This is a genomic window from Photorhabdus machadonis, from assembly GCF_052657765.1.
The window spans coordinates 3,575,635-3,690,977 of record NZ_CP199761.1; the positions used below are offsets into that span (position 1 = coordinate 3,575,635).

The 115,343-nt window shown below is 42.1% G+C and carries 106 protein-coding genes, 7 pseudogenes and 1 riboswitch (2 of these 114 only partly in view); of the genes and pseudogenes, 63 read left to right on the forward strand and 50 right to left on the reverse strand.

All coding sequences use genetic code 11. The features are described 5' to 3' along the window. The 14 genes and pseudogenes from hisG to ACUN2T_RS16995 all read left to right on the forward strand — a co-directional run. Positions 1–275: the final stretch of an ATP phosphoribosyltransferase gene (gene hisG, locus ACUN2T_RS16930; protein ID WP_445494160.1), read on the forward strand. The gene continues 625 nt to the left of window position 1, outside the view; 275 of the gene's 900 nt are visible here — the last part of the coding sequence; the start codon falls outside the window, past its left edge; the stop codon is at positions 273–275. A 5-nt stretch (positions 276–280) separates the two neighbouring features. Continuing rightward, a complete protein-coding gene (gene hisD, locus ACUN2T_RS16935; RefSeq protein ID WP_445494161.1) occupies positions 281–1,600 on the forward strand; it encodes a histidinol dehydrogenase in 1,320 nt (439 codons plus the stop codon). 2 nt (positions 1,601–1,602) lie between these two features. Next, positions 1,603–2,706 (forward strand): histidinol-phosphate transaminase, encoded by a 1,104-nt coding sequence (hisC, locus tag ACUN2T_RS16940; protein ID WP_445494163.1) that lies wholly within the window; start codon positions 1,603–1,605, stop codon positions 2,704–2,706. After that, positions 2,706–3,773, forward strand: a complete 1,068-nt coding sequence (gene hisB, locus ACUN2T_RS16945) for a bifunctional histidinol-phosphatase/imidazoleglycerol-phosphate dehydratase HisB (protein WP_445494164.1) — start codon at positions 2,706–2,708, stop codon at positions 3,771–3,773. The genes hisC and hisB overlap by 1 nt, the downstream gene beginning before the upstream one ends. Further along, a complete protein-coding gene (gene hisH / locus ACUN2T_RS16950) occupies positions 3,773–4,387 on the forward strand; it encodes an imidazole glycerol phosphate synthase subunit HisH (protein WP_445497903.1) in 615 nt (204 codons plus the stop codon). The genes hisB and hisH overlap by 1 nt, the downstream gene beginning before the upstream one ends. A 5-nt stretch (positions 4,388–4,392) precedes the next feature. Next, positions 4,393–5,130, forward strand: a complete 738-nt coding sequence (hisA, locus tag ACUN2T_RS16955) for a 1-(5-phosphoribosyl)-5-[(5-phosphoribosylamino)methylideneamino]imidazole-4-carboxamide isomerase (RefSeq protein ID WP_445494166.1) — start codon at positions 4,393–4,395, stop codon at positions 5,128–5,130. Further along, entirely contained in the window at positions 5,112–5,888 is a 777-nt protein-coding gene (hisF, locus tag ACUN2T_RS16960; RefSeq protein ID WP_445494167.1) for an imidazole glycerol phosphate synthase subunit HisF, read from the forward strand. Before hisA ends, hisF begins: the two co-directional genes overlap by 19 nt. After that, a complete protein-coding gene (hisIE, locus tag ACUN2T_RS16965; protein ID WP_445494168.1) occupies positions 5,882–6,487 on the forward strand; it encodes a bifunctional phosphoribosyl-AMP cyclohydrolase/phosphoribosyl-ATP diphosphatase HisIE in 606 nt (201 codons plus the stop codon). Before hisF ends, hisIE begins: the two co-directional genes overlap by 7 nt. Before the next feature lie 289 nt (positions 6,488–6,776). Then, positions 6,777–6,998: a hypothetical protein gene (locus tag ACUN2T_RS16970; RefSeq protein ID WP_445494169.1), complete on the forward strand. Its 222-nt coding sequence runs from the start codon at positions 6,777–6,779 to the stop codon at positions 6,996–6,998. A 2-nt stretch (positions 6,999–7,000) separates the two neighbouring features. Beyond that, the gene (locus tag ACUN2T_RS16975) at positions 7,001–8,359 is read left to right on the forward strand and encodes a VRR-NUC domain-containing protein (protein WP_445494170.1); all 1,359 of its coding nucleotides are present in this window, start codon (positions 7,001–7,003) and stop codon (positions 8,357–8,359) included. 15 nt (positions 8,360–8,374) lie between these two features. Next, positions 8,375–8,692, forward strand: a pseudogene (locus ACUN2T_RS16980) (type VI immunity family protein); the annotation flags it as partial. A gap of 108 nt (positions 8,693–8,800) precedes the next feature. Continuing rightward, positions 8,801–10,066 carry an IS4 family transposase gene (locus ACUN2T_RS16985; protein WP_445497818.1) on the forward strand — a complete coding sequence of 422 codons (1,266 nt, stop codon included), beginning with the start codon at positions 8,801–8,803 and terminating at the stop codon, positions 10,064–10,066. Between the two features lie 10 nt (positions 10,067–10,076). Next, positions 10,077–10,916, forward strand: a pseudogene (locus ACUN2T_RS16990) (DUF3396 domain-containing protein); the annotation flags it as partial. Positions 10,917–10,952: 36 nt separating this feature from the next. Continuing rightward, a complete protein-coding gene (locus ACUN2T_RS16995) occupies positions 10,953–11,081 on the forward strand; it encodes a hypothetical protein (RefSeq protein WP_445494171.1) in 129 nt (42 codons plus the stop codon). 55 nt (positions 11,082–11,136) lie between these two features. Here the strand turns inward: ACUN2T_RS16995 and yiaY are convergent, their stop codons facing one another. Next, entirely contained in the window at positions 11,137–12,288 is a 1,152-nt protein-coding gene (gene yiaY / locus ACUN2T_RS17000; RefSeq protein WP_445494172.1) for an L-threonine dehydrogenase, read from the reverse strand. Positions 12,289–12,547: 259 nt separating this feature from the next. Here yiaY and ACUN2T_RS17005 point away from each other — a divergent pair, with 259 nt between their 5' ends. From ACUN2T_RS17005 to ACUN2T_RS17015, 3 genes are all read left to right on the forward strand, one after another. Then, positions 12,548–13,039 carry a YbaK/prolyl-tRNA synthetase associated domain-containing protein gene (locus tag ACUN2T_RS17005; protein WP_445494173.1) on the forward strand — a complete coding sequence of 164 codons (492 nt, stop codon included), beginning with the start codon at positions 12,548–12,550 and terminating at the stop codon, positions 13,037–13,039. A 583-nt stretch (positions 13,040–13,622) separates the two neighbouring features. Beyond that, positions 13,623–14,243, forward strand: coding sequence for a beta/gamma crystallin domain-containing protein (locus ACUN2T_RS17010; RefSeq protein ID WP_445494174.1), 621 nt, complete (start codon positions 13,623–13,625; stop codon positions 14,241–14,243). A 595-nt stretch (positions 14,244–14,838) separates the two neighbouring features. Next, entirely contained in the window at positions 14,839–15,081 is a 243-nt protein-coding gene (locus tag ACUN2T_RS17015) for a hypothetical protein (RefSeq protein WP_445494175.1), read from the forward strand. Between the two features lie 149 nt (positions 15,082–15,230). On the opposite strand, the gene gndA is transcribed toward ACUN2T_RS17015, so the two are convergent. Then, a complete protein-coding gene (gndA, locus tag ACUN2T_RS17020) occupies positions 15,231–16,637 on the reverse strand; it encodes an NADP-dependent phosphogluconate dehydrogenase (RefSeq protein ID WP_445494176.1) in 1,407 nt (468 codons plus the stop codon). A gap of 246 nt (positions 16,638–16,883) precedes the next feature. Here gndA and ACUN2T_RS17025 point away from each other — a divergent pair, with 246 nt between their 5' ends. Together ACUN2T_RS17025 and ACUN2T_RS17030 are read left to right on the forward strand one after the other, a co-directional pair. Beyond that, complete coding sequence (locus tag ACUN2T_RS17025) at positions 16,884–18,455, forward strand: TerC family protein (protein WP_445494177.1); 1,572 nt, start codon at positions 16,884–16,886, stop codon at positions 18,453–18,455. A gap of 104 nt (positions 18,456–18,559) precedes the next feature. Then, positions 18,560–18,748, forward strand: coding sequence for a hypothetical protein (locus ACUN2T_RS17030; RefSeq protein ID WP_445494178.1), 189 nt, complete (start codon positions 18,560–18,562; stop codon positions 18,746–18,748). A gap of 60 nt (positions 18,749–18,808) precedes the next feature. On the opposite strand, the gene asmA is transcribed toward ACUN2T_RS17030, so the two are convergent. The 4 genes from asmA to apbC all read right to left on the reverse strand — a co-directional run bounded on the left by asmA (position 18,809) and on the right by apbC (position 23,348). Continuing rightward, positions 18,809–20,656 carry an outer membrane assembly protein AsmA gene (asmA, locus tag ACUN2T_RS17035; protein WP_445494179.1) on the reverse strand — a complete coding sequence of 616 codons (1,848 nt, stop codon included), beginning with the start codon at positions 20,654–20,656 and terminating at the stop codon, positions 18,809–18,811. Between the two features lie 55 nt (positions 20,657–20,711). Further along, complete coding sequence (gene dcd, locus ACUN2T_RS17040) at positions 20,712–21,293, reverse strand: dCTP deaminase (RefSeq protein WP_021326447.1); 582 nt, start codon at positions 21,291–21,293, stop codon at positions 20,712–20,714. 54 nt (positions 21,294–21,347) lie between these two features. Further along, positions 21,348–21,989 (reverse strand): uridine kinase, encoded by a 642-nt coding sequence (udk, locus tag ACUN2T_RS17045; protein WP_445494180.1) that lies wholly within the window; start codon positions 21,987–21,989, stop codon positions 21,348–21,350. 246 nt (positions 21,990–22,235) lie between these two features. Then, the gene (gene apbC / locus ACUN2T_RS17050) at positions 22,236–23,348 is read right to left on the reverse strand and encodes an iron-sulfur cluster carrier protein ApbC (RefSeq protein ID WP_445494181.1); all 1,113 of its coding nucleotides are present in this window, start codon (positions 23,346–23,348) and stop codon (positions 22,236–22,238) included. A 221-nt stretch (positions 23,349–23,569) separates the two neighbouring features. Here apbC and metG point away from each other — a divergent pair, with 221 nt between their 5' ends. The 7 genes from metG to ACUN2T_RS17085 all read left to right on the forward strand — a co-directional run bounded on the left by metG (position 23,570) and on the right by ACUN2T_RS17085 (position 30,815). After that, positions 23,570–25,597 (forward strand): methionine--tRNA ligase, encoded by a 2,028-nt coding sequence (gene metG / locus ACUN2T_RS17055; protein ID WP_445494182.1) that lies wholly within the window; start codon positions 23,570–23,572, stop codon positions 25,595–25,597. Positions 25,598–25,728: 131 nt separating this feature from the next. Then, positions 25,729–26,157, forward strand: a complete 429-nt coding sequence (locus ACUN2T_RS17060) for a CidA/LrgA family protein (protein WP_445494183.1) — start codon at positions 25,729–25,731, stop codon at positions 26,155–26,157. Positions 26,158–26,159: 2 nt separating this feature from the next. After that, a complete protein-coding gene (locus ACUN2T_RS17065; RefSeq protein ID WP_445494184.1) occupies positions 26,160–26,855 on the forward strand; it encodes a CidB/LrgB family autolysis modulator in 696 nt (231 codons plus the stop codon). A gap of 140 nt (positions 26,856–26,995) precedes the next feature. Further along, complete coding sequence (gene cdd, locus ACUN2T_RS17070) at positions 26,996–27,880, forward strand: cytidine deaminase (protein ID WP_445494185.1); 885 nt, start codon at positions 26,996–26,998, stop codon at positions 27,878–27,880. Positions 27,881–28,150: 270 nt separating this feature from the next. Beyond that, positions 28,151–28,447: a type II toxin-antitoxin system RelE/ParE family toxin gene (locus ACUN2T_RS17075; RefSeq protein WP_445494186.1), complete on the forward strand. Its 297-nt coding sequence runs from the start codon at positions 28,151–28,153 to the stop codon at positions 28,445–28,447. Between the two features lie 11 nt (positions 28,448–28,458). Continuing rightward, positions 28,459–28,776, forward strand: a complete 318-nt coding sequence (locus tag ACUN2T_RS17080; protein WP_445494187.1) for a HigA family addiction module antitoxin — start codon at positions 28,459–28,461, stop codon at positions 28,774–28,776. A 341-nt stretch (positions 28,777–29,117) separates the two neighbouring features. Then, positions 29,118–30,815, forward strand: a complete 1,698-nt coding sequence (locus ACUN2T_RS17085; protein WP_445494188.1) for an NAD-dependent malic enzyme — start codon at positions 29,118–29,120, stop codon at positions 30,813–30,815. Between the two features lie 574 nt (positions 30,816–31,389). Here ACUN2T_RS17085 and ACUN2T_RS17090 read toward each other — a convergent pair. Further along, on the reverse strand, positions 31,390–32,202 hold the full coding sequence (locus ACUN2T_RS17090; RefSeq protein WP_445494189.1) for a 2OG-Fe(II) oxygenase: 813 nt from the start codon (positions 32,200–32,202) through the stop codon (positions 31,390–31,392). A gap of 768 nt (positions 32,203–32,970) precedes the next feature. On the opposite strand from ACUN2T_RS17090, the gene sanA reads away from it, so the two are divergent. Next, complete coding sequence (sanA, locus tag ACUN2T_RS17095; RefSeq protein WP_445494190.1) at positions 32,971–33,711, forward strand: outer membrane permeability protein SanA; 741 nt, start codon at positions 32,971–32,973, stop codon at positions 33,709–33,711. Here sanA and yeiB read toward each other — a convergent pair. From yeiB to ACUN2T_RS17115, 4 genes are read right to left on the reverse strand one after another with little or no spacing between them, the layout of a single operon-like run. Next, the gene (gene yeiB / locus ACUN2T_RS17100) at positions 33,683–34,828 is read right to left on the reverse strand and encodes a DUF418 domain-containing protein YeiB (protein ID WP_445494191.1); all 1,146 of its coding nucleotides are present in this window, start codon (positions 34,826–34,828) and stop codon (positions 33,683–33,685) included. The genes sanA and yeiB overlap by 29 nt on opposite strands. A gap of 21 nt (positions 34,829–34,849) precedes the next feature. Next, positions 34,850–35,509, reverse strand: coding sequence for a GTP cyclohydrolase I FolE (folE, locus tag ACUN2T_RS17105; protein ID WP_445494192.1), 660 nt, complete (start codon positions 35,507–35,509; stop codon positions 34,850–34,852). Beyond that, positions 35,493–35,702 (reverse strand): hypothetical protein, encoded by a 210-nt coding sequence (locus ACUN2T_RS17110; RefSeq protein ID WP_445494193.1) that lies wholly within the window; start codon positions 35,700–35,702, stop codon positions 35,493–35,495. Before ACUN2T_RS17110 ends, folE begins: the two co-directional genes overlap by 17 nt. Positions 35,703–35,717: 15 nt before the next feature. Continuing rightward, the gene (locus tag ACUN2T_RS17115; RefSeq protein WP_445497904.1) at positions 35,718–36,905 is read right to left on the reverse strand and encodes a YbfB/YjiJ family MFS transporter; all 1,188 of its coding nucleotides are present in this window, start codon (positions 36,903–36,905) and stop codon (positions 35,718–35,720) included. Positions 36,906–37,249: 344 nt separating this feature from the next. Between ACUN2T_RS17115 and ACUN2T_RS17120 the strand changes: the two genes are divergently transcribed. From ACUN2T_RS17120 to moeB, 4 genes are all read left to right on the forward strand, one after another. Then, a complete protein-coding gene (locus ACUN2T_RS17120) occupies positions 37,250–37,996 on the forward strand; it encodes an SDR family NAD(P)-dependent oxidoreductase (RefSeq protein WP_445494194.1) in 747 nt (248 codons plus the stop codon). Between the two features lie 150 nt (positions 37,997–38,146). Then, the gene (locus tag ACUN2T_RS17125; RefSeq protein ID WP_445494195.1) at positions 38,147–38,584 is read left to right on the forward strand and encodes a GNAT family N-acetyltransferase; all 438 of its coding nucleotides are present in this window, start codon (positions 38,147–38,149) and stop codon (positions 38,582–38,584) included. A 69-nt stretch (positions 38,585–38,653) separates the two neighbouring features. Next, on the forward strand, positions 38,654–39,895 hold the full coding sequence (moeA, locus tag ACUN2T_RS17130) for a molybdopterin molybdotransferase MoeA (RefSeq protein WP_445494196.1): 1,242 nt from the start codon (positions 38,654–38,656) through the stop codon (positions 39,893–39,895). Next, positions 39,895–40,647, forward strand: a complete 753-nt coding sequence (gene moeB / locus ACUN2T_RS17135) for a molybdopterin-synthase adenylyltransferase MoeB (RefSeq protein WP_445494197.1) — start codon at positions 39,895–39,897, stop codon at positions 40,645–40,647. Before moeA ends, moeB begins: the two co-directional genes overlap by 1 nt. 64 nt (positions 40,648–40,711) lie before the next feature. Here moeB and ACUN2T_RS17140 read toward each other — a convergent pair whose 3' ends face one another. The 5 genes from ACUN2T_RS17140 to ACUN2T_RS17160 form a co-directional block, all read right to left on the reverse strand. Then, entirely contained in the window at positions 40,712–42,286 is a 1,575-nt protein-coding gene (locus tag ACUN2T_RS17140; protein ID WP_445497905.1) for an ABC-F family ATPase, read from the reverse strand. A 212-nt stretch (positions 42,287–42,498) separates the two neighbouring features. Continuing rightward, positions 42,499–42,993, reverse strand: coding sequence for an aminoglycoside 6'-N-acetyltransferase (gene aac(6'), locus ACUN2T_RS17145; RefSeq protein ID WP_445494198.1), 495 nt, complete (start codon positions 42,991–42,993; stop codon positions 42,499–42,501). 70 nt (positions 42,994–43,063) lie between these two features. After that, entirely contained in the window at positions 43,064–44,221 is a 1,158-nt protein-coding gene (locus ACUN2T_RS17150; protein WP_445494199.1) for an iron-containing alcohol dehydrogenase, read from the reverse strand. Positions 44,222–44,273: 52 nt separating this feature from the next. Continuing rightward, positions 44,274–45,311 (reverse strand): NADP-dependent oxidoreductase, encoded by a 1,038-nt coding sequence (locus ACUN2T_RS17155; protein ID WP_445494200.1) that lies wholly within the window; start codon positions 45,309–45,311, stop codon positions 44,274–44,276. A 122-nt stretch (positions 45,312–45,433) separates the two neighbouring features. Then, positions 45,434–46,033, reverse strand: coding sequence for a TetR/AcrR family transcriptional regulator (locus ACUN2T_RS17160; RefSeq protein ID WP_445494201.1), 600 nt, complete (start codon positions 46,031–46,033; stop codon positions 45,434–45,436). Between the two features lie 1,179 nt (positions 46,034–47,212). Here ACUN2T_RS17160 and ACUN2T_RS17165 point away from each other — a divergent pair. Beyond that, positions 47,213–47,623, forward strand: coding sequence for a toxin (locus ACUN2T_RS17165; RefSeq protein ID WP_445494202.1), 411 nt, complete (start codon positions 47,213–47,215; stop codon positions 47,621–47,623). 83 nt (positions 47,624–47,706) lie between these two features. Here ACUN2T_RS17165 and ACUN2T_RS17170 read toward each other — a convergent pair whose 3' ends face one another. Beyond that, complete coding sequence (locus ACUN2T_RS17170; protein WP_445494203.1) at positions 47,707–48,270, reverse strand: LOG family protein; 564 nt, start codon at positions 48,268–48,270, stop codon at positions 47,707–47,709. Positions 48,271–48,741: 471 nt separating this feature from the next. Here ACUN2T_RS17170 and rhtA point away from each other — a divergent pair, with 471 nt between their 5' ends. From rhtA to ACUN2T_RS17185, 3 genes are all read left to right on the forward strand, one after another. After that, a complete protein-coding gene (gene rhtA / locus ACUN2T_RS17175; RefSeq protein WP_445494205.1) occupies positions 48,742–49,632 on the forward strand; it encodes a threonine/homoserine exporter RhtA in 891 nt (296 codons plus the stop codon). 353 nt (positions 49,633–49,985) lie between these two features. Then, positions 49,986–50,492: a DNA starvation/stationary phase protection protein Dps gene (dps, locus tag ACUN2T_RS17180; RefSeq protein WP_445494206.1), complete on the forward strand. Its 507-nt coding sequence runs from the start codon at positions 49,986–49,988 to the stop codon at positions 50,490–50,492. Positions 50,493–50,716: 224 nt separating this feature from the next. After that, entirely contained in the window at positions 50,717–50,938 is a 222-nt protein-coding gene (locus ACUN2T_RS17185; protein WP_445494207.1) for an alkylphosphonate utilization protein, read from the forward strand. A 61-nt stretch (positions 50,939–50,999) separates the two neighbouring features. Here ACUN2T_RS17185 and dinG read toward each other — a convergent pair whose 3' ends face one another. Next, a complete protein-coding gene (dinG, locus tag ACUN2T_RS17190) occupies positions 51,000–53,135 on the reverse strand; it encodes an ATP-dependent DNA helicase DinG (RefSeq protein ID WP_445494208.1) in 2,136 nt (711 codons plus the stop codon). A gap of 287 nt (positions 53,136–53,422) precedes the next feature. Here dinG and ACUN2T_RS17195 point away from each other — a divergent pair, with 287 nt between their 5' ends. The 5 genes from ACUN2T_RS17195 to ACUN2T_RS17215 all read left to right on the forward strand — a co-directional run bounded on the left by ACUN2T_RS17195 (position 53,423) and on the right by ACUN2T_RS17215 (position 59,053). Continuing rightward, positions 53,423–53,584 carry a hypothetical protein gene (locus tag ACUN2T_RS17195; RefSeq protein ID WP_445494209.1) on the forward strand — a complete coding sequence of 54 codons (162 nt, stop codon included), beginning with the start codon at positions 53,423–53,425 and terminating at the stop codon, positions 53,582–53,584. 45 nt (positions 53,585–53,629) lie between these two features. Then, a complete protein-coding gene (sseA, locus tag ACUN2T_RS17200) occupies positions 53,630–54,466 on the forward strand; it encodes a 3-mercaptopyruvate sulfurtransferase (RefSeq protein WP_445494210.1) in 837 nt (278 codons plus the stop codon). Positions 54,467–54,847: 381 nt separating this feature from the next. After that, positions 54,848–55,978, forward strand: a complete 1,131-nt coding sequence (locus ACUN2T_RS17205; RefSeq protein WP_445494211.1) for a lipase family protein — start codon at positions 54,848–54,850, stop codon at positions 55,976–55,978. A 476-nt stretch (positions 55,979–56,454) separates the two neighbouring features. After that, positions 56,455–57,573, forward strand: coding sequence for a lipase family protein (locus ACUN2T_RS17210; protein WP_445494212.1), 1,119 nt, complete (start codon positions 56,455–56,457; stop codon positions 57,571–57,573). A 370-nt stretch (positions 57,574–57,943) separates the two neighbouring features. Further along, entirely contained in the window at positions 57,944–59,053 is a 1,110-nt protein-coding gene (locus tag ACUN2T_RS17215; protein WP_445494213.1) for a lipase family protein, read from the forward strand. Between the two features lie 134 nt (positions 59,054–59,187). Here the strand turns inward: ACUN2T_RS17215 and dusC are convergent, their stop codons facing one another. Together dusC and rhlE are read right to left on the reverse strand one after the other, a co-directional pair. After that, the gene (dusC, locus tag ACUN2T_RS17220; protein WP_445494214.1) at positions 59,188–60,120 is read right to left on the reverse strand and encodes a tRNA dihydrouridine(16) synthase DusC; all 933 of its coding nucleotides are present in this window, start codon (positions 60,118–60,120) and stop codon (positions 59,188–59,190) included. A gap of 3 nt (positions 60,121–60,123) precedes the next feature. Next, positions 60,124–61,413: an ATP-dependent RNA helicase RhlE gene (gene rhlE / locus ACUN2T_RS17225; protein WP_445494215.1), complete on the reverse strand. Its 1,290-nt coding sequence runs from the start codon at positions 61,411–61,413 to the stop codon at positions 60,124–60,126. 305 nt (positions 61,414–61,718) lie between these two features. Here rhlE and cecR point away from each other — a divergent pair, with 305 nt between their 5' ends. From cecR to ACUN2T_RS17250, 5 genes are read left to right on the forward strand one after another with little or no spacing between them, the layout of a single operon-like run. After that, positions 61,719–62,405, forward strand: coding sequence for a transcriptional regulator CecR (cecR, locus tag ACUN2T_RS17230; protein WP_445494217.1), 687 nt, complete (start codon positions 61,719–61,721; stop codon positions 62,403–62,405). A 16-nt stretch (positions 62,406–62,421) separates the two neighbouring features. Beyond that, entirely contained in the window at positions 62,422–63,423 is a 1,002-nt protein-coding gene (gene hlyD / locus ACUN2T_RS17235; RefSeq protein ID WP_445494218.1) for a secretion protein HlyD, read from the forward strand. 9 nt (positions 63,424–63,432) lie between these two features. Next, positions 63,433–65,169 carry an ATP-binding cassette domain-containing protein gene (locus ACUN2T_RS17240; protein WP_445494219.1) on the forward strand — a complete coding sequence of 579 codons (1,737 nt, stop codon included), beginning with the start codon at positions 63,433–63,435 and terminating at the stop codon, positions 65,167–65,169. Continuing rightward, a complete protein-coding gene (locus ACUN2T_RS17245) occupies positions 65,166–66,326 on the forward strand; it encodes an ABC transporter permease (RefSeq protein ID WP_445494220.1) in 1,161 nt (386 codons plus the stop codon). Before ACUN2T_RS17240 ends, ACUN2T_RS17245 begins: the two co-directional genes overlap by 4 nt. A gap of 12 nt (positions 66,327–66,338) precedes the next feature. Beyond that, positions 66,339–67,445 (forward strand): ABC transporter permease, encoded by a 1,107-nt coding sequence (locus ACUN2T_RS17250; RefSeq protein WP_445494221.1) that lies wholly within the window; start codon positions 66,339–66,341, stop codon positions 67,443–67,445. Positions 67,446–67,600: 155 nt separating this feature from the next. On the opposite strand, the gene ACUN2T_RS17255 is transcribed toward ACUN2T_RS17250, so the two are convergent. The 7 genes from ACUN2T_RS17255 to moaA form a co-directional block, all read right to left on the reverse strand. Continuing rightward, complete coding sequence (locus tag ACUN2T_RS17255; protein WP_445494222.1) at positions 67,601–68,755, reverse strand: MFS transporter; 1,155 nt, start codon at positions 68,753–68,755, stop codon at positions 67,601–67,603. A gap of 176 nt (positions 68,756–68,931) precedes the next feature. Beyond that, positions 68,932–70,236, reverse strand: coding sequence for an 8-amino-7-oxononanoate synthase family protein (locus ACUN2T_RS17260; protein WP_445494223.1), 1,305 nt, complete (start codon positions 70,234–70,236; stop codon positions 68,932–68,934). 505 nt (positions 70,237–70,741) lie between these two features. Then, entirely contained in the window at positions 70,742–71,452 is a 711-nt protein-coding gene (locus tag ACUN2T_RS17265; protein ID WP_445494224.1) for a Bax inhibitor-1/YccA family protein, read from the reverse strand. A 180-nt stretch (positions 71,453–71,632) separates the two neighbouring features. Further along, positions 71,633–72,088 (reverse strand): molybdopterin synthase catalytic subunit MoaE, encoded by a 456-nt coding sequence (moaE, locus tag ACUN2T_RS17270; protein ID WP_445494225.1) that lies wholly within the window; start codon positions 72,086–72,088, stop codon positions 71,633–71,635. 3 nt (positions 72,089–72,091) lie between these two features. After that, positions 72,092–72,337: a molybdopterin synthase sulfur carrier subunit gene (gene moaD / locus ACUN2T_RS17275; RefSeq protein ID WP_445494226.1), complete on the reverse strand. Its 246-nt coding sequence runs from the start codon at positions 72,335–72,337 to the stop codon at positions 72,092–72,094. Next, on the reverse strand, positions 72,337–72,813 hold the full coding sequence (moaC, locus tag ACUN2T_RS17280) for a cyclic pyranopterin monophosphate synthase MoaC (RefSeq protein ID WP_445494227.1): 477 nt from the start codon (positions 72,811–72,813) through the stop codon (positions 72,337–72,339). The genes moaD and moaC overlap by 1 nt, the downstream gene beginning before the upstream one ends. 38 nt (positions 72,814–72,851) lie before the next feature. After that, positions 72,852–73,835, reverse strand: coding sequence for a GTP 3',8-cyclase MoaA (gene moaA, locus ACUN2T_RS17285; RefSeq protein WP_445497906.1), 984 nt, complete (start codon positions 73,833–73,835; stop codon positions 72,852–72,854). Then, a riboswitch (molybdenum cofactor riboswitch) is annotated at positions 73,822–73,967 on the reverse strand. (Overlaps the previous gene by 14 nt.) Before the next feature lie 258 nt (positions 73,968–74,225). Here moaA and yvcK point away from each other — a divergent pair. Then, complete coding sequence (gene yvcK / locus ACUN2T_RS17290; RefSeq protein WP_445494228.1) at positions 74,226–75,134, forward strand: uridine diphosphate-N-acetylglucosamine-binding protein YvcK; 909 nt, start codon at positions 74,226–74,228, stop codon at positions 75,132–75,134. Here the strand turns inward: yvcK and uvrB are convergent, their stop codons facing one another. Then, a complete protein-coding gene (gene uvrB, locus ACUN2T_RS17295) occupies positions 75,135–77,144 on the reverse strand; it encodes an excinuclease ABC subunit UvrB (protein ID WP_445494229.1) in 2,010 nt (669 codons plus the stop codon). A gap of 773 nt (positions 77,145–77,917) precedes the next feature. Then, on the reverse strand, positions 77,918–78,097 hold the full coding sequence (locus ACUN2T_RS17300) for a hypothetical protein (protein WP_445494230.1): 180 nt from the start codon (positions 78,095–78,097) through the stop codon (positions 77,918–77,920). Between the two features lie 804 nt (positions 78,098–78,901). Here ACUN2T_RS17300 and ACUN2T_RS17305 point away from each other — a divergent pair. Both ACUN2T_RS17305 and ACUN2T_RS17310 read left to right on the forward strand, forming a co-directional pair. Then, on the forward strand, positions 78,902–79,516 hold the full coding sequence (locus tag ACUN2T_RS17305; RefSeq protein WP_445494231.1) for a helix-turn-helix domain-containing protein: 615 nt from the start codon (positions 78,902–78,904) through the stop codon (positions 79,514–79,516). Further along, positions 79,517–80,410: a queuosine precursor transporter gene (locus ACUN2T_RS17310; protein WP_445494232.1), complete on the forward strand. Its 894-nt coding sequence runs from the start codon at positions 79,517–79,519 to the stop codon at positions 80,408–80,410. It abuts the gene before it with no gap. A gap of 121 nt (positions 80,411–80,531) precedes the next feature. On the opposite strand, the gene bioD is transcribed toward ACUN2T_RS17310, so the two are convergent. The 4 genes from bioD to bioB are packed head-to-tail and all read right to left on the reverse strand — an operon-like array spanning position 80,532 to position 84,144. After that, the gene (gene bioD / locus ACUN2T_RS17315) at positions 80,532–81,212 is read right to left on the reverse strand and encodes a dethiobiotin synthase (RefSeq protein ID WP_445494233.1); all 681 of its coding nucleotides are present in this window, start codon (positions 81,210–81,212) and stop codon (positions 80,532–80,534) included. Then, on the reverse strand, positions 81,205–81,972 hold the full coding sequence (gene bioC / locus ACUN2T_RS17320; protein ID WP_445494234.1) for a malonyl-ACP O-methyltransferase BioC: 768 nt from the start codon (positions 81,970–81,972) through the stop codon (positions 81,205–81,207). The genes bioD and bioC overlap by 8 nt, the downstream gene beginning before the upstream one ends. After that, the gene (bioF, locus tag ACUN2T_RS17325) at positions 81,956–83,107 is read right to left on the reverse strand and encodes an 8-amino-7-oxononanoate synthase (protein WP_445494235.1); all 1,152 of its coding nucleotides are present in this window, start codon (positions 83,105–83,107) and stop codon (positions 81,956–81,958) included. The genes bioC and bioF overlap by 17 nt, the downstream gene beginning before the upstream one ends. Beyond that, positions 83,107–84,144 carry a biotin synthase BioB gene (gene bioB, locus ACUN2T_RS17330; protein ID WP_387463578.1) on the reverse strand — a complete coding sequence of 346 codons (1,038 nt, stop codon included), beginning with the start codon at positions 84,142–84,144 and terminating at the stop codon, positions 83,107–83,109. Before bioB ends, bioF begins: the two co-directional genes overlap by 1 nt. Positions 84,145–84,238: 94 nt before the next feature. On the opposite strand from bioB, the gene bioA reads away from it, so the two are divergent. After that, positions 84,239–85,510: an adenosylmethionine--8-amino-7-oxononanoate transaminase gene (bioA, locus tag ACUN2T_RS17335; RefSeq protein WP_445494236.1), complete on the forward strand. Its 1,272-nt coding sequence runs from the start codon at positions 84,239–84,241 to the stop codon at positions 85,508–85,510. 279 nt (positions 85,511–85,789) lie between these two features. Here the strand turns inward: bioA and ACUN2T_RS17340 are convergent. Together ACUN2T_RS17340 and ACUN2T_RS17345 are read right to left on the reverse strand one after the other, a co-directional pair. Further along, positions 85,790–85,921: pseudogene (locus ACUN2T_RS17340) on the reverse strand (DUF6392 family protein); the annotation flags it as partial. Positions 85,922–85,945: 24 nt separating this feature from the next. Next, positions 85,946–86,131, reverse strand: coding sequence for a hypothetical protein (locus tag ACUN2T_RS17345; RefSeq protein WP_445494237.1), 186 nt, complete (start codon positions 86,129–86,131; stop codon positions 85,946–85,948). Between the two features lie 545 nt (positions 86,132–86,676). Here ACUN2T_RS17345 and ACUN2T_RS17350 point away from each other — a divergent pair. The 4 genes and pseudogenes from ACUN2T_RS17350 to ACUN2T_RS17365 form a co-directional block, all read left to right on the forward strand. Continuing rightward, positions 86,677–86,850, forward strand: a pseudogene (locus ACUN2T_RS17350) (IS630 family transposase); the annotation flags it as partial. Between the two features lies 1 nt (position 86,851). Next, a pseudogene (locus tag ACUN2T_RS17355) lies at positions 86,852–87,160 on the forward strand (transposase); the annotation flags it as partial. Positions 87,161–87,242: 82 nt separating this feature from the next. Beyond that, the gene (locus ACUN2T_RS17360) at positions 87,243–87,533 is read left to right on the forward strand and encodes a hypothetical protein (RefSeq protein ID WP_445494239.1); all 291 of its coding nucleotides are present in this window, start codon (positions 87,243–87,245) and stop codon (positions 87,531–87,533) included. Between the two features lie 8 nt (positions 87,534–87,541). Then, positions 87,542–87,772 (forward strand): hypothetical protein, encoded by a 231-nt coding sequence (locus ACUN2T_RS17365; protein ID WP_445494240.1) that lies wholly within the window; start codon positions 87,542–87,544, stop codon positions 87,770–87,772. 403 nt (positions 87,773–88,175) lie between these two features. Here the strand turns inward: ACUN2T_RS17365 and ACUN2T_RS17370 are convergent, their stop codons facing one another. Next, a complete protein-coding gene (locus ACUN2T_RS17370; protein ID WP_445494241.1) occupies positions 88,176–89,138 on the reverse strand; it encodes an Rpn family recombination-promoting nuclease/putative transposase in 963 nt (320 codons plus the stop codon). Positions 89,139–89,527: 389 nt separating this feature from the next. Here ACUN2T_RS17370 and kdpA point away from each other — a divergent pair, with 389 nt between their 5' ends. Genes kdpA through kdpE form a run of 5 tightly spaced genes read left to right on the forward strand, consistent with a single transcriptional unit; the run spans position 89,528 to position 97,334 of the window. After that, positions 89,528–91,234: a potassium-transporting ATPase subunit KdpA gene (gene kdpA, locus ACUN2T_RS17375; RefSeq protein WP_445494242.1), complete on the forward strand. Its 1,707-nt coding sequence runs from the start codon at positions 89,528–89,530 to the stop codon at positions 91,232–91,234. Positions 91,235–91,266: 32 nt separating this feature from the next. Continuing rightward, a complete protein-coding gene (gene kdpB / locus ACUN2T_RS17380; RefSeq protein ID WP_445494244.1) occupies positions 91,267–93,333 on the forward strand; it encodes a potassium-transporting ATPase subunit KdpB in 2,067 nt (688 codons plus the stop codon). 11 nt (positions 93,334–93,344) lie between these two features. After that, positions 93,345–93,974 carry a potassium-transporting ATPase subunit KdpC gene (gene kdpC / locus ACUN2T_RS17385; protein ID WP_445494246.1) on the forward strand — a complete coding sequence of 210 codons (630 nt, stop codon included), beginning with the start codon at positions 93,345–93,347 and terminating at the stop codon, positions 93,972–93,974. After that, positions 93,946–96,672: a two-component system sensor histidine kinase KdpD gene (kdpD, locus tag ACUN2T_RS17390; protein ID WP_445494247.1), complete on the forward strand. Its 2,727-nt coding sequence runs from the start codon at positions 93,946–93,948 to the stop codon at positions 96,670–96,672. The genes kdpC and kdpD overlap by 29 nt, the downstream gene beginning before the upstream one ends. Further along, positions 96,648–97,334 carry a two-component system response regulator KdpE gene (kdpE, locus tag ACUN2T_RS17395; RefSeq protein WP_445497907.1) on the forward strand — a complete coding sequence of 229 codons (687 nt, stop codon included), beginning with the start codon at positions 96,648–96,650 and terminating at the stop codon, positions 97,332–97,334. The genes kdpD and kdpE overlap by 25 nt, the downstream gene beginning before the upstream one ends. A 60-nt stretch (positions 97,335–97,394) precedes the next feature. On the opposite strand, the gene ACUN2T_RS17400 is transcribed toward kdpE, so the two are convergent. From ACUN2T_RS17400 to ACUN2T_RS17425, 6 genes are all read right to left on the reverse strand, one after another. Further along, positions 97,395–98,216 (reverse strand): Cof-type HAD-IIB family hydrolase, encoded by an 822-nt coding sequence (locus ACUN2T_RS17400; protein ID WP_445494249.1) that lies wholly within the window; start codon positions 98,214–98,216, stop codon positions 97,395–97,397. Positions 98,217–98,251: 35 nt separating this feature from the next. Beyond that, positions 98,252–98,926 (reverse strand): formyltransferase family protein, encoded by a 675-nt coding sequence (locus ACUN2T_RS17405; RefSeq protein WP_445494251.1) that lies wholly within the window; start codon positions 98,924–98,926, stop codon positions 98,252–98,254. Then, positions 98,923–100,779, reverse strand: a complete 1,857-nt coding sequence (locus tag ACUN2T_RS17410) for an aminotransferase class I/II-fold pyridoxal phosphate-dependent enzyme (RefSeq protein WP_445494253.1) — start codon at positions 100,777–100,779, stop codon at positions 98,923–98,925. Before ACUN2T_RS17410 ends, ACUN2T_RS17405 begins: the two co-directional genes overlap by 4 nt. Before the next feature lie 111 nt (positions 100,780–100,890). Next, positions 100,891–102,087, reverse strand: coding sequence for a hypothetical protein (locus ACUN2T_RS17415; RefSeq protein ID WP_445494254.1), 1,197 nt, complete (start codon positions 102,085–102,087; stop codon positions 100,891–100,893). Then, positions 102,080–102,475 carry a hypothetical protein gene (locus ACUN2T_RS17420; RefSeq protein WP_445494256.1) on the reverse strand — a complete coding sequence of 132 codons (396 nt, stop codon included), beginning with the start codon at positions 102,473–102,475 and terminating at the stop codon, positions 102,080–102,082. Before ACUN2T_RS17420 ends, ACUN2T_RS17415 begins: the two co-directional genes overlap by 8 nt. Continuing rightward, positions 102,441–103,583, reverse strand: coding sequence for an MFS transporter (locus ACUN2T_RS17425; RefSeq protein WP_445494257.1), 1,143 nt, complete (start codon positions 103,581–103,583; stop codon positions 102,441–102,443). The genes ACUN2T_RS17420 and ACUN2T_RS17425 overlap by 35 nt, the downstream gene beginning before the upstream one ends. Before the next feature lie 787 nt (positions 103,584–104,370). Between ACUN2T_RS17425 and ACUN2T_RS17430 the strand changes: the two are divergent. After that, positions 104,371–104,466, forward strand: a pseudogene (locus tag ACUN2T_RS17430) (EamA family transporter); the annotation flags it as partial. Positions 104,467–104,527: 61 nt separating this feature from the next. Here the strand turns inward: ACUN2T_RS17430 and pgm are convergent. The 4 genes from pgm to ACUN2T_RS17450 all read right to left on the reverse strand — a co-directional run bounded on the left by pgm (position 104,528) and on the right by ACUN2T_RS17450 (position 108,994). Next, positions 104,528–106,168: a phosphoglucomutase (alpha-D-glucose-1,6-bisphosphate-dependent) gene (gene pgm / locus ACUN2T_RS17435; protein ID WP_445494258.1), complete on the reverse strand. Its 1,641-nt coding sequence runs from the start codon at positions 106,166–106,168 to the stop codon at positions 104,528–104,530. Positions 106,169–106,224: 56 nt separating this feature from the next. Beyond that, the gene (seqA, locus tag ACUN2T_RS17440; RefSeq protein ID WP_445494260.1) at positions 106,225–106,749 is read right to left on the reverse strand and encodes a replication initiation negative regulator SeqA; all 525 of its coding nucleotides are present in this window, start codon (positions 106,747–106,749) and stop codon (positions 106,225–106,227) included. A 360-nt stretch (positions 106,750–107,109) separates the two neighbouring features. Beyond that, the gene (locus ACUN2T_RS17445) at positions 107,110–107,412 is read right to left on the reverse strand and encodes a type IV secretion protein Rhs (RefSeq protein ID WP_445494261.1); all 303 of its coding nucleotides are present in this window, start codon (positions 107,410–107,412) and stop codon (positions 107,110–107,112) included. A 328-nt stretch (positions 107,413–107,740) separates the two neighbouring features. Next, on the reverse strand, positions 107,741–108,994 hold the full coding sequence (locus tag ACUN2T_RS17450; RefSeq protein ID WP_445494263.1) for a dicarboxylate/amino acid:cation symporter: 1,254 nt from the start codon (positions 108,992–108,994) through the stop codon (positions 107,741–107,743). 463 nt (positions 108,995–109,457) lie between these two features. Here ACUN2T_RS17450 and ybfF point away from each other — a divergent pair, with 463 nt between their 5' ends. Further along, positions 109,458–110,243: an esterase gene (gene ybfF / locus ACUN2T_RS17455; RefSeq protein ID WP_445494265.1), complete on the forward strand. Its 786-nt coding sequence runs from the start codon at positions 109,458–109,460 to the stop codon at positions 110,241–110,243. A 748-nt stretch (positions 110,244–110,991) separates the two neighbouring features. On the opposite strand, the gene ACUN2T_RS17460 is transcribed toward ybfF, so the two are convergent. Both ACUN2T_RS17460 and ACUN2T_RS17465 read right to left on the reverse strand, forming a co-directional pair. After that, positions 110,992–111,060 (reverse strand): hypothetical protein, encoded by a 69-nt coding sequence (locus ACUN2T_RS17460; RefSeq protein WP_445497908.1) that lies wholly within the window; start codon positions 111,058–111,060, stop codon positions 110,992–110,994. After that, on the reverse strand, positions 111,029–111,241 hold the full coding sequence (locus ACUN2T_RS17465; RefSeq protein WP_445494266.1) for a transposase: 213 nt from the start codon (positions 111,239–111,241) through the stop codon (positions 111,029–111,031). Before ACUN2T_RS17465 ends, ACUN2T_RS17460 begins: the two co-directional genes overlap by 32 nt. 54 nt (positions 111,242–111,295) lie before the next feature. Here ACUN2T_RS17465 and ACUN2T_RS17470 point away from each other — a divergent pair, with 54 nt between their 5' ends. Then, positions 111,296–111,523 carry a hypothetical protein gene (locus ACUN2T_RS17470; protein ID WP_445494267.1) on the forward strand — a complete coding sequence of 76 codons (228 nt, stop codon included), beginning with the start codon at positions 111,296–111,298 and terminating at the stop codon, positions 111,521–111,523. Positions 111,524–111,668: 145 nt separating this feature from the next. Here ACUN2T_RS17470 and ACUN2T_RS17475 read toward each other — a convergent pair whose 3' ends face one another. Further along, positions 111,669–112,571 carry an Rpn family recombination-promoting nuclease/putative transposase gene (locus ACUN2T_RS17475; RefSeq protein WP_445494269.1) on the reverse strand — a complete coding sequence of 301 codons (903 nt, stop codon included), beginning with the start codon at positions 112,569–112,571 and terminating at the stop codon, positions 111,669–111,671. A 244-nt stretch (positions 112,572–112,815) separates the two neighbouring features. Here ACUN2T_RS17475 and ACUN2T_RS17480 point away from each other — a divergent pair. Then, positions 112,816–113,633 (forward strand): annotated as a pseudogene (locus tag ACUN2T_RS17480) (IS982 family transposase). Positions 113,634–113,696: 63 nt separating this feature from the next. Here the strand turns inward: ACUN2T_RS17480 and pgl are convergent. Next, positions 113,697–114,683 (reverse strand): 6-phosphogluconolactonase, encoded by a 987-nt coding sequence (pgl, locus tag ACUN2T_RS17485; protein WP_445494270.1) that lies wholly within the window; start codon positions 114,681–114,683, stop codon positions 113,697–113,699. 148 nt (positions 114,684–114,831) lie between these two features. Between pgl and ACUN2T_RS17490 the strand changes: the two genes are divergently transcribed. Next, positions 114,832–115,343, forward strand: partial view of a pyridoxal phosphatase gene (locus ACUN2T_RS17490; protein ID WP_445494271.1) — the 5' portion only. It continues 307 nt past the right edge of the window; 512 of the gene's 819 nt are visible here — the first part of the coding sequence; it begins with the start codon at positions 114,832–114,834; its stop codon lies beyond the right edge, outside the window.

The window sequence follows — 115,343 nt, forward strand, 5'->3', positions numbered from 1 at the left end:
TAATAGATAAGTTAATGACCCGCATTCAGGGAGTGATTCAGGCCCGTGAATCCAAATACATCATGTTGCACGCACCAAGTGAAAGACTCAAAGAAATCATTTCTCTGCTACCAGGGGCAGAACGTCCAACTATTCTACCGCTGGCGGGGGATCAGAACCGCGTTGCCATGCACATGGTGAGCAGTGAAACCCTGTTTTGGGAAACGATGGAGAAACTTAAATCTCTTGGTGCCAGTTCTATTTTAGTTTTGCCGATTGAAAAAATGATGGAGTAAACAAGATGACTACCCGTTTCAAGACCTTGATTCGTTGGCAGGAATGTCATGCTGAACAGCAAAGCGCTTTGCTGACACGCCCTGCTATTGCGGCTTCAGAAGAAATTTCCCGCACAGTGGAACAAATTCTGAATGCAGTCAAAGCGGATGGTGATAACACGCTGCGGGAACTCAGCCAACGTTTCGACAAAACCGTTATTAAACATATCCGTATTTTGTCGGAAGAAATAGCAGCCGCAGAGAACCGCCTGAATAATGAAATTAAACAGGCAATGCAGCAAGCAATGAATAATATCCGTGTTTTCCACGAAGCTCAGAAACCTGTGGAGATAAAAGTGGAAACTCAGCCTGGAGTCCATTGCCGACAAATAACACGGCCTATTGATTCTGTCGGGCTGTACATCCCCGGTGGTTCTGCGCCATTACCTTCTACCGTTTTGATGCTCGGAACGCCTGCCAAAATAGCGGGTTGCCGTAAAGTGGTACTTTGCTCCCCACCACCTATTGCCGATGAAATTCTCTATGCAGCCAAACTGTGCGGAATTACGGAAATATTCCAGATTGGCGGAGCGCAGGCCATTGCCGCTATGGCATTCGGAACAGAATCCGTACCCAAAATAGATAAGGTTTTTGGTCCAGGTAACGCTTATGTCACTGAGGCCAAAAGACAAATTAGTCAGCGAATAGATGGTGCCGCTATTGATATGCCTGCTGGCCCATCGGAAGTGCTTATTATTGCTGATGAGGGTGCAAATCCTGTATTTGCCGCCGCCGATTTACTCTCGCAAGCAGAACATGGCCCGGATTCACAAGTCATATTAGTCACGCCTAATGAGAATCTAGCCAAAAAAGTTATAGCGGAAATCGAAAAACAGCTTACCCTGCTCTCCCGCAAACAGATTGCCGCCAAGGCACTGGAACACAGTCGTATTATTGTGACAAAAAACCTGCAACAGTGTGTGGAAATCAGTAACCGCTATGGCCCTGAACACCTGATTATTCAAACTTGTCAACCAGAACAGCTGGTTGACAAAATTACCAATGCTGGCTCGGTTTTCCTTGGTGACTGGTCGCCGGAATCTGCGGGAGATTACGCCTCAGGAACCAATCACGTCTTACCAACCTATGGCTACACTTCGACGTATTCCAGCCTTGGTTTAGCTGATTTCCTAAAACGTATGACGATTCAGCAATTAACTCCGCAAGGGCTACTGAACTTATCCCAGACCATTGAAACACTGGCGCAGGCAGAACAACTGACTGCGCACAAAAACGCCGTCACTTTACGCGTGGCTGCACTGAATATTGCAGATGATAAGGAGTGAACATGAATAACGTTTTTGATGCCAATCTATTGGCACGAGAAAATGTCCGCAAATTAATACCTTATATGTCCGCCCGTCGCCTCGGTGGTAATGGCGATGTTTGGTTGAATGCCAATGAATACCCACTGGCACCTGATTTCCAGTTCACCAGACAGACACTGAACCGTTATCCTGACTGCCAGCCTGCATCAGTTATCTGCCGTTATGCAGCCTATGCCGGTTTACAACCTGAACAGGTGCTGGCCTGTCGTGGTGCAGATGAATCCATTGAGCTGCTGATCCGGGTATTTTGTGAACCTGGACAAGATGCAGTGCTGTTCTGCCCTCCGACTTATGGTATGTACAGTGTCAGCGCGGAAGCTTTCGGTGTCGAACAAAAGAAAGTTGCCGCACTGAAAAATTGGCAACTGGATATCGAAGCGATCGAAAATAACCTCGACCGGGTAAAGCTTATCTATATCTGTAGCCCTAATAACCCAACAGGGAACTCGATTAACCCTGATTCACTGCGTAAAGTTCTGGAACTGGCAACCAATCGCGCAATTGTCACTATTGATGAAGCCTATATTGAGTTCTGCCCGGAAAATAGTATCGCAAGCTGGCTAAAAAACTATCCGAATTTAGTCATTTTGCGAACCCTCTCGAAAGCTTTTGCTTTAGCGGGTTTGCGCTGTGGATTTACTCTCGCCTCTGTGGATATCATCACTCTGTTGTTAAAAGTCATTGCGCCTTACCCGCTTTCCACTCCTGTTGCGAATATTGCAGCACAGGCACTGACAGCAGAAGGTATCGCCGTTATGCAAAAACGGGTCGTTGACATCAGGGAGAGCCGCGACTACTTGCAGCAAGCTCTGAATAAATTGGCCATCGTTGAAAAAGTATTCCCCAGTGAAACCAACTACATACTGGTGAAATTCTATGATGCCGAAACCGTTTTCAGAGCACTATGGCATCAGGGCATTATCCTGCGTGACCAGCGCAAACAGACTGGATTGGACGGTTGCCTGCGGATCACCATAGGCACCCGTAAAGAGTGTAAACAGGTGGTTGCAGCCATCAGCACCCTTTCCACTAAAAATAAACAACAAAAGGAAACAGCACGCTGATGAACCAGAAACTCCTTTTTATTGACCGGGATGGCACGCTGATCACTGAACCATTAACAGATTTTCAGGTTGATCGCTTGGACAAACTGGCATTAGAAACTGATGTTATTCCCGCTCTTCTTGCTCTGCAAAAATCAGGTTTCAGGCTGATTATGATCACTAATCAGGATGGCCTTGGTACAAATAGCTTTCCATTAGAACAATTTGAACCACCGCACAACCTGATGATGCAGATTTTTCGTTCTCAAGGGATCCGCTTTGATGAGGTTTTAATTTGCCCACACAAACCAGAAGAGAACTGCCATTGCCGCAAGCCCAAAATAAAATTGGTGGAAAAATATCTGGCGAAAGGCTTGATGGATACGACTAACAGCTATGTTATTGGTGATCGGAAAACAGATCTGCAACTGGCTGAAAATATGGGAATTCAGGGGTTACATTACCATCCGGAAAACCTTAGCTGGCGAACTATAAGTGAACAACTAACCGGTAAAGATCGCCATGCTCACGTTCAGCGAGTGACGAAAGAGACCTCCATCAATATTGATGTTTGGCTCGATCATGAAGGTGGCAGCAAAATCAATACCGGTGTCGGATTCTTCGACCATATGCTGGATCAAATTGCTACTCACGGTGGTTTCCGTATGCATGCCCAGGTTAAAGGCGACCTCTGTATTGATGATCACCACACTGTTGAGGATACCGGTCTGGCTCTCGGCGAAGCGTTACAGCTGGCTCTGGGAGATAAACGGGGCATCTGCCGCTTCGGTTTTGTATTACCAATGGATGAATGCCTTGCCCGCTGTGCTCTGGACATCTCCGGTCGCCCTCACCTTGAATATAAAGCTGAATTCAAATACCAGCGAGTAGGTGATCTGAGTACCGAAATGGTTGAGCATTTCTTCCGCTCACTCTCTTACGCAATGGCCTGCACACTGCACCTAGAAACACAAGGCAGCAATGATCACCACAGAGCGGAAAGCCTGTTCAAAGTCTTTGGCCGGACACTGCGTCAAGCGATTCGAGTAGAAGGCGATACACTGCCAAGTTCTAAAGGAGTCCTATGATGAAAGTCGTCATTCTTGATACTGGCTGCGCTAACCTCTCATCAGTCGCTTATGCTATCCAAAAATTAGGTTATCAGCCTGAAATTAGTCTGGACCCAGCAACGATCCTAGCCGCAGATAAATTACTTCTGCCCGGCGTCGGCACGGCCAGTGCAGCAATAGATCAACTGAAACAACGGGAACTTATCCCGTTAATTAAAGTACTGAACCAACCTGTGTTAGGTATTTGTCTTGGCATGCAGTTATTCGCTACCACCAGCGAAGAAGGCGATCATGTCACAGGTGATACAGGTGATAATATCACCCTGCTTGAGCTTATTGACTCACCGGTCAAAAAAATGGTTACCAATGGGCTACCGTTGCCTCATATGGGCTGGAATCAGGTTCTGACAAAAGCCGGGCATCCTCTATTCCGCGGCATTAAAGACAATAGCTATTTTTATTTCGTCCATAGTTACGCGATCCCAGTGAATACATACACAATCGCTCAAACTGAATATGGCGATACTTTCAGCAGTGCAATCGCCAAAGATAACGTCTTTGGGGTGCAGTTTCACCCTGAACGTTCCGGTGCCGCCGGGGCCAGGCTATTACAGAATTTTCTGGAGATGTAAACGCAATGATTATACCGGCATTAGATTTGATTGATGGTCAGGTCGTAAGGCTACATCAGGGAAATTATGATCAACAGCGGGATTATAAACATGATCCTCTATCCCATTTTCAGCAATATGCTCAACAGGGAGCAAAACTGCTCCATCTGGTCGATCTGACTGGTGCTAAAAATCCATCAGCCCGCCAAACTCCTTTACTGAGAAAGTTACTTTCGGCTGTTTCCGTACCTGTTCAAGTTGGTGGCGGCATCCGTACAGAAGAAGATGTAAAAACATTGCTTGATGCCGGTGCCAACCGAGTTGTCATTGGTTCCACTGCCATAAGGCAACCAGCATTAGTTATGCAATGGTTTGAGCGTTATGGTGCAGAAACCATTGTGCTGGCACTGGATATACGCATCAATGACACAGGTATGAAACAGGTTGCTATCAATGGCTGGCAGGAGAATTCAGCTGTCACTCTGGAACAGGTTGTTGAACAATATCTGCCTTTGGGACTGAAATATGTACTGTGTACCGACATCTCCCGCGATGGCACGCTGAATGGCTCGAATATCGAACTATATAGGGAAATTTGCCAATGCTATCCGCAAATTGCGTTTCAGGCTTCAGGTGGTATTGGCACGTTAAATGATATCACCTCTCTGCCTGCCAGCGGTGTAGCCGGAGTTATTATTGGTCGTGCATTACTCGACGGGAAATTTACACTAGCGGAGGCAATTCAATGCTGGCAAAACGCATAATTCCTTGTCTTGATGTTCGTGATGGCCAAGTGGTTAAAGGTGTTCAGTTTCGTAACCACGAGATCATTGGTGATATTGTTCCACTGGCTCAACGCTATGCAAAAGAAGGTGCCGACGAACTGGTTTTCTACGATATTACCGCCTCATGTGATGACCGGGTGGTAGATAAAAGCTGGGTAGCCAGAGTCGCAGAAGTGATTGATATCCCTTTCTGTGTTGCGGGTGGCATTAAAACCGTCGAAGATGCGGGGAAAATCCTCTCATTTGGGGCAGATAAAATCTCCATCAACTCCCCTGCACTTGCTGACCCAACTTTAATTACACGTTTGGCAGATCGCTATGGCGTTCAATGCATCGTCGTAGGGATTGATAGCTGGTTTGATGAAAGCACTGGCTGCTATCAGGTTTATCAGTTTACCGGGAATGAAAAACGAACAACAGCGACTCAATGGCAAACCCTCGATTGGGTAAAAGAAGTACAACACCGTGGCGCGGGTGAAATCGTACTGAATATGATGAACCAGGATGGTGTCTGCAATGGCTACGATCTGGCGCAACTAAAACAGGTACGCGACGTCTGTCATGTCCCTCTCATTGCCTCCGGTGGTGCCGGGGCACCAGAACATTTTCTCGACGCCTTTAAACAGGCAAATGTCGATGGCGCACTAGCCGCATCAGTATTCCATAAACATATTATTAATATTGGTGAATTGAAACAGTACCTTGCACAACAAAACGTGGAGATAAGAACTTGCTGACCGAACAACAAATCAAAAAACTGGATTGGGAAAAAGTCGCTTATATGATGCCGGTTATCGTGCAACATGCGATATCCGGTGATGTTCTCATGATGGGCTATATGAACAAAGAAGCACTTAATACCACGATCAATTCGGGTAAAATCACTTTCTTTTCCCGTAGCAAACAGCGTCTGTGGACCAAGGGTGAAAGTTCCGGCCATTTTCTTAATTTAGTCAATATCTATCCCGATTGTGACAATGATACCCTGTTAGCACTCGCTGACCCAATCGGCCCCACCTGCCATTTTGGCACAAACAGCTGCTTTGCTCCGGCACAAACTGAGTGGGGGTTTCTCTATCAGCTTGAAAAATTGCTGGCGGGCCGTAAAACAGCAGATCCTGACCACTCATACACTGCAAAATTATATGCCAGCGGCACCAAAAGAATCGCTCAGAAAGTCGGTGAAGAAGGTGTAGAAACCGCTTTGGCGGCTACGGTTAATAACAGAGAAGAGCTAACAAATGAAGCAGCGGACCTGATGTATCACCTGATGGTTCTTCTCCAAGACCAAAATCTGGATCTCAGTTGTGTTATTCGCCAACTACGGGAAAGATGAAACAATTGACGTGGCGGTTGGTATGTAAAACTGATGCCGCCATTCACTTTCAATTTATTCTCACGCTCACACTTGTTTAAAAGTTGCATCAAAATTGTTAAAAAACATGAGGATTTACCGGCATCAGAGACGATAAAATTAACCTCATTTCCATAATTTTCGGAATATTCCTATATACGTTTAAGTTAAATCCGTTGCATTATTAATCAATCATTAACTAATAAGTGTTAATAGCATGATGATTTTAGTGAGTTCTATTCCTTCATGCGGTCAATCAACGGAGAAACGAATGATCACAAAACAGTACGATAAAGCCCCTATCCATGTTGGCAACAATCAAGTCATTTCTGGTAAAACCGATTCACTCGGCACAACCCTGGCTGTACAGAGTGAGGCAGAAGAAAATCTGCAACTGAGTTCACCAAAAGCGCTCTCTAAATCGAAGAAAACCTTATACGAGGTCAGTAATAACACGCCCGTAGAGTATGTGATGGAGTTTATGGAGAAATAAGCATGCCAATGTCCAACGGCGGCAAGATGTGTCTGGCCGTTACCTCAATTAATTGCACAATGGAAATAGGGGCCTTTCCCGCCGATGAAGACCCCTGCTATCTGGTAGAAAAAGCCGAATATGCCCAACGGCTGCCAGCGATAATTTTCACCAGACAGGGTGCCATTCGCGCCCTTAAACAAATTGTCATGAGCGGGTTAATCAAAGTTGAAGAGTATAAGCACGATTTCCTGTGGCCCTACAAAGCGGAAGTTGTGTTTGCTATCAGAGGGAAGAAGGATGTTCCTCTACCCATGTTGGCGACCAGTCAAGTCTCTAAGCAACGTTACGGTGATAATTTACCGCAATCAAGTAATCCGTTTGCCCGACCTTCTGCCGACGATATGGAAAAATTTGGGATTATTGGTATTCGCCGCCCCGATATTATTCTGGTCAAAGATGAAGCTCTTCGCTGGCCGGGCAGAAATGCCACCTACTTCGATGGTTCTGTGCACCCCGATAATCTGAAGATGTTGATTGAGGTGAAATTTCCGGGGGATGAGCTAAGTAAGGAGCAAGAACGGGATTATATGCTAATTGCGACAGAAAAACGTTTTGGTGTGATGCGTGTCGATGATAGCCGCACAGAAGAGCAAAAACAGTATGATGAAGCGTGGCGAGAACTCTATCAACCTGATTCCCAACACTATAAAAATCCGATTCCGTTGGCCCCCCTACCACCGGATTCACCTCCTGATAATGACACCTTACCCACTCCTCCCGCAGAGGGTGTGCCGGGTACTATTCCGCAACCGCTGACCAATAATCTCCCGCTTGTCAGTACCGCCCCCTGGTCGTTTCTACCCAGCTATGAAGATTGGGTTATTCTCGGACAGGAGGTAGCCGGCTTGACAGAACAGGGGTTAGATTATGTCCGTAACAGTACCCGTGAACGCCTTGCCCAGTTTGGAGCATGGTTCAGTGAAACCGGCAAGTGGGTGTGTAAAGAGATTATTGACCCGATAACCCATCAGGCCAGTTACGCGTTTTCCTGGGTCAGTGAACAAACGGGAAAAATCGTGACCTGGACGGAGAGTGAGATAAAAGCCCGGTGGCAAACCGTACAACAGGGCTCAGATATCACCCTGGAAGACCTCAAAAATATTAGCTGGATGCAAATATTGAAAAAGGTGGGTGAAGAAATGCTGGAAGTGGTTGTGATTATTGCCGAAGTTGCCGTTGTTATCCTCGTCACCCTTGCCGTCGCTGCCGCGCTGATTGAACTGGGAGAAATTTTAATCGCTGCTGCTGCGGTAAGCGCTGCGGCATTAGCCGCCATCCTGGCAATCTTGGCGAGTGTGATATTCGCCACCGCCTCATAATGAACGGAGAAAATGATGGATACTAATGATTACTTTTCCCAGTTGAAATCACAACTGACCTCTTTTCTTTTTATCAATGGCGATGGACTGACCGTTTCCCGCTTGGGTCTCTCAATTACCCTGTTTTTTAAACAGGGTTACACCCAAGAAAAAAAGCAACGCATTCTGGCCTGCTATCGCCGTTTTCGCGAAGAGTTCGGCACTCATCTGCGTTTTCACCGTCATGGGCTGAAGGGGTTAAGAAAATATTCACCGGAAAATATTGCCAAAGTGGAAGAAAGTATTCTTAATCAGAAAAAAAACCAGCTTTCTAGCTGGGATGTTAGTGATGCTACATATACAGGCTCTTAAGCAGTAACTGTATATTTTAGATAGAAAAAAGGCTTCATTTATGATCTGATAATCGTCGCCAAACTAATACCAAAACCACGGATGAAGCCTGTGACGATTATCGCTATAAAACACCAATTAATGCAATTCTTCAGTGACGTTTCTTTGCAAAAAATGGCGCTTCGCTGCGGGTTTATTCAGCGCGTGAGAAATATCGAGCCTCATACGCTTATTCTCAGTCTTATCACAGCGCTCAGTTCGGGGAAAGTGACGTCTATAGCTCAGCTACACCAAAAATTTAATGGCCTGTGCCCCGATGAAAAACAACACGTTAGCTACCGTCCTTTTTATAATCAGCTACGGAAAGCGGCTTTTGTTGAATTTGTCAAAATATTGGTCAGGTTTGCCATGGCACAATGGGCTGAAAAGCACCTCGTCCTGCCCAAAAAACTCGCCAAATTTCAAAATGTTATTTTACAGGATGGCAGTTCATTTAAAGTCCATTCGGCACTGGCTGATGTTTTTCCTTGTCGATTTCAGGCAACCGCAGCGGCAGTGGAATGTCACATGACCTTGTCATTATTAACCCAGTCTCCCGTGAAAATGGCTGTTACTGCAGATACCGCCTCTGAGCGGACTCACCTGCCTATTCCGGCAACATTGCATGACCAATTATTATTAGCGGATGCCGGTTATGTCGATTTTGAGTATTTTGAACAACTCTCACGCTCAGGCGGTTCGTTTATTGTGCGGGGCGGTAAATCGCTTAATCCCCAAATAATCAGGGCACGCAATGGTCAGGGAAAAATCTTATCGAAGCTGTCCGATAAGCCCCTGAAATCCGTGACACGCAGAACGAATCGTTCTGAGGTGTTGGAGCTGATTTGTCGGCGTAATGGCTATGAGTTTCGCCTGATCCGCCGTTGGTTTGCTGAAGAAAAACGTTTCTGTCTCTGGCTGACTAACTTATCAGTCGAGGAATTTACAGCCAATGACATCATGGATATTTATCGTTGCCGCTGGCAAATAGAACTGTTGTTTAAAGAACTCAAATCACACACGAACTGGCACCGGTTTACGACACGAAAAGAAACGTTGGTCACGGGGCTTATCTGGCTGAGCTTATTAGCGTTGTTGCTCAGACGCTCGCTGGCAAGGCGATTATTCCCAGCGGTTTCACTGCTTAAAGCGGCCCAAAATACGGAGATCTGGTTAAAACCCATAATAGAAAATCTCCTCCAAAGGGCATGGTCGGAAACGTGTTTTTGGCTGGAAAAAGCCAAAGCCTATTTATCCCAGAATGCATTCAAAACACCGCAAAGAAAGTCGTCTAAAAACAAAACATTGGATGCGTGTTTTGAACGACTTAATTCTTAAGATCCTGTATATGAGTGATGCTAAAAATATCTATGAAGCTCCCCGCTATCTGATGCATTACCTGGATTCCCGAGAAATTGATGATGACGATGATAGCTCTTACCTGAGTCTGGTGCTGCCCTGGGATTATCTGAAAGAACAAGAGGGCATGACCAAATTTATGGCATGGCTGGACTTTCTGTGTGAGCAACTCGAACCTGACAGTGGGGACTGTGGTTATTGTCTGGTCTTACCCAGAGATTACCATGACTACTTTCCCTTAGAGTACCAATTAGCGCAACGTTACCCTGCATTGCAAGTCAATTCTACAGTTCATACTGCGGTATTACAGTATGAACATTCCATCCGCGGTATTAATTGGATCACCCTGTTGTCCAAACGCTTTGTAGGACGATTGGGTGGGGAACACTGGATACGCACAATGCTGGCCCGCTACACAGATGTGGTGATAAGTCCTTACCGCGATGGTCTGATGATCCGGGCCGGTAAATACCCGGACTTGACGCCCCTGCCGGACAGTGTCCCGGAGAGTTATTTTGCCATTAACCAGTTAATACGTCCGATACGGGTGATCCCCCGAGAAGGCCATTCACTGCATTTTTATGGCGCCGGTCATTTTACTACAATTTCCACACTGGCCTGGTATGCCCGTTATGACCGTGGACCTCTGCATGTGACCCCGTTGAAAGGAGACCATCCGGCTCTGGTCAGCGGATTCTGGCGAACAGACAGCATCCCGGGCAAGCAGTATTTCTTTGCTCAGGGTGCCATTGCTTTTGATGTTCAGGGCGCGGAGTCAGGCACAACCGTATGGCATCTGATACGGGAAGGAAAAAATATGTGGGAATAACGGATTATCCACTGCCTCATCATGAACAGAGAGAATATGGAAACTTTAGATTACTTTTCCCGGCTAGAATCACAACGGGTCGGTTTTACTTTTACTAATGGTGATGAACTGACTGTTTCCCGTCTGGGTCTCTCAATGACTTTGTTTAGAAAACAGGGTAATTGAGAGACCCAGGAGAAAAAACAGAACATTCCAGCCTGTTATCTATGGATAAATCAGATCACATGGCAGCTTTGAAGATTGCAACGATTTCTGCATGGGTGGCCTGAACGGGATTAGTTAGACAACAGATATCTTTCAGAGCATTCGTTGCCATCATCGGCAGATCTTCTAGTTTGACATTCAGTTCAGCCAAACCCGCCGGAATGCCAATATCTTTTGACAACTTACGAATTTCAGCAATACATGCCGCCGCCCCTTGCTGATCATTCATGGCTCTTACATCTACCCCCATTGCAGAAGCAATGTCTTTCAAACGACCAGCAGACGCTTTGGCGTTGAATTCCTGAACGTGCGGCAATAAAACAGCGTTACATACACCGTGTGGTAAATCATAGGAACCACCCAACTGATGAGACATAGCATGAACATATCCCAGCAATGCGCTATTAAATGCCATACCTGCTAAAAATTGAGCATAAGCCATGTTCTCACGGGCTTCTAGGTTACTCCCATCCTCTACTGCTTGATGCAGAGATTGGCTAATCAGCGTGATTGCTTTCAACGCACAAGCATCTGTTATTGGGTTAGCGCTTACAGAAACATAAGATTCAATCGCATGAGTCATGGCATCCATTCCCGTCGCAGCGGTTAAACTTTTCGGCATTCCCACCATCAATTCCGGATCGTTCACGGACAAAACAGGGGTGATATTTTTATCTGAAATAACCATCTTTACGTGGTGCTCCACATCCGTGATGACGCAGAAACGCGTCATTTCAGATGCGGTACCCGCAGTAGTATTGATAGAAATTAATGGCAAATGTGGCTTAGATGAACGATCAGTACCTACGTAATCCCGGATATCTCCACCGTTAGCTGCCACTAACATGATGGCCTTTGCACAATCATGTGGTGAACCACCACCTAAAGAAATAATACAATCGCTGTTATGCTGACGCAGAATATCCAGACCTTCAGAAACGTTAACCGTCGTCGGATTCGGATGTGTACCATCGTAGACCACACTCTCAATACCCACATCAGCCAGCAAAGATTGAACTTTTGCTACTATTCCAATTTCATTTAAAACATGATCAGTTACAATAAATGCTTGCTTATGACCATAATCTTTCATCGAATTTACCGCTTCAACCAGACAGCCCACGCCTATCATATTTACCAGTGGCATAAAAAAAGTTGTCGTCATCATTAGCAAATCCTTAATACTAAAATAGTTTTAATATGAAAATATAAACAGCTCTCTTGCAACAAATATAAATAATAGCTCTATTTAAATCGTATGACTTGAAAAATATAAGTATATACCTCGATATAATCAGATAATATCCATTCAAATGCCGATTTTATAATCTTTCTGGTTGGTAATATGTCTTAATATAAATATAATAAACCCAATAATTGAAAAAGATCATATATCAATTCATTACACTATTGCTTAGGAGTTTATTGTGCCCTCCAACGAAATATTTAACCGCCTGACTGCGTTACTGGATGATAATCATGCCTGTTACCGGGTAGTTAAACATCCAACCGCAGGGCGTTCTGAAGACGTTGCAAAAATCCGTGGAACACAACTTGGCCAAGGTGCCAAAGGATTAGTTTGTCATGTTAAAGGGGAAGGATTCCGTCAATATGTACTTGCTGTACTCCCTGCCGATCAACAAGCAGATCTCTCTATACTGGCAAAACAGATCGGTGGCACTCGTGCATCTTTGGCAAGTCCTAAAGAAGTTTCTGAACTAACCCAATGTGTGTTCGGTGCTATTCCACCTTTCAGTTTCCATCCGAATCTAAAACTGGTTGCAGACCCTTTATTGTTTGAGCGCTTTGATGAACTTGCCTTTAATGCCGGCAGTCTTGAATGTTCTGTCATTCTCAACACCAAAGATTATCACCGGATTGCACAACCTGAGCTGGTGAATTTTCGGCGGACCGAATAAATACAATTGTGGAAAATTAAAGTGATAATAGGCCGATTGAAGAGATGTCATGAATAAATTTCATTGCTTACTTGAGGTAAGCAAATAATTCTCAATTCAATGACAAAAAATTAATTAAATAGTCTATAGGAATAGGCTATTTAAGATAATAACTTAATCTTTTTCATTTAAATCAGTAACTATCCCCCTCCGAAAATTCATATCATTGGATAAGATCATCATTATTTTTACATTATATAAATATTAAACAGGCAGATATAATTATCAAATACCATGAATATCTAATTATTCACTGTTTAGTCATATACAAAAATTTATCAATTACATTAGGGGATAATCCCCCATCCAAATAAAGGTATTTCTTGATAGGAATTTTCAATTATTTTAATTTCAGAACCTTTATTTCAACCATTAGCCACAAAATGACATGTCAATTATATTAATGTTATATTGCCAACAATTTAATATATCTGTTCATTATATTTTATTAAATACAAAAACCCCACGATCATTGTATTCTAAATTCGCTTTCAGAAAAAAAGATTACATTTTTCCAAAATAAGTTTTTAAGGAGTAAAGAAATATGACTGATAAATTAGTTACAGGTGCAACTTTTTTCGATAGAAAATACTTTCTAGGCGAAGGGCACCATTATCCAGAAAACGATAGCATTATTCCACTGCCTTACGATCTCAACGATAGATTTCGTTCAGTGAAAATTGGAACGCTATCAAAAGTCTATGCGTGGCGTCATTTTAGTAATTGGGAACCAGGCCAACGTTATCGTGAATGGGAATATGATCATCCAGATATTGATAGGGAAATTAAAGGATTATCTAAATTTAAAGTCGCACCAAAAGATACATGCCTAGTTGCATTAAGAGTCATTGATGATACAAATTCAGGCATAAGATTCTCCATGTTCACAAATACATATTGCGTAGGCCCAGTTGAAACGACGACTGATGATGATTATGCGCTCGTTGGCATACTCCCATATAATAAAGAGTTGGTCACTGCTATTGCGATAAGAAATACCAGAACTGGAGTATATATTAATAACGGATCATTCTATTTTCATCGTGATTCAAATGGTGTTGTTACTATTGATGAGAAGGCTAATTTCCCTAAAAACCTGAGAATAGTCAACGCAGGTAATAACCGTTTTGATATTCATATCATCAGTACCGATTTTTCGTTCTAATCTGGACATGATGTAATAATAATTAATCCTTGTTTTCAGACAGGCTACGTTCTGAAAATTTAAGTAACACCGTTGCGGAATATCATCAACAACCGCAACGGTGTATTCCAAGGTCATCAAAGACTTTGATACCATAAATTATTTTTCCTTATTTATCAATACATAATAAATAATGATAAAAAACAGGTCATAATCTCTGCCGAAACAGTAAATTTCTCAACAACCGATAATTCACTTTCATCTATTTCTCTTTTCAGAAAAAGACTTATCTAATGATTCTCTTATGAATTATCGAAAAATCCAACCATTCCATTATCATATATCTATTTATAGGTATTTACGTAATATTATTAATGAAAAATAATTTGATAATATTTATCCAAAACACCAAACATGAAAAATATTCATATTAAATTAGAATACTAAAATTAAGGTAAAAACCTTACTGTAAATATCAATCCTTAATATTTCAAACAATATATTGCACTTATTATATAGATCTACCACCATTAAGATATTTAACGGAGAAGAGCAGGAAAAAATCGAGGTTAACACAATAACTGGTGATAATTATGCTGTCGTTGATGAACTGCTTATGCAGAAAGAGATAGTCACTTCAATATACGTAAGAAACACCAATACTGGAGAATATATTGGCAACGGATCACTCTATTGCCCTTATGATGCACATGGCGTTGCAATCATTGATAAAGGTCTCAATTTCCCTGAAAATCTGAGACTGGTTCATGCAAAAAATAACCGTTTTGACTTTCACATTATTAGTACTACCGCCATATCGCAATTCGGGATTAATGTGACAATCATCACTCTCAGATAAATCATTTTCTGAAAATTAATTGAAGCCACACCGTTGCGGCACACGATCAAAAAACCGCAACGGCGCATCCAGAATTATCGAGGAAGCTAAAACGACATCATACCCAATACAAACGCTTCACTCTTCCGGTCAATTGATGATAACAGGATCTACTCCATCCATTCAGTGTGAAAAACACCCTCTTTATCAGTACGCTTATAAGTATGAGCACCGAAGTAATCACGTTGTGCCTGAATAAGATTTGCTGGCAATACGGCTGAACGGTAGCTGTCGTAGTAAGAAATAGCTGCGGAAAAAGTGGGAGTCGGAATACCATTCTGCACACCATAAGAGACGACATCACGCAACGCCTGCTGATATTCATCAGCAATTTTCTTGAAGTAAGGTGCCAGTAACAAGTTAGCAATATCTGCATTTTCGTTATATGCATCAGTAATTTTTTGCAGGAATTGAGCGCGAATGATGCAACCGGCACGGAAAATTCCAGCTATCTCACCGTAATTTAGGTTCCATTGGTACTCATCAGATGCCGCTTTCAATTGCTGAAAGCCCTGAGCATATGAAACGATTTTACCCAGATAGAGTGCACGGCGCACTTTCTCAACAAATTCAGCTCTATCACCTTTGAATGGCTGTGCTTGCGGACCACTCAAAACTTTAGCAGCAGCAACTCGCTGATCTTTCAGAGAAGAGAGATAACGTGCAAATACAGATTCAGTGATCAACGTCAATGGAATACCCAAATCCAGAGAGCTCTGGCTAGTCCACTTACCAGTACCTTTATTTGCTGCTTCATCCAAAATCACATCAACCAGATATTGGCCTGCTTCATCTTTCTTACGGAAAATATCAGCCGTAATTTCAATCAAATAGCTGCTTAATTCACCATTGTTCCAATCAGTGAAAATTTCATACAACTCTTCATTGCTCAGATTCAGGGCGTTTTTCAGTAAGGAATAAGCTTCAGCTATGAGCTGCATATCACCGTATTCAATCCCGTTGTGAACCATTTTCACATAATGACCGGCACCATCTGGGCCAATATATGCCACACAAGGTTTACCTTCAGCTTTAGCCGCGATCTCTTGCAGAATTGGCGCAACCAACTCATACGCCTCTTTCTGACCACCCGGCATGATAGATGGCCCCTTCAATGCGCCCTCTTCACCACCGGAAACGCCTGTACCGATAAAATTAAAGCCTTGAGCAGAAAGCTCCCGGTTACGACGGATAGTATCCTGAAAATAGGTATTACCACCATCAATCAAAATGTCACCTTTATCCAGATGCGGAGTCAGTGAAGCGATAGTTTTATCGGTTGCTTCGCCAGCCTTAACCATAAGCAGAATACGGCGCGGTTTTTCCAGTGAATCGATAAATTCTTCGATAGTGTAACGTGGGACTAATTTTTTCCCTGGATTTTCAGCAATCACTTCGTCAGTTTTATCACTTGAACGATTAAATATAGATACGGAATAACCACGGCTTTCAATATTCAGTGCCAAGTTACGCCCCATCACCGCCATACCGACAACACCAATCTGCTGCTTGGACATGAATAACTCCTGTCTGATGATAATACTTGCACACTAATTATCATTAGTATGCAATTTGTTAATGTGATCACATGTTAACTCAGGATTAGGTTCAGTGGATAGTTATTGGTGCTACCAATACCGCCAGAACTTATTTTTTGAAAAAAACTTCCTCAGATGAAAAATCAACTATTGAAATTTGATGAGTCAATGCCCATTATTCATTATTCGGCATGAGCCGTCATATTAAAAGGTAAAACAAACTGTATGGAATGGATCGCAGATCCGACGATATGGGCTGGACTGGTTACTCTTATCGTTCTAGAAATTGTCCTCGGAATCGACAACCTGGTCTTTATTGCCATTCTGGCAGATAAACTTCCTCAAAAACTAAGAGACAAAGCGCGTATCACAGGGCTGGCCTGTGCACTACTGATGCGTGTCGTGTTGCTTTTTAGTCTCTCCTGGCTGATAACGCTAACTAATCCATTAATTACGCTTTGGGAACATCCATTCAGTGCCCGTGACCTGATTATGCTGGTAGGTGGCCTTTTCTTACTATTTAAAGCGACTGTGGAGCTAAACGAGCGACTGGAAGGCAAGGATACACACTCAGGGCAACAACGCAAAACGTCTAAATTTTGGACGGTTGTCGCACAAATAATTGTCCTTGATGCCGTCTTCTCTCTGGACTCAGTGATTACTGCTGTCGGTATGGTTGATAACATCGGTATCATGATCGCAGCAGTAACTATCGCGATGTTTCTGATGATACTGGCAAGTAAGCCATTAACAACCTTCGTCAATGCTCATCCAACCATCGTTATTCTCTGTCTGAGCTTCTTGCTGATGATCGGTTTCAGTCTGGTCGCCGAAGGTTTTGGTTATCACATACCAAAAGGTTACTTGTACGCCGCTATCGGCTTCTCAATTATGATTGAATCCCTAAACCAATTCGCTCAGTTTAACCGCCGCAGATTTCTTACGGCTTCCCGCTCACTACGTGAAAGAACAGCGGAGGCCGTTTTGCGTATCCTCAGTGGTAAGCATGAAAAGGCAGAATTGGATAACCATACTTCTAACCTGATTTCTGATAATCAGGAAGTGTTTGATCCACAAGAACGCCAGATGATTGCCAGGGTTCTGGGCATGGCACAACGTAACGTCAACAGTATCATGACCTCACGCCACGACGTAGAATACCTTGACATCAATGCACCGGCAGAAAATCTGACGCAAATACTGAGTAAAAACCCTCACACACGTATTGTCGTGACAGATGAAAATGTCAGTGACGAACCATTAGGTGTTGTCCATGTCATTGATTTACTGAATCAACAACTCAACCAACAGCCTTTTGATTTGCATTCGTTGATAAAACAGCCTTTAATTTTCCCTGAACAACTTTCACTGCTTCAGGCGTTGGAACAATTCCGCCAAGCACAGACTCACTTCGCGTTTGTCGTCGATGAATTTGGTTCTGTGGAAGGTGTTGTTACTCTGACTGATGTCATGGAAACTATCGCGGGTAATCTGCCGGTAGATGGCGAAGAAACTGATGCCCGTCATGATATTCAAACGACTGAAAATGGCAGCTGGATTGCCAATGGTTATATGCCGCTGGATGATTTAATCCTTTATGTTCCTTTGCAACTGGACGAGAAGCGTGAATATCAAACCTTAGCAGGTTTATTGATGGAACATTCACAACATATTCCACAACAAGGTGAGCAATTGCAGATTGATAATTATCTGTTTGAACCACTGGAAGTCACTAGTCACCGGATCAATAAGGTAAAAATTACGCCATTGGTTTCAGAGGAAGAACATAAAGAATAACCCGGTATAGTTGGTCACTAACAGTATATTTCATCGCTAAGTTCTTATTTTCCTTCAAGAACAAGGTAAAAACCCGGTCAGCTCATTTAAACTGTACCGGGCTTTTGCAACTTAAAAATGCGGGAGAAAATGGTCAAACGGTAAGAACTTTTAGTGATATTCTGAAAAATAAAAAACCTGAGATTGTTACGAACATGCCGGCAGAATACTTGGGTTTTATCTCTTCCCAGCCAAAAATCCCTGCTACCTACACGGTGCTGGCAATACACACTGAGCAATACATTACCCGTTAGCCTGAGAAGCTTCGCTTTATAATAGATACCGGCTTACAGCACATCGGAGAAATTCCTCATCTACTGATGTTCTTTGTTGTTACTATTACGGGCACCCCAATCATTAATGATCTGTTTTGCTTTGTTCTCCAGCTCATTACGCAGCAATTGCTCAATATCAAGATTGTATTTCAGATTGCTCCAATTACCATAAACTCGCAGTGGTACTTTCAGTTCGCGCAAACGGCGCACCCATTCATCATCTGCATTCCACCCTTGTGTTATCTGCACTTTTAAGGCGACATCAACATCTTGTTTAAGCAGGTTAGCCTCACCCTGACCGTCAATATTTAACAGCTCGGATACGGCATGAAGCTGACTGATTTTTACATCACCCCGATTAAGGACTGCTTTAAGATCAAGCCTTTTGGCACGGGTAAAGTTATCCATATCATCAGGGATATTCACTTTATTCGTTGCACGGGCAACGGATTGCTGGATCAATTGGGAGATATTCAATCCATGCATTTTGGCATTAACTAAACTGAAATTAAGATCACCATGCCAAATATGCGCAATAGCATAACCATCATATCCTTTACCCGAAAGATCTCCATTCAGATTGAATTTACCACTAAATGCCTGTGGTAAAGAAAATGCTTTGAGTACTGGTTCTAGTTCTATATCTTGAAGTAAAGGCTTGGTCTGTAATTTAAGTTGATTGCCTGTCGCATCCAGAATGGTGGGAAGGGAGAAATGACCACCAAATAATTTCCCACTCAGAACAGAAATTTCGGCAATACCTTCATTACTCGCGGCTTTAAATATCAGGTCATCGATCTCCATTCCCCGATAAATAAATTTGTTCGCATTAACAGTAACATCGGCATTAAAATCATTCAAAAATGCAGCGCTATAATCAGGCTGCACCGGACTCGAAACCGCGATCACCGGTTTAGCTGAACTATTCTCTATCCTATAATGGCGTTTAGCTTCTGAATTGTCTTTAGAAAGCAAATCCCATCCCACCAGATTATCTAAATTCAATTTTTGGGAGGATAAATTTATCTGATAATCGGGGTGAACACCCAACATTGCCTTTATACTGCCATGCAAATCACTCTCATTAGCCGTGAAATTCAGCGCCTGTAAAGAGATTGTTTGTGGTTCATCTGTTGTTTTTTCCTGATAAACAGCATTCACTTTTCCCGAACCACTAATCCCCCCTGCGGATAGACCAACCCCCTGAAGCTGATAATCGAAAGAATCAATATTACCGGCAACACGATATGGATAACCAGAAATGTCTACATTTGCATGAAGATTAAAAGCCAGTTCTTGCTGATTCTTACTGACCTTACTGTTCAACTCCACACTGATATGGTTTTGATCATCCCGTTTCATTAGTAAATTAATATCGCGGACATTCAACTGATCGTGATCACCACTTTGCCAAATAAGCAAACTGTCAGCGACCTTAATTCTGGCAATATCAAGTTTCCAGCGCTCCCCTTTAGCAACAGGATTTGCTGTATTCCCTCTCGGTGCAACAGGAACATTCTCTTTTTCCTTAGCTTTACTCTCCGGAGTTAATCGCAACACCGCCCCTTTCAACATCACCTCTTTAACTGCAAGCTGATGGGAAAGAAGTGGCCACAACGCTACATCAAGGCGCATATTTTCTGCCGTCACTGCTGGCTGCGCCGCTCCCGGTGCAGTCAATGACATGCGCCCGGTAATAATGCTAAGTTTTGGCCAGACATGCCAGCGCATGCTGTCTTGCAGAACGAGCTGGTAGCCACTCTTCTTTTGCACCTGCTTAACCATATAAGCACGAAAGTCATTCGGGTTCACTAACATGACTAATGCCGCCAAACCAGCAATAATCACGACCAGCAAAATAACCAGTGCCGTCAGTAATCTTCTCATGACTTCCTCAGCTTTTATTAAAACGGTAAATGCGACTCAGTAGCCGATAAAAACATTAATCTTCATCAATGCGGCTACCCACCGCACCTTGCTGATTTTTATATTTTGCATCCTGACGACGATTATATGGACGATCAGCCGGGCCAGATAACGGTTCAAAACTCAAAGCACCGATCACCATACCCGGACGCAACGCCAGAGGCAATTTACCCGAATTATAGAATTCGAGAACAATCTGACCATGCCAGCCCGGATCAATGCGGTGCGCCGTCACATGCACCATCAATCCAAGGCGGGCAAGAGAAGAACGACCGTCAAGCCAACCCACCAAATCGTCAGGCAACGTGACGGATTCCAGAGTGACAGCCAGTGCCAATTCTCCGGGATGGAGGAAAAAAACCTCATCGTCAGGCAGGATAATTTCATCGCTCATCACACGATCAAGAGCAGCACTCACTTCATCTTTTGGGCCACTCAAATCAATATACGCGGCAGTATGACCACGGAAAACACGAAACTGATTTCCAAGGCGCACATCAGCCGTTGCCCCGTTAATTCGTTCAATCGGCGGACGTGGAGAAATGACCAATTTACCTTCATCAAGCCATTTTATAATGTCACGGTCACAGAGTCGCATTCTTTTCCCTCTCAATACGATGATGCTTATCAATGCCTGACAAGCAAAGTTTTATTATTCGCAGAACTGACCAATTTTGGCTTTCAGCACATCAATCGCGACGCGGTTTTTACCCCCGCGTGGCACAATAATATCTGCATATTGTTTTGATGGCTCAATAAATTGCAGGAACATTGGACGCACAGTTTTATGATATTGCTCAATAACAGAATCCAGAGAGCGCCCTCGTTCATTAACATCCCGTTTAATACGACGCATAAGGCAAATATCCAACGGTGTATCAATGAAAATAGAGAAATCCATCTCCTGGCGCAAGCGCATATCCGTCAATAACAGAATACCTTCCAGAATAATAACTCTTTTCGGCGCAAAATGAATCGATTCTAACTTGCGGGTATGAACGACATAATCATACTGTGGTAATTCAATTGATTTACCGGCTTTCAGATCTTGCAGATGAGAAAAGAGTAGATTGTGATCCATGGAACTTGGATGGTCATAATTGGTCTTATAACGCTCTTCCATTGACAGATCGCTTTGGTCTTTATAGTAACAATCTTCTGGGATAATACCGATGTTGTGATCACCAACCTGAGCGCGTAATTCACGGTAAAGTGTATTCGCAATGAGACTTTTACCTGAGGCAGATGCACCGGAAATTCCTACAATTGTGCACTGATGTGCTTCGTCAGCCATAATAGAGATTAACCTGATTCTAGAAAAAATGGGGAACAAAGCACCTAAGAGTGCTAAGTCGGGCGAGATTATAGGGAGTTAATGATATCTGTTCCAGTGCAAACAAGATTAAGTCTCATTTTTTTCGAAGCGTTTCGCATAAAAACCATGCAACAGAGATGAATCTGAAAAGAATTCTTCCTTCTATAACGCAAAAAACGGGTAATGAAAACATCACGACCCGTTACTGCCAATCGAATATCGGTATTAAACAGCGCGGAACGAAATCTCCGTGGGTATCTTCTCACCCTGCCAGTACATCTGCGCAGAAATATTTGCCGCAATTTCCCGGTAGATATCCGTGAATTCACTATCAGGATTGCTGATAACGGTTGGTTCTCCACGGTCAAGATCTTCACGTAACGAAATATGCAGCGGAATTTGTCCCAACAGTTTGCAATGATATTTAGCCGCCAGTTTTTCCGCCCCGCCGGTACCAAAAATAGGTTCCACGTGACCGCAATTGCCGCAAATATGTGCACTCATGTTTTCAACGATACCCAGTACAGGAACCTTCACTTTCTGGAACATAACGATGCCTTTCATCGCATCAATTAAGGCGATATCCTGAGGTGTTGTCACCACCAGTGCTCCTGTGACCGGGATGTTTTGTGATAATGTAAGCTGAATATCACCGGTCCCCGGTGGCATATCGATAACCAGATAATCAAGATCCGGCCATAATGTATCCTGTAACATCTGCATCAATGCCTTACTGGCCATCGGGCCACGCCACACCATTGCATTGTCATCTGTCACCAGATAACCAATAGAGTTAGTGGCAAGGCCATGGGTCATAATAGGTGCCATATGTTGCCCATCCGGGGAAGTCGGGCGTTCTTTAGTGGTTCCCAACATACTCGGAACAGAAGGACCGTAGATATCCGCATCCAGAATACCGACTTTGGCCCCTTCCTGAGCCAACGCCAACGCCAAGTTTACCGCAGTGCTGGATTTACCCACGCCACCTTTACCTGAGCTGACAGCCAAAATATTACGGACACCATTAATTCCCGGCAAATCGTTAGCGCGGCGTAATGTGCTGATATCATGGTTCAATTTCCACGCAACAGATTTTGCGCCGGTCACTGACTGCAATTTTTGCGTTGTCGCCTCTTTCAGAGCTTCAAAGCCACGCCGCCAGACAAACGGCATGATCAATTCAATGTGCAGAACATCATCAAGTATCGTACAGTGATGCAGTGCTTTCAGATCTGTTAGATCGCGTTCCAGTGTCAGGTGTGTAAAGGTAGCAAGTATTTTTGTTACCTGAGATTTCAGCAGGTCAGGGTTGGTCTGCTCGGGGGATTTTGAGTTCATCCCGGCTCCTTTGATTATCATGATTAACTATAAAGCCACTTTTTTATCATAACAGAACCCAATGAGTTCGGATAAGGTCAGCAACAAAAACCCACGTCTCACTCACTGATTCAATTTTTATCCAATAAAACCCGCGAAGATCAAGAGTTACCCTAGCGACAATTTTTTTGATCAGGTAACATCAAACTCCCTTTTCATTTATTGGAAGTCAGATCCTTACTATGTCTCAAGTCGCAAAAAAATTATTGGTGACGTGTGCGTTGCCATATGCTAACGGTCCAATCCATCTTGGTCACATGCTGGAACATATCCAGGCAGATATTTGGGTCCGTTTTCAGCGAATGCGCGGCAAAGAGGTTCACTTTATCTGCGCCGATGACGCTCACGGAACACCAATCATGCTGAAAGCACAGCAAATGGGTATTGCTCCCGAAGAGATGATCGCCGCCGTGAACCAAGAGCATCATCAGGATTTTACTGGCTTTTCAATCGGCTATGATAACTATCACTCTACGCACAGCAGAGAGAATCAGGCATTATCAACTGAAATCTATCTGGAGCTGAAAAAGAACGGCCACATTAAGAACCGCACTATTTCTCAGTTATACGATCCTGAGAAAGGGATGTTTCTGCCTGATCGCTTTGTAAAAGGCTCCTGCCCGAAATGCAAGGCAGAAGATCAATATGGCGATAACTGTGAAGTTTGTGGTTCAACTTACAGCCCAACAGAACTGACTAATCCTCGTTCTGCTGTCTCCGGTGCAACGCCAGAACTGCGTGAATCCGAGCACTTTTTCTTCGATCTGCCTGCATTCAGTGACATGTTACAAGCATGGACCCGTTCCGGCGCATTACAGGAACAGGTTGCTAACAAAATGCAGGAATGGTTTGAATCCGGCTTACAGCAATGGGATATCACCCGTGATGCACCTTATTTTGGTTTTGAAATTCCTGGTGCGCCGGGCAAATATTTCTACGTCTGGCTGGATGCACCTATTGGCTATATGGGTTCTTTCCAAAACCTGTGTGACAAACGCAGCAATCTGAGCTTTGATGAGTTCTGGGCAAAAGATTCCACCGCCGATCTTTATCACTTTATTGGTAAAGACATTGTCTATTTTCACAGCCTGTTCTGGCCTGCCATGCTGGAAGGCAGCGGTTACCGCAAACCAACAAATCTGTTTGTTCACGGCTACGTCACCGTTAACGGCACGAAAATGTCCAAATCCCGCGGTACGTTTATCAAAGCCAGCACTTATCTGGATCATCTGGATGCAGACTGCCTGCGTTATTACTATGCGGCCAAACTCTCTTCTCGTATTGATGATATCGACCTGAACCTGGAAGATTTTGTTCAGCGTGTTAACAGCGATATCGTTAATAAGGTTGTTAACCTGGCCTCCCGTAACGCGGGTTTCATTAATAAACGCTTTAGTGGCAAGCTGGCGGATAAACTGGCTGATCCGGCGCTTTACCAGAAGTTTATTGATGGCGCGAAAGTGATTGAAGAAGAGTTCAACAACCGCGAATTCAGTAAAGCAATCCGTGAAATCATAGCATTGGCTGATTTGGCAAACCGTTATGTGGATGAGCAGGCTCCTTGGGTTGTGGCAAAAGAAGAAGGCCGTGATGCAGATCTTCAAGCCATCTGTTCAATGGGCATCAACCTGTTCCGCATTCTGATGACTTTCCTGAAACCCGTCTTGCCAGGTCTGGCAGAACGCGCAGAAGCTTTCCTGAATACAGAACTGGCCTGGAATAGTATTGAACAGCCTCTGCTGGATCATCAGGTTTCCACCTTTAAGGCCCTGTTTAACCGCATTGATATGGATAAAGTCGATGCGATGGTTACGGCGTCTAAAGAAAGCATCAGCGCACCACAAAAAGTCAGCGGCCCACTGGCAGAAGATCCGATCCAGGATACGATCACTTTTGATGATTTCGCCAAAGTTGATATGCGCGTCGCCCTTATCAAACAGGCTGATTTTGTAGAAGGCTCAGATAAACTGCTGAAACTGACTTTGGATCTTGGGGGCGAAACCCGCCAAGTATTTTCCGGTATCCGCTCCAGCTATCCTGATCCAAAAACCCTGGAAGGCCGTTTAACTATAATGGTTGCTAACCTAGCTCCGCGTAAAATGCGCTTCGGTATTTCTGAAGGAATGGTGATGGCTGCTGGGCCTGGCGGAAAAGATATCTTCCTGCTCAGTCCTGACAGTGGCGCACAACCGGGTATGCAGGTGAAATAACAATCAATTTATTGCAAATATATCTTACAAGCGGGGAGCAGCAATGGTCCCCCCTTTTTTGAATGTGATCTATGGCACATTCCCAAGGTTAATTGTATGATGAATTCCTCACTAAAATTAGGAATTTTGTTATGTCGTTTCGTGAAGTACTGATTATAGGTTGGCAGTACCTGCGAGCATTTGTACTGATTTACCTGTGTTTGTTGGCAGGCAATGCCATCTCTGCTCTGTTACCCATCGCAGTTCCCGGCAGTATTCTCGGTATGTTGATATTGTTTGTCTTATTGGCTTTCCAATTGATCCCTGCCCACTGGGCAAGACCAGGTTGCAGTCTGTTACTGAGAAATATGACCCTGCTGTTTCTGCCTATCGGTGTCGGCGTTATGAATTATTACGATCAACTCAGCCAACAGATATTACCGATTGTCCTTTCATGCCTGATCAGCACCGCAATTGTTATGATTATTGTTGCTTACAGTTCCCATTATGTTCACCGCGAACGTCCAATTATTGGCTCTGTATCAAAAGTTAAGACTGAACAAGAAAAACAAGAGAAATAAATATGTTAAGTCATATTTGGTGGTCACTGCCATTAACATTGATTGTATTCTACGCCGCAAGGAAACTTTCACTAAGATTCAAAATGCCTATTCTGAATCCCTTATTAGTTTCTATCGCGGTACTGATCCCAATATTGTTAATAACCAATATCCCCTATGAACACTATTTCGCCGGCAGCCGAATTCTTAATGATCTGCTCCAGCCCGCAGTGGTTGCGCTGGCATACCCGTTATATGAACAATTGCACCAGATCCGCACCCAATGGAAGTCCATTATCAGTGTCTGTTTTATCGGCAGTATTGTCGCTATGGTTACAGGTACGGCGATTGCATTATGGATGGGCGCAACACCTGAAATAGCCGCTTCGATACTGCCTAAATCAGTCACTACGCCAATAGCAATGGCAGTAGCCGATGCTATCGGTGGTATTCCGGCAATCAGTGCCGCTTGCGTCATTTTTGTCGGCATTCTTGGGGCAATATTTGGTCATAACCTGTTCGACCTCTTGCAAGTGAAAACCAAAGCATCCCGCGGTTTAGCAATGGGAACCGCATCACATGCTTTAGGCACCGCCCGTTGTACAGAAGTCAATTTTGTTGAAGGCGCATACAGTTCATTAGCACTAATGACCTGTGGCATCATTACTTCGCTGACCGCCCCTTTTATATTCCCAGTGTTGTTATATCTATTTAGTTAATTACAAGTTAGAAAATTTGATACAAATCTCTCAATTACCGACTTTAATTACATAATTTTCATTGTTTATGTGATTAACATCACATTATAAATCTCATCAGCGCGCCTAGAATAATCTTAAGTTAATTTGGAGATCATTCTATGCAAGCTCGCTTTCACTCTATCTGGGCACAGTTACCATCTAAACTACAGGATGCACTTTTACCCTATGCAGGAAACGACGTCTTTCCTGCCATGTTCACGGCTGAACAAGCTGAATCTGTCAAGAAAACCGGTGGCTTTGACGATAACACATTGGCTATCGCCCTGCTGCCACTTGCAGCGGCATGTTCTCTGGCTCCGATATCACATTTTAATGTCGGCGCAATTGCCCGAGGCGAAAGCGGAAATCTCTACTTCGGTGCCAATATGGAATTTACCAATGTGCCATTACAGCAAACTATTCATGCTGAACAGTCTGCTATTACTCACGCCTGGTTACGCGGTGAGAAAAAACTGACCTCTATCACGGTTAATTACTCTCCATGCGGCCACTGCCGCCAGTTTATGAATGAGCTTAATAGTGGCACACAATTAGAGGTGCATCTGCCAAAACAGGCACCTTCAACATTAGGTGACTATTTACCAGATGCCTTTGGTCCAAACGATTTGGGTATCACTACCCTGTTGATGGATCCGGTTAACCATGGTCATAAACTAAAAACTACTGATGAACTCGTACTAACCGCACTGGATGCAGCAAACCGAAGCCATGCCCCATACAGCAATTCATATAGTGGTATAGCACTGCTGGGAAAAGATGGAAAAATCTATCCTGGGCGTTATGCAGAAAATGCCGCTTTTAACCCAAGCTTACCCCCATTGCAAGCTGCCCTGATCTTAATGAATATTTCTGGTGGTGATTGTCTGTCCATCGAAAGATCAGTATTAGTTGAGGGAAAAAACAGCGATCTGTCCCAACAAAGTGCAACTCAATCCACACTTGCTGCACTAGGATGTAGTAAATTTGAGTACCACACGTTCTGAATTCAGAGAAAAATGCGCTTTTCCCTCTATTCAGATCATAGGTATCTCAATATCGCTGAACCGACCTCAAAACATCTGAAGTTAATCAGGTCAATTCCCCAACTGGATATTCTGGCAACAATTGAAGGGTATTCTGCAGGATTGATAAACCTGTAAAGTATGGCTATAGGTCATGTTTATTTTTGGAGCTTTATGCTCCAAAATGGCTTCATAATGTTCCATTTTGGTGTAGTGTGATGCTTATCAAAGGATACAGTCACAGGTGTGCCAATGATTGGAAGTTTTAAGGATGGAGAAAATGGCTCACTATGTCGATTTTACCTCTATAACAAAAGAAGTAGGGAATTCCCGACCAGTATTGAGGGGCAATTACGATGCAAACTCAGTATGTTGGAGGCAGCCAGTACAGAAAAGTCTTTATTCCAACCTCGCAGTAATAATTACGAGCGATTGGCCGGTAACTTGGAAGGTTGGTCAAGTATACGGGTAAATATCCAGTGGCGGTTCATTTTTCGCTGGCGTGATGGTGCCGCATATGATGTTTATCTAGATCCGCGCAAATATTAATGGGGGACACTATGGATACTATTACGGCAGAACCGACTACCGTTGGCGAGATGCTTAACGAAGAATTTTTAAAGCCGATGAATATTACTCAGCAGCAATTGGCTGGCGCTATGAGCGTATCACGTAAAGTTATCGGCCAAATTGTCAATAATTCTCGTCGCTTAAGTGTCGAAGAAGCAAGCATGTTAGCAGCACTTTTTGAAGTTAACGATGATTTCTGGATCAACCTACAGGCAGCACATGATCGCTGGAAAGCGCGAAATCTGATCGCTACCCATCATTACAAACCTATTAATTTCATCCTTGCAGCGGGAAAGCCTGCTGGTTAGCATCCTTACCCATTCGCACTCCTCTAGTCATGCTGCAACCGTGCGTATACGAAATTGGTATCGACGGCTTTGCCGGGCATCACGCCCGGCGATAGGAAGTCAAATGCACACGAAATATTAACGCCCCTTTTTATGAAAATTATGTAGATATCTATAACCCTAATGGAGGATTATCTCCTACAAAAATAGTTAACGTAACATTTTATTAGCTAAATCTGGATGTTATCTCTCATTTTTACTCATAATACCTCTAATTAAGTAACATTTGCTGTACATATTTTTCCTATCTCTTAGGATCTATAGCTGACCTTGTTATCCATTTAGTTCAAAGAGTAAGATTCATGGAACTGGAACACGAAAGTAAACGTCCATTATATATTCCCTATTCTGGCCCCATCCTGTTGGAATTTCCCCTGCTGAATAAAGGCAGTGCCTTTACTGAAGCAGAACGCGGCAACTTTAACCTTCATGGCTTATTACCGGAAGCGGTTGAAACCATCGAAGAACAAGCTGAACGCGCCTATCGGCAGTATCTTGATTTCAAAAATGATGCAGATAAACACATTTATCTGCGAAATATTCAAGACACTAACGAAACTCTGTTCTACCGCCTGCTGGATGCACATTTGAGCGAAATGATGCCAATCATTTATACCCCAACGGTTGGTGAAGCTTGTGAACATTTTTCTGATATTTACCGCCGCGCCCGTGGTCTGTTCATCTCATACCCAAATAAAACGCATATTGATGACATGCTGCAAAATGCGACTAAGCAAAATGTAAAAGTTATCGTTGTCACCGATGGTGAACGTATCCTTGGTCTGGGTGACCAAGGTATCGGCGGTATGGGTATTCCTATTGGTAAACTTTCCCTGTATACCGCCTGTGGTGGTATCAGCCCGGCTTATACGCTGCCAGTAGTCCTGGATGTGGGGACGAACAACCCTCAGCGCCTGAATGACCCGTTATATATGGGCTGGCGCCATCCACGTATTACTGGCGCAGAATATGATGAATTTGTTGATGAATTTATTCAGGCCGTCAAGCGCCGCTGGCCGAATGTGCTGCTACAGTTTGAAGATTTCGCACAAAAAAATGCTATGCCTCTGCTTGACCGCTATCGCCACGAGATTTGTTGCTTTAATGATGACATTCAGGGAACCGCCGCTGTTACACTGGGTAGCTTGATTGCAGCCAGCCGTGCTGCAGGCCGTCAATTGAAAGATCAAACTGTCACTTTTCTGGGTGCAGGTTCCGCTGGTTGCGGTATCGCAGAGCAGATTGTCGCCCAGATGAAATCAGAAGGTTTAAGTGAAGAGCAAGCTCGCGCCCGTATTTTCATGGTTGATCGTTTCGGTTTGCTGACGGATAAGCTACCAAATTTATTGGATTTCCAGAATAAACTGGTACAAAAAAGCGACTCCTTAGCTGAATGGGATGTGAACAGCGATTCGATCTCTCTGCTTGACGTTGTTCGTAATGCTAAACCTACGGTATTAATTGGCGTTTCAGGTCAAGCAGGTCTGTTTACAGGAGAGATCATCCGTGAGATGCATAAACACTGTGAACGTCCAATCGTTATGCCATTATCCAACCCAACTTCCCGTGTTGAAGCCCGTCCTGAAGATATTATCAACTGGACTGATGGCGCTGCCCTGGTTGCAACAGGTAGCCCATTTAATCCGGTAAAATACAAAGATCAAGAGTATCCGATCGCTCAATGTAACAATGCCTATATCTTCCCAGGAATTGGCTTAGGTGTTATTGCCTCTGGGGCCAAACTCGTCACTGATGGTATGTTGATGGTGGCAAGCCGGACACTGGCTGATTGTTCACCATTGGCTAAAAACGGTACCGGCCCATTACTGCCACTCATTGATGATATTCAAGAAGTTTCTCGCAAAATTGCGAAACAAGTTGCAAAAGAAGCGCAAATACAAGGTGTTGCGACTGTCACGTCAGACAGTGCGTTGAATGAAGCGATTGAACGCAACTTCTGGAAACCGGAATATCGCATATATAAACGTACTTCATTGTGACGATTATCCACCCAGATCAGGCAAGGCGCTCCCCATGTCATCGGCGGTTACTCGTCCCTGGCAAGTCAGACACAAGCCCAGAAGGCAGAAACGACGAGCACCACAGCCTTTAAACCCACTATACCTCTATGCCGCATATTCATTGCGGCATTTTACGATCTGAAAACCCTTCAAGATTTTTGCCTTATATTTCCGCCCATATTAGCCGAAGGTTTATAGCAATTTTTGCCAAATCATACTTAACTGATATAGTATTATTGAGTTGCACACTCACAGCCCAAAAAAAATATTTTACGAATTTAATATGATAATTCTATTTTCTTCATTTCTCTTATTCACAAAATTAATAATACTATACCCTATGGATTTCAAGATGGATCGCGGCGGCAAGGGAGCGAATCCCCGGGAGCATAGATAACAATGTGACCGGGGTGAGTGAGTGCAGCCAACAAAGAGGCAACTTGAAAGATGACGGGTATAAACAAAATTACCATATTTATAGGATTGGGATCTGACACTCCCAACCCCTAAAAGAAAAAATATTCCCAACATGCTAATTACATCAACAATATCATTAATTCCATAACATTAGATGTTTATTTTTTGATACGCCGATGAAACTTTGCAATGATATTCTGCTTCCTTCAGAAAAGCTACGAATTGCATGAGGTTTCCTGGTGTTTATTATTATTAAATCTCCCAATTCTGGCTTAATACAAATAGATGGAGGAAGAGAACCCCGCCAATCATGTTCTGAACTATCTTCAATCAATTCGGTAATAGGAATAGCAGGAACATCCCACAACTCTAATTCCCCTCCACTTACAGGTATTTTTATATATATGTTTACAGAAAATTGCCCTAGCAAATTGACAGATTGTTGTTGAAGGCCATCAAAGTGAGGTTGTATTTCAGACATGATAGAGAGTTCTGGTCTTCTCATGACTCTGGCAATCCCCGCATGCATCTTTTTACCTTCAAAATTTGCAATACTGGCACCCGCAGACCATACTTCATCCAGTTCTAAACGAAATTTATCGAAAGGTGCCAGCATTGGAGCACAGAAATTTCTGACGTTTCTTATTGCGGGTAATGCATTCTCAAAATATCTTTTGTAACTATCACTATCTTTGGATTTCCCAAAAGTTGTGTTATAAGGCACACCCACTCTATCAACTCCATAATCGACTAAAACAATTTCATCTCCTTTTTTTAAATCATGAAGATAATGCTCTAGATTTTCATGAGAGAGGAAAAAATCAGAAAGTTTATCTGAAATATGACTATCTACATATTTTTTCACATGGACTGCTAACACTTCATCATTAAATAACTTATCGAGATCACTTTCTCGCAAAGAATTAGATAAAATCACTTCATTTTTCATAAAAGTCACCTTGTTATACTTAACATGATTTTGGAAAACTCTCCTACATAAAAATACACCAGAAAATGTTAATTCCAACATTCTATCCAGTAAAAGCACTTTTAATCAACACGATATTAATCACCAAAATAGATATAGATATATATTTAAGTTATTTTACTAATTCCATATTTAACAATAGAGGCAGTTCTGATGACAATGTTTTTATTTTACAAACTTTACTATAACTTTAAGAACAATCAATTTAATATTCAATGGTAATGATAAATAGACAACATAATCTCTCATAAATCCCTGGCAGATTAGAATAGCCATATCTATCGCAGAAAAAAATCCGGCAATATATTATTATTTAACATCAACATTAAGTATAAAGTAAAACATGTAAAAATCAAAAATAACATACCAGAATTCACAAAAAGAATATACTTATTCTTAACTTGAATATTATTATCGAATTTATTTTAATGCCTTAATTTTCCGATATTTTTTCAATCTCAACATTTGACTGCTCGCTTACATTAATAATCGGGTTTTACAGTATATCCGCAGCCACTGCAACGCCTTAAAGACAGGAAATATGAATCAAGGCCACCCTCTGACGTCCCTGACGCGATGCCTGCCGATTGCGGCGGGATAAAATATCAAGAAACAGACGACAAAAAATCACTGTCAGGCTTTTTTCTTATAGAGAAAACTTGCTTCGGAATTTCAGGTAAAGTAGCCTTTAGTCAATATTAGTCATTGATGCATATTAAAGGCAAAAGCATGTGGAAGCGCCTGATAATTGGTCTGTTATTCATCGCAGGGATGCTGATGCTCACCGCTATAGTACTTGATCGCTGGATTAGCTGGAAAACGGCCCCTTATATTTTTGATGACCTCAAAAAACTTCCTGAACGTGAAGTGGGTATGGTGCTTGGTACGTCTAAATACTACCATTCTGGTGCCCCCAATCAGTATTATATGTACCGCATTCAGGGGACAGTTAATGCTTATAACAGCGACAAAATCAAATATCTATTACTGAGTGGCGACAACGCCCAGCAAAGTTATAACGAACCTGTCACCATGCGCAGGGATTTGGTCAAAGCAGGTATTCCTACCACAAACATCGTGCTGGATTTTGCGGGTTTCAGAACGCTTGATTCGATAGTCAGAACCCGTAAAGTTTTTAACACCAATGATTTTACGATTATCACTCAACGATTCCATTGCGAACGGGCGCTGTTTATCGCTATGCATATGGGAATTGACGCTCAGTGCTATGCGGTTTCCACACCTAAGAATATGATTACCGTCCGGTTACGTGAAATCATTGCCCGCCTTGGTGCCTTAACTGATCTTTATATTTTGAAACGCGAACCTCGTTTCCTGGGCCCTTTGATCCCAATTCCTGCTCCACATAAAGTACCAGAAGACATCACTGATTATCCGGCGGTAACCCCGGAAGAATTGCGGGAAATGGACAAAACCCAGCCTAAAAGGAGCGTGCCAATACCGCCGTAACATTTCGCCACAGCCATTCTGATGGCCCTTGCCGGTGACGGCGTAACCACCAGCATGAAAAAAACACATTCACTGTCCAAATAAATGGAATAAATGCCAGTAACTCCAGGCGGCTGAATTGACCAAATAATCTAAAGTAATAAAACAACACAGTACAGATTAAAGTTTGTAGTAAATAATTACTCATCGCCATTCGTCCAACCTGCCTGAGCCAGCGATTAATTCGCCAACATGCAATTACCGACCAGAAACCATAGATAAGCGCAATATAACCCAGCGCCTGAAATGGAATGACCAACTCAGAAAGGATATAGCCAACAATACCTGACCAAAAGTAATCCCAACCATGCGCATATTGGAGCGCCACAGAGGATATCTGGACAGCAAAACTGAGTGGTATCAGCAATAGCGCCACATTTCGATAATGGCTCACCGGAAATTCACCGTTCAGCCAGCCATTACGCACTAATCCGGCACCACATAACATAATGCCGATCAGTTGCCAGCCATACTGAACAAACAGCATGACCATCATCAACATGACCTGATTGAAACGCTCTTCCACTGCCAGCCATCCACCACCCGTTTTCCAGAATATTTCGTATAGCACATGGCATTCAGTCGGTCGCCAAGCATCGTTAGATTCACCTCTGGAAAAAAAACCAAGAATAAATAACAGCGCTAACCCAATCAGATAAAAAACAGCGCCTTTCATAAATAACTGGCTACTGGTGCTATTTTGACTAATCAGATGAAAACTCAAAAAACCAGCCAAACTGTAAGAGAGTAAAATATCACCATCCCAGAACAGGATGCCATGTATCCCGCCAATCAGGGCAAGTATGATTAATCGTGGATAGTTCCAGACTGTTCCCCTTGGTAGTAGTAACTCCAGTGTTGCACCAAATAAGAAGGCAAAAATACACAGGAATTTTCCCTGAGCAAAGATATTGAGCACAGACCAGATAATTAAATCAGTTGCAGAAGCTGAACCATGATATTCCGGGTTCAAATAAGCCGCAGATGGCAAAGCAAAACCGGAGATATTGAGCAGCAATATCCCCAGAATCGCCAGACCACGAATACTGTCCAGTGAATCAATTCTCTGGCGGGTCATTTTTATATCCCGATGTAAAAACTACAAATGGCGTGTCGTGCGTAAAAACTCCTGACGGGTATTTTGACTGGATTTAAACAACCCCCCCAAGGATGTCGTTGTCGTGGTACTGGTTGCATCACGGATGCCCCTGGCTTTCACACAGTAATGGACCGCATCAATAGATACAGCAACATTATTGGTACCAAGCAGTATCTGTAATGCAATCAAAATCTGTTGGGTCAGACGCTCTTGTACCTGTGGACGTTGCGAAAAAAACTGCACAATGCGGTTAATTTTAGATAATCCAATCACTTTATCTTTCGGGATATAGGAAACAGTCGCCTTACCATCAATAGTGACAAAATGATGTTCACAGGTGCTGGTTAACGTGATGTCACGCACCGTCACCATTTCATCCACTTTCATTTTATTTTCTATCAATGTGATTTTCGGGAAATTACTGTAGTCCAACCCTGAAAAAATTTCATCAACATACATTTTCGCAATACGACTGGGGGTTTCCGCCAAACTGTCATCATTTAGATCAAGATTCAACAGTTTCATAATTTCCGTCATATGCTCCTCAATACGCACTTTGCGCACTTCCGGTGCCAGCGCCTGACCACGAAGAGGAGTTTCAAGACCACGAGCTTCCAGCGCCGAATGCACAAGCTCGGCTTCTTTACTTAGGGATGACATTATTTTCTCCAAAGGTATTACTTTCCATTATCTGGCGGGTAGTGAAATTGATGTTTGAGTCATTAGTACCATAACTAAGGCAATCTGATATTTCGCGCCGCGTTAACATCGCGGCCATGATTGGTATAGCACAACCAAGCGTCTGAGCCAACAATTCAGTTTGCTGTGATGTGGGATAAACTGATATTTGCATGCGCGTTTCATGGCATTATACACCAGCCTCACCAGTGGGTTTATTCCTATGACAAACTAACAACCCAGCAATCACCAGAGTGATCAATGCCACATACAGCGCAGGCTCCAGTTTCCCGGTTATCGCGGTGGAAACCGCTGACAGCACCGGCCCAACAAGCTGCCCAATAGCATAGCCTGTCGTCAGCAACCCGGCCATATAACGGCTATGTTCTGACGCCAGTTCACGCCCATACTGAAATGCCATTTGCACTGCGCACATAAAACCACCACCAATCAGCAAAGCGCTTAATGCCAAACCACTTATTCCCGGTACAATCTCAGCGATAAGAATCCCTGCGGCCTGGATCCATAAAGTGATTGCCAGCCGGATTTGGGTTGTCAGCATATGACGGGTCAGAATAGCGAAACCGATGCCGATGACTGCGGCGCCACCAAATATTGGCCAGACAAACTGAGCAAACAAGCTGCCAGGGAAACGCTCACTGGCCATTTGCGAAAGAAAAGTGGCCGGTAAAATATAGCCAAACCCCGCCAAACTGTAGCTCCATACCAACCGCTTAATTGCTGGTGTCCAAATCAGCTTCTTCACCTCAGCGGGTGAACGGTGTAGTTTACCGCTACGGGGCAGATACCGACTGATATAAACACTACCAATCAGCGCCAACATGCCATACAACATCCATGCTTCGGCAGCACTCAGTTGCCATGCCTGAATTCCGACAGCAAGAATACCAGTAACGAATATCCCGACGCCAGGTCCCGCAAATATGGCAACACCCAATGCAGGACGGTTCAAATTGGCTAACTGCTCATTTACCCATGCCGCCACCAGCACTAATGTCAAGCCACTTGCCCAACCAATAAAAAAACGGGCGACACTGTGTAATATCGGCCCATCCAGCAGTGCAGAGAGCAACGTGATAATGACCACTCCCCATAATCCTGCCCAGAGCCGATATTCAATAAAACGGCGCGCCCGCATCGCATCATAGGAACCCGCCAGATATCCCAGATAGTTAAAAGCGGCGACGATACCCGCGCCAGTCAGACTAAGCTGGGATTCTGCGATCAGTAAGGGAACTTGAGGAGTGAAGGTAAAACGTCCAATTCCCATAGCAACAACCAGCGCCAAAAAACCACTCATTGCGATATGAAAAGCCTGATAACGGTGATTCTGCTGGGGAGAAGTTGAATTGTTCATCGTCATGAAAACATCATTTTCTAATTTGTTTTTCACAAGTTATAACAAAAATCAAATACAATACACTCTTCTTATTAAGAAAATTTATATAAAAGCGTAAATTATTTCTTCCCTTTAATAAAGTATTCAGTAAGCCTTGGGTTACAATCTCTGGGACGACAAAGTATTTGAAATCTCATGCTCCGTTCTATTCGTTCACCTTTACTAAAGTCAAATCAGGCTGTTACCGCGTAACATAAACTGAGCCTGCTCTCAATAATGCCATAATGATACTGTCAAGCCGCTGCCAGAAATGTATGATTTGTCATGTTACATATACCAATATTATTAATAAGGAGCTTTTTATGTATAAAGAATTCCAAGGTAAGACAGCAATTGTTACCGGAGGTGGAACCGGTATAGGACGAGCTATCAGTATCATGCTGGCGCAACAAGGTGCTGCTGTGGCGGTTATCTATTCACAAAGTAAACTTGAAGCTCAGGAAACAACAGAATCTATTATCAGGGACGGAGGGCAAGCCATAGCAATAAAAGCCGATGTTGCCGACGAATCCGCTGTGCAGACAATGATCAACACTGTTGCTGAAAAATTTAACGGCATCGACTACCTAATTAATAATGCCGGGATAACAAAGCAACTTCAATTTGATGATCTCGAATCTATACCCGATAGTATTTGGGATACCATTCTTGACGTTAACGTGAAAGGCACATTTCATTGTTGCCGGTATGCAGCACCTTATCTTAGGAAAAGAGCGGGTAGTGCTATCGTGAATGTCGGTAGTATCGCCGGCGAAACCGGCTATGGTTCTTCTATTCCCTATGCGGTTTCCAAATCAGCCATTCACGGGCTCACAAGATCATTGGCCCGTGCGTTGGCACCCTCCATAAGGGTTAACTGCGTGGCACCAGGCGCGGTCGAAACCAGGTGGTGGAAAGGGCTGGAGGAGAAAATGCGAACCCTCTGTGCAAATTTGCCTTTAGAACGCATCTCAACACCAGAAGATGTTGCAGAAATAACTTTGATGTTATTAAAAGCAGAAGCAATGACAGGGCAAATCATCAAGATTGACAGCGGTCAAACTTTATAAAATTTACCTGATAGCATAGTAAATATTGATAGCTGGATGCCGCCAAATTCAATCGGACTTACTCTGGTAGCCAGCTATTTCTCTCTGAGCGAACATGAGATAATACCTACGTTTATTTTGCAAAAATGAGCTAACTCAAAAGGATATTGCATGTATATAACCCTTACTGATGTGGATAAGGGCAACTACGAAGCTGTCTGTGATCTCAGTGTAACCAAGCACCAGTATGAATATGTTGCAGACAATACGTGGTCACTCGTTGAATCAAAATTCCATCCCTCATACCAAACACGCACTATTTGCTTAGACGGCAAACCTGTTGGATTTTTTATGTGGGTGCCTGAGACGGACAGGAGAATATCGATTTGGCGATTTATGGTGGATCAACACTATCAAAACAAGGGGATTGGACGCAAAGCAATGCTGTTAGCCTTGGATGAAATTAGACGAACAAATGGATTGGAAGAGATCGAAATCTGTTACAACCCGAAAAATCCTGTCGCACAAAACTTTTATGCCAGCTTTGGTTTTGTTGAAGTCGGTATGGATGAAGACGGCGAAGACATGTTGGCAATGATTAAAGTTTAATATAACTAACACATATGATGATCTCTGCCATAATGGTGCTATGACAAAATGCTATTTGGGAGCATCATTATGGATCACTGTCACACCTCTGGATTGATCTCTTTGGAACAAGCGCTGGAAAAACTCCTGACGCAAATTGCACCACTGACTGACACAGAAACCGTCAATCTCATCCAATCATCAGGGCGGATTACTGCGGCAGATATTCTTTCTCCTATCAATGTCCCGCCTTTTGCTAACTCAGCAATGGATGGTTATGCCGTTCGCTATGCTGATTTGAATGGAATCATCCCTCTTCCTCTGGCAGGAAAAGCACTGGCTGGCGCACCTTTTCAGGAAGAATGGCCTGCGACAACCTGCATTCGGATTATGACCGGCGCTCCGGTTCCCGCAGGTGCTGATACTGTCATTATGCAAGAGCACACAGAAATTACTGATGATGGCGTTGTTTTCTCTCAACCCGCCAAACGGGGCCAGAATATCCGTCTGGCAGGTGAAGATATCCCCAAAGGCACGGTGGTATTGCCGGCAGGCAATAAATTATCCACCGCTCAATTACCATTGATTGCCTCTTTGGGAATCGCTGAAATCGAAGTGGTTCGCAAATTAAAAGTTGCCATTTTCTCCACCGGTGATGAGCTGCAAGCCATCGGTCAGCCACTTAAAGAAGGCCAGATTTATGATACCAACCGCTTTGCGGTTCGTCTGATGCTGGAAAAACTGGACTGCGACGTTATTGATTTAGGCGTTATTGCCGACAATCCCAAAGCCCTGCGCCATGCTTTCGAAGAAGCAGATCAAAAAGCGGATTTAGTGATCAGCAGTGGCGGCGTCTCTGTGGGTGAAGCAGACTACACCAAACAGATTCTGGATGAGTTAGGCGAAATCAGCTTCTGGAAACTGGCAATTAAACCGGGTAAACCTTTTGCTTTTGGCAAACTGAAAAATGCCGGGTTCTGTGGTTTGCCGGGTAATCCAGTTTCAGCTGTCCTTACCTTCTATCAACTAGTACAACCTTTAATCGCCCGTCTGTCCGGTTTTACAGCATGGCAACCACCAATGCGCCTTCATGCTAAAGTGGCTACGCCATTGAAAAAAACACCGGGAAGAACAGATTTTCAACGCGGTATTGTTTCTGTAAATGAACAAGGTGAGCTGGAAGTCCGTACTACAGGGCATCAAGGATCTCATATATTCAGTTCATTCAGCCTGGGTAATTGCTTTATCGTGCTGGAGCGCGAACGTAGCTGGGTAGAAGCTGGCGAAATGGTTAAGATCGAATTGTTCAACCATCTATTGCAAAACGAATAATGACCATTGAACTGACAGACGCAGAAACCCTGCGCTATAACCGTCAGATTGTCCTGCGTGGATTTGATTTTGACGGCCAGGAAAAACTGAAATCCTCAAAAATCCTGATAGTCGGTGCGGGTGGCTTAGGCTGTGCTGCATCTCAATATCTGACAGCAGCAGGCGTGGGAACCATAACGCTGTTGGATTTTGATACCATTTCTCTCTCAAACCTGCAACGGCAGATCCTGCATCGGGATGAACGCATCGGGATGACCAAAGTACACTCGGCCCAAATCACGCTTCAAGCAATAAACCCGCATGCCGCCATCAAAGCCGTCGATGCATTGTTGGAAGATCAGGCGCTGGATGAACTTATTAGTGAAAATGATGCTGTATTGGATTGCACTGATAATGTCGCGATCCGCGAACAGTTGAACCGCCTATGCCTAGTCAGGAAAACGCCTCTGGTTTCCGGCGCAGCTATTCGCATGGAAGGACAATTGACCGTATTTACTTATCAACCGGATTCCCCCTGCTACCACTGCTTGAGCAGACTGTTTGGTGAAAATAACCTGACTTGTGTAGAAACGGGCGTTATGGCGCCATTGGTCGGTACCATCGGGACATTACAAGCCATGGAAACCATCAAATTACTCACTGGATATGGCAAGGTAAGCAGCGGAAAGGTTTTACTGTTTGATGCCATGACGATGCAATTCCGTGATGTTAAGTTACTGAAAGATCCCAATTGCGAAGTGTGCAGCAGCTAACCATCCACAAATAAAAATAAGTTGCCCAGTTATCTAAACCGGAGCAACTTATTCTGCAAAGCACTTACTCAGTAATCCCCTGACTTCTCAGGTATTCATCATAAGTCCCTTTAAAATCAATGACAGTATGATTAGATTTGATTTCCAGAACACGGCTTGCCAATGAGCTAACAAATTGCCGATCATGGGAAACAAATATCAACGTCCCTTGATACATTTCAAGCGCCAGATTCAGAGATTCAATGGATTCCATATCCAGGTGGTTTGTTGGTTCATCCATTATCAGAATATTTGGCTGTTGCATCATCAGCTTGCCAAATAGCATCCGGCCTTTTTCACCACCAGATAACACCTTGACTTTCTTCTTAATATCATCCTGACCGAACAACAAACGCCCTAGCACACTGCGGACGGCTTGCTCATCGTCCCCTTCTCTCTTCCACTGACCCATCCAATCAAAAACCGTCAGATCGCAGTCAAAATCGCCGGCATGATCCTGAGCATAGTAACCAATGCTGCTGTTTTCAGACCATTTAACCGTGCCACTGTTTGGTTCTGCTTCACCAACCAGTGTTTTCAGGAAAGTTGTTTTACCGATACCGTTAGCACCGATAACCGCCATTTTTTCACCAACTTCCAGCAACATATTGAGATTTTTAAACAGCGGGCCATTGTCATAGCCTTTCGTCAAACCGTCCAATTCCAGAGCATTACGGAATAATTTCTTATCCTGCTCAAAGCGGATATAGGGATTCTGACGGCTGGATGCTTTAACTTCATCCAACTGGATTTTATCAATCTGACGGGCGCGGGACGTCGCCTGTTTTGATTTGGAAGCATTGGCACTGAAACGGCTGACAAAAGATTGCAACTCCGCAATCTGTGCTTTCTTTTTCGCATTATCAGCGAGCAGACGTTCACGTGCCTGAGTTGCAGCGACCATATATTCATCATAATTGCCGGAGAACAGGCGTAATTCACCATAATCCAGATCTGCCATGTGAGTACAAACTGTATTCAAGAAATGACGATCGTGGGAAATAATGATCATGGTGCTGTCTCGATCATTTAACACCTGCTCCAACCAGCGAATGGTATCAATATCCAAGTTGTTGGTTGGCTCATCCAATAACAGAACATCCGGATTAGAAAACAGAGCCTGAGCCAGCAAAACACGCAATTTCCAGCCGGGAGCCACTTCACTCATCGGGCCATAATGTTGTTCTACCGGAATACCCACACCCAGCAACAACTCGCCGGCACGCGCTTCGGCACTATAACCATCCATCTCGCCGTAGGACACTTCCAGATCCGCAACACGATAGCCATCTTCTTCGCTCATTTCTGCCATCGCATAAATACGGTCACGCTCCTGTTTCACTTGCCACAGTTCCGTGTGTCCCATAATCACTGTATCCAATACAGTGAACTCTTCAAAGGCAAACTGATCCTGACGCAGTTTACCAATACGCTCATTGGGATCCGTGCTGACGTTACCAACAGTTGGTGTCAGATCGCCACCTAGGATTTTCATAAACGTGGATTTACCAGAACCATTAGCGCCAATCAGACCATAACGGTTACCGTTGCCAAACTTGACAGAAATGTTTTCAAACAGGGGCTTACTGCCAAATTGCATGGTGATGTTGTTTGTACTTAACACTGCATTCACTCTTAAATTTAGAAACAAAAGGGAAATCGGAAAAATCGATAGCGGCGCATTATGCCACAATAGAACAGCAGTATCGCCTATAGTTATGTTTGTTCCTCAGTAAAAGACGGGAGTGTGGTAGGTAAGCAGATTGAAATAACTGAGAAATATCTATATTCCTTCCCTTTTTTCATTTATTCCTATTCAATTGATCTCTTGAAAAAAACCACTCTTTCTGTCTCAACAAACCCAAGAGACAAATGAAGAGCCTGTGATTCTTCATTATTTATAGCAGCATCTGACGCCATTTCAGTACATCCATGCTCATCAGCCCAGTGCTTAATCTGATTGATAAGCCGAGTTGCTAAACCTTTTCTCCTTAATTCCGAGGAAATATAAACTCCTTCAAGATAAGCAACCGGTGAAGAACTGCACCCATTGACATATTCAAAGCGAAGTGAAGCCTCTGCAAAACCATAAAAATCATCCGTGCCAGATTGGATTAGAAAAGCGATTTTATTATCAGAGTCTAAAATCGAGTTCATTTCTTCGCAGTGCTTTTCTTCTGATGTCTCAGGCCATAATGCACCCCGCAAAGACAACCAATCGTTAAAATTAGGGTTACCGCTTACTACAATCCGATAAAGATCATTTTCAGACTGAAGATATGATGATTGCTGATATTTATTATCCATTTTTCAGGTATTTATTTCCTATAACGATGTTGCAGGGGGAAGCCCTGGGTTCCCAGGGCATTCCTCCAGCTCAAAGACTTGCTTGCAAGATCTGACGACTAATATCTAAAGTAACATCTCTGTTTTCACCCAGTTGGGTCATTCCGTGAGCTTCCAATTGTTCTATCACACGCTCAATATCATCAACACCAAGGTTGTAATCAGATAAACGAGTCTGGAACCCCAGCTTCTCGAAGAAACTGCGGGTATGTGCAATGGCTTGATCAATACGTTGTTCTTCATTTCCGCTGGTGATGCCCCAAACACGCTCACCGTACTGCAACAATTTGCCCCGTTTGCTTTCCCTGCGAATTTGCAGGTTCGCCGGCAGGGTAATCGCAAGTGTTCGTGCATGATCAATACCGTACAGTGCCGTTAATTCATGTCCTATCATATGTGTGGACCAATCCTGCGGCACGCCTGCACCCACCAACCCGTTGAGAGCAGAGGTCGCGACCCACATCAAATTTGCACGAATATCGTAGTCATCCGGGGAATTTATCGCCTGAAAGCCAATTTCGATCAGTGTCTGCAATAATCCTTCAGCAAGCCGATCCTGCACCATACCCTTGGCGGGGTAAGTCAGGTACTGCTCTATAATATGTATAAAAGCATCAGCCACCCCGTTAGCCACCTGACGTAACGGCAAAGTATACGTTTTCGTTGGGTCCAGAATAGAGAACTGGGGGAACACAAATGAGCTTATAAGGTCCAATTTGGCTTGTTTCGCCTCATTGGTGATAACTGCAACCTTGTTCATCTCTGAACCCGTTGCCGGTAAAGTCAAAACTGTACCAAACGGAAGAGCACCCCGAATATTACAACCATGCTCTTCTAAAATACGCCAAGGTTCCCCATCAAAATTCACTGCGGCAGCCACAAATTTAGTGCCATCAATCACAGAACCACCACCGACAGCAAGCAGGAAATCCACCTCACTGTTGCGTACCAATTCAACCGCTTTCATCATAGTTTCATAAGTCGGGTTAGGTTCAATACCACCAAACTCCCGAATGGGCCGATCAGCCAGCGCACGCCTGACCTCATCTAATGTCCCGCTTTTTTCAGCGCTACTACCACCATAGAGAATCAATACCCGCGCGTCCCGTGGCACCAAATCATCAAGACGCCTAATCGTATCTTTACCGAAAATGATTTTAGTTGGATTGTAATACTCAAAATTTCGCATAATTACCTCGCTAGATCAATCGGATATAATCCTTTAACATTCTTCGCAGAATTTAATTATCGGGGCCGACACGAACAACTAACTTACCGAAATTATTGCCTTGCAATAGTCCAATGAATGCCTCTGGAGCATTTTCCAAACCTGACACCACCTCTTCGCGGTATTTGATCCGCCCTTCGGCAAACCATGTGGACATATCACGCCAGAACTCACCGAAACGCGGAGCGTAATCATCAAAAATAATGAATCCTTGCATCCGAATTCGTTTTCGCAGCAATTTATCCATCAACAGAAACAAGCGATCCTGCCCTTCCGGTAAACGCGTAGAATTGTAGTAAGACACCATGCCGCAAACCGGAATGCGGGCAGAGGTATTTAACAACGGTAAAACCGCGTCGAATACCTTGCCGCCGACGTTCTCAAAATAAATATCAATTCCCTGCGGACAAACCTTGGATAATTGGTCAGCAAAATCTGGATCATGATGGTCAAGACAAGCATCGAATCCCAATACATCAACAGCATAGCGACATTTTTCCGCACTACCCGCTACGCCAACGACATAACAGTCTTTGAGCTTACCGATTTGACCAACTGTTGCACCAACCGGACCCGTTGCCGCAGCGACAACCAAGGTTTCACCAGCTTTGGGCTGACCGATATCCAGCAACCCCATATAAGCAGTAAAACCAGGCATACCCAACACACCTAATCTATAGGATGGATAAACCGGAGATTGTCCCAAGTTGATGAGACCGCTACCATCGGAAACGGCATAATCCTGCCAACCGCTATACGCCAGTACCCAATCACCAGCCTGATATCTCCGATGGTTTGAAAACACCACGCGGCTCACTGTTGAACCCACCATAACGCTATTCAGCTCCACCGGCGGTGCATAAGATGGCTCATCACTCATTCGCCCACGCATGTAAGGGTCCAACGAAAGAAAAACAGTGCGTAACAGTAGTTCTCCTTCTTTAATCTCAGGGATAGGTTGCTGTTCCAGACGAAAATCAGTGGATATCGGGAAACCATGCGGACGTGAGGCCAGTACGATACAGCGATTTATTTGTTGCGTTTGGAACATTTATATTCTCCTTCAACATTAAAGTCAGTATCATCGGGATACCAAAAAAGTAGACCAGTCGTCTAATCATTAGGTATAAAAAAACACTGATGAATAGTGATCTACAACAGTGTTTTTACTCGTTATGCATTCAACAATCGCTTTGTGGTAGTCATAGCGCTCTGTAGCGATGCACTACTTTGTGTAATCTTCGCCATCAGACTCGCCCCTAACCAAGTCTGGTACAACATTTCAGCCAGAGGGAAGGTTTCTTCAGCAGTACATTCCAACCCACCTTCATCAGCAACACTTTCTACTACAGCAGCAAGACGCATGATGATATTTTTTGTACCATTTTCCAGCACCAAACGCATCGCTACAGAGAGATCACTGACTTCAGCGCCAAGCTTGACAACCAGACACTTCTGCCCACAGAAAGCGCCGTCTCCCAAAGGTTCCAACCAACCCTGCCAGTATTGCAGCAGGTTCTCTTTAGCTGTCCATTCTTTACGCGCCATGATGTTATCCATTCTTTCGAGATAGTGCATAAAGTAATCTTCAAGCATAGCTGCGCCAAACACCTCTTTCGACGCAAAATAATGGTAAAACGAACCTTTCGGCACTTCTGCCGCTTTGAGAATTTCATTGAGCCCGACGGCCGAAAAACCTTTACATCCAATGACTTGCTGGGCAACTTCCAGGATGTGCTGACGGATATCTTGGGGGATTCTATTTGTTTGCATAGAGATAACCTATACCTAATTAGACCAGTCGTCTACAATTTAAATGAAAATGTTTCTGCCCACAAAAAGATTAGAAAATTCTCCTATAAATACAAATTCCTACCATTTTCTTGCTGATTTATATCTCGATTCTTAAGCACATGTTGAGACAAAATTTTATCAATAAAATAATGCATGATTAAAAATGTGCCATGAACCGCTTTAATGACTCACTTTTAATAAGATAGAAAGAAGGTTCTTATTCTGTTGACCACTTTGAATTATAAAACGATATCGTTATGTGGTTTTATTTAATGCAAAATGCACTTTCAAACTGGACACAAAAAGGAAATAAGAAAAATCAATAGTGGCGTATTACACCGCAAATAAAAATATCAAGTATTAGGTATTAATGACATTGCGTTTACAATAAATTCCCTTTCGTTATGATATTTTCATCAATAATGTGATAATACCTATAGTGAATATAATCTTAGCTCATTATCCAAATATCTGTTAATCAATAGGTAAATAAATCAATAAACTTCTGAACAATAATCAAGGTTTATTGAATTAGGATTGACAATTATATAGAACAAATACAACCCATCTCCAAATCTCCCCATTCAACATTACAACGCATTAACATTTCATCAACACAGCGATGAATTAACGCTCAATGAGTCATTAAATCATTATTAGTTAATTATAAACCTGACAATCCATTTTTGTTTGTCATTACAATGATTTTACATATTAACCATTAAAAACATAGATATATTTTATCATCTATATCTATATTTTTAGGTATAAAGATATAATTAATCTCTTATTATTTTATAACAAAACTCAGAGGGTAAAAAAATTGACATTTATCCGAGAGAAAAGGTATCGTTGAAAAACACCGAAATTACATAAAATTTATTTTAACAAATGATTGGTTGTTAATTTCAACTTGTTAGAAAGATAAAAATCGACACTGACATTTGTAATATTGGGTGAAAAACCAAAATATAAATAAATTAACTTTTAGGAAGCGTTATGGAATGGAACTCTGATGAAAGGTAAAAAAAACCAGTCATAAAATATGATTAAAAAGTTCGGTTACACGCCAAAGCATTTTATATAACCATAATAGGTTAAATTAAGATTTTGGTATTTAATAAGTATTTTCTTAAATTTTTTATAAAAGGTGATATTATGTCAGAGATTGAAGCGATTTCGTTAAAAGCACCAATCAGTGTTATTGCAAAAGTAACTAACAAATCAGTATATAAACTTAAACTTATTCAGGATTCTATTCGTTTAGATCAAGGTGAATGGACAACTCTACCTCCGCAAATAATTAATAAAAGCAGTGATAACACCCCAGGAAAAGGCATTTGGAGAAGTGATTCAAACAGCCTGCTAGGTGGTGTTGCAGGGCGCTGTACTTATGTATTTGTAGACAGTAAAGGTGAAATTTACAGTATCTATATTACATGGAATAACCCTCTGATCGGAAGCAGCAGCTACTCAATATCAACAGATTATGAAGGTGATGATTTACATTTATCCTACTTAGCAGAGAACGGTAATAATCCAATCGTAGAATATACTATTGTAAGCTAATGCTTAATCATTAATATTAACAACCATTCCTGTAGGAAATATTTAAATTAATATTTACCCAACAGGAATGGTTTATTTATAATTTAATACGTTTTTACAGATGGCGACCGATAAGTGTTAAAACGATCAAGTAAACAGGCAGGATCGTGTTCGATGATTGCCATATGGCGATATTTTTCATGCAAGAATTGTTCATCTGCCATTTTATTAATCATGGCAATCAGTGGATCATAAAAGTTATTGATATTCAAGATACCGCAAGGTTTAGTGTGTAACCCAATCTGACTCCAAGTAAATACTTCACTGAACTCTTCCAACGTGCCAAAACCACCAGGCAAAGCAACGAAACCATCCGCTAACTCAATCATCTTATTTTTACGCTGATGCATAGTTTCAACAACGTATAACTCGGTCAGATTTTTATGTGATATTTCGCGCTCTTCCAATAATGTGGGAATAACACCAATCACTTTACCGCCGGTTTCCAGAACAGTATCAGCAACAGTGCCCATAATACCCACACTGGCTCCACCATAAATCAGCGTAATATCACGTTTAACTAATTCCTTTGCGAAGATAATGACATTTTCTTTATAGATTCCAGAGACACCGAGGCTTGAACCACAATAAACGGCAATACTTTTCATTATCTTAAGCTCCTGTTACTTCATCTTTACGGTGAAAAGAGCTGATTATACGTTAGTATCACTATCATACAACTCACTTATGCACAGAGATAATTTAAATTAAAAAACCAAGAAAAACAAAATAGCCTAATAAATAAAAAAGACAGATAGAAATTACCTTATAATATTATACTATATTAGTGTAAATAATAATTTATTCTTAACTATTAGAGCATAAAAAACCTAATTCAGATGACCATAGAATTTTCATCACCTGTAATACCTAAATTTTCAATATGTTAAAATGCAATATAAATTTTTTTCCGGGTTATACACCAAACTGAAACATAATTTCACCATCCATATATAATATAGTCTAATAAATGAAGAATATTTCTCTAAAATTATATTCTCTAAACCTATTGAGTTATCTGCATTTCACTGCGAAGATTACCGACCAGATCACTTGATTTTAATTGAGGTTTTGCCCGGATGTCTTCTTCCAAGCTCCAAAAAAGTGCCTTTCCGTTAATACCTGTAATATTGTTACTACTTGCCATGACATCAATTCAAGGCGGCGCCTCTCTTGCCAAAACGTTGTTTCCGGTTATCGGTGCACCTGGTGTTACCGCTTTGCGGCTGGGCCTTGGAACTATCATTCTGTTCATTATTTTTAAACCCTGGCGCCTAAGATTTCACCGAAATTCAATTATGCCATTGCTTACCTATGGTATTGCTCTTGGAGCAATGAACTATACATTCTATATGGCACTGACAACCATCCCTTTAGGTATCGCCGTCGCTCTTGAATTTACCGGCCCACTGGCCGTAGCCATGTGTTCATCACGCCGGCCAATAGATTTTCTCTGGGTCGCGCTGGTTATCGCCGGTCTGGCTTTCCTATTACCCATTGGCAATAATATTGATGGGTTGGATCCTGTAGGTATTATATATGCCCTCAGTGCGGGTGTTTGCTGGGCATTGTATATCATTTTTGGTCAACGCGCTGGGGCAGGTCATGGCGCTGCAACGGTTTCTATCGGTTCATTTATCGCGGCCCTGATCTTTTTCCCTGTGGGGCTGATACAAACAGGGCCAGAGCTGTTATTTGACATGTCAATTATGCCCCTGGCACTGGCAATCGCTATTCTGTCCACAGCATTCCCATATACACTGGAAATGATTGCCCTGACCCGTTTACCTGCACAAACATTTGGTACTCTGATGAGCCTCGAGCCAGCCCTTGGCGCTCTATCTGGTATTGTTTTCCTCAATGAACACCTGACCATAATTCAATGGCTGGCACTATTCTGTATTATTCTTTCCTCTATCGGTTCTACGTCAACGATTAAAGGAAAACCTAAAATCACCGAAGTCGATTAATCGCTTTATCTCATCGAAATAGCATAAAAACCGGAGCAATTAATAAAATAATCCTCCGGTTGTTTATAAATATAACCATTATTATTTATCAACAAATGAGTCATACACATCTAAGCAACAATTATATTTTTAACACTCCCCTTAAATCGCAAAAAAAAATAATTACCGAAGAAAAAAAAACCCTATTGATATATAACCAAACAAATATATTAAACATAATTATTTTATCCAAAAACCTTATAAGAATGAACTATTGATTTAATAGGAATAAGCTATATGATTTAAGACTAATATTGAGTTACATTCATCCCAATAAATGAGAAGCTCATTATTAATACTAGAGGAAAATTATTATGGGGACTGCCAAATTAGTCAAAACAACACCATCTACACTGCTTTATACTCGTAATGATGTCGATGATAACGTTAAGCAAGAAACAATTGAAATTTTAAACCATATGGTGATTCAATTTATTGATCTTTCACTGCTGACCAAACAGGCACATTGGAACATGCACGGCAGAAATTTCATTTCCATCCATGAAATGCTAGATAACTTTCGTGCCACTATTATTGAACATCTGGATATTTTTGCAGAAAGAGTGGTACAACTTGGTGGAATAGCTCTCGGAACGGTACAAGAAGTTAATAAAGGCACTTTACTGAAAAGCTACCCAACAAATATCCATGACGTGCAAGATCATCTAAAAGCACTGGCTGACCGTTATGCTATTGTCGCTAATGATATCCGCGAAGCAATTGGTGAGGTTGAAGATGAAAATACCGCAGACATGTTCACCGCAGCCTCCCGTGACCTCGACAAATTCTTATGGTTTATTGAAGCAAGCGTTGAGCAATAAAATATAAAGAGCCGTTACATTAAGAGCTCTGCATTACTCACAGGACCCCTGTTATAACCACGGGGTCCTGTTTATTTCAATCCTTCATTACCCAATACTCCGATATGGTAAAACATCATAAAATTCCCTCTACACAGACAAATCTCATCATATCCTTTAAAAACCACTATTAATTGACTATAATATATCCTTGTTATTCATAAATAACTTGAGGAAATAATAAAATGGACGTCGAAGTAAAAGACAGCAACGGTACTGTGCTCAATGATGGCGATTCTGTACAGGTCATCAAAGATCTGAAAGTCAAAGGCACATCAGCGACGTTAAAGCGCGGCACTATCATCAAAAATATTCGTCTGAATCATCGCGAAGATGAAATCGAATGTAATGCAGATAAAATCAAAGGCTTGGTATTGAAAACCTGTTTTCTGAAAAAAGTAGGATAAATAGCCTTTTCTATCGATTTTATTTGTAAAGGATAAATAAATTACAGTTTTTAGTGGTAAGTTATTTATCCTTTTTCAATTGTTTGATTTCCGCCTCTGAAAGAATTTCCGGCTGTTCAATAGGGAAAACCGGCAGAGCTTTCAACAACCTCGCACCATATCTTTTGCTCAGTAAGCGCCGGTCATAAATAACCACATCCCCATAACACTCATGACTACGGATAAGTCTTCCCACTTGCTGAATAAGGCTGAAAGAAGCACTTGGCAAGCTCTGTACTTCAAAAGGATAGCGTTTGAGTGATTTCAACCACTCGCTTTCAGTGATAATCACCGGATTATTGACTGGAGGGAATGAGATTTTATGAATATGAACCTGGGACAGGTAATCCCCCTTTAAATCCAGCCCTTCAGCAAAAGATTGCAACCCAATCAATACGCTACATTGCCCCTCATTTATACGCTGACAATGTGTTTCAACCAACCGATATCGTGGCTGATCACCCTGTACAAGCAACATCAGGCGTAAATCTGTCACATAAGAGAGAAAGAGATCCATCGCCCTTTGGCTACTGAACAAAATCAACATGCCTTTATGTTGCTGACTCAGCAATTGAGTCCTGAAATAACGCGCCATTTCCGCCAAATGAGCAGTTTCATTATCAAGTGTCGGCTCCAATGACATTTTGGGAATAACCAGTTTCCCCTGACTCACATGATCAAAAGGCGATGACAGCGCCACAAAGCGGTCAGCCATTTTTTCAGTTAACCCGGTTAATTCCTGAATACGAGAAAAACTATTCAAGGAACGAAGCGTTGCCGACGTCACAACCACATGGGGAATATTACGCCAAAGCAGTTGATTGAGCTGCTCACTGACTCTGATACCCGCACAATGGAAGTAGAGGTGTAACTGATTTCTTTCATAACGGCGTCTCAACCATTTTGACACCGGCGCATTAGATGACTCTTCCAGCGCAGCCAAGCGCCACAGTTTAGCCATATTTTCAAAATATCCCAGTGTGCGGCTGGTATGCAAAATAGACCGATGCAACCGGACAATATCCTGTTTAGCCGTTTGCTCAGTCAAATCATTCAGTATCGCTTCTGCTAATCCACGTAAACCATCGGTCAGTTTAAACAGTTGCTGGCAACAAAGTCGCAAGTTATCCGGCAACTTACCCATCTCAAACAGATATTCATCTCCTTCATTATTTTCAGGTAAAAGTGCCTGCGCGATAGCAGCAAGCTCTTTAAAGCATTCCCGTAGTTTTTCACTGTATTCATTGAGACGACTGGCATTAGCCAGACGTGGTGGCTTTGCCGGACGAAATTGCACCAGATATTGTTCAACATGACGGATAAAAGTATCTAGCTGACCATTAAGCTGAAACAGGGTGATCTCCCCTTCAACTTCCAGGGAATCCCTGGCGACATCCGGTATATGATGTCCTTCATCAAGTACCAACAACAAATTTTTAGCATCAGGGAGTACCGATTCACTCTCTAATGCCGCTATCACTAACGCATGGTTAGCGACCACCACATCTGCATGCTCGATCTCACGGCGAGCAATAAAAAACGGGCAGCGATGATAATACTGACAGTTACGGCCCAGGCAATTCGCCTTATCTGTACTGACTTTCGCCCACAAAGTATCGGATAAAGCCAGTTGATGGTGATCACGCAATCCATCCCAGGCAAACGTGGTGTAGTCACTGCGCAACCGGCGACAAAGTTCCCTCTCTTCGCTACTGGCAAGTTCTGTTTTGTCCTCAACTAAAAACATTAAATCTATCTGTTCACTATCGCTTGCACAGATGGCTTCAAGATTACGCGGACAAACATAACGACCACGTCCAAAAGCACCAGTAAATTTCAGATCGGGAATGATTTTGCGCAACAGAGGGAGATCTTTACTGTAAATCTGATCCTGTAAAGCGACATTAGCGGTACTGACAACCAATGGCTTATTTTCAGCCCTGCTGATCGCAATGCCAGGGAGCAGATAAGAAAGGGTTTTACCGATTCCGGTTGGCGCTTCAATAACCAAATGGCGCCCTTCCTGATCAGCGAGCGTTTTTGCAACTTCAGCAATCATCTGCCTCTGTGGAGTACGAGGAATAAAGCCATTGATATGCTGAGGTAATGCCTTATACCACTGGCTAATCTGATTTTTTATTGAACTGGAAAGTGCCATTGAACTCTGCTGCCATAAAACCGGAGCGCTATTGTCCCACAGAGCAAGAACGAAATCAGCTGCATATTGAGAAACAAAACCCGATTGATAATTTAATCCCAATTTCAGTAAATGATGATGCCAATAAAAACTGAGCGAAAAACTTTATCAGCAATAACCGTAAACTAATTTCATTTACTTAATCAGTTCAAAGCATTATTCATTATCCGTAAAGTAAATTAGTTATTACCTTGTCAGCTATTCAGAACCCGATATACTGCCTGTTTCTATAACAGTTGAGAACAAAAATGAAAAAACTACCTATCACTTTCATCGCACTCTTTGCATTCGGTTCAATCGGTGGCGTATTCTTGGCAGGTATGAATATGTATACCCGCTCAACCACACCGATAGAATCACCAGCCAGTCAACAGCAAGAGACAACCATAGCGCCGGTACAGCAACAATAGCGGGGCGCAACACTATCTATACTTTTGTATTAAGTGAGGGATCCCATGAATAATGCCTACTTTGTCAGTCCACAATGGCTAAAAGATCATCTTGATGATGAAAACCTCGTCATCCTTGATGCGACTGCACCGCCACCACCTCAGCAAATTGATTGTCATCAGCTTTGGCTGAATACACATATTCCCGGTGCCCAATTTTTTGATTTGGATAAAGTTGCCAATCATCAAAGTGGGTTACCTCATATGCTGCCAGATCCGCAAACTTTCAGTCAGGCTGTTGGTGAAATGGGGATCAGCGAGAATCATTTGGTCGTGGTTTATGACCAGGGAAATATGTTTTCCGCTCCTCGCGCATGGTGGACATTCAAGGTATTCGGCAGTCGTAATGTCCGTATTCTTGATGGTGGTTTACCCGGCTGGCAACAGGCAGGATTTCCGACAGAATCAGGTGAAGTGGAACGTAATTCACAGGTTTTTAATACCCATTTCAATGCCGGCAAAGTGAAATCACTGAAACAAATTCTGGATTCGTTAAATAATCCAGAAACTCAAATTGTTGACGCCAGAGCAATGGACCGTTTTCAGGCTAGAGCACCAGAACCCCGCCCTGGGTTGAGAATGGGCCATATTCCCGGCAGTAAAAACGTTCCATGGACAATGCTGGTAGAAAATGGTCACTTTAAATCAGCAACTGAAATTGCAGATATTTTCCGTAAACAAAACGTTAATTTAAACAAACCGGTTATTGCCAGTTGTGGCTCTGGCATGACAGCCGCTGTTTTAGTATTGGGTTTAGATATCGTCGGTAAGAAAGATATTTATTTATATGACGGCTCATGGGCTGAATGGGGAGCAGATGATATTCTGCCACTTGAGAAATAATTAAATATCCAAGGGCATATTTACCCTATGCCCTTTAATAAATCAATTACCCATCATTGAACTTTAAAATAAAAATCATTACTTAACTTCAACAATTTAATATATTTTTTAGAAATCACAAAATTCAAAAAATAATTTCCATATCGTTATATTTCGCAATCACTCTTATCCAAGTTTACTTTTATTTTATTAATCAACACTCTTTTTTATCAGACAAAGTGATATAAATAATACAACGCATATATTTGACAAATTTAAATATTATTATTAATTTAAAATTCAACTCTAAATTTATCTAAACAGAAAATTAAAAGGGTTGAGTATTGATGCTTTAATCAAAGCATAATATCAGAATTTATATAATAAAAATGGAGAGTAAAAATGACTATTTCGCTTAGAGACCAAAAAATAAATCTCGCACTTAGCTTTATCAGTGGTGCAGGCAGTATAATAACAGAAAAATCCGAACCGGCTATCGTTTCGGAAAATATTCAAGAGTCATTGGAAAAAAGTAAAGTTACGGCCAACAGATTCTCTATCGTTTGGGGACCGGCTGTTTTCCGGGTTAATAATGGGGAAAACGCTAAAGATAACAAAGACGATCATGTTTTATTCATTGTGCGAAATCGCAGATTCCCATATGACTATCGAATCGTTATCCGGGGATCATGGTCTGATGTTAACTGGCAGGTTGAAAACTTTGCGGTACATGAAACGGTAAATTGGTCACTTTGGGATCCTAATATCCCTGAAGAATTCAAAGACGCTAAGATTTCTTATGGAACACACTTAGCATTAGATTATATTGTTAACCAGGCAAAAAGTAACAATACGCCAGGCTATGGAGAATCACTTATTGACGCAATTGATAAAATTGCCCTGGAAAAAGGAATACATAATATTACCATCACCGGGCACAGTTTAGGCGGTGCGTTGGCTTCTACTCTTGGCGTATATTTAAAACGATTGTACATTAATAAGGGTAAAAAGAATATTCGTATTAATGTTTGTGCTTTTGCTAGCCCAATTATCAGTAATGGTACTTTTGCATCTTACATTGAATCTGCTTTTAACCATATATCAACAACGAATTATAAGAGTCACTTTTTAAGGATCCATAACCGTAAGGATATTATCTCTTTAATTTGGCACCTGGATGGATTAGAAAAGATACCCACTATCTATGAACCATTAATTAAAATAGATGAGAAATTAATTAATAAATTTAACAAGATCGTCCTGATTGTGAAAGATAAAGGTTACACAAAACTCACGCCAGATTTACCTTTTACAGCACCGATTTTAGAATCATCACCAGATTTAAATAATCAAGTCATTTTTCAACATATTAAAGCATATGCGGATAAATACGGCATGAATTTAGTTGAAGTGAATGACGGCACTCAACCACCTATTGATGATATTGTCGTTATTAACAGTAACCTATCTCAAGATATTCTCGCCTATTTCTTGCTGATACCGCTTCCTGAAGATAGCATTAATATTGTATAATTTTGTCATATTAGATCTGTATTTTACTTAATAAAAATGGAGCCTTTATTAAAAGCTCCATTAATTTAAATAATCGTTACTTAAATATATAATTAAAATATTGTCAATTCATTATCTTTTGTTTTGTAAGAATTCATAATAATATCTATAAGTTATTTTTACAGATAGTATAAAAGCGACTATTCCACATTGGGTAATTAACATAACCATGAATAATGGTAATGATTTTTACGTATAATTAGTCAATATATAATTATTATGGTTTGTTTTTAATTGCACAATAAATAATTCACATCTCGACCAAATAAAATAATATAAGAAAATTTCATGTACCTATTTGACAGATTTAAAAGTTATTATTAACTTTAAGTTTAATCCTGTTTTTTATCTGAATGGAAGACTAAAAGAATTAAATCTTAAATTTTAAACTGATAGCTCGAATTAACACTTATCATATGAAAAAATAGGGAGTAAAAATGTCTATTTCTCGTGAAGATCAAAAGTTAAATCTCGCACTGAGCTTTATTATTAATTCTGGCGGCATAAAAACACCAAAACCAGAGCCGGGCATCGTTTCAGCAAATATTCAAAAATCATTGGAGAGCAGTCAAGCTACAGCAAATAAATTTTCTATTGTTTGGGGACCAGCAGTTTTTCGTGCCGGCAGTGCTGATAAAGAAAAAAGTGCTATAGATAAAAAGGATGATCACGTTTTATTCATTGTACAAAACCTCCATGATCCAAATGACTATCGCGTTGTCATTCGGGGATCATGGTCTGATATTAACTGGATTAATGAAGACCTGATTGTCTGTAAAACTAAAGACTGGTCAAAATGGGATCCAAAAGCACCTGAAAATGCTAAGATTGCTTACGGAACAAATTTAGCATTAGATTATATTATCAACCAAATAAAAAGCAACAATCCTCCGGGTTATGGAGAATCGTTAACTGACGCCATCGATAAAATTGCCCTGAAAGAAGGGATACAAAATATTACCATCACAGGACACAGTTTAGGAGGCATACTAGCTTCTACCCTTGGTTTATATCTAAAAAGACAGTACCTTGATAAAGGAAACGATAATATTCGCATTAACGTTTGTGCCTTTGCCGGCCCAACTGCTGGTAATGATATTTTCGCCTCCTATTCCGAATCTGTTTTTAATGAAACATTATCGGCTGGTTATGAAAGTGATTTTCTCAGGATTCATAATAATATAGATGTCGTTCCCCTGGCCTGGTATATAAAGGGGTTGGAGAAAGTTAAAGCTATCTATCCTATATTAACAGCAACAGTTAATACTCTTATCCTTCTTGTCCAAGATAAAAAATACACCCAAATTTTCCCAGATTTACCTTTTCATTCAGAAATTCCGACGATACCGATAAAGTCCTTAGAAGACTTATTTACTAACATAGGAAATCAACATATTCACGCATATCACAGAGAATATGGAATGACTTTCATTGTCACTAATGATAGTGATAACCCACCCACTGACTACGATATTGTGTTAATTAACGATAGTTTATCTCAAAGTATTATTGACCTTTTTTCATTTTTAACTAAAGGTAAAATAAACATCAAATAACCTTACCTTATTATGTATATTTTGATAATTTTTCAGCAATGGAACCTTATATTATAGGTTCCATTAATTGCAATAAATAACGCCAATTCATTATCACTCACCTTTGTAGATATCCCTATAAACTATTTAATATAGATAACATTACAAAAACATAACATAATTTTTATCAATTATTTTAAAGTTCATAACAGATAATTTATTTTGTTAAATAAAATAACATTTAAAAACCATATACTCTCATCTGACAGAGTTAAAGGTTATTATCAATTTTAATTTTGTTTTTAAGAATGAAAGACAAAAACAATTGATTCTTGATACTTAAATTGAAGAATCAGATCAATATTTATCATATAAAAAATCGGAAGTAAAAATGACTATTTCTATTGAAGATCAAAAAATAAATCTCGCGTTAAGCTTTATTAGTAATTCAGGAAGTATAATAACGCACCAACCCAACCCCACTCTCGTTTCAGAAAATATTAAAAAATCATTAGCACGCAGTAAGGCAACAAAAAATAGGTTCTCTCTCGTTTGGGGACCTGCTGTTTTTCGTGTTGGTAGTGTTGATAAAAAAACAAGTGTTGCCGATAAGAAAGATGATCACGTTTTATTCATGGTGAAAGATCTCAAAACCCCAAATGACTATCGAATTGTCATTCGCGGATCATGGTCTGATGTCAACTGGTATGATGAAAACTTTAATGTGGGTAAAACTGAAAACTGGTCAATTTGGGACTCAAAAGCCCCTGCAAATGCAAAAATCTCAAAGGGAATGCACATAGCGCTAGACTATATTATCAACCAAATAAAAAGTAATAACACGCCTGGCTATCAGGAATCGCTGATCAATGCAATTGATAAAATTGCACTGGAAGACGGGGTACAAAATATTACTCTTACAGGGCACAGTTTAGGTGGTGTAATCGCTTCTACTCTTGGGTTGTATTTAAAGAGGCGCTACCTTAATAAAGGAAACAATAATATTCGTATTAACGCTTGCTCTTTTGCTGCCCCAACTGCCGGTAACGATGTTTTTGCATCCTATACCAAATCTGTTTTTAACGGAACATCTCTACCGAGCTATGAAAGTCAATTTCTCAGGATCCATAATCGTACAGATATCGTTTCCCTAGCCTGGCATACAAAAGGATTAGAAGAAATTAAAGCTCTCTACCCCATATTATTTTTGCCTGTTAGCGGTTATCTCTTACTAGTGAAAGATAAAAACTACACCCAACTTTTTCCAGATTTTCCTTTCACTACACCGATGTTAGATCCTTCTCCGGGTTTAATTGAACAGCTCGTGTTTCAACATATCGACGCATATGCCAAAGAGTATGGTATGAGTTTAATTCAAGTTAACGATAACTCTAATCCATCGACTAATTATGATATTGTTGTGATTAATGATGGCCTTGCCCGCAATATTAATTATCTTTTTTCATCTATGATCCAAGATGGAGCAGTCGATACCAGATAATCTTACCCTAATTTAATCTTTCTTGATTTAGCAAAAATGGAACCTTGATTAGAGGTTCCATTTATTGTAATAATCGGCTAAAAGAACACTCATTCATATAATCAGCATATTGAGATGTTTATGATAATATTTTGTCACAACACCGAAATCACATGTGCTATATCAGCAGACGTTTTTAATTTCCTTATCTCTTCAAAGAGTGTTAACGCTTCTTCATACTCTTTCCGCAAATAACCGAGCCACTGTTTAATTCGGGCAACATGATATTGCCCGGTATCCCCTTGCTTTTCCAACCGGACATATTTTTGCAGTAATTGAACCACGCCCTGCCAGGGCATTTTTGGTTCGTTATATTTCACCACTCTGCTCAAATTGGGAACATTAAGCGCTCCTCGACCAATCATGACAGCATCACAGCCTGTCACATTGATACAATCCTGCGCACTTTGCCAATCCCAAATCTCACCATTGGCAATCACCGGAATAGCAAGGCGCTGACGAATTTCACCAATCGCTTGCCAGTTAATACGTTCCGCTTTATAACCATCCTCTTTGGTTCGCCCATGAATCGTTATTTCCGTTGCACCCGCTTGTTGTACTGCGTCAGCAATTTCGAATTGCCGATCACCATTATCCCACCCCAAACGAACCTTGACCGTCACAGGTAAATGAGAAGGTACAGCTTCACGCATCGCTTTTGCCCCCTGATAAATCAGTTCAGGATCTTTCAGCAACGTTGCTCCGCCACCACTGCCATTAACCGCTTTTGACGGACAACCGCAATTTAAATCAGCCCCATAGGAACCTAATTCAACCGCCCGTGCCGCATTTTCCGCCAACCATTGCGGATATTGACCCAGGAGCTGAACCCGCACCAAAGTGCCGGACGGTGTCCGGCTTTGGTTATGTAATTCAGGGCAAAGCTTATAAAACGATTTTACCGGCAACAGGCTATCGACAACCCGCAAGAACTCCGTAATGCACAGATCATACTCATTGACTTCACTCAGAAGTTCCCTGACCAAAGAATCCAGCACCCCTTCCATCGGAGCCAGCAAAACCCGCATTAACTAACCTCTGGCATTAGACGCTTTATTCGATGCATCCGCATGCTTACGACTGCGCTGATGCGAAGGTGCTCCAGAACGGCGATGGCTATTTTTCTGCTGATTATCGCCACGCCCCTGGCGACCATTCTGAATAGGTTCAGCCTTGATGGTTGGATCTGGCTCATATCCGGAAATCGCCATGCGGGGAATCTCCCGCTTCAGCAGGCGTTCAATATCTTTCAGTAACTTGTGCTCATCAACACATACCAGAGAAAGTGCCTGCCCTGTCGCATCTGCCCGACCAGTACGACCAATACGGTGGACATAATCCTCAGAAACATTAGGCAATTCAAAATTCACGACATGAGGCAATTGATCAATGTCCAGACCACGGGCAGCAATATCTGTCGCTACCAGCACCCTGATCCGGCCATCTTTAAAATCAGCCAGCGCACGGGTTCTCGCCCCCTGGCTTTTGTTACCATGAATGGCTGAAGCGGTTACGCCATCCTTATTTAACTGTTCTGCCAAACGATTTGCGCCATGTTTGGTACGGGTAAAGACCAAAACCTGTTGCCAGTTACGGCTGCCGATCAGGAAAGAAAGCAGCTCACCTTTACGCTTTTTATCGACAAAATGAACAAATTGTTCAATCTGTTCAGAGGCGGAGTTACGGCGTGCAACCTCGACACTGACAGGATTATGCAATAATTTATTGGCTAAATTTTTGATATCGTCAGAGAAGGTAGCAGAAAACAGTAGATTTTGCCGTTTCGGGGGTAACTTATTCAGTACCCGACGGATATCATGGATAAAACCCATGTCCAGCATACGGTCGGCTTCATCCAATACCAGAATTTCCACCCGCGATAAATCAACCGCATTCTGGTGTTCAAGATCCAGTAAACGGCCTGGCGTCGCGACCAAAATATCAACACCACCACGCAATTTCATCATCTGAGGGTTAATACTGACACCACCAAAAACCACCAGAGAACGCAGTCTGAGGTGTTTGCTGTAGTCACATACATTTTCACCAACCTGAGCAGCCAGTTCACGGGTTGGTGTCAGGACTAACGCTCTGATCGGCCTGCGCCCTTTCATCTGAACAGGGGAATCATTAAGCCGTTGCAGCATGGGTAAAGTAAAACCTGCGGTTTTACCTGTACCTGTCTGAGCGCTCGCTAATAAATCTCTACCTGCTAATACAACAGGGATTGCCTGCTGTTGGATTGGCGTTGGCGCTGAATAACCTTGTTCTTCAATGGCACGCAAAATATCAGCACTTAAGCCAAGTGATTCAAAACTCATAAATAAGAAATACTCCAGACTTCACCATTCCTGAACTACATTCAGGGGCAGTTTTATGGGAAGAAAAATCAGACGCGGTAAATACCACAAAAGGAAAAAACACAAACTGCAATGCTCCATATCTCGACTATTATACCAGATATACTTTCTGATAATGCAACTAAAACTACAGGTATTTGCCCCGTAGTTTTCATGATCCATGACATTTTTATGCAATTTACATTGATTTACTATAAGTATAGAGTTAAGCATATGATTGATATTTTGTTTAAGTCTTTTGATCACTTGCAATAGGATTCATGTCCATGTCAGTCAACAACACCCAAACCCCCAGAGGCGGGCAAGCCAAACAGCAGCTACTCGAAGCCGCTCTTGAAATTTTTGGTAAATCAGGATTAACCGGCGCGACAACCAGAAAAATCGCATTACGCGCTCAACAGAACATTGCTGCCATAGCTTACTATTTTGGCTCTAAGGAGGGGCTCTATCAGGCCGTTGCCCAGTATATTACGGATACAATAAAGACTGAGTTCACTCATCTTTTTAAAGAGATTGATGATTTTTTTTCATCATCAGCACCTTACTCACCAGACAATATATTGAGGATGATTCACCAAGGATTTCTCGGCGTTAACCGCCTGATGATTGAAAAAGAGAGCATGAATATCAGCCGGATCATGGCCAGAGAACAACTCGCACCTACTGATGCTTATACCCTCATCCATGAGCAGGCTCTGGCGCCTCTCCACAACAGGTTAAATAAATTGATCGCCAGCTATATCGACGCCGATGAACATCAACTTTCTACTATGCTCCATACTCATGCTCTGATGGGGGAAATTCTCTCTTTCCGAATGGCGCAGGAAACCTTATTACGTCAGACAGGCTGGAATAATATCGGGCCAGAAGAATACAAATTAATTGATCAGATCCTCATCCAGCATATTGATTTATTACTGAATGGACTGAAAAAATATAATTCAAATAAATAAAAGAATAAGGAAGATCATGAACAACAAGAAACTCGCCCTCACAATATTGGTTGTCGCTGTTATTTTTGGTGCTATTTTAGGAAGTTACTATTATCAAAATAAAAATGATAAAAATGATAAAACGCTGACACTTTACGGCAACGTAGACATACGCACTGTCAATCTTAGCTTCCGGGTTGGTGGTAAACTTGCCAGCCTGCAAGTTGATGAAGGTGATGTTATCAATGCTAATCAGGTGATCGGCCTGCTGGACAATGCGCCATTTATTAACGCACTTAATAAAGCGAAAGCCACACGCGATAGCGCTAAAGCACGTCTGGCTATGATGGAAGAGGGTTATCGCACAGAAGAAGTTGCCCAAGTACGTTCAGAAGTGACACAACGTGAGGCCGCCTGGCATTTTGCTGATAGTTTCTTCAAACGCCAACAAGGTTTATGGCAAAGTAAAATGATTTCCGCCAACGAGCTGGATAATGCCAAAACTAACCGCAATCAGGCGCTGGCTGCTTTACAAGCGGCGAAAGATAAACTGAACCAGTTTGAAACCGGCTACCGTAAAGAAGAAATTGCAGAAACCAAAGGCCAGCTTGCTCAAGCCGAAGCGGCGGTTGCTCAGTCTGAACTGGACTTACAAGATACTTACCTGACTTCCCCCTCATCCGGCGCTATCCTGACCCGCGCCATTGAACCGGGCACAATGCTGGCGGCGGGCAATACCGTGTTTACGCTTTCTCTGACCCATCCCGTTTGGGTAAGAGCCTATATCAGTGAAAGCCATCTTGGACAAGCAACACCAGGACGTGAAATTTTACTCTACACTGACAGCCGTAAAGATCAGCCCTATCACGGTAAAATTGGCTTTATTTCACCGACAGCCGAATTTACACCAAAGAATGTAGAGACACCGGATCTGCGCACTGATTTGGTCTATCGGTTACGCATTATCGTTACTGACCCGGATGATTTCCTGCGTCAAGGAATGCCGGTTACCCTGCATTTTCCTGATTCAGACGCATAAGGAGCTGTGATGAACAGCTCTGCATATACGATAAGGTTAGAAAAAGTAGAGAAAACGTTTCCTGGTCTGAATAATCCTGCGATATCCAGCTTGACCGCAGAGATCTATGGCGGCTCTGTGACCGGGCTTGTAGGGCCGGATGGGGCAGGAAAAACCACGCTGATACGCATGTTGGCTGGCTTACTGAAACCAGATAGTGGTTCTATTGAAATAATGGGGCTTGATCCGATTAAACATGGTGTACAAGTACGCTTTGAACTGGGCTATATGCCCCAGAAATTTGGCCTGTATGAAGATCTGACGGTTTTAGAAAACCTGAATCTGTATGCAGATTTGCGCGGTGTACTGGGTGATGAACGTAAAAAAACCTATGAGCAATTACTCACTTTTACTGACCTGACCCATTTTACCGGACGACTGGCGGGCAAGCTTTCAGGCGGCATGAAGCAAAAACTGGGGCTGGCCTGTACTCTGCTCGGCAAGCCCAAAGTTCTGCTACTGGACGAACCCGGAGTTGGTGTTGACCCAATAGCTCGCCGCGAACTCTGGCGGATGGTTCACGAACTGGCAGATGATGGCATGCTGATCCTCTGGAGTACTTCCTATTTGGATGAAGCTGAACGGTGCCGCGATGTCCTGTTACTCAACCAGGGAAAATTGCTCTATAACGGGCAACCACAGAAACTGACCCAAACAATGTCCGGGCGCTCTTTCCTGCTTGGCACCAAACAGAATTCCCGCAGAAAAACACTGCAACGTGCTCTTATTTTGCCACAGGTAACCGATAGCGTGATTCAGGGAAAATATGTTCGTCTTATTCTTAAACCTGATGTCTCACCGCAAGAACTGCTTAATCAGCTCGAACTACCTGATGCTGAAATCATTAAAGCGGCTCCCCACTTTGAAGATGCTTTTATTGATTTACTCGGCGGTGATCCTGCCCGCCGCTCGGAACTGGCAGAAATCATGCCACAGATTGACGCTAATCCCACCGAAACGGTGATTGAAGCACAGGATTTAACCAAGAAATTTGGTGATTTTGCTGCCACTGATCATGTTGATTTTCAGGTGAAACGCGGCGAAATCTTTGGCCTGCTTGGGCCTAACGGTGCCGGTAAATCCACGACGTTTAAAATGATGTGCGGACTCATGGTGCCAACTGGCGGTAAAGCGCTGGTATTAGGGATGGATTTGAAGACCCGTTCCGGGAAAGCCCGTCAGCATCTGGGTTATATGGCGCAAAAATTTTCACTGTACGGTAACTTGACGGTCGAACAGAACCTGAAATTCTTTTCAGGTATTTATGGCCTGCAAGGGCGCAGGCAAAAAGAGAAAATTGACGGAATGGTCGAAGCTTTCAATCTCAAATCTGTTTTACATCAGACAACCGACGAATTGCCATTGGGATATAAACAACGCCTTGCCCTGTCCTGCTCACTGATGCATGAACCAGATATTCTGTTTCTGGACGAGCCGACTTCGGGTGTCGATCCACAAATACGACGTGAATTCTGGTTACATATCAATGGCATGGTAGATAAAGGCGTCACCGTTATGGTGACCACCCACTTTATGGATGAAGCAGAATATTGTGACCGGATAGGGCTGGTATTTCGCGGTAAACTGATTGCCACCGGCACACCGGACGATTTGAAACAGTTGGTCGCTACCGATGAAAACCCTGATCCATCAATGGAACAGGCATTTATTGATCTGGTCGTTAACTACGACGAGGGGCCACAATGAGCAATCCAAAGCAACATGCTCCACAGAAGGCTGTCCGCTTCTCGTGGTGGCGACTGAAAGCACTTTGTGTCAAAGAGACAAAACAGATCTTACGTGATCCCACCAGCGGGCTAATTTCTATTGTCATTCCACTGATTCTGCTGTTTATCTTTGGATATGGCATTAATCTCGACTCCAGCACAGTCCGCATTGGTATTCTGGCGGAACAACAAAGCGAAGATGCCCGTGAGTTGATACAGGCTTTTGCCGGCTCGCCTTATATTGAACCTAAAATCAGCAATAATCGTCAGCAATTAATTAATATGATGCAATCAGGGGAGATACGTGGGCTGGTTGTCATTCCTGTGAATTTTGATGCTCAACTTGCCCGCTCTGATGGTAAAGCACAAATTCAAATCATTACTGACGGCAGTGAACCGAATACCGCAAGCTTTGTACAAAGTTACGCCAAAGGCATATGGCAGATTTGGTTACAACAAAAGGGGCAAGATCAGGGAAACCCAGCTAATCCATTGATTGATATACAAGTCCGTTATTGGTTCAATCCGGCAACCATCAGCCAGCATTTCATCATTCCCGGCGCAATCACCATTATCCTCACCGTCGTTGGTGCTATTCTGACATCATTGGTTGTTGCCCGTGAATGGGAGCGCGGTACGATGGAAGCCCTGCTTTCCACCCAAATTACCCGTACCGAATTACTGCTTTCCAAGCTTCTGCCTTATCAAGTGCTTGGATCGCTCGCCATGACGCTCTGTATGCTGGTGGCTGTATTTGTGCTGGGTGTCCCCTATCGAGGTTCGCTATGGATATTGTCTGCGATCACCAGTCTCTACCTGGCGACGGCCCTTGGTATCGGGCTTTTAATCTCCACCATTACACGCAACCAATTTAATGCGGCAATGATAGCGTTGAATGTCGCCTTTCTGCCTGCAATTATGCTTTCCGGTTTTATTTTTGAAATAAACAGCATGCCTGCGTTTATTCAGGCAGTGACCTATTTCATTCCTGCCCGATATTTTGTCAGTAGTCTGCACACGCTCTTTCTGGCTGGAAATATCAGTACGGTATTGATGATAAACCTGTTACTGCTGATTGCCTCCGCGATTTTGTTTATTGGTCTGACTGCATGGAAAACCCCACGGCGCCTGGATTAAGAAGGAATTACCATGTTTTATCGTCTTTACACACTGATTATTAAAGAATTACAGTCTCTGTTCAAAGATCCACAGACACGGGCCATATTGGTTATGCCGGTTATCTTTCAGATGATCCTATTTCCACTATCAGCAACACTTGATGTTACCAACGCTACCATTGCTATTTTTGATGAAGACAAAGGCAAAGCCTCTATCGAACTGACTCAACGATTGGCAAAATCAAAAGCATTTCCTGACGTAATATTGTTGACCCATTCACAAGAGATACAGCCAATAATCGATCACCAAAAAGCCTTACTACTGGTTCGTTTTCCACAAAATTTCAGTGCTAAAATTGCCAGCCATGATCCCGTTTCTCTTCAGGTACTGCTGGATGGTCGTAATTCTAACAGTGCTCAAATTGCTGCCGGCTATATCCAGGAAATTGTCCTGAACTATCAACAAGAGCTAATGGGTAATATACCGAAAGCCAATAACAGTGAATTGGTGATCCGCAACTGGTATAACCCCAATCTGGATTATAAATGGTTTGTCGTGCCTTCTCTGGTTGCCCTGATTACCACAGCCGGAATATTAACGGTCACTGCATTGTCAATTGCCCGCGAAAGAGAGCAAGGAACGCTGGATCAATTACTGGTTTCACCTATGACCACCTGGCAGATTTTCATTGGTAAAGCGGTTCCCGCTGTAATCGTGGCTACTTTTCAGGCAACTTTAGTGCTGGCTATTGGTATCTTTTGCTATCAAATCCCATTTTCCGGCTCACTACCGCTGTTCTATTTATCCATTTTGATATACAGCTTATCGCTGGTGGGATTTGGCTTGTTAATCTCTTCTCTTTGTTACACTCAGCAACAGGCGTTTATTGGCGTATTTGTTTTTATCATGCCCGCCATCTTGATCTCCGGCTATATTTCTCCGGTTGAAAATATGCCTGGATGGTTACAAAATCTCACCTGGGTTAATCCTATCTGGCATTTTAATGACATAACCAAGCAGATTTATCTCAAAGACGCCGATTTCGCTGTTATCTGGAGAAGCCTGTGGCCCCTTCTGGCAATCACGGTCACAACAGGTAATCTTGCCTATTGGTTATTCCGGCGGAAAATTGCCTAAATCAAAGAATAGAAATGAAATATGTAACCTACCACCAAAATATCGGTGGTAGACACCTACAACGTTACGAACAATCAGCGTATTTTTATACAGATGTTAACCAATTGAGCCAGACATCAAAGAGAAACCAGACTTTAGCTTATACATGACAATAATCATTTCTCAGATTTTTTATTAACTTTATAAAACAGAAATAGTGAAAATGATGATAACACCATTATCGTTAAAGGAAGCATATAAGATTCTTTATATGAAAAGAGACCGGTTATACCACCAACAAATGCGGCTATGATTTGATGAATAAAACCAATTAATGCCATCACAGAAGAACCTGTTACAGATGTTTTATCTGAGGCAATAGATAAACTGATCGGGTAGTTTATCGCTTGCCCAAGAACAACTAAGAAATAAGCACTGTATAGTATTATCTCCAGAATCCCTCCCACAATACTCCCAACAAACATAACTACACCACCGATAAGAATTAAGATTATTCCTATTTTCATGAGATTAGATCTACCGCAATATACTATGTATCGATTTAAAATTATCGTTCCAAGCAAATAAGACATACTGATTGGAATTCCTATAATTCCATACTGGCTTTCCGACCATAAAAAATTAAACTTAAAAATCAACGGAGCCATAATATTAAATGATATAATTGCACCATAGCCAATTCCACCAATGAAAACTGCATATATATAATGTTTATTTTTTAATAGATTGATATATTTATATACTGAATTTTCTTCATTTTTACTATGATTGTATTTTTTTGCTGACAACCACAGCATTGACATTAATGATCCCAAAGCCAAAACATAAAATATATATTTCCATCCCAAAATAGTCAGTATAATAGAGCCTATTGATTGCCCAATCCCCAAAGAAATGACAAATGCTATAGATAAGTAAGATAATGCTTTTGCCAACTCATCTCCTCTAAAATTATCACGCAAAATTGATCGGGCAATAACAGAAACTCCACCGGCTCCAATTCCCTGAAAGAATCTAATTAAAATCAAAGAATAAATATTCGTTGATAGCGTTACACCCACACTACATACAAATAATATAATAAGGGCACAAAACATTGATTTCTTTTCCCCAAAAAAATCATATATTCCGCCCCACACCAGCATTAATGAAGCCATTCCAATTAAGTATGATGAAAGCATCCATGAAGTATGGTTTATATTTAAGTGTAAGTCTGATGCGATTTCAGGTACAGCAGGAAGATATATGGTCATACCAAGTTGGGCTATAAAAATGGATATACATGGTATTAATAATAAATTTTTTTTCATTTTTATGAACCGACGATTGTATTATACACTTTGGAAAATGATTTTAATCAGAAGATTTAATATGGGGTATGAGATTTTTATCCCTCCCCCACAATAAAATTATCTTCTTTACGCTATACCCGTTATCTTTCAAGTTGCCTCTTTGTTGGCTGCGCTCACTCACCCCGGTCACATCGTTATCTATGCTCTCGGGGATTCGCTCCCTTGCCGCCGCGATGCATCTTGAAATCCATAGGGTATACACTGATTGGGGAATTTAAAGTGACACTCTCTTGATATAAGGATTCTCTTAAGAAATCAGTGAGTAAATAACAAAAGCGTTTAATTAAGTCACTCTCCATGTCAGCCCTGAGAGTCACTCTAATTGCCGCCCGCCCTTGAGGAACGACAGGGAAAAAAACCGATGATGTAAAAAAGCCATTTTCAGCTAGAAATGCAGCCGTTTTATTTGCCAACGAAGCATCACCACATTGAATTAATCGTATTGCAGTCGAACTGCCAAATTGATCTGTAGTTATTAAGCTGTCAAATAATTGTATATTTTTTTTCAATTTTTCCTGAAGCGCTTTAAACTCAGGCTTGTAATGTATCCTAATTGAAGCTCTTCCAGCCCCTATTGCTGCTGAATTTAGGCTCTGAGACCAATTACTCGGGCCACCATAGCGATGAATGAGTTTCTTTTGATTACGACTACCCAACATGACTAAACCACCACTGGCTGCAAATGATTTAGCCAAAGAAGCAACGATAATGGCGTTCTCATCCAGATCCTTAATATGTGACCTGATGTATCCACAACCTTTATCTCCTATAGCAGATAAAGCATGTGAATCATCCAAATAGGTGAATAACCCATACCGTTCTTTTAAATACATAATTGAACTTATGTCAGCAACACCGCCCATACTGTATAGACCATCTGCCACATAAACCACTTTCTTATGTCTTTTACATATATCTTCAAGATAGCCCATATCGTTATGTGGGACTGTTATCACATCTGTTTCATCAGCGCATGACGGCTTTAAATGATTCATAGAATAATGAGAATATTTGTCAAATACCATAACCGGGTTTACGTTTCCAGTGAAAACACCCGATGCAAGCAAAGGCAATATACCTGAACTTGCAGAACTACATGATAATGTACTTAAACATTCGGCATTAAATAACGCTGACAATTCCTGTTCATAATTTTCCAAGATGGAAAGTTTACACCTATTCTTCGAGTTAGGTATACGAAGTGACCCTGTTTCTTTTATTGCGTCTATAGCACCATTTAATATATCTTTATGATAATCCAGACCAAGATATGATGTAGTACAGAAATGATGAAAATCTCGACCATATTGGTCTGTCATATAATTTATACCAGACACTTTCACATCTAAGCCTGATATCTTATTATTTTCTGCATTTTCCCAATCACTTTCTGAGATGCTAATAATTTTCTTATAATTTATAAACTGATTATTATTCATGTAATAAATCCCATTTGATTCTCTTGTGAGAATATCGTGAGTCATGGCCCCTGTGTAATAAAACTTTCCTTTGTAGAAATTTATATTCTCATGAAAAAAATCAGAAATCAATTAATCATAAATAATTTATATAAAAACCCATATTAACCCTTGTAATTATATTACTGATTTAATAATAATTAACATTATTATATTTTCAGAAATGACACCCTAGTAAATATGAATTATGTGAAATTAATCCACATTCAAGATATGCTTCATAGACGTTTCTCACCATCAACAGCTAAACGAATTTAAAAGAATCACTAAGCATAAAAATAACCACACTTGTTATTCAGATATTATTAACTCAATAAACACTCTTTTTGATATAAGCGTCAGCACAATTCACAAAAATATAATTGTGAATTTTTAGATCAATAAAACGATATAATTCTTTGTTATTAGAAAATAAATCTAAAATTCAGTGTAGCTAAAATCATTTTAACTACACTGAAAATATCAATTAACGGCGATCGCCAAAAATACGCAACAGCATCAAGAACATATTAATGAAGTCCAGATACAAGGTCAGTGCGCCGACAATAGAGAATTTACGCAAACTCTCTTTATCATTCACATCCAGATTTTCACCCATCTCTTTCAGTTTCTGAGTGTCGTAAGCGGTCAGACCGGCAAAAATAACCACACCAATGTAGGTTATCGCCCACATCAACATTTCACTCTTCAACCAATAGTTAACCAGAGAAGCCAGAATAATGCCGATAAGCCCCATAAACAGGAAGCTACCAAGGCCACTCAGACTACGTTTGGTGGTATAGCCATAAAAACTCAGCGCCCCAAACATGCCCGCAGTCACGACAAAAGTGGTAGCAATGGAACCATCAGTATATATCTTAAAAATACTGGAAAGCGTCAGCCCGGTCAGAGCTGAATACAGCATAAACAACCCTGTCGCTAATGAACCATTCATACGGTTAATCAAACCGGAAAGCACGAAAACCAGTCCCAATTGAGCAATGATCAACCCATAGAAAACAATTGAGTTTGAGAAAATAAATGCAACAACAGCCTGACTTTGTGACGCATACCAAGCCACAAACGCCGTTAACAACAGGCCACAAGTCATCCAACCATAAACTTGGGCCATATAAGTTTGCAGGCCGGTTCCAGCCTGCTGGATTATAGAACCATTTGAGCGTGGATAACGATCCATGGCGCTTACCTTCTATGACAGTGTTTAGAAAATTCAGGTTGTTTAATATCAACAACCCACTCAAGTTTTATACATTATCACAGAATATAATCAAAACAATTAACCATTCAATAATTACTTGTATAGCAGTTCATCTATCTGACCAGTTTTCGAAGCGTTTCGCAGAAATAGAAAATACCTTTATAACCAACGTTTCGCGGCTTCTTGATCGCTCTCGCGGGATTCAACCCAACGTTCACCATCAGACAAGAACTCTTTTTTCCAGAAAGGCGCCATTGTTTTCAAATAATCCATAATAAATTCAGCAGCTTCAAAAGCCATATGCCGATGGCCGCTTGTCACACCAACAAACACAATTTCATCACCAGGATAAAGTACACCAATCCGATGGATAACGCTGATGCGCTGTAATGACCAGCGATCCCGTGCTTCGGTGACAATATTTTGTAACGCTTTTTCCGTCATTCCGGGATAGTGTTCCAGTCTCAGTGCACTCACTCTGTCACCCAGATTATGATGACGAACTTTACCTGTGAACGTGACGATAGCCCCATCTTCATCACATTGAGAAAGCCATTGGTACTCATCCCCCACACTGAAATTTTCCGGACCAACAAAAATGCGCGTGTTTTCCATTAATCATCCCCCAGTCACCGGTGGGAAAAAAGCCACTTCATCACCATCCTGTAGTGGATGCCCGCCATGAACAAAAGTTTGGTTTACTGCTGACAGGAGTTTTCCATCTTCCAGCGCCATAGCCCAACGCTCACCTTTTGATATTAATGCCTTTCTCAAGCCATCAACGGTGGGATAATTATTATCCAGCGCCAGTGAATCAGTCCCTACCAGCTCACGTACCTGAGCAAAAAAGAGTACTTTAATCATTATTCCACCTTAAAATGCCCTAATCGCCCACCCCATTTCTCCAGCAAACGAACCGGCCCGATGACCATATCCTTCTGTACGGCTTTACACATATCATAAATAGTCAGCGCCGCGACGGATGCCGCTGTCAGCGCCTCCATTTCAATGCCGGTTTTTCCTGTCAGACGGCAACAGGATTCTATTCTCACCCGGCTATATTCTGTCTGCGCTTCCAACTGAACTTCGACTTTCGTTAGCAGTAATGGATGACAAAGTGGAATTAATTCCCATGTACGTTTTGCCGCCTGAATACCCGCAATCCGGGCTGTTGCAAACACATCACCTTTATGATGGCTGCCGTCAATAATCATTGCCAGTGTTTCCGGCGTCATTTCAATAAAAGCCTCTGCCCGCGCCTCACGTTCTGTTTCGACTTTAGCAGAGACATCAACCATATGGGCTTCACCAGTAGAATTAATGTGGGTCAATTGAGACATTCTTTGCTCCTGAAAAAACAACAATACCCGGCAGTAAATTAGCCGCCAATAACAGAAAGATTTGGGGTAATACCGCTGTCCCCCTGATGTAGGAAATGAGTTTCCCGTTTATGACGCAGCCCCCCTTGAATACGCAATTTCAAATCATTGAATTGCTCTTCACTCGATAACAAATCACGCAGTGGTATCCCTTGTTCACCAAACAGGCATAAGTGAAGATTACCTATTGCGGAAACACGCAAGCGATTACAGCTTCGGCAGAAATCTTTCTCATAAGGCATAATCAGACCGATTTCTCCCTGATAATCAGGATGGCTAAAAACCTGTGCCGGGCCATCACTGCGTGAGCGTTGAAGCTGATGCCAGCCATCGTGCAGCAAGCGTTCCCGGATAGTTTCGCCAGAAATGTGGTATTTGCGAAACATTTCGCCGCCATCACCGGTTTCCATCAATTCAATAAATCTCAACTGGATAGGACGATCTTTTATCCAGTGCAAAAAAGCCGGCAGACTGATGTCATTGACGTTTTTCATCAGCACCACGTTGACTTTCACTTTACTGAAACCCGCTGCAAATGCCGCATCAATACCACGCATCACCTGAAAGAATTTGTCTTGTCCGGTAATCGCATGAAACTGACGGGGATCAAGTGAGTCCATACTGACATTCACGGCGGTTAAACCAGCCTCTTTCCACCCGGCAACATTCCGTTCCATCCGATAACCATTGGTGGTTACAGCAAGGGTTCTGATTAACTTATTTTCACGGATGACAGAAATGATATCCGTGAAATCACGGCGCATGGTCGGCTCACCCCCCGTCAAACGGATTTTCTCTGTACCAAGATCGGCAAACGCCCGGCCAACAAAACGGATTTCAGGTAATGTCAAAAAGGAGTGATGCCCGCGGGGTTTATAACCATCTGGCAGGCAATACGTACACCGGAAATTACAGACATCGGTAATCGACAGTCTCAAATAATAAAATTTTCGGGCAAATGCATCTACGAGTTGTTCCACAATAACACCTTTCCAAATATGGGAGACGCGGGCATTTCTGCCCTACATCCTGGTGACTCAGTGGCCACGGCCAAAGCATCATATCGCTGTGTAAAACGGTGACTTAGACGCAGAGGCTAGGAGTTAATTTCAATATCTATGGTTTAATGCAAAACGACATTCTCAATGCCAATTCTAGCGCTTAAGCAAGAAAAATGCGAACATCCACTTTCGTTATATAATTTAATATACAATGACTTAGCCAGTGCCAGAACAAATAGCAGACAGTTCTATTCGTGTTGATTAATTAAAATATTGCGCCAAATCACGGCACTTTTTCGGTTAATCGTGTTTTATAATAAATTACGCTAAAATTACTCGGTAAATATAAGTTCAGCCAGCAACAGGAATTCTATGCGAAACCGCACATTAGCCGATTTAGATCGGGTAGTTGCCCTCGGTGGAGGTCATGGCCTTGGGCGCGTTATGTCCTCTCTTTCATCATTAGGCTGTCGCCTGACAGGCATAGTCACCACGACAGATAATGGCGGCTCAACCGGCAGGATCCGGCGATCTGAAGGCGGTATTGCCTGGGGAGATACCCGCAATTGTTTAAATCAACTCATTACCGAGCCTAGCGTTGCATCAGCAATGTTTGAATACCGTTTTAGCGGTAACGGAGAACTGGCAGGTCATAACCTAGGCAATCTGATGCTTAAAGCATTGGATCATTTGAGTGTCAGACCCCTTGAAGCAATTAATTTAGTCCGCAGCCTGCTGAAAGTGAATTCTCATCTTATTCCCATGTCTGAACAACCCGTTGACCTGATGGCGGTAGATGATCAAGGCAATACCATCTATGGCGAAGTCAATATCGATCAGCTGCATTGTATTCCACAGGAGTTGATGCTTTACCCCCCAGCCGCGGCGACAAAAGAGGCGCTGGATGCCATCACTCAGGCGGACCTGATTATTATCGGGCCTGGAAGCTTCTTTACCAGTCTAATGCCACTACTTTTACTTGAAGATTTAACTCAGGCACTGCGCCGCAGCAACGCCAGTATGATTTATATCGGTAATCTTGGGAAAGAATTAAGTGCCGCCGCCGCAGGGTTAACACTGAAAGATAAACTGGAAATAATGGAAAACAAAATCGGCTGTCGGATGATCGATGCGGTCATTGTTGGCCCCTGCACCGATATCAGCAAACTTAGCGGCCGAATTACGACGCAACAAATACTGGAAGCACAGGATATTCCCTACCGCCACGACCGTGAATTACTGCATCAGGCGTTAGAAAATACCTTGCAAAACCTTGGTTAATTAAGAATTGGCAATAAATTGCTCACGCAATGCCTGAACCTGATCCCGAACATTCGCCGCCTGCTCGAATTCAAGATCCTGCGCATGCTGGTACATTTTCGCTTCCAGCTCGCGGATTTTGTTTTCCAACTCTTTGGCGGACAGCTTGCTGAATTCTTCCGGCGCAACCACCACCTTACTTCTGCCCTTCCCTTTGCTACCCGCAGGCTGACCAATTTGCAGAATATCACTGATCTTCTTATTCAAACCTGTTGGAACAATGCCGTGCTCTTGATTAAATACTTGTTGTTTCACACGACGGCGTTCCGTCTCCCCAATCGCTTTCGCCATTGAATCGGTGATCTTATCGCCATAAAGAATCGCCTTACCATGCAAATTGCGAGCTGCACGCCCAATCGTTTGAATTAATGAACGCTCAGAACGCAAGAAACCTTCTTTATCAGCATCAAGAATCGCCACCAGAGAAACTTCTGGCATGTCCAACCCTTCCCTCAGCAAGTTAATACCCACTAATACATCAAATTCACCTAAACGAAGATCCCGAATAATTTCCACACGTTCGACAGTATCAATATCTGAGTGCAAATAGCGAACCCGCTCACCATGTTCTTCCAAATATTCAGTTAAATCCTCCGCCATTCGTTTGGTCAGCGTCGTGACCAGCACCCGCTCATTTTTCACCGCCCGGATGCGGATTTCAGACAGTAAGTCATCAACCTGAGTGGTTACTGGACGAACTTCTATTTCAGGATCAAGCAAACCCGTAGGACGCACTACCTGTTCCACAATATCCCCAGCGGATTTTTCCAATTCATATTTACCCGGCGTGGCCGAAACATAAATTGTCTGTGGCGCCAGTGCTTCAAATTCTTCAAATCTCAGCGGACGGTTATCTAATGCAGAAGGCATACGGAAACCATATTCCACTAACGTTTCTTTACGGGAACGATCCCCTCTGTACATCCCACCGATTTGCGGGATTGTCACATGTGACTCATCCACCACTAACAGGCCATTAGCAGGGAGATAATCAAACAGTGTCGGAGGCGGCTCTCCTTCTGCACGTCCAGAGAGGTAACGGGAGTAGTTTTCAATGCCGGAGCAATAACCCAATTCATTCATCATTTCCAAATCAAACTGAGTACGCTGAGTAACACGCTGTTCTTCCAATAATTTACCGTTTGCCAGCAGTACCTTGCGCCGCTCCTCAAGCTCAACTTTAATCTCTTCCATTGCCTGAATAATACGCTCTCGAGGCGTCACATAGTGAGTTTTCGGATAAACAGTATATCGTGGAACATGATATTCAATCTGTCCCGTCAGCGGATCAAACAGTGATAACCGTTCCACCTCATCATCAAATAATTCAACACGCAAGGCATGCTCATCAGATTCAGCCGGGAAGATATCAATTACTTCACCGCGCACCCTGAATGTCCCCCGCTGAAATGCCTGATCATTACGAGTATATTGCAATTCAGCCAAACGCCGCAGAATGGAACGTTGATCGATAATCATCCCCTTGGTCAGGTGGAGCATCATTTTCAGGTAACTGTCCGGATCACCCAAACCATAAATAGCCGATACAGATGCAACCACGATGACATCCCGCCGCTCCAGCAAAGCTTTCGTGGCGGACAAACGCATTTGTTCAATGTGCTCGTTTACTGAAGCATCTTTTTCGATAAAAGTATCAGAACTGGGAACATAGGCTTCAGGTTGGTAATAATCGTAGTAAGAAACAAAGTACTCCACCGCATTCTCTGGAAAAAATGCTTTCATTTCACTGTAAAGTTGAGCTGCTAGTGTCTTGTTTGGCGCAAGTACCATTGTTGGCCGGTTTAAATTCGCTATCACATTAGCAATAGTGAATGTTTTACCAGACCCCGTTACGCCCAACAGAGTCTGGTGGGCAAGCCCGTCCTCCAGCCCTTCCTGCAATCGGTGAATAGCCTCTGGTTGATCACCACCAGGTTGGAAGTCAGAATGTAATTTGAACACCTTACTCATAGATATCTCACTTTCCTAGCATTAAGCCGTCCATAATACTGGATAAAAAACCAGCTTCAAGTCAGTTTTGTAAAAACCGGCTCAATTTAGGCCATTTCCCTATTAATTAAATATTGGTTGACATCAAAATAAATACCACGTTATCCCCAAAATCACCTTGATTTTTTCATTTTTTATATGATCGACTGAAAGGTGACAACACAGAGCGTCATCACCGATCAGACAAGGCTTGATTTTAGTTATCTTATTGAAATTGAAATAAATTAAAACAAAGACGAGAATAACATCAACCTTAACGAAAGCCGCGTATTTTCTTGCGTTACGCAACTTTTCTAAGCCTAATACACAAGGTTATCCACAGGAATAGTGGATAACTCTACAAACCCTATTAACTGTACGAGGTTGCAGCATCATTCCACAAAAGAGGTATCCTCTACCAGTAAAAATTTTTACTGTTTTTTTAACCTTTATTCTGGTTATTCATTTCAAAAAAAGGATAACTCTCCTATAAAAACCCGTTCAACACGACCTGCATGAAGGATAGTGAGTGTCATCAATTCCACTACATTGATGTAAAAACGAGCCTGACTGCTTTAAACAACAACAAACTATACCGGTTTCGCATCAGCATTTTCATTCAATAGGAAATAACCGGTAAACAGTTTTCCAGTACCAAACTTGTTTACACTAGAGGAAATAGTGATAGTTTTTCACCTGAGAAGAAATAAAATGAATATTTTCATTTCGATAATAAGGTTTATACCCTATGGATTTCAAGATGCATCGCGGCGGCAAGGAAGCGAATCCCCGGGAGCATAGTTAACGATGTAACCAGGGTGAGTGAGTGCAGCCAACAAAAAGGCAACTTGAAAGATAACGGGTATATCACTGTTTTTTCTGTTTTCAGCAACAGTAGATTCAATATCATCAATAACATTTTTGGCTATACTCATCAGCATTTGCCAGAAAAATAAAACCACCTTATTGATATGAGTAAAACTCATCTTTTAGCCAGGATATACAGTATATCCTTAATAAGTAGATTAATTCACATCAGTATTTCCCTATTCTACAAGATGAGATCCATCAGGAGCTTTAAAAAAAACGATAGATACAAAAATATCAGATCTACACTGCCCTGACAAAATGTCCAATATTCTGCTGGCTATTTTCGATCGAAAAACCGACTTTGTATCTATCATCCACAATTTTAATCTATTGCTGTTCCCAAGCATTTTTATATTGCCATTTCCCGGTGATTTAACTGTGTTACCATTTAATCAATTTACTAATTTAAATCCTAATGTTTATTTCACTTCCTTATCTTACGGTGATTCCCTAGTGCCAAAAGAAATAACCCGTTTCTTAAACTCGAAGGTTGAAGTAGCTCTTCCCCGAGGGATTTATAATAGGAATAATATTTTGGTTGATGCTATCCAACTGCCGGAAAACATATCAACACAACTTAACATTATTGTAATGGAGCCCATAAAGTCAACATAAAAAGAAACATAAAGTTCATTTTTATGTAAACTTTATAATGCATCCAACTTAATACTATGATTTAACTTTTATTTTTAAAATACAGATGTAACTCCATACGCGTTTTCTGACACAAGATGTGCTAATATAAATAGTCATAAAAATAACATATTAAAGTAAAAGCAATAAACTATTACAATGGGTGGTTTTCTCATACTGGACAATATTATTGAGTAATATACAGTTATGCAGTAATTTTCACATAAAGGATTTTTATGAAAACGTCTAATGCACAGCGAAAAACGAATATCATTAAGAACATAGAATATTTGATACGTACCCGTGGCGAAACCAAGAGCTCATTTTCCAATAGAACAGGTTTAACACGTACGACCATTTATAAAATTCTGGAAGGACAAGTTAATAACGTTCAACAATCTACCATCCTCCGGATCTCCGATTTTTTCGGTGTTTCCTGTGAAGAAATAGAAAATTATGACCTTGAACAACTGGAGCGCCTCAATGAAACACTTTCAACTGAAGGTAATAAAAATCCGTCGGCCATCCCCATCATTCCACAATCTGAATTTTTCTCTGTTTCCGGGAAAAAAATAGGTCAGCTTGTTACCGAGTACCCGCTGACCTATTTCTTTGGCGATGAGTCAAATATGTTGGCGATTAAAGTCGAATCGGAAATAGGGGATACATTTATACCCGGTGAAGTGATCATCATAAAACGCCCTCCCGCGTTAGTCACTAACACCCCATCACTGTACTACTCTAAAGAAATCGGGTTCTTTATCCGGCAAGAGAAAGATGATGACAGCATAGACAGAAGACACCCCAAATACGCTCAATTTTTAGGCTATATCGTAGGAGAAAGGCTATAAATGACAGCAAATCAGAAATTTAAATTATTGGGATTTACACGGTACGGTAAATTATCAGCAAATATCATGGTACTCGCGACGGGCAAGACCATTACTATGGGGCTGAAAGAGCTGGTCGATAGTGATATTTCAGAAGATCTGAGCAGACATGAACTCAGTACGCTATATCGGAAATTATACAGCCACAGCAACATTGTTACAGCTTATGAACTAGGGGATCGTCATGAGCGTTCATGGCAAGCGTATTTACTCATCAGCGTCGCACTCAGTGTTATTTATATTTTCTCCACAATATGTGGCGTGAAGCCCATTCATGTCCCTATTATTAATATCGTCACTCCACCCGGCGTTTTTATTTACCCAATCACTTTCCTTCTGGTCGATATTCTAAATGAATTCTATGGGTTACGCCTGGCAAGAAGAACGATTATTATCTCCTTTGCAGCGAATTTACTGTTTGTTTTGGGGCTTTGGACAACCGCACTGATGCCAGGTGTTCCTGGATGGGAGTTTGGTGCAACTTATAGTGGCATAATTAATAGTATCGTCTCGGTATTACTGGCATCATCTCTTGCTTATTTTATCTCTGAGAATATAAATTCGTATCTGCTTTGCAAAATAAAGTCTCTCACAAATTCAAAGTATCTTTTCCTCAGAGTGATAACAAGTACTGTCATCGCCTCGGCATTCGACAGTATAATATTCTGCTCAATTGCTTTTTATGGTGTTCTCGGTATAGATATCATAAAAGAAATGATCATTGCCCAATTTATCATTAAAGTTGTTTATTCTATTCTGGGTGTAGGCCCGATATACCTGGTAAGAAAGATATTCAGACGTTATATCAACCAACCCTCAGAGGCCACGGTTAATAAAAAACTCGCCGAAGCATGAATAACAAGCACACCGTCATCAACCATGATAAACTCATTGAAAAATATAACTTTTATGCCGGAAAGGCATCCCGGCATATTGCAATAAAACCCGATATATCGTCACCGGTAAGATTAATAATTCAATTAACCAGTAATTTAAAATCTATATATTCATCTAAATAATTAAGATATTCTTGTGTTAAATTAGGGATCGTCCCCAATAAAGGTGCAGGTAGCATGCGTTCTAATGTCGCCAGATATTCTTTCTGACGCTTGCTTGCGGGTTCAACTTCATTCGCTATCCACCCTGCGAAATATAATCCTGAACCTCTGATAGCCTCTGAGGTGAGTATCGCGTGATTAATACAACCCAGTTTCACCCCCACGGTCAGAATAACCGGTAATTGCTCTTTAATGACCCAGTCAGCAAAAGTCGCCGATTCCGATAAAGGCGTATACCAACCACCCGCGCCTTCTACTAAAACCCAATCGGCTTTCTTTTCCAGATGATACAGCCCCGCAGACATAACAGAAAAATCAATAGGTTGATTTAAATCAGCGCTAACAATATGCGGTGATGTCGCTTCAACAAATACCAGCGGATTCACTTCATCATATTGTAAAGGTAAAGAACTGTTCGCCAATAATGCCAATGCATCCGCATTACGGACACCTACCGGTGTTATTTCACTGCCGGAAGCGACGGGTTTATAACCTGCTGTTTTATATCCTGCTTTAGTCGCAGCCTGTAGCAAAGCACAACTTACAACGGTTTTACCTACTTCGGTATCTGTACCGGTTAAAAACCAGCTCTTAGTCACGATAAATAACTCCAAAAACAACCTGATAACTGAGAGATAAATGTTTATCTTCCCGAGGGTAAGCCTGTTCCAAAGCCGTCAACCGTCCACGGGTCATCAGTCCCTGTTGTCGCCCACAATGAAGATGAGTCGCGCCAATTCCCTTCAAGGAACCTAAGAGTGGCAATATATGCGGATATTGTTGGCGATAAACCTGACTGATAAGACGGTGCCGGAAATCCTGACAGGCATCTTTAATCATCTGCTGTGGCAGAAAATGATTAATATGCTGATAGTTATCAACCGCACTCCAAGCTTGCTGCAATTCATGTAATGAACCTTTGGCCAATGTGGAAAACAGAATCAATCCACCGGGGCGGGTCACCCGATAAAGCTCGGTTAAAACACAAGATAAATTATCGCACCATTGAACAACCAAGTTACTGAAACAGATATCAACACGACTGTCAGCAAGCCCTAAACATTCAATATCTCCTTGCAGGTAATAATCTGCTGCCTGCCTTTCACGGGCATGCGCTAACATCCCCGATGCCAAATCCAGCGAGATAACCTGTCTCCCCTGTTGCCGCCAACAATGACTAAAAAAACCGGTACCGCAACCGGCATCCAATACCAATCTGCCAGGATGCCCACTGGCTTGTTGCATGAGGAATGCGCCGGTTTGTTGCTGTAATTTTGCTACCACATCATAATTGGCGGCAGCACGCCCAAATGCGCCTGCAATAGCCCGTTTATCGACAGATTCAGCTACAGAACTCATATAGCGCCTCCGTCAATATATCAATATCTTGCTGTGTATGGCTGGCAGTCAGCGTAATACGTAATCTGGCGCTGCCTGGCGGTACTGTCGGAGGGCGAATCGCTTTAACCCAAATTCCTTTTTGTTGCAGATATTGAGATAAAGACACACTCAACTCATTATCACTCACAATCAGTGGCTGAATCGCCGTAGTTGAATCTGTCAGGTTGAATGGCAGTTTCTGTACCTGCCGGCGGAAATCATCAATATTTTGCTGCAATCGTTGGCGCAGCTCATCACCCGATTGTATCTGCCGGACCGCTTCAGAAATCGCCTGTGCCTGCGCCGGAGGCATAGCAGTGCTGTAAATAAGATGACGGGCATACTGAATCAGATATTCTGCCGTCTGCTCATCGCAAAGTACCGCTGCACCACTCAACCCAAACGCTTTGCCAAAAGTGACAATTAAAATTTCCGGTTTCACTTTCTGCTGCCAACAGCTTCCCCGACCCTGTTCACCACAGACCCCAATACCATGTGCATCATCCACCATTAACCAGCTACCTGAAACGCGGGTTTGCTGATAAATATCGGCCAGCGGTGCGCAGTCACCATCCATACTGAACACCCCCTCGGTTACCACCAATGTTTTCCCAATACAGGGTTTTGCCAGTAAATCCGCAAGTGATGCAGGTTGATTATGGCGAAAACGACGTAATTGAGCAGATGAATGCATGGCAGCTTCCATTAATGAAGCATGACTCAAGCGATCGGCAATAATCCGATCCGATTGCGTCATTAACGCTGCAATTACCCCTTGATTAGCAGAATATCCTGAAATAAAGAGCAATGCTTTTGGATAACCCAGCCAGTCGGCCAATTGTTGTTCCAGGCGCTGATGAGCGTTTGTATAACCTGTCATATGGCCTGACCCCCCACTGCCAACACCATATTGTTCAGCCCCCCGCTGCCATGCGGAAATGACTGCGGGATTTGCGCTTAACCCTAGGTAATCATTACTGGAAAAATTAAGATATTTGCCTTCCGTGGTATACAAGAAACGCCCATCTGATTTCTGATTAACCTGCCGCTGACGCCATAGAGAAGAGTCCTGACGCTCGGACAATTGCCGAGAAAGATACACTGACCAATCCATTACAATGCCGCATTATAAAATTGTTCGTTATCCGCATTGATGATGGCTTCTGCCAGATGCTGTTGCTGCTGATTATCACCAAATGCCGTTTGAGTCTGCTGAGGGTTAATGCCCAATTTTCGGAACAGTTGTAAATCTTTATCTTCACCAGGGTTAGGTGTCGTCAGCAACTTACAGCCATAGAAAATAGAATTAGCGCCCGCCATAAAACACATAGCCTGCGTCTGCTCATTCATCTGTTCACGACCAGCGGATAACCGGACATGAGAAGCTGGCATCATGATCCTGGCAACCGCAATTGTGCGGATAAAATCAAAAGCGTCCACATCTTCGTTATCAGCCAACGGCGTGCCTTTGACTTTTACCAGCATGTTAATGGGCACACTTTCCGGCGGTTTTGGCAGGTTTGCCAGTTGTACCAGCAACGCAGCCCGATCACGGATTTCTTCTCCCAAACCGACAATACCACCAGAGCAAACTTTTATTCCCGCATCCCGTACCTTATCGAGCGTATCCAACCTGTCCTGATAGGTTCGGGTGGTAATGATGTTGCCATAAAATTCCGGAGAGGTATCAAGGTTGTGGTTGTAATAATCTAATCCTGCTTCCGCCAACCGCTGCGCTTGTGAGCCCTCAAGCATGCCAAGCGTCATGCAGGTTTCCATCCCTAATGCTTTGACTTCCTTAACCATTTTCTCCAAATAAGGCATATCCCGTTCATGAGGGTTTTTCCACGCAGCACCCATACAAAAACGGGTTGAACCTGCGTTTTTAGCCTTACGGGCAGAATCAATCACTTTCTCCACTTCCATCAACCGCTCTTTTTCAAGGCCCGTTTTATAGCGGGAGCTTTGCGGGCAATATTTGCAATCCTCCGGACAAGCGCCCGTTTTGATGGAAAGTAATGTACTGACCTGTACCTGCTGTGGATCAAAATACATACGGTGAATCTGTTGTGCTTCAAACAATAATTCGAAAAAAGGTTTATCAAACAGTTCTTGTGCCTGCTTAATTGTCCATTGCTTACGTTCAGTCACAATGACATCTCCAGTGTGAAAAAAGTCTCGTCAGTTTAAATAATGTCGTTATACTGTCAACTAATTTTAAATAAATTAGTTGACATCAAGCCTTATGACTTCTTCTGATATTGAATTTGATCTGCGCCATATCTGGCATCCTTATACCTCTATGACCAAGCCACTTCCGGTTTATCCTGTTGTCAGTGCCTCTGGTGTGGAACTGGAACTGACTGATGGCTGTAAGCTGATAGATGGCATGTCTTCATGGTGGTCTGCCATTCATGGATATAATCATCCGCTACTGAATCAGGCAGCTAAAACTCAGATTGATAAGATGTCCCATGTCATGTTTGGTGGAATAACCCATCCATCCGCAATCGCACTTTGCAGACAATTAGTGGACATTACACCACCATCGCTTGAGTGCGTCTTTCTGGCTGATTCAGGTTCTGTTGCGGTGGAAGTGGCCCTGAAAATGGCGTTGCAATACTGGCAGGCAAAAGGTGAGAAACGTCAGCGTATTCTGACATTACGTCATGGTTATCATGGTGATACATTCGGTGCTATGTCTGTCTGTGATCCCGACAATTCGATGCATAATCTCTACAAAGGTTATCTGCCACCACATCTGTTTGCCGAATCACCTGAATGTGGATTTGATTCTCTTTGGGATGAACGGGATATCATTTCATTCCGTACTTTGCTGGAGCAGCATTCCAGTGATATTGCTGCGGTTATCCTGGAACCTATTGTACAAGGAGCTGGAGGAATGCGGATTTATCATCCTGAATATCTGCGCCAGGTCAGAATGCTCTGTGATCAGCATCAGATTCTGTTAATTGCCGATGAAATTGCCACCGGTTTCGGCCGTACAGGAAAATTGTTTGCCTGTGAACACGCTGAAATTGAACCGGATATTTTATGTGTAGGTAAAGCGCTGACTGGCGGCTATATGACGCTATCAGCAACACTGACAACCCGTAAAGTAGCCGAAACCATCAGCAATGGCGAAGCCGGCTGTTTTATGCACGGCCCAACGTTTATGGGAAATCCATTGGCTTGTGCCGTAGCAGAGGCCAGTTTGAAATTGTTGCTAGAAAGCCCTTGGCAACAGCGCATTAAATCGATTGAAAACCAATTAAGCACTGAGTTGATGCCATTAAAATTACATGCAAAAGTGGCTGATGTCCGGGTATTAGGTGCCATTGGGGTGGTGGAAATGAAACAACCGGTAGATATGGCAGTGTTACAACACTATTTTGTTTCTGAAGGTGTCTGGATAAGACCATTTGGTAAGCTGATTTATCTGATGCCACCTTATATTATTCAACCAGAGCAGCTTTCACGTCTGACAAAGGCTGTTTTCAACGCAATTAATTTGTAGTTTGCTGTTAATCATTTTCTCCCGCCACCCATTCTGCGGATCTGGCGGGAAAACGCGTTAATACTCATCTGTTCGGATAATATTATTTTACGTGCGGACTCCTCTTCAATTCGCTATTAATGGTTAATGATTTTCGATTAAATTCAATTAATTCTCCATTTGAAAAGTTGTATTTATTGAGTTAAATCCATCCCTGATATAAAATCTTTAATCGAGTTAACGTAATTTATTTTAAATTCATCCCCTCACTATAAAACGCTAGCCCCTCCCCTATTTTTATATATCCAGGCATACCACTTCACTACCAGAAAAACCGGCTGGCTTAGTTTTATAAGGGATTAACCCTTCATCAAAAATCTCCTGATAAGATTTCCCTAGACTATTTATTAACACTTCAACATTGACTGTCATTATTTGTATAACCCCTGTTCTTGTTCAGCTTATGCATTTTGGCTCTGGCATCTTCAAGTTGTGCTTCTGTTGCGCCATATTAGTGGGAGTAACAACCCGGTCAGCAACCGCCTCCTGCTTCTCATAGCTGTCCATCACGGAATTAATCAGCCGGGCCCCACAGGGGCACGTGCTGACACTATCTAATGTGCCAGCCCATCGTCGTCCCATGCTAAACATGCTGGGTACGCCCCCGACAATCATGTAAGTACCGGAATGTTTACCACAAGTGACGTGATCCCCTTCACGCGCGGAACAGTCACTCCATTAATTCCTACTTTTTAAAAAGATATCGATTGGCTAAAAACAGCCTATTCACATCCATGTTTAATTCGTTTGTCGGCAATGCTATCCTCCGCTTATTTTACATTTATCTAATCTACCGTGACCATTTAAAAATACGAATATAGAGATTAAAGCTTTTATATAAAAGGCAGATTAAACTCAATAAACGTGATTTTCAAAAGGACAGTAAATAGCGTTTAATCGAATTCCATTAAAACTATTAACAGAGAGTTAAAAAGAAATCAGCGAGAAAAAGAATATTATCCTAAAAAATACAAAAGGATATTTTTGATATTTTTATACCATCTGGCTATTTGCGGGTTGATTTGACCCAGTAAAATAACGTCAATAAAGATAATATGATCAACGTAGATAAAACATAATGTATCCGTGATTATTGAAGATGCTTAATTTTATACGAAATGGAGATCATTATTCTCGCCATGAAAATATTTATCACATCAGAACAACCAATCAAACTTGAACGTCTTCACGACACAACTCGTGATGGCCAGGTACGTGATAGAATAAAAGCCATCCTTCTTGCTTCTGAAAGGTGGAGTTCTGTGATGATAGCCCACGCATTGCGACTCCATCAGACCACTGGGTGCGGGTTACAACAACGCTCATCTTATGAAGGATTCGGCTTATGTTAGCAATATTGAGTGACATTACCTTCCTCCATACCGCCCAAATTTAAACCCGATAGAGCGATTATGGAAGGCCATGAATGAACATGTTCGAAATAACCGTTATTTCGCTAATAAACATGAATTTCGAGACAAAGTATTCAAATTTTTCACTACAACGCTACCTGATATAGAGGACTCGCTGATGTCTAGAATTAACGACCATTTTCAGATGCTAAAAACTGCATCTTGCAGTTTCTTGGGTATAAATTTATTTATAAAATAATAGAATCGTATATCAATGCGGTGTTTGAAGGTTTTAATGAAGAGGTAAGAAAAAAATATATTTAAATGTAATGAAAAATGTTATGGTGAAAAACTTAGCAAAAAAAGCTATAGGTGGTGTTTTAACATTATCTCAAGGACACGGATATGTTGAGAAAGCATCAATGGCAGCCGATAGGCTTAAAATCAGGTGTTCAAAACTTTATTGGGTATTGTTTTTTAAAAAATTGGAAATGTTGTATTTTATAGTTGAGCCAAGTTTAGAAAAAGGTCTATATTTAATAAATCCGATGAAAAAAAACGATAGTAATAAAAGAGGACATTTTTATGAAGAAGAAATTGCTCATGTCATTGCAGACATGATGGATAATTGAGATTAAATATGAAAAATAAAAATATTACCAAAGGATTCTTTAAGGATATATCTTATTCTCTTTTTAAGGATTTTTTTTGGTCAAATATTCCAGCTTTTTCTATTTTTTTATGGGGTATTATATCAGTGTGTGTTTTTTCAAACTCATGGGGAATGGCTTTTTTTATAGGTAATATTATAATTATAGCTTCATATTTTGTTTTCATTTATTTAAGTGAGAAAAAAAAGCTAAGAATATAATTCTTAGCCTTTTTTTATGTTAATAAAATCGGTTATTCCATATGCTATAAGCTGATGTCCCAGACGTTACATGATTCCATGTAATGGATTCATAATTAACCTCAGCTCTGCTTAAGAACAGAGATCTCAGAGGCACGTAGATTCAGACTCGGTCTTATCGCCTGGCATGTAAATGTGCGGCTTCTATTTATGCGTTTCGTGTATTGACTCAAGCATTTTTATGCCGATAACGTATCAGCCAGTAAGTTTGTCGGGCATTTGTTCAAGCTCACTCTGGCTCAGTCCGATAATTTTCATCACCGTTAACGGTCAATACTCAGACTTCGGTGACTGTTCTGACAGTCACCGTAACATCCTCTTTTAACACGGATTGTTAATGCTGATTAAGCACTCTCAACATGAGTTAGTGGCGTATTTGCTCAAGTTCGTTCTGGCTTAACCCGGTGGTTTTCATTATCGTTTCACGATCGATACCCATATCGATCATCGCACACGCGATTTTCAGGATCCCCCGCTTTTCGCCTTTATGCAATCCTTCTTGAAGTCCTTCCTGAAGTCCTTCTTGAAGTCCTTCTTGGCGTCCTTCAATAAACCCTTTCTGGTGCGCCTTCTGCTCCAGTTTCTGCGCTATTGTCATCAGTACCTCCTCATACTTCGGGGACTGTTCTGCCAGTCGCCGGATAAAACCCTCTGGATCGGCGGTATCTCCCGCCTGTAATAAGTAGTTTAGCACGCTTTTTAACTGTTCATCTGTATAGTAATCATACGTCAGCAGTATGACCAACTCTTGCAGCAGCTCCGCCATATCGCGCTGCCGGATATGCTTTTGCACCATTTCCAGTAGCGCGACCCGTTTGTGCGTCAGGATCTCATCATCCGGGATGACTGTCACATCGACCAGCGGGAAAGGACCGGAATAGATCTCCTTCGCCAGGGCCGGATCATCAAAGCAGTCGAGCCAATTGGTACTCCAAGGATACGGCTGTATTTTCCCGTGATAGAACAACACCGGAATGACCAGCGGCAATTTTTCATGTCCCTGTTCCAGATGCCGTTGCATTGCTGAAATCCCGTAACGCATCAATCGAAATGCGATCATCTTGTCCGGGGAACTTTGGTGCTCGATCACGCAATACACATAACCGTCACCCCGTGCCGTTTTCAATGAATATAAAATGTCGGAATAATGCGCACGCAGATTGTCTTCAATAAACGACCCTGATTCCAACCGCAGTGTATCCAGATCACAAATTGCCCGTAATTTAGCAGGCAAATGTATCTCCAGGAAGTCTCTGGCAGTAGCAATATGACTTAAAAACTGTTTAAAAACAGCGTCATGGGGCGTTGGTGTTTTTTTTCTCTTCATTGGCGAATGGTAACATACTTTCTTTTATACTGAAGGAATATTAAGCAAAAAATCGAGCAGACTGCAATGTCTTGAATGTTCTTTGACAAAAACGTTGATCGCGCCTCAGGTACTTTAATTTCCTTCTTAAGTGAAGTTCAAGTTAACTTAAGCAGGATAGCCTTCAACTACCACTCTTCTGAGTCTTCCTGTACTCGTCATTTTTACACTTTTTTTACACATCCATTCACTCTTTTATCAGCTTCTTTGCACTACCTTACCTAACCTTTATCTATCCAAATTCTCAGGAGAGATAAGCAGTGAGCATATTTCTGATTTCTGGCACGTTATTCGTAGCCCTATTATTTTTTTATCTGATTTACGCGTTACTCCATGCGGAGGATTTTTAAATGGCCTCATCCGCTTTTTTACTGATCGCAAGTTTCTTACTGATTTTACTGCTGTTGGCAAAACCACTTGGCAATATTATCGCCAATATGATCAACGGTGATATTCCGCTCTGGCTGACTAAAACAGAATCTGGTCTTTGGCGTTGCTGTGGTTTACAGAAGCCTGGCGGCACAGTGAAAGAGATGAGCTGGCGGCAATACGCATTAGCGATCATTATTTTTAATCTGACGGGACTATTACTGTTATTTACCCTTCTGGTTACCCAACGCGTCCTTCCTCTAAATCCTGAACATTTTCCCGGGCTCAAATGGGACCTGGCGCTGAATACCGCCGTCAGCTTTATCACCAATACTGACTGGCAAGCCTACAGTGGGGAAAACACACTAAGCTACTTTAGTCAGATGACGGGTTTAACCGTACAGAACTTTCTTTCTGCCGCGACCGGTATCGCTGTGGTATTTGCGCTGATACGCGCATTTTCCCGTCATGGCGTCAAAACCGTGGGGAACGCCTGGGTTGATATCACCCGGATTACACTTTATCTGCTGCTACCGCTGTCTATGATTATCGCACTGGTTTTTGTCAGTCAGGGAGTGATACAGAATTTCGAACCCTATCAATTAGCTCATACTATTGAAGATCAACAGCAATTGATCCCGATGGGGCCTGTCGCTTCACAGGAAGCCATCAAGTTATTGGGAACCAATGGCGGTGGATTCTTTGCCGCCAGTTCAGCTCATCCGTTTGAAAATCCGACCGCTATCAGCAATTTTATTCAGATATTATCTATCCTGCTGATCCCCTGTGCGCTCTGTTTTGCCTTTGGTCAGGTGATTGGCGATAACCGTCAGGGACACACTTTATTATGGGCGATGGGTATCATCTTCGTCGCGGCTACGGCGGGAGTGATGTATGCCGAACTCAAAGGCAATCCCCATTTCAGTCTGCTAGGTGCTGCCAGTAATATCAATCTGGAAGGGAAAGAGAATCGCTTCGGTATCCTTGCAACCTCGATTTATGCGGTAGTGACAACTGCGGCCTCCTGCGGGGCGGTCAATGCCATGCAGGATTCTTTCACCGCACTTGGCGGCATGATCCCCATGTGGTTGATACAAATTGGCGAAGTCGTATTCGGCGGCGTGGGTTCCGGCTTATACGGTATGTTACTGTTCGTTCTGCTGACAGTATTTATTGGCGGTTTAATGATAGGCCGGGCACCTGAATATCTCGGTAAAAAAATCGAAGTATTCGAGATGAAAATGGTTGCACTGGCGATTCTGGTCACCCCGATACTGGTACTTTTAGGCACTGCGCTTGTCATATCCACAACCAGTGGACGTGCCGGTATTCTGAACCCCGGCGCTCATGGTTTCAGTGAGGTGCTTTATGCCCTCTCCTCTACCGCCAACAATAATGGCAGTGCTTTCACGGGTCTCAATACAAACAGCGTGTTCTACAACCTACTGCTGGCAGTCACCCTATTTTTTGGCCGTTTTGGCGTGATCCTGTCAGTGCTGGCTATTGCCGGCTCCCTGGTAGTGAAAAAACGCCAGCCTGTCAGCAACGGCACACTCCCCACCAGTGGCCCGCTGTTTACCGGCTTATTAATCCTGACCATGATGTTAATTGGCGCATTAACTTTTATTCCGGCACTGATCCTGGGCCCAATAATTGAACATTTACAAATCTGGCAGATATCCCGGTAAGTACCAACATGAGGAATAGAGAGAGGAACACCATGACAAACAAACAACAGACATTATTCGAACCCTCTTTGATGCGTAATGCGCTTATTGACTCAGTAAAAAAATGCCATCCGGCCGCACAATGGCGTAATCCGGTGATGTTTGTGGTCTATCTGGGCAGTGGGTTAACCACGATTTTGTGGATTGCCATGTTGGCCGGTCAATTTAAAGGAAATACGCTGTTTACCGGCAACATCGCCTTATGGCTATGGTTTACCTTGCTGTTCGCTAACTTTGCCGAATCACTGGCGGAAGGCAGAAGCAAAGCGCAGGCCGCCAGCCTTAAAGGGGTGAGAAGAACCCGTTGGGCAACCAAACTCGCCTCAGCCAGCGGTGATGCAACGAGAGAAAAGGTCCCTTCTGACAGCCTGCGCAAAGGCGATATCGTTATTATCGAAGCCAATGAAACCATTCCTTGTGATGGTGAAGTTATCGAAGGCGGTGCTTCCGTTGATGAAAGTGCCATCACTGGAGAATCTGCCCCGGTTATCCGCGAATCCGGCGGTGATTTTTCCTCTGTTACCGGTGGCACACACGTGCTGTCTGATTGGCTGATAGTCGAATGTTCGGCTAATCCCGGTGAAACCTTTCTTGATCGCATGATTTCAATGGTGGAAGGGGCTAAACGGCGAAAAACGCCAAACGAGATCGCCCTGACGATCCTGCTGACGGCTCTGACGATTATCTTCCTCCTAGTGTGTGTTACCCTATTGCCATTCTCAATATTCAGTGTGGAAACCAACCAATCTGGTCAACCTATCACCATCACGGTATTGGTCGCATTGTTGGTTTGTCTTATTCCGACCACGATTGGTGGTTTACTTTCTGCGATCGGTGTCGCAGGCATGAGCCGAATGCTGGCTACGAATGTGATTGCCACCAGCGGCCGGGCCGTTGAAGCAGCGGGGGATGTAGATGTGCTGCTGCTGGATAAAACCGGCACTATCACCCTGGGAAATCGCCAGGCATCTCAGTTTCTGCCGGCTCCCGGCGTGACAGAACAACAGCTGGCAGATGCCGCCCAGCTCTCTTCTCTGGCTGATGAAACACCGGAAGGCCGCAGCATTGTCATTCTGGCAAAACAGCATTTCAACCTGCGCGAACGTGATCTGCGCTCACTAAATGCCAGTTTTGTGCCTTTCTCTGCCATGACCAGAATGAGCGGCGTGAATGTGGAAAATCGTATGATCCGTAAAGGCGCAGTGGATGCCATCCGCCGTCATATTGAAGCTAATCATGGCAAATTCCCTGAAGCAGTCGAGATCCTGGTACAGGCCGTAGCACGTAGAGGTGGTACACCACTGGTTGTCGCAGAAAATCAGCGGGTACTGGGTGTTGTCGCGCTGAAAGATATCGTAAAAGGCGGCATCAAAGAGCGATTCAGCGAAATGCGCCGGATGGGCATCAAAACCGTGATGATTACCGGTGATAACCGCCTGACTGCCGCCGCAATTGCGGCAGAAGCCGGCGTCGATGATTTTCTGGCGGAAGCGACACCCGAGGCCAAACTGGCGCTTATCCGTCAGTACCAATCCGAAGGCCGTCTGGTCGCCATGACAGGCGACGGTACTAATGATGCACCCGCGCTTGCTCAGGCTGATGTTGCGGTTGCCATGAATTCAGGCACTCAGGCGGCCAAGGAAGCCGGCAACATGGTGGATCTGGACTCCAACCCAACCAAACTGATTGAAGTCGTCCGTATTGGTAAGCAGATGCTGATGACACGAGGTTCTCTGACCACGTTCAGTATCGCCAATGATATCGCAAAATATTTCGCCATTATCCCGGCGGCATTTTCTGTCACCTATCCACAGTTAAATGTCCTTAATATCATGCACCTGCATTCACCAGCATCGGCGGTTTTATCGACAGTTATCTTCAACGCACTGATTATTGTCTTCCTGATCCCATTAGCTCTGAAAGGCGTGAGCTACCGCCCCATGAACGCATTGTCACTCTTACGCCGCAATCTGTGGATTTATGGTCTGGGTGGTCTGATAGCGCCTTTCATCGGCATCAAACTGATAGATATGTTGCTGACTCTGCTGATCTTTAAATAAAGGTGACGAAAATGATTTGGTTACGTTCTTCTATTGTATTGTTGCTATTCCTGACTCTGATTACTGGTGTGGCTTACCCGTTGCTGGCAACAGGTTTGTCAGAACTGATGTTTCCTTACCAGTCCCAGGGTTCTATGGTGGAACAAAACGGCCAGGACGGCCAGATAGTCGGTTCTGAACTGATTGGTCAACCCTTCACTAAAGATATCTATTTTCAGGGGCGCCCTTCCGCGACGGTGGACTCCCCTTATAACACGATGTTATCCGGTGGCAGTAATTTGGCGGTTTCTAACCCGGTATTGGATGATGAAATCAAGCGCAGAGTTGAACATTTGCGCCAATTTAACCGCCAGCCAAGCATGCCTGTGCCGGTTGATCTGGTCACCGCGTCCGCTAGCGGCCTCGATCCTCACATTTCACCCGCAGCGGCTGATTTTCAGGTACAAAGAGTGGCTGACGCACGCCGTTTACCCGTTAAAGCGGTAAAGCAATTAATCCGAAATAATACTGAAACACCGCCATCGGAATTTCTCGGTGAACCGATTATTAATGTGTTAAAACTCAATCTTGCTCTTGATAATTTGCAAAAGAAAAAACAATTAAGGCTGGAAGATGGATCAACACGAACCACAACGCCCTGACCCTGATGAATTACTGACACTGGTTAATGAGAAACAGCGCGGTAAATTAAAAATATTTTTCGGTGCCTGCGCTGGCGTAGGAAAAACCTATGCCATGTTACAGGAAGCACAAAGATTGCGTGCTCAAGGGCTGGATGTGATGATCGGTGTGGTAGAAACCCATGAACGGCAAGAAACGGCTGCTTTAATTGATGGTCTGCCACAACTGCCACTTAAACCGATCCACTACCGAAAACGCAGAATCACCGTCTTTGATCTTGATGCCGCCATTGCCCGCCACCCAGCGATGATTCTGATGGATGAACTGGCATTCAGCAATCCTCACGGCAGCCGTCATCCCAAGCGCTGGCAGGATGTTGAAGAATTACTGAACGCAGGAATCGATGTGCTGACGACCATTAACGTTCAGCATCTGGAAAGCCTTAATGATGTGGTTGATGATATTACCGGCATCCAGGTCAGGGAGACCATCCCTGACCATATCTTTGATCAGGCAACTGAAATTGTCCTGGTTGATCTACCGCCAGATGATCTGCGCCAACGGCTCAATGAAGGTAAAGTCTATATTCCCAGCCAGGCAGAACGCGCTATTGAACATTTTTTCCGCAAAGGCAATCTGATTGCCCTGCGAGAACTGGCTTTGCGTCGTACCGCTGATCGCGTTGATGATCAAATGCGCGCTTTCCGCGACACCCAAGGGCATGAACCGGTCTGGCACACTCGTGATAATCTTCTGTTGTGCATCGGTAACAGCGCGGGCAATGAAAAACTGGTCCGTACCGCCGCCCGGCTTGCTGCCCGGTTAGGCTGTATCTGGCATGCAATCTATGTTGAAACCCCAAAACTGCACCAATTGCCGGAAGGTAAACGGCGCACGATTTTAACCGCACTCAGATTAGCCCATGAATTGGGAGCGGAAACCGCAACCCTCGCCGATCCCAACAAAGAAAAAGCAGTGTTGCGTTATGCCAGAGAGCATAACCTCGGCAAAATTTTGATAGGCCGCTGCTGTGAATCTAAACATAAGCTGCTTAACTGGAAATGGCGCCCTGGTTTTGCTGATCGGTTAGGAAAACTGGGGCCAGATTTGGATTTAGTGATTGTCGCGCGGGAAGATCGCAACCAATGGGATAAAGAACAGGACAGCCGTTCTGTCAGTGAAAAATGGCGGATACAGATTCAGGGTTGCCTGATCGCAATCGCCCTCTGCACACTGATCACCCTGTTCTCCCGGACATTCTTGTTGACTCTCGATAAAGCTAACCTGGTTACACTTTATCTGCTTGGCGTCGTCATCATTGCGCTGTTTTATGGACGCCGGCCATCAATATTCGCGGCTTTTATTAACGTCATCAGTTTCGATATCTTCTTTGTTCAGCCCCACTGGTCGCTGGCCGTCACGGATATGCAGTATCTGCTGACTTTCACGGTCATGCTGATCGTGGGGGTCGTGGTCGGAAACCTGACTGCGGGAATGAGATATCAGGCACGAATTGCCCGTTACCGAGAACAGCGCACCCGCCATCTCTATGAAATGACCCGTGAACTCAGCCGGGCATTGAATGAAGGCGATATTGCCCGTACCAGCTACCATTTCCTTACCAATAGTTTCCAGGCTAAAACCGGCCTGTTTTTACCGAGCGATAACGGCGATTTACATCAACTCACAACAAACAATGGCGGTCATATGCTGATTGACGATGCCATTGCCAAATGGAGTTTTGATAAAAATCTGCCGGCGGGCGCAGGAACTGATACCTTACCGAGCGTACCTTATCAGCTACTGCCTATCGCAACATCTTCACAAACGTTTGCTGTGCTGGCGATTGAACCATCCTATTTGCGCCAATTGCTCATCCCGGAGCAACAGCGATTATTGCAAACATTTACCGGCCTGATTGCCAATGCATTGGAAAGATTGCACCTCTCCCGCCGGGCAGAATCGGCGAAACTGGATGCAGAGCGGGAACAGTTGCGTAACTCACTTCTGGCGGCACTCTCTCACGATTTACGTACCCCTCTGACGGTCCTTTTCGGGCAAGCAGAAATCCTGATGCTGGATTTATCTGCCGAAAATTCCCCACATACCAAGCAGGTAAATCAAATCCGCCAGCAAATTCTCAGCACTTCCCGTCTGGTCAATAACTTGTTGGATATGGCGCGTATCCAATCGGGGGGCATTCAACTCAATCTGGAATGGCAATCATTGGAAGAGATCGTCGGCAGTACCTTGCGTTCACTGGAATATGCGCTTAATCGCCACCCGGTCACCGTTTCCCTGCCATCTGATTTACTCTTGCATTGTGATGCCAGCCTGCTGGAACGGGTATTTATCAATTTATTGGAAAACGCGATCAAATACACTGATGAACAAACACCACTGGGCATTAAAGCGACAACAGAAAAAAATCAGGTTCATATTGAAGTCTGGGATGCAGGTAAAGGTATTCCACCGGAGCAGGAACAGTTAATTTTCGATAAATTTTCCCGCGCCCGCAAAGAATCTGCTATTCCGGGAGTAGGCCTTGGGCTGGCAATCTGTCGCGCAATTATTGAAATTCACAATGGAAAGATTTGGGCGGCCAATAACGAAAAAGGTGGAGCGAGTTTTCACTTTGTTCTACCGTTAGAGAAACCGCCTGAAATTGAAGAAATGACTGAGGAGATGCCACCATTACCAGCAATAACACCATCTTAATCATTGAAGATGAAAAAGAGATCCGCCGCTTTGTCCGGCTGGCGCTGGAAGGGGAAGGCTGTCGCGTATTTGAAAGTGAGACGCTGAAACGGGGTTTAATTGAAGCGGGAACCCGTAAACCTGACTTGATTATTCTTGATTTGGGGCTGCCCGATGGTGACGGCATTAATTTGATCCGTGATCTGCGTCAATGGAGCACCATTCCCGTTATTGTTCTCTCTGCCCGTGACGCAGAAGCTGATAAAGTTGCCGCACTGGATGCCGGCGCTGATGATTATCTGAGTAAACCCTTTGGCATCAGTGAATTGTTAGCCAGAGTACGGGTTGCCTTACGCCACTTTGCCAGAACCCATCAGGAAGAATCTATCGTCTATTTTTCTGATGTCATTGTCGATCTGATTAACCGCCGGATAACCAAAAGCGATGAAGAGTTGCATCTGACGCCGATTGAGTTTCGTTTGCTGGGTAAATTATTGGCAAATAGCGGTAAGGTGCTGACACAACGCCAGTTACTCAATCAGGTCTGGGGGCCTAATTATGTTGAACATAACCATTACTTGCGGATTTATATGGGGCATCTGCGACAAAAATTGGAAAATGACCCCACCAGACCAAAACATTTACTCACTGAAACCGGCATTGGCTATCGGTTTATGCCTTAATACCTGAGACACGAATCGAATCACTTCATGTCTCAGGCCACTAACTGCTCTCAGCAAAGTTCAGGGTAGATTATTCACCTGACACACATGTTCAGATAAATAATAAGCGACAGACTCTTCGCAGCAGGAACCAATAACCTCCGCATGAGGCAGCGCTTGTTTAACCCTATCCTGTGCCGTTCCCATGATGACCCCTTTAGCGGCGGTTGAAAGCATTTCCACGTCATTCATACCATCGCCAAACGCAATAGTTTGATTGATTGGAACCCCAAGAAACCCGGCTAATTGAATTAAAGCCTGCCCCTTAGAAACACCACAGTCCATCACTTCCAGACACCAAGGGAATGAGAAAGCGATACTGACACTATCAGAAAATAGCTCAATTAAATGGCGTTCCAATTTAACCAACGCATCGTGATCTCTGCGCTTATGAATGAAAAAAACTTTTTCAACCGCATCACAAGGCATTTCATCAGCCGGTCTGATCGTTGGATTAAAATTATCATTCTGATTAAAATCACTGAAGCTATGGTGTAATTCACTGGTTAACCATTGAGAACCACAATACATATTAATCACTAAATCGTGATCTGCCTGCGTTTCCTCAATTAATCTTTTTACTACATCACTTGGCAGATGTTGTCTGATATCCAACTTCTTACAGGCACTTGTCAATCTGGCGCCATTAGACGTAATCAGATGCACAGGTATATCAAAATCACCAATAATGAAGTTAACATCAGCGTGATGTCTGCCAGTGGCAAATACGATCTGCTTTCCCGTATTTGACAAATCCGTCAACACTTGGCGAGTAAATTTACCTACCGTATCCCCATGAAGTAACAGAGTTCCATCAAGATCTGTAGCAATAAGATTATACATGAGCACTTCCCCGGTACATTAAAAGCAATTATTATCTACGCTTTATTCAGTAATTCAAGCGATGCTTTCTTGGTAAATGTCATCCTTTCTGCCAGATTATGATTATCTTTCTCATAATAAATACTGGCCTCTGAATCGATTTGAGGTCTTGGACTTATTTTTTCTACGATTGGCATGGTATCAAGGAACAATTGTCTGGCATAGTTAACAGCCCGGTTATAAGTATCAATAACCTCTTCAAATTCAGGATAAATAGAAAATGAAACCTGGTTCACAATTGGACCCGCATCAATACCTTCATTAATTTCATGAATCGTCACCCCATGAGATGACTCGCCATTTTTCAAAGCCCAATTTACTGGCCTGACGCCACGATATTTAGGCAAATGGGATAAATGGATATTCAATATTCTTTTACAAGAATTAATGAATTTTAACGGCAATATCCGCTTATGGAATACGACAAAGCACAAATCGCAATTAAAATTACCACTTTCATAACCGGGTAAATTCTCAACTTTATTATCTTCAATAATAGAAATATTATTTTCATGACAGAAATCGATTAATGTCTGCTCAGTACTGACAGGTTCGAATTTATCTGCCACAACATGCAATATTTGATAATCCTTATGATTCAAGAAATATTGACAAATGAAAATTGCCAATTCGCCTTTACCACAAATCACTACTGTTTTTGGCTGACTCATTCGCAGACCTCGTTAACTTCCTTAATCGTACTAATATCACTAATATTAATCAGCCCTTGCATCACCATGCGCAATGAACGGATTAACATTTCATTATCACTTTGTGTCCGGCAAGATATTCGGCAATACAGATCAGAATCGACATTTCCTTTCCCGGAACACTCTTTTATATATACGCCATGAATATCTAAAAGTAACTGTGATACCGTTTTTGCATTGGAAACATGGAATTTACAGTAAACAAAATTAGAATCCGTTTCATAGGCGGTCATACCTTCGATTGAATTCAATTCTTGCTGTAATCTTAACGTATCAATAATCACCTGTTCACAACTTAATTTATAGCTCTCTCTATATTGTGGCAACCGCAATAAAAACTCTTCAGCAAAACCATTAATATTCCAAATAGGCAATACTGATCTCACCTTACTGAGTAACTCTTGATTCTCGGTTGCAATATACCCTATCCGAATGCCACCAATGCCAAAAGTTTTACTCATACTGCGAATAACAGATAAATTCTTATAATTATCTAAATGCATTAACATGGTATCATCACGCATTTTAGAGAAATCTAAAAAAGATTCATCAACAATCAAATCTATATTTAATGTCAATAACTCACCTGCCAAATATAGCAAGCTATTCATTGGCGTCAATTTACCTGTCGGGTTATTCGGTGATTCAATCACCACCACACTTGGCTTTTCTTCTTTCGCCAACGTTAATAATTCATCAACATCTATCTCAAAATCTCTGCTCTCTTTGCTATAGCTAAATAGGGTTCTGTCTTTACCAAAGCAATTAGCATACTCATTAAATGATGGTACAGTGACTAATACTTTACCTGTATAAATCTCAGGTAACCGCTTTATTATTTCAGCAGCACCATTTGAAATGCATAGTTTCGTTTTTTCTACGCCAAGAAATTCAGATAAAGCGTATTCAACTAAACGATTCCCACCGGGGTAATTAAGTAATATCTCATCAAAATTATTCTTCATTTCATCTTTCATTTTTTTAGGTGGAAAGTTGAAATTATAAATTAATGCAAAATCAATAATAGGATAACGCCAATATCCACCATGCCTGTTCTGCACAAGATCCAGCTTATTATCACTTGAAATGAAATCACAAATAGCAAGATCATAAGTATTATCGACTTCATACCATTGAGAATGGTCAACAATACTTGCTTTAAATTCAGCTATATTACCCAACAAGGATTTTTTAAATATATCTTCATAATATAGCCCGGTTAATCCATTATTAACGTAATTTGCTAACTCTTTATTCACATATTCCGCAAAATTAGCGCTGCAAATATGATAAATATTCACTGTTTTATATTGCCCATCTTCAACCTGATAATCACTATCCTTGGTGGAATGTAATGCAATAATATTATCTTTATCTATTTTTGCATAAGTCCCTTCCATATTCCCACTCAAAGGAGAAACCAGAACATTGAGATCTCCTGCTTTTAGCATCACCATCTCCAGGCATTTCTTGGTGAAGAATATATCACCTTCCAAGATCAGCGTATCTTGCTTAATCCAATTTCGGGCAAGATATAAAGAATAGAGATTGTTGGTCGATTCCCATTTTTCACTATTAACAAACTCAATATCCAGATTATATGTCTTTTGTTTAACCTGGGATATTAAAACATCACTTTTATAACCCACCACAATAATCACTTTCTTAATACCGACAGATTCGATATTTTTCAGCGCATTATCGATAAATGATGTTTGATTTGTTTCTACCAAAGGTTTTGGTTTATTTGACGTTCTGGTAGATAAACGGCTGCCTCTGCCTGCACAAAGCAGTATTACTGTTTTTTCATTCATAGTTTTGATAATTTATTTTAAATAGATGTTAGAAAGCTATCAGTATTCTTAAATAAGAATTAACCTAAAATACCGCTCGTTAATAATGTAAAATTGATATTAAATTATCTATCAATTAAATACAGCGTCATATATAACATGCTGATATACCCAAACCCCGTCAATTCGTCCGTGGAAACTTGCCTCACCACCAATTCCACCACCGGTCTTTACACCAGACCCCAGACCAAATGCATGAAAATTATTGAGCGTTTCACCCGACGTTGATATAGGATTTAATTTTTCATTAGCCAGCAAACCATATTTATCACTTTTAAATTCAATAGGAATATTATTTTTATCAACGATTTCAACAAGTTTGGAGTGATAACCCGTACAATGAATCAATAAATCATCACAATTAATACGTTGAACAACCTCATCACCAGATATTTCTGAAATATTTAAAATAGCGATATTTTTATGTTTTCTTGCTTTAATTTCCTGAGCAAATACAAAAGAGTCATATCTCAGACCTGAATATCGATTAACCCGGCCACTTAAAGGGCAGATATCATCCTGGGTGAAATCATAGCCGTAAGATTCTGCACTTGCAGGTGAATCAAAAAACAGCTTGAAATCTTTATTAACCAGAACATTTATCTGGCCGGTAAACTTTAATTGTTCTATTAGTCGAATCAGACAGGAAACAGAACTGTGTGACGAACCTAATATTGATATACTTTTTATATCACCTTTATTGATGATCTCATCATAAGCACCTTTAATGAAATCACCTGAGGTAATATTATGGCTATCATGTAATAATCTGGATTCGTTTGGGTTCCCACCTATATTAAACAGGACTTTTCGCGTTGATACAATATAGTCTTCATTATTTTTATGATAAGTTATATCATAGTCGCCATTTTCATTCTGCTTAATCTTCTTTACTTCCGCACCGGTCAATACGCCAAACCGATCATCATATTTATTTTCCTGAATAAAACGTGCAATTCTCTCCAAATATTGACCAACAAACCGCAATTCAACCGGTTTGTCTTTATTGGCACTAAAATATTCCCACTCTGAGGTTGATCTTATATATTGACTCAATTCATTATCACAACCGTCAAATTTCTCTAAAAATACACTACCTAAAGAGTTCGCAGTGATTTTATATTTCTTTAATGCACCAGAACCGACCATCTCCGTTTTTTCTAAAATCAGACAATGTCTTATGGCTTCGTCTTTTAATAAATCTGGAATTAAAGAGATATTTGCCGGACCTGCACCACACATTACAACATCATAAAACTGCTTATTCATTGACAAACCCTAACATTTTTAACGAAATTTGCGTTTCAATAACCTTCCCGGCAAACTCATGACGAGTCTGTTTATAACCCAGTGGTTGCCCATCCAGACCCGCCTGAATAACATCAACATGACTAATTGTTTTATTCTCATTACGTGAATAAACCAACAGCTCCTTCTGATAATCAAATGCCAGACAAGGAATACAACTTAGCTTGAGTGTTTTGGCTAATTCAAGCCGATGATGACCATCAATCACCACATTCGTTGCTTCATCAATCCAGATGGGTTGAGTCCAAACACCTTCAAGTGTAACTTTCTCTATTAATTGCTCAACACGAACAGGACAATGTAATTCAGTTGGTCTAAGATTTGAGACTTCTTCTAATATTAATTTCATGTTTATCCCTTAGTTTAAACATACGGCAAAAAATTACCAACACCAACACACTTAATATCGCTAATAATTGAAATAACACGCCACCATCAAAGAATTGAATAACAGTACCACCCACTAAGGGAGAAATACAAAAACCGATACTATAAAGTGATGCGGCGCCAAAATATGCACCACGTAAATCATTTGGTGCCAAACGATCGATAAAAACATTCACACATGGAAACAAAATAGTTTGACTGATACTCATGGTAAACGCAGCAAGATACCACAATAAATAAACATCATAATACTTGAATGAAATAAAGAACATTAATTCAGACAAAATGAGTAATACAGTGCCTATTTTTATCTTCGTTTCCAATGCCATTTGCTGCGTTAACATGGAAAACGGTAACTGCATAACCACAATGGTTAGCGCATGCAGCATAATAAGGGAAGCAATAAACTCAGCATATCCATTAAACCCTAATGAAGTAATTAATTGTGGTAGCGTTGAATCAAAATGCCCAAAAATAAACATCATGAGAATATTATTGATGACCAACATTAAAAACACCCGGTCGCTCAACAAAACTTTCATTGTACCTTTAAAATCATCATTATTCGTTAAGTTTATTTTTATTTTTTTGCCAAATAAATAAACCGGGATCATGAAAATCACATAGGATACCGACACAATCAGAAAAGAGATAGAATTAATATCCAGACTTAACTTTACCCCTAAATAAGGCCCGACTACCGCACCCGCATTCAGAAATAAGTACCTTAAATACATGGCATTCTCTCTTACCTGCTTTTCTTCGATAATATCGCCGATAACTGCTTTTATTGGATTATTAACCAGCGCCCAGGAGATATTCGCTAATAACGTGCCAATAATAAAACCAGACTGATGCTCAGATAACCATAATATCAAATATGCCAATGAAGAGATAAGACATCCAATGACAATTATCTTGGCCCGGCCAACTTTATCCGAGAAGTAACCTGCATAAAAACTTAATATTGATGAAATCGCAATGGATAAAGAGAGAACTAACCCAATCATTGATGCAGTAAAATGGAACTTTGTATATAATATAATGGAGATAAAAGGCCATACCATCATTGATGTTGATCTTGTTACAAAAGTCCCCAGAAATAGACCCCATATACATGCCGGTATGGATGTATAACTCTTAAGAGAAAAATTTTTCATTGTTATATTCTTATATTATTTATATTGGTATTTTTTAAACCAAGCATTTGAAATATTTGTGAAAGTCCATAAAACCCACTTGCCTCTACAAAAACCAAATGTAGAAGCAAGGCGTTAGGATGATCTGTACGATAAATCAAATTCAACGATATATAATTTATCTTTAATATATTATCAAAACAGATGTTAATTGCAAACAAAATATGACACTTTTGTTACATGTTAAACGCAGATCAAATGCTTGTGATGTTAATGAGCAACATAATGACATAAGTACTTTGCACTTTAACAAGCGAAAACACGGGTAAAAAGGGTCTTTAATCTCAGATAAAAACCTTTCAGTTCAATCTTTATCTATTCAAATATTGATCAATTAATGGGAAAACTCAGCTTAATCTAACTAAAAAATAAGCTGTAATATTATATTCAAAGTGAAATAGATAAATAAAATTGTACTTTAGTTTAATAGCTAAACGCTGATGGGGATAATTATTATTTATAGATTTATATAAAGTCATCTAAGATAAAGCTGGAAACCATTCCACAGCCCCAAAATATTCACTCACTGAAATTGAGATTAGTAATGAGTTTATTCTTTAGTTTCATTAATGAGAGTAATGATATATTCAAACAGAGAGAATTGTCTTATCATCTCAACTCATTTGATATTAACAATAGAATTGATTTGCTATGGGAGCTGGCGGTTATCTTATTTGGTGAAAAGATATCACTAATGACAGCAGGTAGCGTCGCGCTGATTACCGCCGATGCATCAATGGTTGCTCTGGGCTGAAAAACACAAATCCGCAACAGCCTGTAACAACCATTGCGGATTCTTCAATCGAAATAAAATATCAAACGGCGGCAAAAACCTGGTTAACAATATCCTGCGCTTCGCGTTCAATCTTCTCCCGATGTTCAGGGCCAAGGAAACTTTCACAATAAATCTTGTAGGCTTCCTCCGTTCCCGATGGACGGGCGGCAAACCAGCCATTTTCTGTCATCACTTTCAGGCCGCCGATTGATGCGCCGTTACCAGCGGCGTTCGTCAACCGGGCAGTGATGGGATCACCGGCAAGCTTATCTGCTGTCACCATTTCTGGTGATAGCTTGGCTAACAACGCTTTCTGCTGATGGCTTGCCGGTGCCTGAATGCGGCTGTAACTCGGTGTACCAAAACGGGCGGCTAACTTATTGTAACGCTGCTGTGGATTTTCCCCTGTCACGGCGGTTATTTCTGCAGCCAGCAAACAGAGAATAATCCCATCCTTATCCGTAGACCACGGCGTACCATCGAAACGCAGAAAAGAAGCCCCCGCACTCTCCTCACCGCCAAAACCCAATTTACCTTGATGCAAACCGTCAACAAACCACTTAAAACCGACCGGCACTTCCACCAATTCACGGCCAAGATCGGCAACCACCCGATCAATCATGGCACTGGAAACCAGCGTTTTACCTACCGCGACACGTTCTGACCATTGCGGACGATGACGGAACACGTAATCTATCGCCGTTGCCAGATAGTGATTTGGATTCATCAAACCAGCTGGTGTGACAATACCGTGACGGTCATAATCAGGATCGTTGGCGAAAGCCAGATCAAACTTATCTCGCATTGCCAGCAAACCGGTCATTGCCCAAGGAGATGAGCAATCCATGCGAATGACACCATCATGATCCAGATGCATAAAACGGAACGTCTGATCGACCTGATCATTAACCAATGTCAAATCCAGATTGTAGTACTCACCGATACGCTGCCAGAACGCAATGCCGGAGCCTCCCAACGGATCAATACCGATTTTCAGCCCAGCTTTCTGGATCGCGGCCATATCAACTACATCACCCAGCGCAACGACATACGGCTCGACCAAATCTTGCTGATGCAGATATTCACTGCTCAATACCTGAGCAAATGGCAGACGCTTAACGCTTTTCAGGCCTTCTTCAAGCAACTCATTAGCACGACGTTCGATAATCGTGGTCAGATCCGTATCGGCGGGGCCGCCATCAGGTGGATTATATTTAATACCGCCATCTTCCGGCGGATTATGAGATGGCGTAATCACGATCCCATCCGCCAGCGCTTTCCCCTGGCGGTTATAACAGAGGATGGCATGAGAAATCGCCGGTGTTGGCGTAAATCCATTATTTTCCTGCACAATCACATGCACATTATTGGCGGTCAACACTTCCAGCACAGAAATAAAAGCAGCTTCTGACAGCGCATGGGTATCTTTACCCACATAGCAAGGTCCGTTTATTCCCTGCTGCTTACGGGCTTCCACAACTGCCTGAGCAATTGCCAGAATATGCGCTTCATTAAAGCTACTACGCTGAGAGCTGCCACGATGGCCGGATGTACCGAATTTAACCTTATGCACCGGGTTTTCCGGCTGAGGATGTAAGGTGTAATACTGTGAAGTCAGTTGCGCTACGTTTATCAGATCACTTTGGTGGGCAAGTTGCCCTGCGCGCGGATGATTTGCCACTTTATCTCTCCTGGATGGCTGCACCGCCTTGACTGTTGCAGAGCAGCTTTAGTCAGTTAAATCGTGCCACACACCTTTTCAATAAGATTGGCTGAAAATTGCATATCCTGCATAATTTGTTCAACCATATTACGCTTACGGTCAGTATTGGTGTTAGTAATAACCCAAAAAGGTGTGCCTGGAATATGACGAGGTTTGGTTTGTTTGCCACTGGCAAGCAGCGTCTGTTGATCGCCGGCAAAATAAACCCGAGTACGGCCATGCATAGCATCGGTTGTCTGAGAAAAACTTTCACTGTTCAAACTGTATAGCGTGGATAAGATCAGCATAAAGCGATCAACTGCTTTTTTCTTCTCAGAATAGTCATCTGAAAGTAACAATTCACGTATTACACGAACAGAATCACACGGACGGGATACTGATATTTTCTCCACGGTGCTAAAAGGCTGGACGTTTTGTACTGGCTGCTCGACGTTAAATTTCAGCATCCGCCGTAAAATATCAGATGCACTTTCACCGATATGTTGTGTGTGGCTGGCAATATAGCGGTAAAGGTCTTCATCAACTTCTATCGTTTTCATTTCTATCCAGTACTGTTCTAAATAAAAAATTTAGCCGGATTATAAAGTATAAAAGGAGAAAACAAAATAGGTAAAATTTCAATAACTTAAAAGTGTTTCAGCGTGAAAAACGATATGACGAAGCAGATGATTTTCATCTAAAACAAATCAATCAGTTACATGGATATTGTGGGTATAAGCTTCGTTGCAGCGTTGAAGACTGACCACAAGCAGGAGAATGAAATCACCGCTATATTTTTCGAGAAATTTTGTCAGCATTCGGCGAACTCATATGGTCAACTGCGGGCATATATCACGGTGGGTCAGAAATAAACCCGGAAGATCACAGAGATCTTTCCGGCTTAATGGTATGAATTAGACTCAATTAGAAAACCCAAAATCAATATACCCCTCTGAGCTAATAACAAAGCACCATTTTTTGTCTACATCAAAAAAATAATGATGTTGAGGTACATTATTAATAACGAGTAAAAGAATAACATTAAATTGTTCTGGATTCATAGATATTGCAAAATCTAATGATGAGTCATTTATATAATAAATGATTTTACTGTCATATATGATTTCATCAATCGAATGATCTGCAATAAATTTTTCTATTAGAAATTCCAAATCATCATTTTTCGTATACAAGCAACTTTGATGATTGTGAGTTTTGTCCAATCTATCTTATACCTTATGGATTTCAAGATGCATCGCGGCGGCAAAGGAGCGAATCCCCGAGAGCATAGATAACGATGTGACCGGGGTGAGCAACTCGGGTGACAATCCCACCACCAAGTGACATTGTTTCGCCTCCTAATTCAGCAAGAAACAATAATTGAATTTTTATTAATATATGAAAAAAGAATAGAACAGATTAAGTGTCTTGCAAGATAGGAGGAATAAATTTATTTCTTTACTATTTTGATCATATGTAAAGATCCCGGCCCAGTGGCCGGAATTATCTTATTGATTGATTATTTGAGCAGACAAAAATCTAAAGATTCGCTTATTTAGCATTTAACACTTCATTTAATTTAACTTCATCAAGCTGACGACAACGTTTTGCAACTACAATCGTTGCAACCCCATTGCCAATCAGGTTGGTTAACGCTCTTGCTTCCGACATGAAACGATCTATTCCCAGAATTAAGGCCAGACCCGCCAGTGGTAAATGCCCAACAGCAGAAATTGTTGCCGCTAATACAATAAACCCACTGCCTGTCACGCCAGCAGCCCCTTTAGAAGATAAAAGTAACACAACTAATAGCGTTATTTGATGGACAATATCCATATGAGTATTGGTTGCCTGCGCAATAAATACTGCGGCCATTGTCAGGTAGATGGAAGTACCATCCAGATTAAATGAATATCCTGTTGGTATCACCAAACCAACAACTGATTTCTGACATCCCACCTTCTCCATTTTATCTAACATACGCGGTAATACAGATTCAGAAGAGGATGTTCCCAATACGATTAATAATTCTTCTTTAATGTAATTGATAAACCGGAATATACTAAATCCGGTCACTTTCGCTATTGTTCCTAAAACAAATATGACAAAAAGAACACAAGTGATATAGAAACAAACTATTAACTGCCCTAATTGTATTAATGAACCGATACCGTATTTGCCAATGGTAAACGCCATTGCACCAAAAGCCCCCAAAGGTGCTAATCGCATTATCATATTGATAATACCGAAAATAACTTGGGAGAAACCATCAATAATATTAAAGATTGGTTTCCCTTTTTCTCCCAAATGATGCAGCGCAAAGCCAAATAACACCGCAAATAATAAAACCTGCAAAATGTTACCACTGGCAAATGCTCCAATGACGCTGCCTGGAATAATGTCAAGTAAAAACGCGATTATTCCTTGATCAGCCGCTTTCTCCGCATATACGGACACCGCTTTAACATCTAACGTTGAAGGATCAATATTCATCCCTGCACCAGGCTGGACAACATTGACAACAATTAACCCAATAATTAAGGCAATTGTGCTGACTATTTCAAAATAGACCAGTGCAATCGCTCCTGTTTTACCCACAGCTTTCATACTTTCCATACCGGCAATACCGGTAACAACCGTGCAGAAAATAACTGGCGCAATGACCATCTTGATTAACTTTACAAATCCATCACCCAATGGTTTCATTTCTGCGCCAAGTTGAGGGTAGAAATGCCCCAGCAGTATGCCGATAGTTATTGCGAGCAAGACTTGAAGATAAAGACTTTTTAATAAATTTTTTTTCACTTATTCATTCCCTAATCCATAGTATAAAATCAGATTCTATTTATTCTTATTAGAACGGTGTGATTGTTGTTAAATGTACTCTATATCTTTATTTACATAAAAATGTAAAGCAAATTTTCATTATTTTTTCACAAAAATTTAAAGTTAACACACAATTTTTTAAGATATAGATCACATAAATACACAATAAATAACCACATTAAAATGACTGAACTAACAATTATCTCACAAATTATTTAAAACCTGCTATTTAAAAATACCCGTCATTTGAAGCGTTTTTATCTTTTAAGCCATTAAGTATTAGTATGAAAATTAACAAGTTTTTGACATGCCAAACTTTTTAAGAACAATTTAATTACAAGAAATTATTAACTATAATTGCATAGCCTGGTTGCTTTGTTACAATTTAATCAACAATATCCCACAACATGATCTCAATACCCGGAGGAAAACCTTTCCCATCATGAAATTAAACAGCCAGTTAAATCATCATATACAGACACCGGAAAATCCTGTCTCTTCCACTCCTGTGGTATTAATCCACGGGTTATTTGGCGATCTGAATAATCTTGGGGTCCTGGCCCGGGATTTACAGCAATATTATCCAGTCATTCAAGTTGATGTACGTAACCATGGTTTATCTCCACGGGCAGATAACATGGATTACCACGATATGGCACAGGATGTTATTTCTCTGCTGGATCATCTGCAAATTCAATCCGCTATTATTATTGGTCATTCAATGGGCGGCAAGATCGCGATGACAATGACCGCCCTGGCACCAGAACGGATAGAAAAAATTGTTCTTATTGATATAGCACCAATCGCCTATCAGGTTCGCCGCCATGACCAAATTTTTACCGCATTGAATAAAGTGACGAAAGCCAGTGTTAACACCCGTCAGGAAGCCACTCAAATTATGCGAGAAAATATTCAGGAAGATGAGGTTATTCAGTTTTTACTGAAATCATTCCGTCAGGGAGAATGGAAATTCAATTTACCGGCATTAATCAACCAATATGAAAAGATTATTGGCTGGCAGAAAATCCCCGTATGGCCTCATCCCGCTCTGTTTATTCGCGGCGGTCTTTCTTCTTATATTCAAGAAGAGTACCGGGATGATATCGCCAAACAATTTCCACAAGCTAAAGCCTGGGTTGTCGCCGATTGCGGTCACTGGGTTCACGCAGAAAAACCTGACGCCGTTTTAAGGGCAATTCATCGTTTTCTCAATATTGATGCGGAATAATGCAGGCAGTTAACTCGCGATAAAGATTGGCTTACTTCTCTGTGAGCCAATCTCACTTTATATTATAATTTTAACTTTTATTATAAAGCGTTAATTAAGCAAATTTCCCTTTTCCAATCATGGTATCTGTCCACGCCGTGGTAATAGCCATTGTCAGGAAAACCCAGAGCATCCTTTACGATCGGATTCTCATTCGACGGAAACCATTTAGCCTTATCCGTATCGGTTATCTGCTTAAAAAACCCCTTCTGAATCTCCCCTGCATCCTTCAGGTTATTTTCCGTTTCATAGTTTAATAACGGGATTAAATACAGTTTCGTTTTAGTGGGTAAGGTAGTTCTCAGACACATATGATTGCTAAGATTACGTTCTTCCAGGCCATTCAATAACCAAATTAATTTTACAAAAATACACGATTTTTCCGTGATACAGGAAAATTTCACCACTGTTGGTAAAATCTAATAATTCAACAGGGCTAAACAGATAGCCTAGTGGCCCCCCAAACTATGACCACAAATAAATAACCGTTTATTCGTAACATGATAACTAATAACGCCATCTATTCAGTCGTTTCATTAATAACTCATCCTTCATTAAATATCGGGAATAATGATGTTATTATTTTACCCAATCGATTGTACTCCGCTGTTGATGGGTTTCCCGTTAGAACTAAACAGCCGCCTACTAAAGTAGGTGGGTTAGTGATTAATGGACTGAAAGTCCGGATACGCGTCGGCTAAACGACGCGTCAATTATCCATCCTGACATTATCATTCGGATTGGGTTCAAAATGATGTTCTAAATAGCTTTTGATCATTTCTTCCGTTAACTGTCCCACGGTTGCACAAAAATAACCTCGCCCCCAAAAATGTTGGCCCCAGTACCGTTTTTTCAAATACGAAAAATTCTTTAAACAGCTGACTGGCCGTTCTCCCCTTCAGCCTTCTCATGATTTCACTTGGCGCTAATGTTGGAGGACTGCTGACGAGTATATGCACGTGATCTTGACTAACAACTCCTTTTAATATTCTGATTTCAAAGGAGCCGCATGTTTGACGGACTCACTCTCGCACTCGATTTGCCACTTCTCCTGTCAGCACTTTGTATCTGTATTTCGTTACCCACACAAAATGGTATTCAATCTGAAATACCGTGTGGCTGCCATATCTGTAATCCATGTTGCACCTCCGGTACAACACAATATCGCAGCTAAAGCCGGTGGTTTTAACCTTTCATATGGAAGAATAAAAAGTCATTTTACTCCCCTGCATATTGCCTAATAACCAACATTATCGCTACTAATATGAATAAGTTAATAAATTGTCATCAGTACCTCCCCAAACTTCGGGGACTGTTCTGCTAGTCGCCGTAAAATCCTCTTTTAACACAAATCGTTGAATGCTGATTAAGCACTCTCAATACGAGTCAGTGGCGTATTTGCTCAAGTTCGTTCTGACTTAGACCGGTGGTTTTCATCACCGTTTCACGATCGATTCCGCTGTTCAGCAATGCATGAGCAATCTTTAAAGTTGCCTCTTGGCGTCCTTCCTGACGCCCTTCCTGACGGGCTTTATGTTCCAATCTTTGCGCTATTGTCATCAGTACCTCCTCATACCTTGGGGACTGTTCTGCCAGTCGCCGGATAAAACCTTCTGGATCGGCGGTATCTCCCGCCTGTAATAAGTAGTTTAGCACGCTTTTTAACTGTTCATCTGTATAGTAATCGTACGTCAGCAGTATGACCAATTCTTGCAGTAACTCCGCCATATCGCGCTGCCGGATATGCTTTTGCACCATTTCCAGTAGCGCGACCCGTTTGTGCGTCAGGATCTCATCATCCGGGATGACTGTCACATCGACCAGCGGGAAGGGACCGGAATAGATCTCCTTCGCCAGGGCCGGAGCATCGAAGCCATCGAGCCAATTGGTACTCCAGGGATACGGCTGTATTTTCCCGTGATAGAACAACACCGGAATGACCAGCGGCAATTTTTCATGTCCCTGTTCCAGATGCCGTTGCATTGCTGAAATCCCGTAACGCATCAGCCGGAATGCCATCATTTTGTCTGGGGAACTTTGGTGCTCGATCACGCAATACACATAACCGTCACCCCGCGCCGTTTTCAATGAATATAAAATGTCGGAATAATGCGCACGCAGATTGTCTTCAATAAACGACCCTGATTCCAACCGCAGTGTATCCAGATCACAAATTGCCCGTAATTTAGCAGGCAAATGTATCTCCAGGAAGTCTCTGGCAGTAGCAATATGACTTAAAAACTGTTTAAAAACAGCGTCATGGGGCGTTGGTGTTTTTTTTCTCTTCATTGGCGAATGGTAACATACTTTCTTTTATCTTGAAGAAATATTAAGCAAAAAATCGAGCAGACTGCAATGTCTTGAATGTTCTTTGACAAAAACCTTGATCATATCTCAGATATTTTAATTTCCTTCTTAAGTGAAGTTCAGGTTTATTATTTAACCCGAATTCTGGATAAGAAATTGACGAGAAACCTGTTCCAGGAGCAAAGTTTTGGTGTACGCCAAAAACAGCTCCGAGGTGGAACAGGCTATGGACAACTTAGTTGAAATTTCCTGTGATGTCGATGATTTTTGCCGTTTTTTCATCCCTCAATGGGGACAATGTTGTCTCAATAGCGGGCATCGTTTACGCCGCCGACAAGGTCATCTGTATCCCAGTGAAATCATCACCATTTTGATCCTTTTTCATCGGTCGCATTACTCAGCTATCCTCGTTTTGTCAGTGTGGCTCCTTCCGTTTTGGTGCCACTATGCCGCTATCTGACGCAATTAAAAGGGAAACCCACAGGCATTGCTTTTATTGATCCCACCCGTTTGCGTGTCTGCCATAACATTCGCATCTCTCGACATATGGTCTTTGCGGGGATAGCAAAGCGCGGAAAAAATTCAATGGGCTGGTTTTACGGTTTCAAATGACACTTGGTTGTCAATCATCAGGGGGAAATTCTGGCACTTAAAGTGACTGCGGGTAATGTGGATGCTCGGGAACCTGTTCGTGAATTATCAAAAGAATTAACGGGTTCTCTTTACGGTGACAAAGGTTATCTCAGCCAGGCATTGGCGGACGATTTAGCTAAAGCGGGGCTCACTTTCATCACCCAAAAGCGCCGAAATATGAAAGCTCATCTGCAAGCTGAGTGGGATAAGATAATGTTAAAAAAGCGTTTTATCATTGAAACGATTAATGAGCAATTAAAAACTATTTCTCAAATAGAGCATTCCCGCCACCGAAGTATAAAAGGCTTTCTGTTGTGCGTTTTAGGTGGATTGATTGCTTACTGCCTTAAATTGAAGAAGCCATCACTGAAAGTTTTCTACTCAGAAGACGATTTTTCAATGACGGCTTAAGCAGAATTCGGGTTACTTACATCTACCTATTATCGCCGTCATTACACAGCAATCTTATCAAACTCAAAGAGCCAGCACCGTCACCCACATCGGCGCTTTACCGACAGGATAACGCGCTAACTCAGTTAATTTACCGGTATATTTATCAATAGCAGAAACCGAGATATGGTCAGATTTCTGACCGGATGCAATCAGGTATTTTCCGTTATGATCGATAGCAAAACCACGCGGTTGAGTTTCCGTTTTATAGTACCCTGCCAAAGTCAGATTAAAGCCATCTGGTGAAATGACAAAATGGCTGATCAAACTTGCCGTCCGTTCACAGGTATAAAGGTGACGACCATCCGGTGTAATATGAATATCCGCCGACCAACGAATACCCGCTAAATCTTCCGGCAATGAATCAATGGTCTGAATAATCCGGTATTTTTCCCATTTGCGATAAACATCCACGGTAGAATCCAGTTCATTAATACAGTAAATTACCTGATGATTCGGATGGAATGCCATATGACGAGGACCCGCCCCCGCTGCTGTAGCCACTTCTTCAGCACGTTTCTCTGTTAGATAGCCCTCTTCTGTCATCTCAAAAATTCGGATGTGATCTCCTTTCAGACAAGGTACTAATAGTTGTCTATTATCCCAATCAATATTGGCTGAATGCGGTGCTTGCAAGCCTTCAATAATTTGAACAGGCGCTCCTGCAATACCTTGATCGTCAATTGGGTTGACACTCAGGTTGTTATAACTATAGGAAACAGAGAATAGAAAACGGCCTTGCCTGTCAGTAGCGATATGCGTCGGGCTACCCGGGATCGGTGAAATGCCCTGCTGTACCAGCGTCCCATCAGAGTTAATCTGATAAGTGACAATACTGAATTGTGGCCGGACCCCAACATAAAGATGCTTGCGATCCGGGCTAACCACCATTGGCTGTACTTCCCCCGGAACATCAACTGCCTGAATTAATGATAACTCACCTTCATTATTCAGGTCCCAAACATGAATCTGACAACTGTTTGGACTCGCAGTATAAACCACCTGTTTCATCTTCACTCCTTAATTATCCGTTACCACTTTATTGATCTGTAACGACTCAATTTCAATTTTATCGGCTAAATCCACCGCACAATTGGTTTAACTTTATTCAGTTCCAATGTAATATCTTTTACATTATATATAGTTATGAGGCTAATCTATGTCATATCGCGTCATTGCTTTGGATCTGGACGGTACGTTACTGAGTCCTCAAAAGAATATCCTGCCAGAATCACTCGCTGTACTGAATGAAGCCCGCAAAGCCGGTGTTAAGGTGCTGATTGCGACTGGCCGCCATCATGTCGCTATTCACCCTTTTTATCAGGCTTTGCAACTCGATACGCCAGTCATCTGCTGTAATGGGACGTATCTGTATGATTACCATCAGAAGAAAGTATTAGCCTCAGATCCACTGTCATCTCAGGAAGCGATAAAAGTTCTCTCCCACTTAAGCAACACAGATATTCACCGTCTGATGTATGTGGATGATGCCATGTTATATGAAGAACTGCATGACACAATTGTTCGCACCATGACATGGTCTGAGACCCTGCCTGAATCTCAACGCCCGAATATGCAGCATGTCAGTAGTTTTCAGCATGCTATTGGTGAAGTACAGTCTATCTGGAAATTTGCGACCTGTTCCCCTGATTTAGTAAAACTACGTGAAGT

Excerpts from the sequence above, each read along its gene's own strand:
- hisD (WP_445494161.1), top strand. The coding sequence starts at position 281 with ATGACTACCCGTTTCAAGACCTTGATTCGTTGGCAGGAATGTCATGCT.
- hisC (WP_445494163.1), top strand. The coding sequence starts at position 1,603 with ATGAATAACGTTTTTGATGCCAATCTATTGGCACGAGAAAATGTCCGC.
- hisB (WP_445494164.1), top strand. The coding sequence starts at position 2,706 with ATGAACCAGAAACTCCTTTTTATTGACCGGGATGGCACGCTGATCACT.
- hisH (WP_445497903.1), top strand. The coding sequence starts at position 3,773 with ATGAAAGTCGTCATTCTTGATACTGGCTGCGCTAACCTCTCATCAGTC.
- hisA (WP_445494166.1), top strand. The coding sequence starts at position 4,393 with ATGATTATACCGGCATTAGATTTGATTGATGGTCAGGTCGTAAGGCTA.
- hisF (WP_445494167.1), top strand. The coding sequence starts at position 5,112 with ATGCTGGCAAAACGCATAATTCCTTGTCTTGATGTTCGTGATGGCCAA.
- ACUN2T_RS16970 (WP_445494169.1), top strand. The coding sequence starts at position 6,777 with ATGATCACAAAACAGTACGATAAAGCCCCTATCCATGTTGGCAACAAT.
- ACUN2T_RS16975 (WP_445494170.1), top strand. The coding sequence starts at position 7,001 with ATGCCAATGTCCAACGGCGGCAAGATGTGTCTGGCCGTTACCTCAATT.
- ACUN2T_RS16995 (WP_445494171.1), top strand. The coding sequence starts at position 10,953 with ATGGAAACTTTAGATTACTTTTCCCGGCTAGAATCACAACGGGTCGGT.
- yiaY (WP_445494172.1), bottom strand. The coding sequence starts at position 12,288 with ATGATGACGACAACTTTTTTTATGCCACTGGTAAATATGATAGGCGTG.
- ACUN2T_RS17010 (WP_445494174.1), top strand. The coding sequence starts at position 13,623 with ATGACTGATAAATTAGTTACAGGTGCAACTTTTTTCGATAGAAAATAC.
- ACUN2T_RS17015 (WP_445494175.1), top strand. The coding sequence starts at position 14,839 with ATGCAGAAAGAGATAGTCACTTCAATATACGTAAGAAACACCAATACT.
- gndA (WP_445494176.1), bottom strand. The coding sequence starts at position 16,637 with ATGTCCAAGCAGCAGATTGGTGTTGTCGGTATGGCGGTGATGGGGCGT.
- ACUN2T_RS17025 (WP_445494177.1), top strand. The coding sequence starts at position 16,884 with ATGGAATGGATCGCAGATCCGACGATATGGGCTGGACTGGTTACTCTT.
- asmA (WP_445494179.1), bottom strand. The coding sequence starts at position 20,656 with ATGAGAAGATTACTGACGGCACTGGTTATTTTGCTGGTCGTGATTATT.
- dcd (WP_021326447.1), bottom strand. The coding sequence starts at position 21,293 with ATGCGACTCTGTGACCGTGACATTATAAAATGGCTTGATGAAGGTAAA.
- udk (WP_445494180.1), bottom strand. The coding sequence starts at position 21,989 with ATGGCTGACGAAGCACATCAGTGCACAATTGTAGGAATTTCCGGTGCA.
- apbC (WP_445494181.1), bottom strand. The coding sequence starts at position 23,348 with ATGAACTCAAAATCCCCCGAGCAGACCAACCCTGACCTGCTGAAATCT.
- metG (WP_445494182.1), top strand. The coding sequence starts at position 23,570 with ATGTCTCAAGTCGCAAAAAAATTATTGGTGACGTGTGCGTTGCCATAT.
- ACUN2T_RS17060 (WP_445494183.1), top strand. The coding sequence starts at position 25,729 with ATGTCGTTTCGTGAAGTACTGATTATAGGTTGGCAGTACCTGCGAGCA.
- ACUN2T_RS17065 (WP_445494184.1), top strand. The coding sequence starts at position 26,160 with ATGTTAAGTCATATTTGGTGGTCACTGCCATTAACATTGATTGTATTC.
- cdd (WP_445494185.1), top strand. The coding sequence starts at position 26,996 with ATGCAAGCTCGCTTTCACTCTATCTGGGCACAGTTACCATCTAAACTA.
- ACUN2T_RS17075 (WP_445494186.1), top strand. The coding sequence starts at position 28,151 with ATGATTGGAAGTTTTAAGGATGGAGAAAATGGCTCACTATGTCGATTT.
- ACUN2T_RS17080 (WP_445494187.1), top strand. The coding sequence starts at position 28,459 with ATGGATACTATTACGGCAGAACCGACTACCGTTGGCGAGATGCTTAAC.
- ACUN2T_RS17085 (WP_445494188.1), top strand. The coding sequence starts at position 29,118 with ATGGAACTGGAACACGAAAGTAAACGTCCATTATATATTCCCTATTCT.
- ACUN2T_RS17090 (WP_445494189.1), bottom strand. The coding sequence starts at position 32,202 with ATGAAAAATGAAGTGATTTTATCTAATTCTTTGCGAGAAAGTGATCTC.
- sanA (WP_445494190.1), top strand. The coding sequence starts at position 32,971 with ATGTGGAAGCGCCTGATAATTGGTCTGTTATTCATCGCAGGGATGCTG.
- yeiB (WP_445494191.1), bottom strand. The coding sequence starts at position 34,828 with ATGACCCGCCAGAGAATTGATTCACTGGACAGTATTCGTGGTCTGGCG.
- folE (WP_445494192.1), bottom strand. The coding sequence starts at position 35,509 with ATGTCATCCCTAAGTAAAGAAGCCGAGCTTGTGCATTCGGCGCTGGAA.
- ACUN2T_RS17110 (WP_445494193.1), bottom strand. The coding sequence starts at position 35,702 with ATGCAAATATCAGTTTATCCCACATCACAGCAAACTGAATTGTTGGCT.
- ACUN2T_RS17115 (WP_445497904.1), bottom strand. The coding sequence starts at position 36,905 with ATGAACAATTCAACTTCTCCCCAGCAGAATCACCGTTATCAGGCTTTT.
- ACUN2T_RS17120 (WP_445494194.1), top strand. The coding sequence starts at position 37,250 with ATGTATAAAGAATTCCAAGGTAAGACAGCAATTGTTACCGGAGGTGGA.
- ACUN2T_RS17125 (WP_445494195.1), top strand. The coding sequence starts at position 38,147 with ATGTATATAACCCTTACTGATGTGGATAAGGGCAACTACGAAGCTGTC.
- moeA (WP_445494196.1), top strand. The coding sequence starts at position 38,654 with ATGGATCACTGTCACACCTCTGGATTGATCTCTTTGGAACAAGCGCTG.
- moeB (WP_445494197.1), top strand. The coding sequence starts at position 39,895 with ATGACCATTGAACTGACAGACGCAGAAACCCTGCGCTATAACCGTCAG.
- ACUN2T_RS17140 (WP_445497905.1), bottom strand. The coding sequence starts at position 42,286 with ATGCAATTTGGCAGTAAGCCCCTGTTTGAAAACATTTCTGTCAAGTTT.
- ACUN2T_RS17150 (WP_445494199.1), bottom strand. The coding sequence starts at position 44,221 with ATGCGAAATTTTGAGTATTACAATCCAACTAAAATCATTTTCGGTAAA.
- ACUN2T_RS17155 (WP_445494200.1), bottom strand. The coding sequence starts at position 45,311 with ATGTTCCAAACGCAACAAATAAATCGCTGTATCGTACTGGCCTCACGT.
- ACUN2T_RS17160 (WP_445494201.1), bottom strand. The coding sequence starts at position 46,033 with ATGCAAACAAATAGAATCCCCCAAGATATCCGTCAGCACATCCTGGAA.
- ACUN2T_RS17165 (WP_445494202.1), top strand. The coding sequence starts at position 47,213 with ATGTCAGAGATTGAAGCGATTTCGTTAAAAGCACCAATCAGTGTTATT.
- ACUN2T_RS17170 (WP_445494203.1), bottom strand. The coding sequence starts at position 48,270 with ATGAAAAGTATTGCCGTTTATTGTGGTTCAAGCCTCGGTGTCTCTGGA.
- rhtA (WP_445494205.1), top strand. The coding sequence starts at position 48,742 with ATGTCTTCTTCCAAGCTCCAAAAAAGTGCCTTTCCGTTAATACCTGTA.
- dps (WP_445494206.1), top strand. The coding sequence starts at position 49,986 with ATGGGGACTGCCAAATTAGTCAAAACAACACCATCTACACTGCTTTAT.
- ACUN2T_RS17185 (WP_445494207.1), top strand. The coding sequence starts at position 50,717 with ATGGACGTCGAAGTAAAAGACAGCAACGGTACTGTGCTCAATGATGGC.
- dinG (WP_445494208.1), bottom strand. The coding sequence starts at position 53,135 with ATGGCACTTTCCAGTTCAATAAAAAATCAGATTAGCCAGTGGTATAAG.
- ACUN2T_RS17195 (WP_445494209.1), top strand. The coding sequence starts at position 53,423 with ATGAAAAAACTACCTATCACTTTCATCGCACTCTTTGCATTCGGTTCA.
- sseA (WP_445494210.1), top strand. The coding sequence starts at position 53,630 with ATGAATAATGCCTACTTTGTCAGTCCACAATGGCTAAAAGATCATCTT.
- ACUN2T_RS17205 (WP_445494211.1), top strand. The coding sequence starts at position 54,848 with ATGACTATTTCGCTTAGAGACCAAAAAATAAATCTCGCACTTAGCTTT.
- ACUN2T_RS17210 (WP_445494212.1), top strand. The coding sequence starts at position 56,455 with ATGTCTATTTCTCGTGAAGATCAAAAGTTAAATCTCGCACTGAGCTTT.
- ACUN2T_RS17215 (WP_445494213.1), top strand. The coding sequence starts at position 57,944 with ATGACTATTTCTATTGAAGATCAAAAAATAAATCTCGCGTTAAGCTTT.
- dusC (WP_445494214.1), bottom strand. The coding sequence starts at position 60,120 with ATGCGGGTTTTGCTGGCTCCGATGGAAGGGGTGCTGGATTCTTTGGTC.
- rhlE (WP_445494215.1), bottom strand. The coding sequence starts at position 61,413 with ATGAGTTTTGAATCACTTGGCTTAAGTGCTGATATTTTGCGTGCCATT.
- cecR (WP_445494217.1), top strand. The coding sequence starts at position 61,719 with ATGTCAGTCAACAACACCCAAACCCCCAGAGGCGGGCAAGCCAAACAG.
- hlyD (WP_445494218.1), top strand. The coding sequence starts at position 62,422 with ATGAACAACAAGAAACTCGCCCTCACAATATTGGTTGTCGCTGTTATT.
- ACUN2T_RS17240 (WP_445494219.1), top strand. The coding sequence starts at position 63,433 with ATGAACAGCTCTGCATATACGATAAGGTTAGAAAAAGTAGAGAAAACG.
- ACUN2T_RS17245 (WP_445494220.1), top strand. The coding sequence starts at position 65,166 with ATGAGCAATCCAAAGCAACATGCTCCACAGAAGGCTGTCCGCTTCTCG.
- ACUN2T_RS17250 (WP_445494221.1), top strand. The coding sequence starts at position 66,339 with ATGTTTTATCGTCTTTACACACTGATTATTAAAGAATTACAGTCTCTG.
- ACUN2T_RS17255 (WP_445494222.1), bottom strand. The coding sequence starts at position 68,755 with ATGAAAAAAAATTTATTATTAATACCATGTATATCCATTTTTATAGCC.
- ACUN2T_RS17260 (WP_445494223.1), bottom strand. The coding sequence starts at position 70,236 with ATGAATAATAATCAGTTTATAAATTATAAGAAAATTATTAGCATCTCA.
- ACUN2T_RS17265 (WP_445494224.1), bottom strand. The coding sequence starts at position 71,452 with ATGGATCGTTATCCACGCTCAAATGGTTCTATAATCCAGCAGGCTGGA.
- moaE (WP_445494225.1), bottom strand. The coding sequence starts at position 72,088 with ATGGAAAACACGCGCATTTTTGTTGGTCCGGAAAATTTCAGTGTGGGG.
- moaD (WP_445494226.1), bottom strand. The coding sequence starts at position 72,337 with ATGATTAAAGTACTCTTTTTTGCTCAGGTACGTGAGCTGGTAGGGACT.
- moaC (WP_445494227.1), bottom strand. The coding sequence starts at position 72,813 with ATGTCTCAATTGACCCACATTAATTCTACTGGTGAAGCCCATATGGTT.
- yvcK (WP_445494228.1), top strand. The coding sequence starts at position 74,226 with ATGCGAAACCGCACATTAGCCGATTTAGATCGGGTAGTTGCCCTCGGT.
- uvrB (WP_445494229.1), bottom strand. The coding sequence starts at position 77,144 with ATGAGTAAGGTGTTCAAATTACATTCTGACTTCCAACCTGGTGGTGAT.
- ACUN2T_RS17300 (WP_445494230.1), bottom strand. The coding sequence starts at position 78,097 with ATGAGTATAGCCAAAAATGTTATTGATGATATTGAATCTACTGTTGCT.
- ACUN2T_RS17305 (WP_445494231.1), top strand. The coding sequence starts at position 78,902 with ATGAAAACGTCTAATGCACAGCGAAAAACGAATATCATTAAGAACATA.
- ACUN2T_RS17310 (WP_445494232.1), top strand. The coding sequence starts at position 79,517 with ATGACAGCAAATCAGAAATTTAAATTATTGGGATTTACACGGTACGGT.
- bioC (WP_445494234.1), bottom strand. The coding sequence starts at position 81,972 with ATGAGTTCTGTAGCTGAATCTGTCGATAAACGGGCTATTGCAGGCGCA.
- bioF (WP_445494235.1), bottom strand. The coding sequence starts at position 83,107 with ATGGATTGGTCAGTGTATCTTTCTCGGCAATTGTCCGAGCGTCAGGAC.
- bioA (WP_445494236.1), top strand. The coding sequence starts at position 84,239 with ATGACTTCTTCTGATATTGAATTTGATCTGCGCCATATCTGGCATCCT.
- ACUN2T_RS17345 (WP_445494237.1), bottom strand. The coding sequence starts at position 86,131 with ATGGGACGACGATGGGCTGGCACATTAGATAGTGTCAGCACGTGCCCC.
- ACUN2T_RS17360 (WP_445494239.1), top strand. The coding sequence starts at position 87,243 with ATGGTGAAAAACTTAGCAAAAAAAGCTATAGGTGGTGTTTTAACATTA.
- ACUN2T_RS17365 (WP_445494240.1), top strand. The coding sequence starts at position 87,542 with ATGAAAAATAAAAATATTACCAAAGGATTCTTTAAGGATATATCTTAT.
- ACUN2T_RS17370 (WP_445494241.1), bottom strand. The coding sequence starts at position 89,138 with ATGAAGAGAAAAAAAACACCAACGCCCCATGACGCTGTTTTTAAACAG.
- kdpA (WP_445494242.1), top strand. The coding sequence starts at position 89,528 with ATGGCCTCATCCGCTTTTTTACTGATCGCAAGTTTCTTACTGATTTTA.
- kdpB (WP_445494244.1), top strand. The coding sequence starts at position 91,267 with ATGACAAACAAACAACAGACATTATTCGAACCCTCTTTGATGCGTAAT.
- kdpC (WP_445494246.1), top strand. The coding sequence starts at position 93,345 with ATGATTTGGTTACGTTCTTCTATTGTATTGTTGCTATTCCTGACTCTG.
- kdpD (WP_445494247.1), top strand. The coding sequence starts at position 93,946 with ATGGATCAACACGAACCACAACGCCCTGACCCTGATGAATTACTGACA.
- ACUN2T_RS17400 (WP_445494249.1), bottom strand. The coding sequence starts at position 98,216 with ATGTATAATCTTATTGCTACAGATCTTGATGGAACTCTGTTACTTCAT.
- ACUN2T_RS17405 (WP_445494251.1), bottom strand. The coding sequence starts at position 98,926 with ATGAGTCAGCCAAAAACAGTAGTGATTTGTGGTAAAGGCGAATTGGCA.
- ACUN2T_RS17410 (WP_445494253.1), bottom strand. The coding sequence starts at position 100,779 with ATGAATGAAAAAACAGTAATACTGCTTTGTGCAGGCAGAGGCAGCCGT.
- ACUN2T_RS17415 (WP_445494254.1), bottom strand. The coding sequence starts at position 102,087 with ATGAATAAGCAGTTTTATGATGTTGTAATGTGTGGTGCAGGTCCGGCA.
- ACUN2T_RS17420 (WP_445494256.1), bottom strand. The coding sequence starts at position 102,475 with ATGAAATTAATATTAGAAGAAGTCTCAAATCTTAGACCAACTGAATTA.
- ACUN2T_RS17425 (WP_445494257.1), bottom strand. The coding sequence starts at position 103,583 with ATGATGGTATGGCCTTTTATCTCCATTATATTATATACAAAGTTCCAT.
- seqA (WP_445494260.1), bottom strand. The coding sequence starts at position 106,749 with ATGAAAACGATAGAAGTTGATGAAGACCTTTACCGCTATATTGCCAGC.
- ybfF (WP_445494265.1), top strand. The coding sequence starts at position 109,458 with ATGAAATTAAACAGCCAGTTAAATCATCATATACAGACACCGGAAAAT.
- ACUN2T_RS17475 (WP_445494269.1), bottom strand. The coding sequence starts at position 112,571 with ATGAAGAGAAAAAAAACACCAACGCCCCATGACGCTGTTTTTAAACAG.
- pgl (WP_445494270.1), bottom strand. The coding sequence starts at position 114,683 with ATGAAACAGGTGGTTTATACTGCGAGTCCAAACAGTTGTCAGATTCAT.